Raw genomic sequence first — 115,343 nt, 5'->3', positions numbered from 1 at the left:
TCGCCTGGGGCAGCAGGGCGGGTTCGGCGCGCAGCCGGGCCAGGTGTTCGGGGTGGGTGAGCAGGGCGTAGACCATGTTGGCGCTGTTGTTGCGCACGGCGTGGGCGGCGCTCGCCTGGATGAGCAGCGCGATCGCGACGGCCTCCTCGGTGCTGAGGTCGTCCTGCCGGGTGGCCTCGGCCAGGTCGCCGGCCAGGTCGTCGCGGGGCTCCTCCAGGCGCGAGCGCAGCAGCTCGGTGAAGTAGGAGGCCATGGCCCCCTTGGCCTCTTCGCTGGCCTCGCGGCCGTAGCCGGCGGACAGCTGGATGTTCGTCCACTTGGCCATCCGCGGCCGGTCCTCCTGGGGGACGCCCATCAGGTCGCTGATCACGGCCAGCGGCAGCGGGCCGTGCAGGTGCTTCATCAGGTCCGCGGGCGGGCCCTCGTCCTCCATCTCGTCCAGCAGCGCGTCCGCGGCGCGCTGGGCGCCGGGGCGCAGCCGCTCGAGGCTGCGGGCGGTGAAGGCCTTCGCGACGGCCTTGCGCAGCCGGGTGTGCTCGGGCGGGTCGGCGAAGCCCACCGCCTCGTCGAGCGGGATGAAGTGCGGGGCGAGCCGGGTGATGGGGCGGCCGACGACGGCCTGCCGGCTGAAGCGGGGGTCGGAGGTGACGAACTTGACGTCCTCGTAGCGGGTCACGAACCAGGCGTGCCCCTCGCCGTTGGGCAGCTTGACCCGCGAGACGGGTTCGTCCCGCAGCTGCCGGGCCATGAAGGGGTCGAAGTCCAGCCCCCGCAGGTCCTCGACGTTCCAGAAGCGTACGGGGAACTCGTCTGACACGGATTCGGTCGTCGTCATCGGCTGTCCACCCACCACGGTCGGGAGCAGGGCTGTCGCTCCACTCACCCTCCCCGCAAACACGCCCGCGCATCGGGACGAACCCGGAAAATCATCCATCCGGCGCACTCCTGGGATGGTCGGACCGGCGTTGGGCCGTGTGGCTGAGTGCCGGGCGTGGCACCGCCGCGCCCGGCGGCGCGCGGCCGATGCTGCTCCGCATGGGCAAGGGGAGCGTGCGGACGCCGGGGGTGGCGCGATGAGACGGCTGTGGCTGGCCGCCCTGCTGGCGGTGTCGCTGGCGGCCGCCGTACCGGGCGCGGCGGCGGGAGCCGGGGGCCGGGGCCGTGCGGGCGCCGCGGCGGGAACCCCGATCGTGGCGGCGGACCAGGCGACGCGGTCGGTGTACGTGCTGGACTCGGACCGGCGGGAGTGGGACGCCCAGGGCGACGACCGGGGCGTGCTGTGGTCGTGGAGCGCCGACGGGCCGCAGGGCCTGGAGGACCTGGATCCCGCCACGACGTGGACGAACCCGAGCGAGGTCAAGCTCCGCCGGCTGGGCGGCAGGCGCTATCTGCTGACCGCGGCCTCCGGCGGGCTGGCTGCCGTCGTGGGCTATCCGGACCGCGAGGTGTACTGGGCGGCGGACACCGGGGAGGGCAACGCGCACAGCATCGAGCTGCTGCCCGACGGGAACGTGGCGGTGGCGGCGAGCACGGGCGGCTTCGTCCGGCTGTACGCGGCGTCGGCCGGCCCGCGGGCCACCCGGCACGTCCAGGTGGCCCTGGCCGGGGCGCACGGAGTGCACTGGGATCCGCGCACGCGGCTGCTGTGGGCGCTGGGCAGCCGTCAGCTCGTCGGGCTGCGGGTGGGCGGCACGCCGCGCGACCCCGACCTGTGGGTCGACCGGCGGGTGGAGCTGCCCACGCGCGGCGGCCACGACCTGGCCCCGGTGCTGAGCACGCCGGGACGGCTGTGGGTGACGACCCGTTCGGCGGTGTACCAGTACTCGACCGTCGAGCAGGCCTTCGTGTCCTACCCGCTGCGGTCGCGGATCAGCGGTCCGGACGTCAAGAGCGTCGGGGACGACCCCGGTGGCCGGGTGCTGGTGACCCGGCCGGAGCCGGGGCACTCCTGCGCGTGGTGCACCACCACGCTGGCGCTCTATCAGCCCGACGGCACGCGGACGCTGTTGCGCGGCGGGATGTACAAGGCCCGCTGGTGGAGCGCGGACCGCGGCGGCTAGGCCCTAGCGGGGGACGGCGGGCGGGGCTTCCTGGAGGCGGGCGCGGACGTCCGCGGCGGCCCCGGCGCCGTCGGGGACCCGCTCCCACAGCGCGAGGAGGGCGGGTGCCAGGCCGTGCGCCCGCTCTCCGCTGTGCTGCCAGCAGTAGTGGGCGCGGCGGAGCGCCGCGAGGGCCTCGGCGTCGGACGCCCCGCCGCGCTCCAGGCGGTTGGCGGCGGCCGACATCCACAGTTCGGCGGCGCGCGGGTGGTCGCCGGCGAGCCGGGCGAGGTCGGCGCGCACCTCCACCCACAGCCCGGCCTCGGGGCTGTGCGGGCCGTGGCGGCGCAGGGTCTGCTGCTCCCAGGCGGCGGCCATGGCGGCCGCCTCGTTGTGCCGGCCGGCGTGGGCGGCGGCCAGGATGCGGGGCAGCGGGTCCGTCGCCTCCTCCGGTACGGGCGGCTCGGGCGCGGGGGGTGCGGGATGCTCGGGGACGGCCCGGGGCGGGGGCGGGGCGGCGGGCCTCGGGGCGGCGCGGTTGGCGAGGACGGGGCCGGTGCTGCCGTACAGAAGCGGGAGGGCGCCCTCGGGCAGTGCGGCCTGGGAGAGGGCGAGGTGGTGCAGCAGGCCGGGGTCGAGGACGGGACCGGCGGTGGGGTGGCCGGCGGACAGCGCGGTGAGGAAGGCCCGGGTGTAGGGGCCGGCCTCCAGTGACGGCTTGTCCGGGGTGGGGGTGATCACGCCGCCGAGGGCGAGGCCCGCGGCCAGCCGGCCGTCGTGGGCGGCGGCGGCCACGTGCGGCCACGCGTGGGCGTCGGCCTCGGCGTCGACGAGGAGCAGGGTGGGGCCGGCGTGTTCGCGCAGGGTGCGGGTGAGCCACTCCCAGGGCAGGCCGGTGTAGCGGACGGTGGCGGCGGTGCTCTCGCGCAGCGCCAGGTGGATCTCGGTGCTGCGGCGGGCCGGGACCATCAGGTGGCCGGTGACCCACATCAGCAGCGGTCCGGGCACCCGGACGGCGTCGCGCAGGTAGGCCAGCACGCTCTGGGGTCCGGCCATGGCGGGCAGCTGCACCACGTCGGCCGAGGCGGCGGCGAGGAAGCCACGGGGGCCGGCACCGGCGATGGCGTGCGCGGTGGGGTTCGGCAGGGCGCCCCGCCGCCGGTCGGGGGTGCCGTCCAGCAGCAGGACACAACCATGCATCGCGTGGTCCAACGCGCTCTTCCTTCCGGCCGGTACGAGTGCCCGTGACGTGACGCAACTCTAGGCGCCGGTCACCGCGTGGTGGACGGCTTTCTCCACCACTTCCGGCCCCCCTCTCCGCGAAATCCGACATGCGCGCACATATAAGTCATATGAGGCGTGCGTTTTTTCGGCGGAGAAGCGGGAGTCCCAACGATGCGGAAACACACGGGCACGGCCACGGTGGTGGCGGCACTGGGCGTACTGGCCCTGGCGGGGTCGGGCTGCTCCCCGCCGGGCGAGCAGCTGCAGCGGCAGCGGAGGGCGGCCCCGGCGCCGGGCAGGGCGGAGCCCGCCGGCTTCACCCTGGTGGCCACGGGGGACGTGCTCCCCCACGACTCGGTCATCCGGCAGGCGCGGGAGGACGGCCGCGCGTCGGGCACGGGCTACGACTTCCGGCCGATGCTCGCCGGGGTCCGGCCGGTCGTCTCCGCCGCCGACGTGGCGATCTGCCACATGGAGACGGTCTACGGCGAGGAGAAGGGGCCCTTCAGCGGCTATCCGGCGTTCGTCTCCCCTCCGCACGTGGCCCGGGCGCTGCGGGATACGGGGTACGACTCGTGCTCGACGGCCTCCAACCACACGCTGGACGCGGGGAGTACGGGCGTGCGGCGCACCCTCGACGCGATGGACGCGGCCGGCCTGCGGCACACCGGGTCGGCGCGCTCCGCCGCCGAAGGAGCGCAGGTGAACCTGCTGCGGACCGGCCCGGCCAAGGTCGCCCAGCTCTCCTACACGTACGCCACCAACGGCATCCCCGTCCCCGAGGGCCGGCCGTGGACGGTCAACCTCATCGACGCGGACCGCATCCTCGCCGACGCGAGGGCCGCCCGGAAGGCCGGGGCGGACGTGGTGGCGGTCAGCCTGCACTGGGGCACCGAGTGGCAGCAGGAGCCGGACGAACAGCAGCTGACGCTGGCGCGGCGGCTGACGGCCGCCACCACCGGGGGCCGCCCCGACATCGACCTGATCCTCGGCACGCACAACCACGTGCCGCAGGCGTACGAGAAGGTCAACGGCACGTGGGTGGTCTACGGCATGGGCGACCAGCTCGCGGGCGAGATGTACAACCCCGAGGGGGCGCAGGACAGCCGGGGCAACCAGAGCTCCATCGCCCGCTTCACCTTCGCCCCGCCCGCCCGGGCGGGGCAGCGCTGGCGGGTGACCAGGGCGGAGTTCCTCCCCCAGCTCACGGATCTGCGGGGGCCGTTCAGGGTGCTGGACCTGGGCCGGGCGGTGGTCATGGAGCCGGGCCGGGCGGACCTCGCCGAGGCCAGGGAGCACATCCGCCGGGCCGTGCTCTCCCGGGGCGCCGCCCGGGACGGCCTGGTCATGGCCGACTGAACGCTTTCACGGCCCCGGGCGGCCCGGCGGGGTTCACCGCACCCGGGCGGCCCGGCCCCGCCCGGACCGCCCGGGTGCCGCACAGCGGCCCCCCGGTGACCTCAGCCCATGGCCCGGCGGGACTCGGCGCTCTCGTCCAGCGCGCTGCGGGTGAGGGTCCTGCAGAGCGGGACCTCCCCCGTGGTGTCGACATAACGACCGGACACCCAGGTGTTGCGCTCCCTCAGCATGTACCACAGGGCGTTGCCGGCGACGTCCTGCGCCCTGGCCCGGCAGCGGAGCGCGACCTGGGCGTGGTACTTGAGCACGCCCTTGACGGCGGAGTCGGTGGTGGGGAACACGCGCTCGTTGATGCCCGAGGAGGCGATGACCGCACCGTAGGGCCGGACGGGCGGAAGGGCCTGGGCCGGTACGGCGGCGAGCAGCGATCCGCCGAGCGCGGCCACCGCCAGTACAGCGGCCGAGGCCTTCCTGCAGTGGACGGCGAGCGTACTGAACATGGGAACTCCCTCGATGCGAAGTGGGTCACGCATTGTCCGAGTTCCACCTGAAATGTCGCCATAAACACAAATCAAGATGAAGACCCGGATGGCACAACGAACCGTCCGTACGCGGGATGCCTACGGACGCTTCGTTGGGGTGGCGCGGGCCCGATGGGGCGTCAGCCGTCGGTCTTCTTCGCCCTGCTGGGCTGGACGCGCTTGGGCTCGCCCTTCATCTTGGGGTGCTCCGGCGGGTAGGGCAGGTCGCCCAGGCCGTGCTCGCGCTCGTCGCGGGCGGCCAGGTCGAGCGCCGCCTCCAGGGAGCCGGGCCGGGCGTCCATGTCCGCGTGCAGGTCACCGACCTCGGCGAAGCGGGCGGGCATGGTCGCCAGGTCGAAGTCCTCGGGCACGGCGTCGGTCAGCTCCTCCCAGCGCAGCGGCGCCGAGACGGGCGCGTGGGGGCGGGGGCGCACGGAGTAGGCGCTGGCGATGGTGCGGTCGCGGGCGGTCTGGTTGTAGTCGACGAAGATCTTCTCGCCGCGCTGCTCCTTCCACCACGCGGTGGTGATCCGCTCCGGCGCCCTGCGCTCCAGCTCGCGGGCGACCGCGATGGCGGCGCGGCGCACCTGCACGAAGGTCCAGTCCGGCCGGATGGGCACGAACACGTGCAGGCCGCGCCCGCCGGAGGTCTTGGGCCAGCCGTTCAGCCCGAGCCCCTCCAGGACGTCCCGCAGCTCGAGCGCGGCCCGCACCGCGTCGGCGTAGCCCGTGCCGGGCTGCGGGTCGAGGTCGATGCGCAGCTCGTCGGGGTGGTCGGTGTCCCCGCGCCGCACCGGCCAGGGGTGGAAGGTCAGGCACCCCAGGTTCACCGCCCACAGGACCGCCGCCGTCTCGGTGGGGCAGATCTCGTCGGCGTACCGGCCGCTGGGGAAGGCGATGCGGCCGGTGGGAATCCACTCGGGGAGGTTCCTGGGCGCCCGCTTCTGGAAGAACGACTCGCCCTCGACCCCGTCGGGGTAGCGCTCCAGCGTGGTGGGCCGCTCCCGCAGGGCGCGCAGGACGCCGTCGCCGACGCTCAGGTAGTAGCGGACCAGGTCGTACTTGGTGAACCCGCGTGCGGGGAAGTAGACCTTGTCCGGGTTGGACAGCCTTACCGTGCGCTCGCCGACGGTGAGCTCCAGCGCCTCTGCCATGGGTGCCACGCTAGGCCGCCCGGGCGGACGGCGCCTGTCGGCGGGCGCGGGCCGGGGTGCGCTGGCCGCGCCGCCCGCAGAATCCCGACCATGGACCTTCCGGTGATGCCGCCCCTGCAGCCCATGCTCGCCAAGCCCGCCGCGGCCATTCCGCCCGGCATGCTGTACGAGGCCAAGTGGGACGGCTTCCGGGCGATCGTCTTCCGCGACGGCGCCGGGATCGAGCTCGGCAGCCGCACCGGCAAGCCGCTCACCCGCTACTTCCCCGAGCTCGTGGCGGCCCTGCTGGAACAGCTGCCCGAGCGCTGCGTGCTGGACGGGGAGATCGTCATCGTGCGCGGCGGCCGGCTGGACTTCGACGCCCTGCTGGAGCGGATCCACCCGGCCGACTCCCGGGTGCGCCACCTGGCCGGGGTGACACCGGCGAGCCTCGTCGCCTTCGACCTGCTCGCCCTCGGCGACGATTCGCTGCTGGCCCGGCCCCAGCGGGAGCGCCGGGACCGGCTGGCCGAGGCGCTGCGCGGCGTGCGCGACCCCGTGTTCGTCGCCCCCGTCACCGACGACCTCGCCGAGGCCCGGGGGTGGTTCGAGCAGTTCGAGGGCGCGGGCCTGGACGGAGTGGTCGCCAAGCCGCCCGACATGCCCTACCGGCCCGGCGAGCGGGTCATGGTGAAGGTCAAGCACGAGCGCACCGCCGACTGCGTGGTGGCCGGTCTGCGGCCGCACAAGAGCGGGCCCGTGGTCGGCTCGCTGCTGCTGGGGCTGTACGACGACGCCGGACGGCTGCAGCACGTGGGGGTGTGCGCCTCGTTCCCCATGCGCCGCCGGCAGGAGCTGATGACGGAGCTGGAGCCGCTGCGGATGCCGGACGTGACGGGGCATCCCTGGCAGGAGTGGGCCAGCGCCGAGGCCCAGGCGGCCGGCCGGCTGCCGGGCGGGCCGAGCCGCTGGACCGGCAAGAAGGACCTGTCGTGGGTGGCGCTGCGCCCGGAGCGGGTGGTCGAGGTCGCCTACGACCACATGCAGGGCGACCGCTTCCGGCACACCGCGCAGTTCCGCCGCTGGCGCCCGGACCGGGAGCCGGAGCAGTGCACGTACGCGCAGCTGGAGGAGCCGGTCGGGTACGACCTGGCGCGGGTCCTGGGCACGGGTTGAGTCGTCCGGAGCAACGACGCCCCGTGCGGCGCGCGAAATCCCCGGTCAATGGTTCGTCATATTTCAAGCTGGTATGACCACCGGGATCCGGCAGGAAGAGGTGACGCCCATGCCGCGCGTGCGTACGACCCGTCGTCCCACCGGTGTGCGTGGCCGGGCCCTCGCGCTGGCGTGCGCGAGCGCCGTGTGCGTGGCGGCCGGCGCCGCCCCGTCGGCCGCCGCCGGGGCCGGCGGCGGTTCCGACTCGCCGTTCTGGACCGAGCCCGCCCCCCGCGCCGGCAAGCAGGCGCTGACCTGGCAGGAGCGGGGCCGCGAGGAGGACGCCGCGGTCATGCGGCGCATCGCCGAACAGCCGACGGCGGTGTGGATGCCCGGCGACGACCCGCGCGCGGAGGTCGCGCGCGTGACCGAGGAGGCGGAGCGCGCGGGCCGCATCCCCGTGCTGGTGGCCTACAACATCCCGCACCGCGACTGCGGCCAGTACTCCTCCGGCGGGGCGCCGAACGCGGCCGCCTACCGGGAGTGGGTGGCGCGCGCCACCGACGGGATCGGCGAACACCGGGCGTGGGTGGTCCTCGAGCCCGACGCCATCGCCCAGTGGGCGACCTGCCTGCCCCAGGAGGCGAAGCAGGAGCGCCTGGAGCTGCTGGCCGAGGCGGTCCGCGCGTTCAAGGCCCGGCGGGGCACCTCGGTGTACATCGACGCCGGCAACGCCGGGTGGATCTCCGACCAGGAGCTGCTGGCCGAGGCGTTGCGCAGGTCCGGCATCGGCCAGGCCGACGGATTCGCGCTGAACGTCTCCAACTTCCACACCACACCGGTCACCCGCGCCTACGGCGACGAGCTGTCCGGGCGGCTGGACGGCGCCCACTACATCATCGACACCAGCCGCAACGGCAACGGCCCGCTGCCCCCGCCCCCGCCCGGGAGCGGCGACGACGAGTCGTGGTGCAACCCGCCGGGCCGTGCGCTGGGCACGCCGCCCACCACGGCGACGGGCGACGCCCGCGTCGACGCCTTCGTGTGGATCAAGCGTCCCGGCGAGTCGGACGGCTCCTGCCGGGGAGCTCCCCCGGCGGGCCGCTGGTGGCCGGAGTACGCCCTGGGGCTGGCCGGGGGACAGCCTCTCCTCAAGCCCCAGCCCCCGGCGCCCTCTCCGGTGCCGGCGCCCGCACCACCGCCGCCTCCCCCGCCACCGCCACCGCCGCCACCTGCGGGCTGAGGCGCCGGCCGCGCCTCACCGCACGTGCACCCACGCCGCCCGCGACGGCGTTCCCGCCCGGTCCGTGAGGAAGAGCATGTACCAGCCGGCGGGCACCAGCGAGGGGTCCTCCGGGACCGTCACCGTGAGCGCGCCGTCCCGGACCGCGACGGCCAGGGCGACGGAGCGCTGCTCGACGTCCGTGGCGTGGGTGACCGCGCTCGGGCGCATCAGCCGGGCGGTGACCTTCTGGCGGGGATCGGTCCCGGGCAGGCGTACGGCCCTGCCCCGCTCGGCCTCGAGCGGGGCGGACGGCAGCGCGGGCCGGCGGTCGCGGTAGAGGTAGGGCGGGGTGTAGACCTCGATGCGCTGTTCGAAGGTGCCCATGCGGGTGTCGTCCTTGTCGGCGAACAGCGGGTTGGAGCCGAACACCGCGATCCGCCCGTCGGGCAGCAGCAGGGCCTCGGAGTGGTAGTCGCGCCCGACGGTGGGGGCGGCGGCGGTGCGGAAGGCGCGGCGCGCGGGGTCGTAGAACTGGGCGCGCAGGATGTCGGAGCCGCGCTTGCCGCGGTAGTCGCGGGAGCCCCCGGTGGTGAACACCCGGTCGTCGGGGGTCAGTACGGCGTTGAGGTAGCGGGTGCCCTGGGGCAGGTCGGGGCCGGGGACGTAGCGGGGGTAGGGCACGCTCAGGTCGGCGATGGCGGTGCGCGGGGTGGACTCGTGGGACTCCCCCACCCCGCCGCCGCCCAGGAGCATCACCCTGCGGTCCTGGGCCGGGGGCAGCAGCACCGAGGCGGAGGTCTCGGTCATGTCCTGCTGCGGCAGGCCGGGGACGAGGACGAAGGAATTGGTCTCCACGTTCCACAGCCCCGGAGCGCGGCCCCGGTCGGCCGGGCCGTAGCCGGCGTTGGAGCCGGAGTAGAACAGGCGGCCGCCGCCGGTGAGGAAGAGGGCGGGGTAGGTGGGGAAGTAGCGGTTGGGCCCGGCGGACCAGCGGCGGGTGCGGGGGTCGTAGATCTCGTTCTTGCCGGGGATGATCTCGCCCATGTCGTCGAGGCCGGAGACGGCCAGGACGCGGCCGTCCTGGAGGGTGACCAGGGTGGGGTACCAGCGGGCCTCGGACATGGGGTCGACGGGGACGTAGCGCTCGGCGATCGGGTCGAACTCGTAGGCGTCCTTGAGCCCCTGGAAGTCCTTCTTGTCCAGGCCCAGCTTGGCCGCGAGGCCGTACAGGTCGTGGACGTCCTTCCCCGTCAGCCCCTGGATGCGGTACTGGTCCGCGGTGTGGGTGATGCCGCTCTCGCCCGCGGTGACGGCCTCGACGTAGACGCGGGCCTGGGAGGCGGTGACCCGCACCTTCTTCTTCTTTTTCTTGCCCTTGCCCTCCTCGCGGACGTCCTTCGTCGCGCGCGGCACGAGGACCGGCAGCCGGGAGCGGTAGCGCTTGCCGGCGGAGCCCACGAAGACGGTGCCGGCGGGGAAGGTCCGGGGGGCGTCGGGGTTCTCGTTCTTCACCAGCATCGCGCCGCCGGCCCGGTCCACGTCGCCGGTCAGCTTCTCGTAGCGGGCGGTGCCGCCCGCCACCAGCAGCCGGCCGTCGGGGAGCTGGGCGTGCCCGGCGCAGAACATGTCCTTGGGCGTCGGGACCGTCTTGAAGGTGTTGCGCACCGGGTCCCACAGCACGCTGCGGAAGGTGCCGGCCCTGAACTTCTTCTCGTCGTTGCCCGATCCCGCGATCAGCAGCACCTTGCCGGTGCGCAGCAGGGCGGCGTGGATGGCGTTGACGCGGAACCGCGCGGGGACGTCGACGACGTCCCAGTGGCCGTAGCGGGCCTTGTACGCGGGCTGGTTGACGGCGTACTCGTGCCAGGCGCGTTCCGCGAACCCGGTGGCGGCCGGCCCGTTGGCCGCGAGCAGTGCCAGGACGCAGCCGGTGCTCAGGGCCACCTTGCGCGCCTTCGGGCTCGGGTTCGGCAGATACCTCACCGCACTCACATCCCATCGATCACACGAGTACTGTCACTGCCCCCGGCCGGGCGGGGCACCGCTCACAGCGGACGCCGTTGGCCCACCGGCCGCGAGGCACCGCCCTGCGGCTCGGGTCCGGCCGCCTCCGACGCGACGGCGAGGGCGACCACCGGGGCCCGGGCGGCGTCCGCCGGGCGGCGCTCGCGCCACAGTCCGCCCTGCCACACCGCCAGCGGGCCGAGGGCGGTCACCAGGGCCAGGCCGGCCCAGACCCGCATCGCCGTGTGGGCGTGGCCGAACGCCCAGGACGCGGCGAGCGAGAGCGCGAACACCGCCGCCCACACCAGGTGGGTGCGGAAGGTCGCCACGCGGTCGGGGCTGGCCGAGTCGCCCTTGGGGGTGACGACGAACCGCGAGCGCCGGCGCAGCAGCGCCTCGCTGAGCGAGCGCGCGTACAGCGGGGCGGAGAGCGCGGACATCACCATGCCCGCGGCTCCGGAGGAGCCGGCCGGCTCGTGGGGGCTGACGTTGTGCCGCCGGTTCCACACGTACAGGCCCACCTGCAGCGCCGCCGCGTCGCAGTAGAGCATCAGCCACAGCGACGACTCCACGGCGATGCCCGAGGCGCCCAGCCCCAGGAACAGCGCGCAGGTCAGGGCCCCCAGCATCCAGTTGAGCGCGGCCATCGGGTAGTAGGCGACCATGAAGGCGTAGTTGACCAGCCGTCCGGGCGGCAGCGTCCACACCGCCCGCCAGAACTGGCGCAGCAGCGTCTCGTACGTACCGCGCGACCAGCGCAGCTGCTGGGAGAAGAAGTCCGTCCACGACGACGGCCCCTCCCCCACCGCCAGCACGTCGGGGGTGTAGACCGACTTCCAGCGCCGGCCGGTCGCGGGGTTGCGCCGGCGGTGGATCTCCAGGCCGGTGGCCATGTCCTCGGTGATCGAGTCGAACAGGCCGCCGATCTGGCGCAGCACGCTGATGCGGACGCAGTTGCTGGTGCCGACGAACATGGGCGAGCCGTAGGCGTTCCCGGCGCGCTGGATCAGGGCGTGGAAGAGGAACTGCTGGCTCTCGGCGGCCTTGGTGACGGCCGTGGTGTAGTTGCCGTAGACCTGGGGGCCGACGACGAACGCCACGTCGGGGTCGCGGAAGTAGCCCAGCATGCGCTCGAGGAAGTTGGACAGCGGCACGTGGTCGGTGTCGACGCAGGCCATGAACTCGTAGGCGTCGCCGTGGGCGTCCAGCCAGGCGTTGTAGTTGCCGTGTTTGGTGCGGGCCCGGAAGCAGCCGGAGGGCTGGTTCCAGCGCGCCACGCCCTTGCGGGAGAAGTGGCGTACGCCCAGGCCCTCGCAGAGCCGCTTGACCTCGGGGTCGTCGCCCTCGTCCAGCAGCCAGACGTCCAGGTGGCCGCGGTGCCGGATGCGCACCGCGCCCTCGAGCGTGGCCCGCACCATGGACAGCGGTTCCTTGCCGGGGACGAAGCTGGTCAGGAACGCCACGCGGGTGCCCGGCTGGGCCCGTACCGGCACCGGGTCCCTCGCGACCCACGTGGCGTGGGCGTTGGAGGCGACGTTGACGACGCGGAACAGCTCGATCAGCCCGATGGAGACCAGCATCACGGAGTCGGCGCAGCGCTCCCAGTCGGTGACGTAGGGGCGGTGGAGCCAGTGGTCGGGGGAGATCAGCCAGACCAGGAGCGCCACGGACACCAGGGGGGCGGCCGCCACCAGGAGCATCACCCCGATCCCGCCGCCGGGGCCGCGGCTCAGCAGGCGCCGGTAGGCGACCTTGTAGCCGCCCGTGGGCGGCTCGGTCAGTTCCCCGGCCAGGCGGCTGAATCCCGCGTAGTCGTAGCCCGTGGGGCCGCCGCTGCCGGTCGGCTCGGCCACGTCCGGGCCGCCCGGTCCCCCCGGGCCGCCGGAGCCCGGCCCGTTCCGGCCCGTCCCACCCGATCCCGGTGCCCCCGGGCCGCCGGGGCCGGGACCGCCGGGCCCGCCTCCGGAGCCGGGCCGGACATCGGCGGGGGGCCGGTCCGGGGTGCCTTGGGCGTACTGCGGGCCGGGGGTCCTCTCGCCGGGCACGGCGGGGTCGGGGCACGCACGGGCCGTCGCCAGCCGGGCTCCACTCGCCGAAATCGCCACCACACACCCCCAGCCGCACAAGGACACGGGACAAGCGGTGAAAAGTTAACAAAACGGACCTACGATCATGTGACAAACACACCCGAAGGGCATCACGGCTCACCCACGCGGTCCACGACCGGGCGGCGCTGCCCTAGAATTGCAGAATTCTTCAATTCACCAGTTGTGCGGGCAGCCGACGATCGACGCAGGGGGACACCGTGAGTGCGTTCGCCGAAGCGATGCGGGAACGAGTGCGCGCCGCGCGGGCCGCGCTGGCGGAGGCCCGGGCCGCCGGGGACAGCTACGCGGCGGCCGTCGCGGAGGACGAGCTCGACGACGCCCTCCGGCTGGCCCTCGCGCACGGCGTCGTGACGGACGCGGCGGCGGACGAGGAAGACGGGCAGGGCAGGAGTTGATCGGGGTGCGGGTGCCGCTCTACCAGGCGAAGGCGGAGTTCTTCCGGATGCTCGGGCATCCGGTGCGCATCCGGGTCCTGGAGCTGCTGCAGGACGGGCCGATGCCGGTGCGCGACCTCCTCACCGCGATCGGGATCGAGCCCTCCAGCCTCTCGCAGCAGCTCGCCGTCCTGCGCCGCTCCGGCATCGTCACCGCCACCCGCGAGGGCACCACCGTCGTCTACGCCCTGGCCGGCGGCGACGTGGCGGAGCTGCTGGGTGCCGCCCGGCGCCTGCTGACCGACGTACTGACCGGCCAGGAGGAGCTCCTGACGGAGCTGCGGGGCGCACAGAGCGGAGCCGAGGACCGATGACCGACAACGAGAAGTACGCCGAGAAGGCCGTCGGCTGGCGGGTGCTCATCTACGTGGTCTTCGGCCACGTCCTGGCCGGCTTCATCTGGCTGCTCTTCTACATCGGCGCGCACTCCCAGTAGGCGCCCGGGGGCAGGCGGTTCAGAGGTCGTTGCCGGCGTAGGAGAGATTGAAGCTCTTGTTGGCCAGCGGGAAGTCCGGAACGATCGTGTCCGCCAGCGCCACCGGCAGCGCGGGCCAGTTGAAGAACGACGGATCGGCCGCCTTCACCCGGGTGAGCTCCCCGCCCCCGGCGAGCTCGACGCGCGTGACGATCGTGCCGCGCCAGCCCTCCACGATGCCCACCCCCGCGCGGACCGCGCCCCGCCCGGAGCCGGGGGCCGGCGGCCGGCCCGCGCACTCGCCCGCGGCCAGGCCCTCCGCGAGGTGCCCGACGAGGGCGAGCGAGGTGTCGGCCTCCTCCGCCCGCACCAGGAACCGGGCCAGCACGTCGCCGCCGGTGTGCACCGGGACGTCGAGGGCGGGCCCGTAGTCGCACAGCGGGTGCGCGAGACGGGCGTCCCGGACCAGACCGCTGGCCCGCGCCACGTACCCCAGGCAGCCCAGGTCCCGGGCGGCGGCGGCCGGCAGCCCGGCCGTGCCGGTGAAGCGGTCGCGGACGGTGGTGTGGCCGAGGGCGAGCCCCACGACGGAGCGGATGTCGTCGCCGAGGGCCCGCATCCGGGCCCGCCCGGGCACGGCGCGCAGGTGCGCTCCGCCCACCACGACGCCGCCCCGCAGCAGCCGGTGCCCGGTGACCTCGCGGTTCAGCCGCAGCAGCGCCTCGCGGATCCGCTGCGCGTGCGTGCCCAGGATGCCGTGGCCGACGTCGGTGCACAGGGCGCCGAGGTCGGCCACGTGGTTGTGCAGGCGCTCGAGCTCCAGGAGCAGCGCCCGCGCCCGGCGGGCGTCCTCGGGCACCTGGATGCCGGCGGCCTCCTCGACGGCCAGGCAGTACGCGAGGGCGTGGCCGACGGCGGTGTCCCCGCTGATCCGCTCGGCCAGCGGCAGGCCGCGCTCCACGGTGCGGCCCTCGAAGAGCTTCTCGACCCCCTTGTGGGTGAACCACAGCCGGGCCTTGAGCTTGATGATGGTCTCGCCGACGACGGAGAAGCGGAAGTGCCCCGGCTCGATGAGCCCGGCGTGCACCGGGCCGACGGGGATCTCGTACACGCCGTCGCCCTCGACCTCCAGGAAGGGGTACGGGCCCTCGGGCTCGGCGAAGGGCGGCACCTCTCCCGCCCGCGGGCTCATCGGGTACCAGCCGCGCGGCCAGTGGAAGTGCCGCACCAGGCGGTGCGGCAGCGGGTGGCCGAGGGGGACGATGCCGTACAGGTCGCGCATCTCGCGCTCGAACCGGCCGCCGGGGAAGGACAGATGCGCCAGCGTCGGCAGCTCGGGGCCGTCCGGGTCGAGGCGTACGTGCAGTTCGGTACGGGTGTCGGGCGGCCCGGAGACGAAGAGGTGGACCACGCGCAGGGCGCGGCCGAAGGGGGCGCCGGCCGCGTCGTGGTGGGCGGCGACCAGGGCGAGCCGGTGGCCCGCGCGCAGCAGGCCGACGGCTCTGCCGGGGAGTTCGGCGACGTCGATGTCGGTGACCGTCCTGAAGGCGGGACGCGGATCCACGGCTAGCGCCCTCCGGCGATCTCGGCGGCCGAGGCCAGCAGGCCCGTCAGCGGCCCGGTGCCCACGCCCAGCGCCGCGCACAGCAGCAGGCCGGCGAGCAGCGGGAGGGCGGTCCGCGCGCCGAGGCGGGCCGGCGGGCGCGGGGCGGGTGGTGGACCCAGCAGCATCCGGGCGGTCCGCGTGCCCAGGGCGGCGAACGCGGTCAGCAGCAGCACCAGCGCGGCACCCGTGGACCAGCCCATGCCGGCCGCGAAGCCCGCGCGCACCAGGCCCAGTTCGGCCGCGAAGAGCCCGGACGGCGGCAGCCCGAGCAGTGCGAGCACGGCCAGCGCGAGGGCCGTGCCCAGCACCGGCGCCTCGGCCAGCAGGCCCCGTACCCGCCCGATCCGGGTCGTCCCCCGCAGCCGCTCCAGGTGCCCGGCGGCGCAGAACGCGACGGTCTTGGCGAGGCCGTGGCCCAGGATGTGCAGCAGCATGGCGGAGGCGGCGAGCGGGGTGCCGACGGCGGCGCCGAGGGCGATCAGGCTCATGTGCTCCATGCTCGAATAGGCCAGCATCCGGCGGTAGTCGCGCTGGGCGAGCAGCAGCGCCGCCGCGAGCGCGAGGGTGAGCAGGGCGGTGCCGGTGAGCAGGGCGCAACTCCAGGCGGGGCCGAGCGCCGCGTCCGCGATGACCTTGTAGCGCAGCAGCCCGGCGAAGGCCACCGAGGACAGCACCCCGGACATCAGCGCGGCGACCGGCGCGGGCGCCTGTCCGTAGGTGTCGGGCAGCCAGGCGTGCAGCGGCGCGAGCCCGGCCTTGGCGCCGAAGCCGAGGACGACCAGGCCCGTGCCGAGCCGGGTGACGGCCGGGTCGAGCCCGCCGGCCCGCCGGGCCAGGGTGGGCCAGTCCAGGGCGAGGGCCTCGGGGACCCCGGCCTGCCGGGCGGCGTAGTAGATCAGCACGGTGCCCAGCAGGGCCAGGGCGATGCCGGCCGAGCAGATCACCATGTACTTCCAGGCGGCCTCGACGCAGGCCCGGGTGCGCCGGTGGCCGACCAGGAAGGCGGTGAGGATCGTGGTGGCCTCGATGGCGATCCACAGCACCCCCAGGTTGGCGGCCAGCACCGCGAGGCCCAGCGTCGCGAGGAGGGCGTGCACGAGGACGTCGTAGCGCCGGGCGGCGGCCGCGTCACGGTCCGGGCCCCGTGGCCCGGCCGCCAGCGCGAGGGTGGCGACCGCGCCGACGGCCAGCAGCATCCACACGCTCAGCGCGTCCGCGCGCAGCAGCCGGCCGTACGCGGTGGCAGGGCCGTGCCGGGTGACGGTGACGGCCAGGCCGGCGGCGCAGGCGAGGACGGTGAGGGCGCAAAGGACGCCCGCCGCCTCCCATCCGTCGCGCCGCACCGCACCGTCGCGCACGGCCGGAAGCGCGGAGTCGGGGGGCCCGGTGTCCGGGAGCCCTGCGTCCGGGAGACCGGCGGGCGGCGGCGGCCCGGGCGCCGGCCCGCCGCCGGGCAGCGCCGCGACCGGGCGGGGTGCGGCCGGCACCCGTACGCGCCGGCGCGGCCGGGATCGTACGGTGACGCCGCCCAGCGCGCGGGCGCCCGAGACGGCCAGCGGCACCGCGATGGGCCCGGTCAGCAGCGCCAGCGTCACCATTCGCGCAGCTCCCGCAGGTCGTCGATGCCCGTTCCGCCGAAGGCGGCCCGCATCCGGGTGGTGAGGATCCGCAGCACCAGCACGGCGAGCAGGACGTCGAAGGAGACGCCGAGTTCGACGATGAGCGGCACTCCGGAGGCGGCCAGGAAGGCGACGGCGGTGATGCCGTTGTCCATCAGCAGGAAGCCGACCACCTGCGCCAGCGCGCGGCGCCGGGTGACCAGGGTGAAGAACCCGGTCAGGACGACGGCGAGCCCCACCGGCAGGGCCCTGGTGGCGGGGGTGGGGTTCAGCTCGACCAGGGGCCTGGCCACGGCGTAGGACAGCAGGGTCAGCAGGGCGGCGCTCAGCAGGGACGCCGCGACGTTGACCAGCGGCCGGGTCTCGCGCGCCTCGCTGACGTCCTCCTCGTAGTGGTGGCCGGGGTGCGCCGGCCAGGCGGGCGCGGACAGGGCGCGCCGCACCAGGTGGGGCAGGAGTCCGGCCCGCAGCAGGGCGATGCCGACGGCGACGGCGAGCAGCTCCCAGCGGCCCTCGTGGGCGCCGAGCAGGGCGGCGACGGCGGCCAGCGCCACGCCCTGCAGGGCGAACACCCGCACGATGGAGGCGAGCTGGCGCAGCCACAGCACCACCACGGCGGCCAGCAGGAAGGCCCCGCAGGCCAGGTCGAGCAGCTGGGTGTAGAGGGTGTCGCCCACGAGGGCCTCACTCTCCCGTCAGGAAGTAGGAGGCGGTCACCGCGAGCAGGGCCAGCAGGAAGGAGCCGGCGAGCAGTTCGGGCACGCGGAACAGCCGCAGCTTGGCCCAGAACACCTCGGCGGCCGCGAGGACGGCGCCGAGCAGGGCGACCTTGACCGCGAGCAGCAGCAGGGCGAGGGCGACGGCCGGCGGCGAGGCGGTGGTGGCGATGCCCCAGGGCGCGGCGAGCGAGGCCAGCAGGCCGAGCAGCACCGCGAGCCGCATCTGGGCGCCGAGTTCGACGAGCGCCAGGTCGGGACCGGCGTACTCCAGCACCATCGCCTCGTGGACCATGGTCAGTTCCAGGTGGGTGGCGGGGTTGTCCACCGGCAGCCGCCCGGTCTCGGCGAGCACGGCCACGGCGAGGGCGGCGGTGGCCAGCAGCCCGGCCGGGGAGGCGAGGCGGTCGGGGTCGTGGAGGCCGCCGGAGACGATGTCGGCCAGGTTGGTCGAGCCGGAGGGCATCGACAGGGCGAAGACGGCCAGGAGGATGGTCGGCTCCACGAGGGCGGCCACCGTCATCTCGCGGGAGGCGCCCATGCCGCCGAAGGCGGTCCCGGTGTCGAGCCCGGCCAGGGCGAGGGCCACCGTGCCCAGCGCCAGCAGCGCCACGACCAGGATCAGGTCGGAGCTGCCGCCGGCGGGGGTGGCGGTGGAGGCCAGCGGCACGAGGGCGGCGACCACGACGGTCGTGGCGACGAGCAGCAGCGGTGCCGCCCGGAACGCCGGGCCGGTGCCCATGGGGGTGATGGGTTCCTTGCGCATCAGCTTGCGCAGGTCGCGCCACGGCTGGGCGACGCCCGCCCCGGCCCGCCCCTCGAGTCGCGCCCGGACCTGCCGCATCAGCCCGGTCAGCAGCGGCGCCCCGGCGCAGACCGCGGCGACCTGGGCGGCCACCGCCGCCGCTCCCGCCGCGCCGTGCCCGCTCACCGCTGGACCGCCAGGGCGAGCAGGAGGGCGACGAGGCCGAAGAAGCCGTAGCCGAGGTAGAGGTGGAGGCTGCCGGTGGCCAGGTGGCGGGCGGCCGTGGCGACCCCGGAGACGGCGGTCAGCAGCGGCCGGTAGAGGCGGTGTTCGACGCGGTCGGGGACGCTGCGCCGGAAGCGCACCCGCTCGACGAGATAGGCGGATTCGCGTACGGGGGTGACGTCGACGTCCTGCTGGGGGGCCAGCACGTCGTCGAACACCCGCTGCAGGGGCTCGGCGAACGAGGTGGCGGTGTAGGACATCCGGGCCGTCGGGGCGCCTCCGCCGCAGTCCCACAGCCGGGCGTTGCCCCGGCGCCGGCGGCGTGCCAGCAGCCGGGCCGGCACGGCCACGGCGGCCACGGCGGCCGCGAGCGCGCAGGCCACCCACAGCGGGGACATGGCGGCGGCGAGCCGGTCCAGGCGGACGGTGAGCGCTCCCCCGGCCAGCGGCGGCCCGTCCCCCGCGCCCGCCGCGGCGACCGCCCGTGACAGCCCGTCGCCCAGGAGGCCGGGTACGAGCGCGAGGGCGGCGCAGGCGGCCGCGAGCAGGCCCATGCCGGCCAGCATGCTCGGCGGGCTCTCCACGGCCGCACCTGCGGGCGCGCTGCGCGGCCGGGCGAAGAAGGCCACGCCGAGCGCCTTGACGAAGACGGCGGCGGCGAGCCCGGCGGACAGCGCGATCGCGGCGACCGCGAGCGGCAGGACGAGGGCGGTGACCACCCCCGGCACGGCGAGGCCGTGGACGAGGGACTGCAGGAGGAGCCATTCGCCGAGGAAGCCGTTGCCGGGAGGCAGCGCCACGGCGCCGAGCGCGGCGAGCGCGAAGAACGCGCAGGTGGCCGGCATCCGGGCGCGCAGCCCGCCCATCCGGTCCAGGTCGCGCAGCCCGGTGGCGCGCAGCACCGAGCCCGCCGCGCAGAACAACAGGGCCTTGAAGGCTGCGTGGTTGACGATGTGCAGCAGCGCCGCCGCCAGGGCGAGCGCGGCCGGCGCCCGGTTGCCGGCGTCGGCCAGCAGCCCGGCCGCGCCCACGCCGATGAGGGCCAGGCCCAGGTTCTCGGAGGTGGAGTAGGCGAGCAGCCGCTTGAGGTCGGAGGCCATGGCGGCCTGCAGGATGCCGTGGACGGCGGACAGGGCGCCCAGGCCCAGCACCAGCAGCCACCACCAGCGCGGTCCGCCGCCCAGCAGGTCGAAGCCCAGCCGCACGATGCCGTAGACGCCGAGGTTCACCATCGCCGCGCTCATCAACGCCGAGACGGCGCTCGGGGCTTCGGGGTGCGCCCGGGGCAGCCAGGGGTGCAGCGGGACGGCGCCCGCCTTGGTCGCGAAGGCCAGGGCGGCCAGGACGAACACCACGCCGCGGGTGCCGGGCGACAGGGCGTGGGCGCCCGCCCGCAGGGCGGTGAAGGTCTCGCCGCCCGCGCCGGCGGCGAACAGGCCGGTGCCGGCGAGCAGCAGGACGAAGGCGAAGTGGGTCATCACCCCGTACCAGAGCCCCGCCGCGCGGACGGCGGCGCGCTGGGCCGGGCCGCCGCCGCGGTGGCGGGCGAGGACGAGCACCAGCGAGGTGAGCGCCATCAGTTCCCACAGCAGCAGGAAGGTGGAGACGGAGGCGGCGGCCGGGACGAGCAGGAGCGTGAGGGCGAAGACCGGCCAGGTGCCCTGGGCGGTGCGCGAGCCGGTGCCGTGCGGGCCGTGCCCGGCGGCGTATCCGATGCCGTAGACGGCGACCGCGAGGACGACGCCGCCCGCCACCGCCATGAACAGCCCGGACAGGGCGTCGACGGCCAGGTGCGCGCCGGAGAGCGGGAGGAGGGCCGGCGCGGAGGCCGTCCAGTGCCCGCCGCGCAGCGCCGCGGTGCCCGCCGCGAGGCCGGCGGCTCCGAGGGCGGCGGTGCAGGCGCCGGAGGCGAGGACGCGGGCGCGGCCGGGGAGGGCCGCGCCCAGCAGTCCTCCGGCGGCGGCGAGGGCGGCCGCGGCGGCCGAGGCCGCCCCGATGGGGTTCACGGCGCGCTCACCGCGTGCCCCGCCGCCGGCCGCCCGGGGGTATCGGGAGGACGGCCGCCCGCCTCGCCGCTCATCTGCCGGTCACCGTCCGCAGCGCGGCCACGATCGCCTGTGGTTCCGGCGGGCAGCCGGGCACCTGCAGATCGGTGGGGACCACGTCGGCGACCGTGCCCTCGATGCCGTATCCGCCTGCGAACTCCCCGCCGTCGATGGCACAATCGCCGACGGCCACGACGAGGCGGGGCCTGGGCATGGCGGCGACGGTGCGCCGCAGCGGCTCGGCCATGTTGCGGGTCACCGGCCCGGTCACCAGGGCCACGTCGGCGTGCCGGGGCGAGGCCACAAGCCGTGCTCCGTACCGCTCGGCGTCGTACACGGGTCCGAAGGCGGCCGCGATCTCGATCTCGCAGCCGTTGCACGATCCGGCGTCCACGCACCGCACCTGCGCCGAGCCGCCCAGGTCCCGCGCGGCGCGCGGCGGAGCACCGGCCGGCCGGGGCGGGGCGTCCTCCGCCACCCGCCCGGTGTCACGGATCTTGCGCAGCAGGCTCATCGGTGCTCCCTCCGCATCACTTCCGGGACGAGTGGTTAAACGGCCCCACCCCCCTGCGGGGTTACGGCCGGTGCGGTGGCGTGCGACGGGGCCCGCGCGGAAAACCGCCGCGTTCACGAGGACAGGTGATAACGAATTGGCCACGGGCGCCGCGCTCGGGGTATGGGGCGGAGACCGGCCGGTATATCCCGCCGTCCTATGCCAATCCCGATAGGGGGGCCCGGAGCTGCTCTTCATATCAACGGCGTCAGCCGGGCGTTCCTCCCCCACTTGACCCGTACACGGTCAAGTCGCAGGTCAGCACCGTGCACGATCGCCCGGAACCCCGGTCGCGCACGGTCCCCCGCTGCTACTGTCCGGCCTCATGGAGCAGCTCTTCACCGAGGTAGAACTCGCCCGTATCGAATCCGCTGCGCGTGAAGTCGGCCATTCCCCCCGTGATTGGGTACGCGAAGTCGTACTGCAACGCCTGCGGGGCGAGTGGCGACAGGATTTCGAGGACGCCATCTGGGCGGTGACGGTGTATCCGCGCCCCGGCGGGCCGCTTCCCGAACTGCACCACCTGGGCTGCTGGGTGCCCAAGGGCGACGAGGAGACCCTGACGACCGCGGAGGCCCGCGAGTTGTTCGACACCCGCGAGGTCCAGCTCTGCGAGGCGTGCAAGCCGGGGCGGTTCCTCAGCCAGGCCGGCTGACCGCCTCGGGCCCCCTCGGCGAAGCGTCGCGGCGCCTATTACCCTGTCCACCGCAAGATCAATTAGGTGTGGTGGGGGACGTACGGCATGCGGATGGGGACGCGACTGGCGGGGTGGGCCACGCTGCTCGTGGGCTACGCGACCATGGTGCTCGGGGTGATCCCGTTCCGGGAACTGCCGCCCAAGCGCCACCAGCTGGAGCTGCTCGGCGCGACCGCCGGGTGCGCGCTGTGCTGGCTCCTGGCCTCCTTGCTGGTGCGGGCGCGCCGCCGGGCGGCGCTGCGCAGGAAGCTGTGGCGCAAGAGGCACGAGCCCTGGCCCGAGCCGAGGCCCTCGCGCGCGCTGTGCTGGGTGCTGGGGTTCGGCGTGGCGCTCACCAGCGCCGCCGCGCTCTGCCAGGGCGTGGGACCGGACGGCGCGGACGGCGAGTGGCTGGCCAGGGCCGAACGGGCCGGAGCCACCGCGCACGACGTGCTGATCGAGCGGATCGTCGGCACTCCGCACCCCACGGGCAGGGAGATCGACGGCACCGACGAATTCGCCTCGGAGATCGCCGTCACCATCGCCTTCGACTCCGGCGAGCAGCGGGTCACCGTCGACGGGGTGCACACCAGCGGCCACCCCGCACAGGGCCGCACCGTCCAGCTGCTGTACGCCCCGGACCGCCCCGACCTGGGGGTGCGTCAGGCCCCGGACAACGACATCGGCTCCTTCGCCGGCCGCATCCTCGCGCTGCCGGCCATCTGGATCGTCGGCCTCGCGGCCGGGCTCGTCACCGCCATCGCGATGCACCGCCGGGAGGCGGGCGTGCGCTACGCGCGTCGATTCGAGCCCTGGGTCCACCTGCCCGCCGCGCTGATCCTCGCGTGCGGGGCCGCCCTCGTCGTCCCGCTGCTCATCGGGTTCCCCGAGACCGGTACGGGCTGGGCCCTGGCGGTCGCGGCCGCCACCACGCCGTGGCTCGCCCTGGCCTGGGTGGCGAAGACGAGCTGAGGCGGGCGGCGACGGCCGCGACGGCGCCGGGCGGAGGCGGTCAGGACCGGCGGCGCTTGAAGGCCCGCCGGATCAGGAAGATCGCCAGGACGATCAGGGCGACCACCAGGAGGGTGCCCAGAACCATCGCGATGAGCAGGGCGACGCCCAGCTTCTTGAAGAAGCCCTTCTTCTTTTTCTTCTTCTTGTCCTTGGCGAGCGTCCGGTGGTCGGAGCTCTTGTGGTGCGAGGAGGCCGTGACCGTCGAGGCGGAGCCGTCGGCGGCCGCGTCCGTGGTGACCGCCGTGCGAGCGGTCGCGGCGTCGGCCGCCACGGAGTGGGTCGCGGTCCGGGCCGTCGGGTGCGCGCTCACGGCCGACGCGGGCGTGGCCAGCAGGGCGGCGCCCAGGGTCAGGGCGATGACGGCCGACATCCTGCGGGCCAGGCGTCCTCGGTATCGTCCGGTGTGCTGCTGCTCGCTCTTCATCCGCGCCCCCTGGTGTCTGGTGCTGTGGCTGTCTCGGGTGCTCCGCGGGCCGCGGGGCGCCTCCATTATCGGCATACCGTCGGACCGGGACGGCAGGGCGCGTACCCGGTGCCGGGAGCACCGGGTACGCGACGCCGGCCGGTCAGCCGCTCTTGCGGCGGAACGAACGCTGCCCGCCCGCCTTGCCGTGCGTACCGTGGATCTTGGAGCCGTCGCGGTTCTGCCCGCTCGCGGCGGCATCGCCCGATTTGCCGCGCTTGCGGTCCAGAGCCTCGCGGAACTTGCGCTTCACGTCGTCCTCGCCGCCGCCGGACGACTGGGGCCCCGCCGTATCGTCTGCCATGAAAAACCTCCTGGTCATAGGGGTGTTCGGGACAGCTTCGCACAGTCAGGGCGCGGCCAGCCGCCCCGAACGGGCCAGGAGGGCGACCGCACCCGCGCACAGGACCCCGGTCGCCGTGAGCGCGCACCACACCACCCACAGCGCCTCCCGTCGCAGCGCGACGTCCCACAGCGCCCCGACGGCGAGGTTGCCCAGGGTGACGCCCAGCCCGGAGACGGTGTTGTAGAGCCCGTAGTGGGTGGCGACGAGCCGGTCCCCGGAGAGCGTGACCACCGTGTCCATCTCGAACGGGTAGACCACCGCGCCGCCCGCGGCCAGCAGCACCACCGCCACCGTCAGCGCCGCGGTCGTGCTCCACGCCGTGAGCGCCCCGGCGTCCATGGACACGAGCGCGAGCGGCAGGAAGCCCAGCCCCATGGCGGTCAGCCCCCGCACCAGCGCCCTCCGCGGGCTCCAGCGGCGCTTGGCCCAGGCGGTCAGCCGCAGTTGGCCGGCGACGGCGACCGCCGCCGAGACGACGAACAGCGCGGTGGTGACCTCGGTGCCCGCCGCCCCCAGCGCGACGCCCGCCGCGAGCGGCAGGGCGAGGTAGACCTGGAAGGTCAGCACGTACGAGCCGGTCATGGCGAGGGAGAACAGCAGGAACGGCCGGTTGGCGACGACCGCGCGCCACTGCGCCCGCACCCCGGCCCACGTCCCCGCTCCCCCGCCGCTGCCGCCCGCCCGGCCGGGCAGGGCCCGCCACTGAAGCACCGTCAGCCCGGCGAAGATCGCCGCCGCGACGGTGCAGACCAGCCGGAAGTCCGCGGCCAGCAGGGCGAGTCCGGCGAGCGGGCCGAGCAGCATCCCCGCCTGGTAGTAGACGTTGAACGTCGCGAAGGCGTCCACGCGCCGCGCCCCGGCCGAGGCCGCCAGGTACGCCCGTACCGCCGGGTTGAACAGCGCGCCCGCGAAGCCGGTGGCCGCCGAGGCCGCGATCAGGGCGGGCAGCGCGTCCACCCATCCCAGCAGCGCGAATCCGGCCGTGCGCAGCAGGCAGCCGGCCAGGATCGGCGCCTTGTAGCCGTAGCGGTCGGCGAGGGTTCCGCCGATGAGGAACATGCCCTGCTGGGAGAGGTTGCGGACGCCCAGGACCAGGCCGACGGTCCAGGCGGCGAGCCCGAGGTCGTCGCCGAGGTGGGCCGCGAGGTAGGGCATGAGCATGTAGAAGGCGAGGTTGATGGCGAACTGATTGACCATCAGCAGCCGGGCGGCCGGCGGGAAGGAGCGGGTGTGCCGCCACAGCGAGGTCAGCCGGGGCGCTGCGGGGGCCGCCCCGGCCGGGGCGGCGGTCACCGGGCCGCTCCGGCCAGGCCGTGCTCTCCGGCGTCGGGGCCGGTGGCCTCCGGCCCGGCGGGCGGGGCCCCGGCGGCGAGCGGGTCGACGACGGTCTCGCAGGCGGTCCACCGGGTGACGACCCGTTCGCCGGGATGGGCGATGCGGTCGGGGGCGGGCGCGGGGACGCCGCCCAGCAGCCGGTGGCGGCGGCAGTAGTCGTCGTCGAAGACCGTGCCGACGTAGCGCTGCGGGCCGTCGGGGAAGACGGCGGCCACCCTGGCCTCGGCGGGCAGCGTGGCGGCGACGTGCCGGGCGACCAGGGCGACGGCTCCCACGCTCCAGCCGCCGGTGGCGCAGCGGGACCTGGCCAGGGCGCGGGCGGCCCACACCGCCTCGGAGGCGGCGACCCAGTGCACCTCGTCGAAGAGGGAGTAGCCGACGTTGCGGGGGTAGATGCTGCTGCCGAGGCCGCGCATCAGCCGGGGCGCGGCGGGCTGGCCGAAGATCGTGGAGCCGGTGGTGTCCACGCCCACCACGCGCAGTGCGGGGAAGTGCTCGCGCAGCACGGAGGCGACGCCCGCCGAGTGGCCTCCGGTGCCGACGCTGACGACGAGGGCGTCGATCCGGCCGAGCTGGGCGATCAGTTCGTGGGCGAGGGTGCGGTAGGCGGTGACGTTGTCGGGGTTGTGGTACTGGTCCGGACACCAGGCGTCGGGGCGGGCGGCCAGGATCTCCTCCACCCGTTCGCGGCGGGCCTGTTGCCAGCCGCCGACGGGGTGCGCGGCGCGCACGACGTGGACCTCGGCGCCGTACGCCCGCAGCAGGCCGGCCATCATCGGCTCCATGCCGGGGTCGGTGACGACGGTGACGGGGTGGCCGTAGGTGACGCCGGCGAGGGCGAGGCCCAGGCCCAGGGTGCCGGAGGTGGACTCCACGATGGGGGCGCCGGGCAGGAGCCGGCCGCGTTCGCGGGCGCGGGCGACCATGTGGAGCGCGGTGCGGTCCTTGATGCCGCCGGGGTTGCGGCCTTCGAGCTTGGCCCAGAAGCCGCGGCCGGGGTCGGTGAAGGGCTCGCCGATCCACAGCAGCGGGGTGCCTCCGACCAGGCCGGCCGGGGTGCGGGCGGGCAGGGCCGGGGCCAGCGTCAGGGCGGCGGCGGGCAGGGGGGACGGGGACGGGAGGACAGAAGTCATCGCGTGGCTCTCCCGCGGCCCTGCGGTCCTCCGTGCGGGAGGTGGGGGCGGGCCGCGTCGTCAGAGAAGGACGGTGGGGGACGTTCCGGTCGCTCGCGGCGCCGTGCGCGGCGCGGTGGCCGGGCCGGCGCGTGCCGTCCTACGTGCGCCAGACCCCCAGCGCCGACCTCAGCCTGCCCACGTCGCGGCCCTGGCCGGCGGCCGCCCAGGGCGCGTCGGCCGGGGGCCGTACCAGGGCGGCGTCCACCACGGCGGGCGGCGGCGGGAGTTCGCCGTCCGGGGCGGGCGCGGCGAGGTCGGTGCGCGCCGCGGTCACGCCCGTCTCGGCGGGCTCCCGGCACTCCGGCGTCGTGTCGTGGCCGGGGCCCTGCGGGGCGCTCACCGGCAGGGCGTACGCCCGGCCGGTGAACGGCGAGGACTGTCCGTGGGAGGCGCACCCCAGCACGTGCGCCAGGGCGACGAGGACGACGACGAACGCCGACAGGGCCCAGAGCCCCGAACGCGGCCTTCCGGGCAGCGCCCGCGCCGTCACCACAGCCGTCACAGCACTACAGTAAGCACACCCTCATATAAGGCGTCCGTAAAGGGAGTTGGAGCGTCCGCTCAGCGGACGCGGGCGGCGCTCCGGGGCCTCGTCCGCCGCGGCCGGCGGACCGTCGGTCAGCGGACCGTCTGGTCGCCGTCGGGTACGTCCTCCACCGTCACCCGGACCCGCGCGGGCAACCCCAGACCGGCGGCCACGGCGCGCGCCAGGCCGTCGGGGTCGGGGTGCTCCGGGTACGGCACGGCCTCGCCCTCCGCGTAGCTCTCGATGGCCTTGGTGAAGTAGCCCGGGTGCCAGGCGCCGACGGCTCCCCTGACCTCGACGGCGGTGACCTTGCGGGTGCCGGCCACGCGCCGGGCGGCGGCCAGGATCTGGTCCGAGCGCAGTTCGCCGGGCACTTGGAAGAGGCTGGCGTGCGCGCCGACCTTGGCGCCGTCGCACAGCCGGAGGGTGACGGTCAGACAGCTGGTCACGCTGGGATAGAGGATCGCCCGGCCCGGGGCGGCCTCGGCGACCTGCCCCTCGGTGACGCGGACCGGGCCGGGCGGTGCGGCCGGGGCCGCGGCGACGGCGGTCGCGGGCCGCAGGGCCAGCGCGACGGCGGCCGCGAGCAGCGCCCTGCGGGAGGCGGGGGCGGATATGGCGGATACGGCGGATTTGGCTGATACGGACGGACGGCGGCCGGGCACGGCACTCCTAGGACGTCGGGGTGGGGCCCCGACATCCTAGGGACCGGACGACCTGAAGATCATCCACAGCGGCTCACACCGCCGGCGCGTCCGGCTCGAAGCGGCTGCGCACGGCCGTCTGCACCTCGGCCTCCTCGGCCGGGTCGGCGGCCAGCCGGCGCAGCTGCTCCACGACGCGCGCGTCGGCGGTCGTGGCGTGGTGGGCGGCGAGCTCGCGGGTGGACTCCTCGCAGTCCCACAGGCACTCGACGGCGAAGCCCGTGGCGAACGAGGGGTCCGTCGCGGCGAGGGCCCGGGCGGCGCGGCCGCGCAGGTGGGAGGAGGAGGTCTCGCGGTAGACGTGGCGCAACACCGGGGCGGCGCACGTGATCGCCATCCGCCCGGCGCCGTCGACGAGGTCCCACAGGACGGGCGCGTCGCAGCCCGAGGCCCGCACGGCCTCGCGCAGGGCGGCGAGCACGAGCGGGGAGTCGTACTCCCCGCCGCGGCAGGCCAGCATGGCGGCGGCCGCGGCGCCCAGGGCGTCGCCGCGCGTGAGCCAGGCGCGGGCGCGCTCGAGGGCGGCCGTGCTGCGCATGCGCTCGAAGGCGGTGACGGCGGCTTCCGCGACCAGCTCGGAGGGGTCGGCGGCGGCCGTCTCGATCAGGTCGAGGGCCTGGGGATCGTGGTGCTCGGCGAGGTAGCGCAGCGCGGTGGCGCGCGCCGCCTCCTGCCCGAAGGCGGCGGCCTCGATGATCTCCCCGCGGTCCTCGGGGCCGGCCACGGCGGTCAGGCAGCGGGTGGCGGGGACGTGGCGGTGCTGGGTGGGGTGCTGGTCGAGGCCCTGCTGGGCCCAGTCGAGGACCTCGCGCACGCTCCAGCCGGGCCGGGGCCCGGCGGGGCGCAGCTGGCGCTGCCAGCGGTCGAAGGATCCCTGCTCCTGGGCCGCGCGCACGCGGGCGGCGACGGCGGGGGCGTGCTGGTCGTCCGCCCACAGCCGCCAGGGCCTGGGCTCGAAGGCGTCGCGCACCGCGGCGGCGAGCGCGGCCTCGCCCCCGGGGGTGTGCGGGAACCGGGCGAGGACCGCCTCGCCGAGGGCGAGGAGGCCGGCGTCGTCGTCGCGCAGGGCCAGCTCGTCCAGGGCCCAGGCCCAGTTGCCGCCGCCGGCGGCGTAGCGGCGCAGCAGCGCGAGGGCGTCCTCGCGTCCGTAGGAGGCGAGGTGGCCGAGGACGGCGAGGGCCAGGCCGGTGCGCTCCTCGGCGGTCTCGAACAGGTCGTCCGGGTGGAAGAGGTGCTGTTCGATCTCGCCGAGGCCGCCGTCGAGGTCCACGTACAGGCGCGCGTAGTAGAGCGAGCGGTTCTCGAGCTGCCAGTCGCGCCGGGGGTCGCGGAGCACGCAGTGGTTCAGCGCCGCGAGCGCCTCGGCGCGCGGCGCCGCGAGGGCATGCAGGGTCCCGTCGCCGCGGCCTCGCTGCAGGAGGCCGAGCAGGGTGCCGCTGGGCGCTATGTCTGGATCGAACATGGGGTCAGCATCCGGTGCGGGGAGTCGGCTGGCAACGGGATTTCCGTCGTCCGCCATTCTTGCCGGTGTCCACCGGCGCTATGCCTGGTGAACAGTGGAAACTCGGGTGGGCCCGAGCGCCCGCAGCCTACCTGGAACAAGGCATTCCGCGGAGCGGTGTCGGATATGTCGCACAGACGCCACGGGCATATGCCACCAGCACCACCGTATCGGGTATTGCCAAAGCGGTTACGGGCCATCGCCGACTGTGCAAGAGTCGTCACAGCACTCACCCCGCCCGGCCGGGTCCGTGGACCGTGAGCCGGGCCGCGCCCCGCTTGTATCGGAGTACGTGATGCCGTCACCGCAGTCAGCGGACCGACCCGCCGCCGAGGCCGCCGAGCCCGGTGCGGTCGACGTCCTCATCACGCAGACGCGGCGGCTCAGAGGCGGCCTCGACGCGGTCCGGCGCGAGACGGCGGCGGACGCCGAGCGCTCCGGCGACCCCCGGCTGCGCTGGCAGCGCGCCCTGGTCGAGCTGGCCGCCCAGCACGCCGACACGCTCGGCGAGCACCTGGGCCAGCTGCGCGAGGGGCTGCCGGCCGACGACGCCACGGCCCCGGCGGGGAGCCTGCCCGCCGCCCCGGCCGCCACCCTGACCGCCGAGCGGCCCGGCCCGGACGGGCCCGGTGCCGGGGCCGCCCGGGCCGGCAGCGCCGAGTGGAACTTCCTCACCGACGAGGTCTCCTGGTCCGAGGAGCTCTTCGAGCTCTTCGGCCGCCGCCCCGAGGACGGCGCGCTCACCCTCGACGAGCTCCCCTCCTGCCTGCCGGAGGAGGACACCCCCGTACTGACCGCGATGCTCACCGACTGCCTGGTGGACGGCAAGCCCGTCGACGGAGAGTTCCGCATCGTGCGCGGCGACGGAGAGCTGCGCACGGTGCACATGATGGGCGAGCCCGTGCTCGACGCCGACGGCTGCACGGCCTCCATGTGGGCCGTGCTGCGGGACGTCAGCGAGCTGCGGCGGAGCCAGCGGGAGGTGCACGAGACCCGTGACTCCGCCGCCCGCCGGCAGCACCTCGCGCGCACCGAGCACCGGATCGCGGTCGAGCTGCAGGAGGCCGTGCTGCCCCCCTGGCGGGGCTCGCTGCGCTTCCCGCAGCAGGCCACGGGCGCGCCCGGCGCCCCGCACGAGGGCGCCGTCCTCGACCTGGCCGCCCACTACCTCCCCTCGGCGACGAGCACCCTGATCGGCGGCGACTGGTTCGACGCCATGGAGCTGCCCGGCGGGCGGACGCTGCTGACCGTCGGCGGCCTCACCGGCCACGGCGTGACCGCGACCTCCACCATGGCCATGCTGCTCGGCGCCGTCCGCGGCATGGCCGTCTCCGGCTCCGAGCCCGGGCCCCTGATGGGCTGGCTCAACCACCTGCTCGACGCCTCCGCCCAGCCGGCGCTCGGCAGCGCGGTGTGCTGCCGCTACGACCCCGCCACCCGCACCCTGCTGTGGGCCCAGGCCGGCCACCCCGCCCCGCTGCTCTTCCGCGACGGCACGGGGCACGCGCTCCGGCCGCCCCGGGGCGTGCTGCTCGGGGCGGTCTCCGACGCCGCGTACGAGCAGACCGCCCAGGCCCTGCTGCCCGGTGACGTGCTCGTCCTGCACACCGAGGGCCTGGCGGCCCTTCCGTCCGACGCCCGCCTGCTCGCCCTCGCCCCGCGCTTCGCGGCGGCGGGCAGCGCACAGGAGTGCCTACGGGCCGTGCTGGAGGAGTTCGGCGGCACCGGGCGCGAGGACGACGCGTGCGTGCTGATCGCGCGCATCGGCTCGTAGGGCCTCCCGCCCCCTCCCGCCGGGACCGGCGGCCCCTCACACGGTCTTGGTGCCGGACCGGGGGCCGGGGCCCTTGGGCAGCGCGCGCTGGATGTCCTCCCGCAGATGCTCGATCTTGGCGTAGTCCGCGTACTTCCCCGTGAGCCGGTACATCTCGCGCAGCCGGTCCCAGGTGCGGTGCGAGGACATCTCGCCGATCGAGTTGAGCGCCATGCGGGCGAAGGTGTCCGCCTGCTCGGGGTCGTTGCCGATGAAGCACGCGGACGCCATCGAGATGTAGTCGAAGAGCATGGACCGTTTGTGCTGGTCCCCCCGCAGCTCCATCGCCCGCTTGGCGTGCCGCTGCGCGACGGGCGCCGCGGCCGGGTCGTGCTCCGCGAGCGTGCGGTAGGCCAGCGCCTGCATGCCGTGCAGATCCGCCTCGTCGAACATCTGCATCCAGCTCGGCGGGGGAACGTCGCTCTTGTCCGAGACGAACAGCTCCTCCGCCTCGCCCAGCGTGCGCCGCATCGCCTGGCCCCGCCCCATGGACGCCTGTGCCCAGGCCTCGATGGTGCAGAGCATGGCGCGGGTGCGCGGCAGCGTGTCGTCCCCGCCGCCGGACTTGGCGAGCTTCATCAGGTCCAGGGCGTCGTCGGGGCGGCCGAGGTGGACCATCTGGCGGGCGGCGCGCGAGAGCGCCTCCCCCGCCCGGGGCCGGTCGCCGCCCTCGCGGGCCGCGTGCGCGGCGATGACGAAGTACTTCTGCGCGGTGGGCTCCAGGCCCACGTCGTGCGACATCCAGCCGGCGAGCACCGCCAGGTTGGCGGCGACCCCCCACAGCCTGCGCTGGAGGTGCTCGGGGTGGTGGTAGGAGAGCATCCCGCCGACCTCGTTGAGCTGGCCGACGACCGCCTTGCGCTGCAGGCCGCCCCCTCGGGAGGCGTCCCAGAGGCGGAAGACCTCGACCGAGCGCTCCAGCGCGTCGATCTCCAGGGAGCCCACGGGGGCCGCCTCGTAGCGGTCGTAGCCGGCGGGGTCGGCGTGCGTCGCCCTGGCGCGCAGCGGGTCGTCGAAGTGAGGGGCGTCGGAGGCGAGGACCGGATCGGAGTGCAGCCAGTCGTGCATCGCGCTGCTGATTGCTGAGCCTGCGGCGAGCGCGGCGCCCGCGCCCACCAAGCCGCGTCGGTTGAGCATGAGGTCCATTCCCGTGAATTCGGTGAGGACCGCGGCGGTCCGCTCGGGCGGCCACGGCAGCCCGTCCGGGGACTGCCCCTTGCCTGCCCGCCCGCGCCGACCGAACCCGAGGTCCTCGATGGTCACGACACGGCCGAGTCGCTCGGTGAAGAGGGCGGCCAGCACCCGGGGCACGGGATCGCGGGGGGACTCCCCCATGTCGATCCAGCGCCGCACCCGCGAGGTGTCGGTCGCCAGCTGCGGATGGCCCATGACCGCCGCCTGCCGGTTCACAAGTCTCGCGAGCTCCCCCTTGGACCAGCCGGCCAGGCCGAACAGGTCCGCAAGGCGGGTGTTGGGTTCCCTCGTCACGTCAAGCCCCCAGGTTCCTCGGCTGACTTGAAGGTACTCGGGCCGTCATGGGCCAAGCGAGTATTCGCCAGGGTTCGCCAGGGTGCGCCAGATGGTGTGCCACCCGCGGCCGGGTGTGATGTAGGAACGCGCAACCCCGGCCACCCGGCGCCCGATCGCATTCCCCAGGGTGCGGGAGGGTCCGGTGGGCGGGGGCGCGCGGCAATTCGCCGACACGAAGGGATCTGTTCAGCCCATGTATGCAGCATCGACCTCCGTGTCCGCTCCGCACCGGCCGCTCCGTAGCCAGCAGAGCGGCGGCGGACCGTACCTGGACCCCTCCCATGCCGTGGGGGCCGCGTTCGGGGGCGGACGGGCACGGAGGGCTCCGGGGACCGGCGCCCAACCGCTGAGCGGGAGAATCGACTTGTCCGGCCCCCAGGGCGCCCAGCTGCGCACGGTGATCTCGTCGGTCCACCGGATCTGCCCGGAGTTCAACCCCGTCCAGGTGCTCCGGCGAGGGGGACGCTCCGTCCTCCTGGTCGGCACGACAGGGCGCAGCACCGCGGTGGCCAAGTGTTTACTGGACCACTCACCGGCCTGGGCCGAACGGTTCCGTCACGAAATAGCCACATATCGGGCGTTTGTCCGTCACCGTCCTCCGGTGCGGGTGCCCCGGCTGATCGCCGCAGACCCCGACAACTGCACGCTCGTCCTCGAGCGCATGCCCGGTCGTCCCGCCGCCGTCCAGCGGCATCCGGTGGACACGCTTCCGCGCGCGGACGTCCGGGCGGCACTCGGCGCGATCTGCCGGGTCAACCTGTGGCGACCGCCCGCCGGGATGTTCGACATGCCGCTGGACTACGGCAAGCGCATCGCCCGGTATCACGAGCTCGGCCTGCTCACCGACCGTGATCTGGGCGATCTGCAGAAGCTGTTGCACGGGCTGGCCCATGTGCAGGGACAGTTCTGCCACGGCGACGCGCTGCTGTCGAACATCCTGCTGTCGCCCGCCGGGCCGGTGCTCCTCGACTGGGACCACGCCGGCTGGTACCTCCCGGGGTACGACCTGGCGACGCTGTGGGCCGTCCTCGGTGACGCCCCGGTGGCCCGCCGTCAGATCAGCCAGCACGCCCAGGCCGCGGGGCCCACGTCCCGGGACGCCTTCCTGGTCAATCTGATGCTGGTGCTCACCCGGGAGATCCGGACGTACGAGACGGCCGTGCAGCGCGCCATGCACGAACCCGCCGCACCCGGTGCGGCCGCCGGGGAGTCCGGGGAGGAGCAGCGACTGCTGCTGCGCCGCCTGCACGACGACTGCGCGATGGCTCGTCGCGCGGTCCGGGCCGCCGTCGGCACCCGCTGAACCGTACGACCGACACGCCGTGCCGCCGACTTACGGCGTGTCGTCGCTCGCCCATCCGGACGAGTGATCCGTGGGCGCGCCTCGACGCCCGCGCCGGGAAACCCCCGGCGCGGGCGTCGACGTGCGTATCGGCACCGGCCGGTCCGATAACCGCCACCGCCGGTCTTATTGACGGATCGTCGGCTTGGCCGGGGCCTCTTGGTAGGTTCGGTCACCAGCTTGACCGCGCACCACCACGCCGCACGGCACTGCCCGTCCCGAGGAGGCCGCATTGCGAGGATCCGCCCCAGCGCCATCACGGAACGCACCGCCGGAAGAAGCACGAGAGGGAAGAGCCGCACGAAGAAGACCCCGTCCGCCGCGCGCCGCGGGCCCGGCCGCCGCGGCCGCCCTGCTGCTGCCGCTGATCACGGCCGGGCCGGCCGCCACGGCCGAGCGGGCCGCGTCCGCCACCCTGCAGCGGGAGTTCACCGCCGCCGCGGCCGCGTACCACGTACCGGAGAACGTGCTGCTCGCCGTCTCCTACCTGGAGTCCCGCTGGGACAGCCACGGCGGCGCCCCCAGCGTCACGGGCGGCTACGGCCCGATGCACCTGACCGACGCCGCCACGGCCCTGGCCGCATCCGGGCACCACAGCGAGCCCGGCGAGGACGCCCGGGGTGATCTCGCCCGGCCCCGCGCCGCCGCCCGCCCGGCCGCTCCCGCCCCCGCCGCGCTGCCGCCCCGGCTGCGCACCCTGGCCCGCGCCGCCGATCTCACGGGCCTGCCCGCCTCCTCGCTGCGCCGCGACGCCGCGGCCAACGTGCGCGGCGGCGCCGCCCTGCTGGCCGCCGAGCAGAAGCGGCTGGGCCTGCCCCTGAGCAAGGACCCCGCCGACTGGTACGGAGCCGTCGCCGCCTACTCGGGTGCCACCGACACCGCGACGGCGGCCGTCTTCGCGGGCGACGTCTACGACGTGCTCCGGCGCGGTGAGCGGCGCAGGACCGACAGCGGCCAGCAGGTCGCCCTCCCCGCGACCCCGCGCATCGCCCCCCGCACGGCCCAGGTGGGGCGGCTGAAACTCGGCACCCTCACGACCACGGGCGTCGAGTGCCCGTCCACGGTGGCCTGCGAGTCGATCCCGGCGCCGTACGAGAAGCTCGAGGGCAAGAACTACGGCAATCACGACATCGCCGACCGGCCCTCCTCCCAGAAGGTCGACTTCATCGTCGTCCATGACACCGAAGGGACCTGGGAGACGACCCTCAAGCTCATAAGGGATCCGGCGTACGTCTCCTGGAACTACACCATCCGCTCCGGGGACGGCCACATCGCCCAGCACGTGCCGACCAAGGACGTGGCCTGGCACGCGGGCAACTGGTACGTGAACTCCAAGTCGGTCGGCATCGAGCACGAGGGCTTCCTGGCCCAGCCCGACGCCTGGTACACGGAGGCGATGTACCGCACGTCCGCCCGGCTGGTGCGGCACCTGGCGGAGAAGCTGGACGTCCCGCTCGACCGGCAGCACATCATCGGCCACGACAACGTCCCGGGCACCACCACGGCGACGATTCCGGGGATGCACACCGACCCGGGTCCGTACTGGGACTGGGCGCACTACTTCGATCTGATGGACGCGCCCTTCGTCACCACGGCGAGCCCCTTCAGCGGCATGGTCACCATCGCCCCCGGCTACGCCGACCACAAGCCGGTCTACACCGGCTGCGCCAAGCCCGGCGAGCCGTGCGCCCCGCACGGCTCCGGAGCGGTCCGGCTGTTCACCGCGCCCCGCGACGACGCGCCGCTGATCCAGGACATCGGCCTGCGCCCGGACGGCAGCCCCTCGACGACCGGTGTCAACGACACGGGCGCCCGCGCCTCCACCGGACAGCAGTTCGCGGTGGCCGACCAGCACGCCGGGTGGACGGCGATCTGGTACCTCGGCCAGAAGGCGTGGTTCCGCAACCCCTGGTGGGATCCGGCGGCGCTCGGCGCGCACGGCCGGATGATCACGCCGAGGGAGGGGCTGAAGGAGATCCCGGTGTACGGCCGCGCCTACCCGGAGAAGGAGGCCTATCCGGAGGGCGTCCCGGTCCAGGCGGTGACGCCGCTGCCGTACCGGCTGGCGGCCGGGCAGGCGTACGTCCTGGGGGCGACGTCCCCGAGCGAGTATCTGTGGGCGACCACCTACGAGCCCGCGGGGCACAGGATCATCCGGGGCAAGGACGTCTACTACGAGATCCAGTTCGGGCACCGGGTGGCCTTCGTGAAGGCCTCCGACGTCCGGATCCGGCCCTCGAACTGGTAGACCGCGGGGAAAACCGCGGGGAAACCACGGGAAAACCCGCGGGGAAACCACAGGAAAAGACGAGCCCGGCACGCCGTGGGCGTGCCGGGCTCCTTGACGGTCCGGGCGGAGGGGCGGGCCTAGCCGGCCTGGAACATCTCCGCGGGCAGCGGCTTGAGCAGCTGGTAGAGGTCGTCGGTGATCGGGCGGTCCCAGCTGGCGATGGTGACGAGCACGCCGTCGCTGCGGTCGAACTGGGTGCAGGAGATCCGGCTCTCCGAGCACTTCAGCCGCCGCACGATGAGGAGGTTGTCCTCGTGCATGACCGGCACGTCCTCGGTGTCCAGCACCTCGACCGGCTCGTCGTTGCCGAGCGCCACCAGCAGCTGCGCCACCTCGAAGGGCACCTGGCCCTCGCCCAGCTCCCGCGCCGGGGAGCCCTCGGGCAGATTGCCGATGATCATCGCGGGGCCGCGGCCGCCGAACAGGTCGTAGCGGAGGAAGACTCCCTGGCAACTTCCGTCGGGCGCGGGCAGCAGCCCGGCCCCGAGGTCACCGGGCCAGTCCCCGGGATCCATGGCGAGGACGTCGAAGTCCGGCCCGGTGGGGCTGGCGGCGCTGCGGCGGCGGAGGAAGGACATGCCCACATCGTACGTGCCCGCCCCCGCGCCGTGGCGCCGGGGAAGCCGGGGCGTGCCGCGGCCGGGGACCCACCGGGAGCTACGTGAGGTCGAATTCCCCGTCCCGGGCGCTGAGCACGAACGCCCGCCACTCGGCCGGCGAGAAGATCACGGCCGGGACGTCCGGGTCGCGCCGGTCCCGCATGGCGATGTAGCCCTCGACGAAGGCGATCTGGACGTTGCCCCGCCGGCTGCCGCCGCTCGGCTGCCAGGCGGCCCTGGCGAGGTCGAGATCCGGCTTCACGTCGCCCGCCAGTTGTTCAGTCGTGCTGTCCGCCACGTCCGCACTCCTCCCGGCTCGTCGTCGCCGCCCACCCTAGCGAGCGACGGCGGCGCCGGACAGGCCCCGTACACGGCTCAGGTGACGGGCGGCGAACCGGCCACCAGCCACATGGAGAAGAACTGCGCGCCGCCGCCGTAGGCGTGGCCGAGCGCCCTGCGCGCGTCCGGGACTTGGTGCTCGCCGGCCCGGCCCCGCACCTGCAGCGCGGCCTCGGCGAAGCGCAGCATTCCGGAGGCGCCGATGGGGTTGGTGGACAGCACGCCGCCGGAGGGGTTGACGGGCAGCGCGCCGTCGAGCTCGGTCACTCCGGCCTCGGTGAGCTTCCAGCCGTCCCCCTCGGCGGCGAAGCCGAGGTTCTCCAGCCACATCGGCTCGTACCAGCTGAAGGGCACGTACATCTCCACGGCGTCGATCTCGCGGCGCGGGTCGGTGATGCCCGCCTGGCGGTAGACGTCGGCGGCGCAGTCGCGGCCGGCCCGGGGCGAGACGAAGTCCTTGCCGGCGAAGAGCGTCGGCTCGCTGCGCATGGCGCCGCCGTGCAGCCAGGCGGGCGGGGCGGGGGCGCGGGCGGCACCCGTGCGGTCGGTGAGGACCATGGCGCAGGCGCCGTCGGAGGAGGGGCACGTCTCGGAGTAGCGGACGGGGTCCCACAGCATGGGCGACGAGCGCACCTTCTCCAGGGTGATGCCGTGCTCGTGCAGGTGGGCGTAGGGGTTCTTCAGGGCGTTGCGGCGGTCCTTGTACGCGACGAGGGTGCCGGTGGAGGAGGGTGCGCCGGTGCGGCGGATGTAGGCCCGCACGTGCGGGGCGAAGAAGCCTCCGGCGCCGGCGAGCAGGGGCTGCTGGAAGGGGACGGGCAGGGACAGGCCCCACATGGCGTTGGACTCGGACTGTTTCTCGAAGGCCACGGTCAGGACGGTCCGGTGGACGCGGGCCGCGACGAGGTCGGCGGCGACCAGCGCCGTGGAGCCGCCGACCGAGCCGGCGGTGTGCACCCGCGTCAGGGGCTTACCGGCGGCGCCGAGGGCTTCGGCGAGGTAGAGCTCGGGCGTCATGACGCCCTCGAAGAAGTCGGGGGCCTTGCCGATGACGACGGCCTCGATGTCCGCCCAGGTCAGCGCGGCGTCCTCGAGCGCCCGCAGGGCGGCCTCGCGGACGAGTCCGGCGATGGAGACGTCGCGGCGGGCGGCGGCGTGGTGGGTCTGGCCGATGCCGACGACGGCGACGGGTTCCCGGCTCATGCGTCCCCCTCCAGCACGGCGACGAGGTTGTGCTGCAGGCAGGGCCCGGACGTGGCGTGGGCCAGGGCGCGGTCGGAGGCGCCGCGGTGGATGCGGGCGGCCGCCTCGCCGAGGCGGATGAGGCCGGTGACCATGAGGGGGTCGGCGGCGGCGTCGCCGGAGGGGTTGACCGTGACGGTGTCGTCCAGGCGCAGCGCGCGGCGCAGGACGGCTTCCTGGGCGGCGAAGGGGGCGTGGAGTTCGGCGGTGTCGACGGGTGCGCGGAAGGCGCCGGCGCGTTCGGCGGCCAGGCGGGTGGAGGGCGAGTCGGTGAGGTCGCGCAGGCCGAGGGCGTGGGGCTCGACGCGGTGGTCGGCGCCGCGGATCCAGGCGGGCCGGGCGCACATGCGGCGGGCGGCGTCGCCGGCGGCGAGGACGACGGCCGCGGCGCCGTCGGTGACGGCCGGGGGGCCGGGGGTGGGGCCGGGGGGCTCGCCGGTGTGGCCGGCGTCGGCGAGGGCCCGGGCCTGGAGGGCGGCCAGGGAGGCCGGCTCGGGCCACAGGGGGGCGACGTAGTACGGGTCGAGCGTGCGGGTGAGGACGTCGCGCGGGTCGCCGGCGGAGGGTTTGCCGTGGGCGTAGACGAGGGCGGTGTCGGCCCGGCCGGTGAGGATCTTCACCCAGGCCTCGTACAGCGCCCAGGCCCCGTCCATCTCCACGTGGGACTCCGCGATGGGCGGCCAGGCGCCGACGGCGTCGAGGGTCAGGGTGAAGGAGAAGGGGCGTCCGGCGAGGTAGTCGCTCGAACCGGAGCAGGTGAAGTCCGCCTCGCCGGGGGCCAGGCCGGCCTGTGCGAGGGCGTCGTGCAGGACGGGCAGCAGCGCCTCGGCCTCGGAGAGCCCTTCGGCGGGGCCCTGGTGGTCGGTTCGCGCGTAGGCGACGACGGCGACGTCGCGGGGCGGCGTCACAGCAGCCTCCGGTAGCTCTCGTAGTCGGCGTCCGGCTCGCCGGTGGGCCGGTAGTGGTCGGGGTGGCGGCCGTCGCCGGTCCAGACGGGCTCGACCCGCATGCCCATGCGCACCCGGTCGTACGGGATGCCGCCGATGCGCGCGTGGAGGGCGAGGTCGGCGCCGTCGAGGGCGATGTGGGCGTAGACGTAGGGCACGTCGATGTCGAGGCCCTTGGCCTTGATGTTGACGACGCAGAAGGTGGTGACGGTGCCGCGGGGGCCGGGGGCGGCGGGCTCGGTGGTGGCGACGCCGCAGGTGGGGCAGGCGCCGCGGGGCGGTACGTACACCTTGTGGCAGGAGGGGCAGCGTTCGCCGAGGATCTCGCGGCGGGCGAGACCGTCGAGGTAGCGGCTCTGGGCGCGGCCGGGGGTGTAGGTGTACTCGAGGCGGGCGGGGGCGGTCAGGGAGGTGACGGGGTCGGGGAAGCGGCCGTCGTGCGGGGCGGCCCGGTGGCCGGCGGGACCGTCGTGCGCCTCGAAGCAGGCGATGTCGGTGATCGCTCCCTCGCGGCGGGCGGCCCAGCGGATCCGCACCCGCATGCCCGTGCGCACGGCGTCGGCGCCGGGTGCGTCGAGGGCGTGCAGCAGGGCGGTGTCGGCGCCGTCGAGCCGGACCAGCACCCAGGCGAAGGGGCGGGGCAGGGGCTGCCGGGGGCGCGGGGAGGGGTTCCAGGCCCAGGTGGTGACCGTTCCGGTGGTGGCGACCTCGACGAGGTCGCGGATCTCGTCGGCGGTGACGGGGTCGTACTCGACGGGCGGCACGAGCACCCGGCCGTCGCGGGTGCGGACGCCCAGGACGACGCGCTCGCGCAGCCCGGTGAGGAAGGCGCTCTGCACGGGGCCGAGGGAGCGGGTGAAGGGGAACTCGACGACGAGCGGGGCGGTGAGGTTCTCCGGCACCGTCTGTCTCCTCCCTCAGGCGCGCCGGTAGACGGGCGGGCGCTTCTCGGCGAAGGCGAGGGCACCTTCCTTGGCGTCGGCGGTGTCGAGGACGGCGCGGCCGCGCTCGAGTTCGAGGGCGAGGGCCTCGGCCTCGGGCAGTCCTTCGGCGGCGTGGACGCAGGCCTTGACGGCCTCGACGGCCAGCGGGGCGTTGGCGTTGACGAGCTCGGCGGTCTCCAGGGCCCGCTCGAGCGCCGTGCCGTCCGGGACGACGTGCCCGACGAGCCCGATGCGCCGGGCCTCGGCTGCGGTGTAGGGGCGTCCGGTGAGCAGCATCTCCAGGGCGTGGGTGCGGGGGATCTGGCGGGGCAGGCGGACCGTGGAGCCGCCGAGGGGGAACAGGCCGCGGCGCACCTCGTACAGGCCGAAGGTGGCGCCGCTGCCGGCGATGCGGATGTCGGTGCCCTGGAGGATCTCGGTGCCGCCCGCGACGCAGGGGCCCTCGACGGCGGCGATGACGGGCTTGCGCGGCCGGTGGTGGCGGAGCATGGCCTTCCAGTGCAGGTCGGGGTCGGCCCTGAAGCGCTCGCGGACGGACTCGTCGGCCGCTTCCCGGCCGGCGAGGGCCTTGAGGTCCATGCCGGAGCAGAAGGCTCCGCCGGCGCCGGTGAGGACCACCGAGCGGATGCCGTCGTCGGCGTCGGCCAGCAGCCAGCCGTCGTGGAGCGCGGCGAGCATCGGCAGGGAGAGCGCGTTGCGCGCGTGGGGCCGGTTCAGGGTGAGGACGAGCGTCGCGCCGACGCGCTCGAGCGTGAGGTGTTCGGTGCCGTCCGGGTTTCCGCCCATGGAAGCCCTCCCGTCGTGAAGACCGCCACCCAGCGTGCAGGAGGCGGGGGGCGGGTTCAAGAGTTTTCTGACAGATCGTCAGATTCATTGGTCCCGGCCCTTCCCCCTCCCCCGCCGCGGCGCTCTAATGACGGCCGTGGACTACAACCTCGCGGATCTCTTCGAGTCGATCGCCGACGCGGTGCCCGGCCGGGAGGCGCTCGTCCACCTCGGCCACCCGGGCGACGGCGCGGAGCGCCGGCTGACCTACGCCGCGCTCGACACCGCCGCCTGCCGGCTCGCCCACCACTTCCTGGACAGCGGCATCCGGCCCGGCGAGCACGTGGGACTCCACCTCCTCAACGGCGTGGAGTACCTCCAGACCGTCCTGGCCTGCCTGAAGATCCGGGCGGTGCCGGTCAATGTCAACTACCGGTACGTGGCGGACGAGCTGGCCTACCTCTACCGCGACGCCGACCTGGTGGCCCTCGTCTTCGACGGCGCCTTCACCGAACGGGTCGCGGCCGTCCTGCCCCGGGCGCGGCGGCTGCGCCACCTGGTGCGGGTGGGCGCCGCACCCGACGGGGCGGTGACGCCGCGCCCCGCCCCGGTGGCGTTCGCCGACGCCGAGGCCGCGGGCTCGCCCGTACGCGACTTCGCCCCGCGCTCGGGCGACGACCGGTTCATCATCTACACCGGCGGCACCACCGGCATGCCCAAGGGCGTGGTGTGGCGGCAGGAGGACCTCTTCTTCTCCGGGCTCGGCGGCGGTGCGCCCACGGGCGAGCCGGTCACGCGGCCGCGGGAGCTCGCACAGCGGGCGGCGGCCGGCCGTGAGGGGCTCGTCTTCTTCCCCGCCGCGCCCCTGATGCACGGCACGGCCACCCTCACCGCGTTCATCGCCCTCAACTTGGGCCAGAAGGTCGTCCTGCACACCAAGTTCGCGCCCGAGGAGACGCTGCGCACCCTCGCGCGCGAGCGGGTCACCGGGCTGTCACTGGTCGGCGACGCCATGCTGCGGCCGCTGGTGGACCTGCTGGCCGGGCCGCTGCGGGGCACCGACTGCTCGTCGCTGCGCAGCGTCAGCAGCTCGGGGGCCGTCCTGTCGGAGACGGTGCGCGCCCAGTTCGCCGCCCTGCTGCCGGGCGTCCGCCTGATCAACAACTTCGGCTCCTCCGAGTCGGGCTTCAACGGCACGGCCCTCGAGGGGACGGGCCCCGGGGCCGGGCTGCGGATGCGCGTCAACGCCCGTACGTCCGTGGTGGACCCGGTCACCCACCGGCCCACGGCCCCCGGCGAGGTGGGCCGCGTGGCGCAGCGCGGCCATGTCCCGCTCGGCTACTACAACGACCCCGAGAAGAGCGCCGGCACCTTCTTCACCGCGCGCGGCGAGCGCTGGGTGCTGCTCGGCGACCTGGCCACCGTCGACGCGGACGGCGTCGTCACCGTCCTCGGCCGCGGCTCGCAGTGCATCAACACCGGTGGTGAGAAGGTCTTTCCCGAGGAGGTCGAGCAGACGCTCAAGGCCCACCCGGCGGTGTACGACGCCGTGGTCACCGGCGTCCCCGACCCCCGCTGGGGCCACCGCGTGGCGGCCGTCGTCCAGCCCCGGGAGGGGGCGCAGCCCCCGTCCCTGCGGTCTCTGCAGGCCCACTGCCGGACGCGGCTGGCGGGCTACAAGGTGCCGCGCAGCGTGGTGCTGACCACCCGGATCGAACGCTCGCCGAGCGGCAAGGCGGACTACCGCTGGGCCCGCGCGGTGGCGGAGGGAACGTCCCCGGCCGGTTAGCGGACGGGGTGGTGGTGGGGAATGATCCACCATGACGGACACCCATGAGCCCGCCGGCCGCGAGCAGCTGGCTGCCCTCCAGCTGACCCGCCTGCGCGCGACCCTGCGGCACGCCTACGACAACGTCCCCTTCTACCGCCGCTCCTTCGACGCGGCCGGCGTGCGGCCCGAGGACTGCCGCGGCCTCGGCGACCTCGCCCGCTTCCCCTTCACCACCAAGGCCGATCTGCGCGCCCAGTACCCCTGGGGCATGTTCGCCGTCGACCGGTCCCGCGTCCGCCGCCTGCACGCCTCCAGCGGCACCACCGGCGTCCCCACCGTCGTCGGGTACACCGAGGCCGATCTCGGCGTCTGGGCGGACCTCGTCGCGCGCTCCCTCCGGGCGGCGGGCGTCCGGCCCGATGACACGGTGCACGTGGCCTACGGCTACGGGCTCTTCACCGGCGGCCTGGGCGCCCACCACGGCGCCGAGCGGCTGGGGTGCACGGTGATCCCGGCCTCCGGCGGCATGACCGGGCGCCAGGTGCGGCTCATCCACGACCTGCGGCCCGACGTCCTCATGGCCACGCCCTCGTACGCCCTCACGCTGCTCGACGAGTTCGAGCGGCAGGGCATCGACCCCCGCACCACCTCCCTGCGCGTGGGCGTCCTCGGCGCCGAGCCGTGGACCGAGGGGATGCGCCGCGAGATCGAGGAGCGCTTCGCGCTCGACGCGGTCGACATCTACGGGCTCTCCGAGGTGATGGGCCCCGGCGTCGCGCAGGAGTGCGTGGAGACCAAGGACGGGCCGCACATCTGGGAGGACCACTTCTACCCCGAGATCGTCGACCCCGTCACCGGCGAGGTCCTCCCGGACGGCGCCCACGGCGAGCTGGTGTTCACCTCGCTCACCAAGGAGGCCATGCCCGTCATCCGCTACCGCACCCGCGACCTCACCCGGCTGCTGCCCGGCACCGCCCGCCCCGTCCGCCGGATGGAGCGGATCACCGGGCGCTGCGACGACATGATCATCCTGCGCGGGGTCAACCTCTTCCCGTCCCAGGTCGAGGAGATCGTGCTGCGCACGCCCGGCGTCGCGCCCCACTTCCAGCTGCGCCTGACCCGCGAGGGGCGCCTGGACCGGCTGACCGTACGGGCCGAGGCGCGCCCGGAGGCGACGCCCGGGCAGCGCGAGGCCGCGGCCACCGACCTCGCCCGGCAGGTCAAGGAGGGCATCGGGGTGTCCGTGGCGGTCGAGCTCGTGGCCCCGCGGACCCTCGAACGGTCCGCAGGCAAGCTCCGGCGCGTCGTCGACGAGCGCCGCTGAACCGCCCGGCCTCCCGCTGCGTCCCCCTGGTCAACTGCCGTTCTCATCCTTCGCTCTGGAGGTCACCTTGCCCGTACGTCACCGCTTACGCGCGCTGACGGTCGCCGCGCTCGCCCTGCTGACCGGCGCGAGCGCACTGCCCGCCACGGCCGCGCCCCAGGCCCCGGCAGCCGCGCGGGACAGCGCGCTCACACCGTCCGGCGGCGGTCTGAACGCCGTCATCCGCTACACCGAGTACGGAATTCCGCACATCGTCGGCAAGGACTACGCGAGCCTGGGCTTCGGCTCGGGCTGGGCCCAGGCCAAGGACCAGGTCTGCGTCCTGGCCGACGGCTTCGTCACCCTGCGCGGCGAGCGCTCGCGGAACTTCGGCCCCGACGCCCGCCCCGACAGATCGTTGTCGTCCGCCACCACCAACCTCTCCAGCGACCTGTTCTTCCGCGGGGTGCGGGACACGAAGACCGTGGAGAAGCTCCTCGAGAGACCGGCCCCGGCCGGGCCCAGCCGCCAGGCGAAGGAGCTGATGCGCGGCTGGGCGGCCGGTTACAACGCCTGGCTGAAGCAGAACAGGATCACCGATCCCGCCTGCCGCGGCGCCTCCTGGGTCACGCCCGTCACCGCCCTGGACGTGGCCCGGCGCGGCTACGCCATCACCGTGCTGGGCGGCCAGGGCCTGGCCCCCGACGGCCTCTCGGGCGCCGGGCAGGCCAAGAAGGCCGTCGCCGGGTCCGGCCGGGCCACGGACCCGGCCGCGGCGGCCCGCAAGGTGTTCGACCGGCAGGACGCCGACATGGGCTCCAACGCGGTCGCCTTCGCCGGCTCCGCCACCGCGAACGGCCGCGGGCTGCTGCTGGGCAACCCCCACTACCCCTGGCAGGGCGGCCGCCGCTTCTGGCAGTCGCAGCAGACCATCCCCGGCGAGCTGAACGTCTCGGGCGGCTCCCTGCTGGGCATGCCCATCGTCGAGATCGGCCACAACCAGCACATCGCCTGGAGCCACACCGTCGCCACCGGCGTGCCGACGAACCTCTACGAACTGAAGACCGCCCCCGGCGACGCGCACAGCTACCTCGTCGACGGCAAGCCCGAACGGATGACCGAGCGGACGGTCACCGTGCCCGTCCGGGGCAAGGACGGCCGTACCTCCGACGTCACCCGCACCCAGTGGTGGACCCGCTACGGGCCCGTGGTGACCTCCCTCGACGACATGCCCCTGCCCGCCGCGGACGGCACGGCCTACGCCCTCAACGACCCCAACGCGCAGAGCCTGCGGTTCGTCGACTCCTCGCTCGCCCTGAGCAGGTCCCGCAGCGTGCGCGACATCCAGGAGGGGCTGCGCCGCACGCAGGGCCTGCCCTGGGTGAACACCGTCGCCGCCGACTCCGCCGGGCACAGCCTCTACACCCAGTCGCAGGTGCTGCCCCGCGTCACCGACGAGCTGGCCCAGCGGTGTTCCACCGCGCTCGGCCGGCAGACGTTCCCGGCCGCGGGCCTGGCCGTGCTGGACGGCTCGCGCGGCGACTGCGCGCTCGGCCGGGACGCCGACGCGGTGCAGGGCGGCATCTTCGGTCCGTCCGCGATGCCCACGCTCCTCGACGCCCCGTACGCCGAGAACTCCAACGACAGCGCCTGGCTGGCCAACGCGGACCGGCCGCTGACCGGCTACCCGCGGATCTTCGGCGACACCGCGACGTCCCGTTCGCTGCGCACGCGCGGCGGGATCCAGGACGTCGCCGCCATGGCGAAGCGCGGCGGCCTGGGCGTGGCCGACCTGGAGCGGCAGCAGTTCGCGAACCGCGCGCCGGCCGGCGACCTGGCCGCCGCCGACGCGGCGAAGGCCTGCGCCGCACTGCCCGGCGGCCGGGCCACCGGCAGCGACGGGAAGAGCGTGGACGTCTCGGCGGCGTGCGGCGTCCTGTCCCGGTGGGACCGGACCGTCGGCAAGGACAGCAAGGGCGCGCTGCTCTTCGCCCGCTTCTGGGGCAGGCTCGTGCGGACCGTCCCCGAGGACAAGCTGTGGCGGGTGCCCTTCTCCCCCGCCTCGCCCGTGACGACCCCCCACACGCTCGACACCTCGGCCGACGGCTTCCCCCGCGCCCTGGCCGACACGGTCGCGGAGCTGCGGGCGGCGGGCATCGCGCTCGACGCGCCGCTGGGCGAGCACCAGTTCGTCGTACGGAACGGCAAGCACATCCCGGTGTCCGGCGGCGCGCACGCCCTGGGCGTCTGGAACATGATCGAGGCCCGCTGGAACGCCGCCGGCGGCGGCTACACCGACGTGGCCCACGGCTCCAGCTACATCCAGGCCGTCGGCTTCGACGGCGGCGGCTGCCCGGTGGCCCGTACCCTCCTGACGTACGGTCAGTCCTCCGACCCCACCTCGCCCCACTACAGCGACCAGACCGAGCTGTTCTCGGCCGGCCGGATGCTGCGGGGACGGTTCTGCGAGAAGGACATCCTCTCCTCTCCGAAGCTGAAGGTGGTGCGGGTCGGCGAGCGCTGAGCGCTCGCCGGCCACTGAGGCAGGCATCCGCCCTCCCCTGTGGGGGGCGGACGCCTGTCCGGACAGCCGCCCGACAGCCCCCGGCGGACCGCGACGGCGTCAGACCGCCCGTTCGCAGCCGCGCCAGTACGGTTCGCGCAGGTGGCGCTTGTAGAGCTTGCCGTTGGGGTCGCGCGGCATGGCGGCGATGAAGTCGACGGACCGGGGCCGCTTGTAACCGGCCAGGGCCTGGGCGCAGTGGCCGAGGAGCTCGGCGGCGAGCGCGTCGTCCGGCCGGTGGCCCTCGGCGGGCTCGACGACGGCCTTGACCTCCTCGCCCCAGTCGTCGTGCGGGATGCCGAAGACGGCCGCGTCGGCGACGGCGGGGTGGCGCAGCAGCACGGACTCGACCTCGGCGGGATAGACGTTGACGCCGCCCGAGATGATCAGGTCGATCTTGCGGTCGTGCAGGAAGAGGTAGCCGTCCTCGTCGAGGTGGCCGAGGTCGCCGACGGTGAAGAAGTCGCCCACGCGGCTCTTGCGGGTCTTGTCCGCGTCCTTGTGGTAGGCGAAGCCGCCGGTGGCCATCCGCATGTAGACGGTGCCCGTCCGGCCTGCGGGCAACGGCGTGCCGTCCTCGTCGAGGACGGCGAGTTCGCTGATGGGCCAGGCCTTGCCGACCGTGCCGGGCTTGCGCAGCCATTCCCCGGCCGTGACGAACGCGCCGCCGCCCTCGCTGGCCGCGTAGTACTCCTCGACGCACTCCCCCCACCAGCGGATCATGGCCCGTTTGACGTGGTCCGGGCAGGGGGCGGCGCCGTGGACGGCGTGCCGCATGGAGGAGACGTCGTAGGCCTCCCGTACCTCCGGCGGCAGGGCCAGCAGGCGCCGGAACTGCGTGGGGACCATGTGCGTGTGGGTGCACCGGTGGGTCTCGATCAGGCGCAGCATCTCCTCGGGCGTCCACTTGTCCATCAGCACCAGCGTGTGGCCGATGTGCAGGGACGCGGCCGCGAACTGCAGGACGGCGGTGTGGTAGAGCGGTGAGCAGACGAGGTGGACGTTGTCGCCGAACGGCTCGATGCCGAAGAAGCCGAGGAAGCCGCCGAGATGGCTCTCCTCCGGCACTCTGCCCGGCAGGGGGCGGCGGACGCCGCGCGGCCGGCCGGTGGTGCCGGAGGTGTAGTTCATGACCCACCCCAGGGTGCGGTCCGCGGGCGGGGTGCCGGGCATGCCGTGGAGGAGAGCGGCGTACGGGCGGAAGCCGGCGATGGTCCCGACGGCGTAGCGGTGGGCGGCCGGCAGGCCCGCCTCGTCGGCCGCGGCGGTCGCGGCGGCGCCCCAGCGCTCGTGGGCCAGGAGCACCTTGGCGCCGGAGTCGGCGACGATCCAGGCGATCTCCGGTGCGAGCAGGTGATGGTTGACGGGCACGAGGTAGAAGCCGGCCTGGGTGGCGGCGAGATGGGCGGTGAGGAACTCGGGCCCGTTGGGCAGGACCGTCGCGAAGGCGTCGCCCGCGCGGAGGCCGGCGGCGCGGAGGCCGTGGACGAGTCGGTTGGCGGCTCCGTGCAGGTGACCTGCGGTCCAGGCTTGGCCGGTGGGGGTGACGAGGACCGTGCGGTCGGGCGCGGCGGTGGCTTGGGCCCAGAAGCCGTTCGGCTTGTCCGTCATGACGTTTCGCCTCCCGGTGCGGGCCGGTGGTCGGGTTGTGCCCGCCCTCCCCCAGCTACCGCTGGGGGTGCCCCCAGCCCTGCGGAACGATTGCCCACAACCAGGTGGTTCAGGCGGTCCACCGCCTTCTCGAAGCCTTTCGTCAGGTCATCGACCACGGCCTGCACGCTCCGGACGCTGTCCATCCGGCCGACGATCTGGCCCACCGGCGTACCCAGCAGAGGAACGACCTCGTACTTCTGGATGCGGGTGAGGGCCTCCGCCACCAGTAGGCCCTGGAGGGGCATGGGGAGGGTGCCGGGGCCGGTCGGGTCGTCCCAGGCGTCGGTCCAGGCGGTGCGCAGCTGGCGGGCGGGCTTGCCGGTCAGGGCGCGGGAGCGGACGGTGTCGCCGGAACCGGCGGCCAGGAGCTTGGCGGTGAGGACGCCGGAGGTCAGGCCGGCCTCCTCGGTGGTGAGCCAGACCGAGCCCAGCCAGACGCCCTGGGCGCCGAGGGCGAGTCCGGCGGCGACCTGTTCGCCGCTGCCGATGCCGCCGGCGGCCAGGACGGGCAGCGGGTCGACGGCGCGGACGACCTCGGGGGTGAGCACCATGGTGGCGATCTCGCCGGTGTGGCCGCCGGCCTCGTAGCCCTGGGCGACGACGATGTCGACGCCCGCCTCCGCGTGCCGGGCGGCGTGCCGGGCGCTGCCGGCGAGCGCGGCGACGAGGACGCCGCGGGCGTGGGCGCGGCGGATGACGTCCGGGGGCGGCGGGCCGAGGGCGTTGGCCAGGAGGGTGATCGGGTAGTCGAAGGCGACGTCGAGCTGGCCGCGGGCCACGTCGTCGAGCCAGCCGGTGACGCGCCAGCCGGAGGGCTCGCCCTCGGGGAGGCGGGGCACGCCGTGTTCGGCGAGCGTGGTGCGGACGAAGTCCCGGTGCCCGGCGGGGATCATGGCCTCGACGTCGGCCTCGGTCACCCCTTCGACCCGGGTGGCGGGCATCACGACGTCGAGCCCGTAGGGTCTGCCGTCGGTGTGCTCCTGCATCCAGTCCAGGTCGCGGGCGAGGTCGCCGGGCGCGGCGTAGCGCACGGCGCCCAGGACGCCGAGGCCGCCGGCCCGGCTGATGGCCGCGGCGACCGCGGGGAAGGGTGTGAAGCCGAAGAGGGCGTGTTCGATGCCCAGCCGGCGGCTCAGCTCGGTCCGCATGGGCGGCAGGATGCCGCAGGGCGGCCGGCGAGGGAACCCGGCCGCACCAACTTTCTGACGAAGCGTCAGTTCGGCGGGATCCGGTGGCCGCGCGTGGCGCGGGTCCGGCGCACGGCCGCGACCTGCCGGTAGAGCTCGACGGCCTCGGCGGAGCGGCCGAGCTGTTCCAGGCAGTGGGCCTCGTCGTGGCGGCTGGCCAGCGCGTCGGGGTGGTCGGCGCCCAGCACCCGCTGGCGGGCCTGGGCCACGTCGCGGTAGACGGCCAGGGCGTCGGTCCAGCGGCCCAGCCAGCCGAGCCCGACGGCCACCTCGCGGCGGCTGACGAGGGTGTCGGGGTGGTCGGCGCCCAGCACCCGGGCGCGGATGGCGCAGACGTCGCGCGCCTCGGCCAGCGCCTCCTCCCAGCGGCCCAGCCGGCCGAGGTTGACGCCCAGGCCGTGCCGGGCGCGCAGGGTGTCGGGATGGGCGGGCCCCTGCACGCGGGTGCGGTCCCCGACGAGGTCGCGGTAGAGCTCGAGCGCCTCCGCGCTGCGGCCCAGGCGGCCGAGGCAGATCCCGGCCTCGTAGCGCGCGGCGAAGGTGTCGGACTCGTCCGGGCCGAGCACCCGGGCCCGGGCGGCGGCCACCGCCTGGTACGTGCGCAGCGCCTCGGTCCAGCGGCCGAGCTGGCCCAGCGCGTAGCCGACCTCGTAGCGGGTCACGAGCGTCTCGGGGTGCTCGGGGCCCAGGAGGCGGGCGCGGGCCGCGGCGACGTCGCGCGCCATGTCGTACGACTCCTCCGGGCGGCCCAGTCTGCCGAGGTTGAAGGCCAGGTTGTGGCGGCAGCGCAGGGTCTCGGGGTGGTCGGGGCCCATCACGCGCTCGCGGGCGGCGAGCACGGCGGCGTACACCTGGTGGGCCTCGAAGTGGCGGCCGAGCTGCCCGAGGACGTACGCGGTCTCCTGGCGCGCGGCGAGCGTGTCGGGGTGGTCGGGGCCCAGCGCCCGCTCCCGTCCGGCCGCGGTCCGCGCGAACTCGCGCAGGGCGTCCTGGGGCCGTCCCAGACGGCCGAGGGCGAAGGCGACCTCGTAGCGGCCGGCCAGGGTGTCGGGGTGGTCGGGGCCGAGGATCCGCTCGCGCTCGGCGACCACGGCCCGCTGCACCTCGCCGGCCTCCGCCCACCGGTCCAGCCGGGCCAGGCGCAGCCCCTCGCTGTGCCGGCCGGCCAGTTCGGCGAGCAGCTCGGGCGGGGGCGGCCGCTCGGCCCCGGCGGTGCGCGGCACGGTGCGGCGCGGGCCCGCGCCGCCCGGGCCCACGGCCCAGGGCTCGGTCCAGGAGCCGGTGAGTGCGGCGGTGGGATCCGGCGGCGGCTGGACGGGGCCGGTGCCGGCCGCCTTGGAGCCGGTGGTCATGTCGCGGGCCCAGCCGGGCAGCCGGGGCGGTCCGGACAGCCGCGCGGGGGCGCCCATGGGCGGCAGGCGCCCCTCGGGCGGGGTCCGGCGCGGGGGCTCGTCCGCCCGCAGCGGGGGCAGGGCCGCGATGCGCCGCACGAGTTCGGCGGCGTCCGCGGGGCGGTCCTCGGGGTCCTTGGCGAGCAGGTCCAGGACGACCCGCTCGAAGGGCTCGGGGAGCTCGGGCCGCACCGGCCGCAGCGGCCGGGGCGGGGTGTCGCGGTGGCCGACGAGCACGGCCCAGGCGTCGTCCATGTCGAACGGCGGGGCGCCGGTGGCGATCTCGTACAGCACGCAGCCCAGCGAGTACAGGTCGCTGCGGTGGTCGACGCTCTGGGCGCCGATCTGCTCGGGCGACATGTAGTGCGGGGTGCCCATGGCGATTCCCGTGCCGGTGAGCCGGGCGGAGAAGCCGATGTCGTGGGCGAGGCGCGCGATGCCGAAGTCACATATCTTCACCGTGCCGTCGGTGAGGCGGACGATGTTGGCGGGCTTGAGGTCGCGGTGCACGATGCCCTGCCGGTGGGTGTAGGCCAGGGCGGCGGCGACCTGCTCGGCGATCTCGATGACCTCGGGCACGGGCAGCGGGTGCTGCCTGTTGTCCTCCATCAGCTGGCTGAGGTTGCGGCCCTCGAGCAGCTCCATCACCAGATACAGCACGCCCTCCGACTCGCCGAAGTCGTGCACGACGGTGATGCCGCGGTGCTGCAGCGAGGCCGCGACCCGCGCCTCGCGCCGGAACCGCTCGCGCAGCACCCGCAGATACGACTGCTCGTGCTGACGCCCCATGGGCTTGAGGCACTTGACGGCCACGTGGCGGCCCAGCGATTCGTCGCGGGCGCGCCACACCTCGCCCATCCCGCCCCGCCCGATCAGGTCGAGCAGCTGGTACCGGCCCTGGATCAGCCTGGTGTCCGCCATGCTGTGCCGCCGCCCCCGTCGATTCGCTGTGCCTCCCCCGGCCCCTCAAGTATGGCGGCCCGCCCGGGCCGCCAGTAGGCCGACGGAGGCGGCGCCGTGGCGTCCGGCGGCTCGGCGACCGAGCGTTCCGGCGGGTCAGCGGCGCACCCTGGGCATGCCCAGGCCGATCCAGGAGATGATCTCCCGCTGGATCTCGTTGTTGCCGCCGCCGAAGGTGAAGATGACGGCGCTGCGGTAGCCGCGCTCCAGCTCGCCGCGCAGGGCGCAGCCGGCCGAGCCCTCCTTGAGGGGGCCCGCCGCGCCGAGCACCTCCATCAGCCAGGCGTACGCGTCGCGGCGGGCCTCGGATCCGTAGACCTTGACGGCCGAGGCGTCCTGGGGGGTGAGGGTGCCGCGCTGGAGGGCGTCCACCATGCGCCAGTTGAGCAGCTTCATGGCCTCGAGCCGGATGTGCGTACGGGCCAGCCGGCCGCGTACCCAGCCGAGGTCGATGACGCGGCGGCCGTCGGCCAGAGGGGTCGCGGCGGCCCACTGCCGGACGTCGTGCAGGGCCCGCACGGCCGTGGCGCCGTGGGCGGCGAGGGTGACGCGCTCGTGGTTGAGCTGGGTGGTGATGAGCCGCCAGCCCTCGTTCTCCCGGCCGACGCGGCGGGTGGCGGGGACGCGGATGCCGTCGTAGTAGCTGGCGGTGGTGTCGTGGGAGGCGAGGGTGTTGATGAGGGTGCAGGAGTAGCCGGGGTCGCTCGTGGGCACGAGGAGGATGCTGATGCCCTTGTGGCGCGGGGCGTCGGGGTCCGTACGGACGGCGAGCCAGACCCAGTCGGCGGTGTCGCCGTTGGTGGTCCAGATCTTCTGCCCGTTGACGGTGTAGTGGCCGGTGTCCACGTCGCCCTCGCGGACGGCGCGGGTGGTGAGGGCGGCGAGGTCCGTGCCGGCGCCGGGCTCGCTGTAGCCGATCGCGAAGTCCAGCTCGCCGGAGAGGATGCCCGGAAGGAAGTACGCCTTCTGCTCCTCCGTGCCGAACCTCATCAGCGTCGGGCCGACGGTGTTGAGCGCCATCAGCGGCAGCGGGACGCCCGCCTGCGCCGCCTCGTCGAAGAAGACGAACTGTTCCATCGGGGTCATGCCGCTGCCGCCGTACTCCCGGGGCCAGCCCACCCCCAGGCGGCCGTCCGCGCCCAGGCGGCGGATGGTCCGGCGGTAGAAGCGCTTGCGCTCGACGGGGTCGGTGTGCCGCTCGTAGGCTCCGTCGGGCACCAGGTCCGCGAAGTACTCGCGCAGCTCGGCCCGTAACCGCTGCTGCTGCGGGGTGTACTGGAGATCCACGGCCCCTCCATGTGGTCGCCGGCCGGTCGCTGCGGTTGCCGGCGCACACGGTAGAGCGCGGGGCGGGCATTCGGAAGGCGGATCGGGGGGCCCGAAAACGGATCATGGCGGACTCCGTGGGGAGTCCGCCATGATCACCGCGTACGGGGGGGTGGGGCTCAGCGCCCCGCGTGCCGGCGGTGGCGCCCGCCACGGCCCGGGCCGGGCACCGCGGCCGGGTGACCGTAGCCGCCCTGGGCCGCCGCGAGCTCGGCGCGCTCCTCCTCAAGGCCGAAGCGCGTCAGCAGGGCGCCGATCAGCGGCAGGCGGTCGAGGTTGGGCAGCAGCCAGGCGTGCCACACGCCGGTCACGAAGAAGATCGCGGAGCCGGCGATCAGCACCGAGCCGAGGGTGTCGGTGGGGTAGTGGGCGCCGACGTACATCCGGGAGAAGGCCACCAGCAGGACGGCGAGGACGCCGCCGACCACGACCGTGCCGCGGTGCCGGGACTCCCGCAGGAGGAAGTACAGGCCGACCATGGCCGCCACGGTGAAGGCGGTGTGGCCGCTGGGGAAGCTGTTGGAGCCGATCTCGGGGTCCAGCATGAACTCCCGGGGCGGCCGGGGCCGGGCCACGATGGCCTTCGCGAGCTGGGTGCTGTTCCAGCCGACCGCGACCACCAGGAACGTGGCGCTCGCGGCGATGGGACGGCGCCGCACGAACAGCAGGTACCCGCACCAGACCGCGAGGATCAGCACGCCGGCGACCGGCGAGGCGCAGTAGCTGATCGCCTCCATCGTGTGGTTCAGCCAGCCGGTGCGGGTGTTGGTCTGGATCGTCCGGTCCAGGTCCAGGTCGTGCGGCTGGATGAGCTTGGTGTGCGCGGCGGTCATCCCGAGGACGATCGCGGTCGCGAACAGCAGGATGGAGTAGCGCAGCCAGTGGCGCACGTAGGGCATGGGTGGGGCGTCCTTCGTATCGGTACGGCGGTACCAGGGCGGCAGCACGGTATGCGTACGGTCTGGTGACGAGTACATGCCGCACGGTGTCATCAGCGCGGCTGTACATCAAAAAGTACACGCGCGCGGGCACGCGCTCGCTGGGCGCCCATGGTCGTACGGGGGCGCGGGGCGCGTACGGACCGCCCGGGGGCGGGGGCGGGCGGGGGCCGCGGCGTGACGGGGCTCACGTCGTGTGATCGCGCGGGGGCGGAGGGGAGCCGGCGGGAGGGATCGAGGCGGGCGGGGGTCACACGTCCGTGATCATCGGGTCACCCGATCGTGATCACCGGGCGGGCCGGAAGCTTCCCCGGCGGGCCCCCGGGCGGCCTCCCGGGACCGGTCAGGCCCACTCGGTCACCAGCCGCTCCCCCTCCACGGTCACCGTGGTGCCGAAGGCGGCGCAGGCGCGGGAGAAGCGGTCGCGGATCCACTCCCAGTGGGCACCGTGCGCCGTCGTGGTGTGGCAGTAGTCGAGGAACAGCGGCACCGCCTCGAGCCGCACCGGCCGCACGCGCGAGGGGGCGGGGCCGTCCAGGGTCACCAGGAAGAGCAGGCCCAGGTCGTTGCGGAGCACGGCGTCGATCGCGTAGTCGTCGACGAAGTCGCCCATGTCGTGGACGACCCGGTCGGCGACCCCGTGGAAGACGTGCGCGGAGTGCCCGGCGACCAGCGTCGCCCCGGCCTCCAGCAGGGCCGCCGCCGCGTCCCGTACGTAGCGCGGCGGCCCGGGGGTCATGTTGGGCCCCCAGTGCGGGGTGACCAGCACGGCGTCGGCCTCGGCGGCCGCGCGGGCCACCAGGTCGGCGAGCCAGCCGGGGACGCCGTGGCGGAGGTCGGCGAGCGCCACGCCGGGCCGGCCGGCGGCCGCGGCGAAGTCGTCCGGGTGGTCGGTGACGCCGACCACCGCCAGCCGCGTCCCGCCCGCCTCCAGCACGGCGAACTCACGCGCCGCCGCCACGTCGTGCCCCGCGCCCACCGCGCGCACCCCGGCGCGCTCCAGCAGCGCCCGGGTGTCGGCGAGGGCGTCGAAGCCGAAGTCGAGGGCGTGGTTGTTGGCGACGGTCACGCAGTCCACGCCCAGCTCCGCGAGGACGCCGGCGGCGGCCGGCGGGGCGCGGAAGAAGAACGGCTTCCCGGGGGCGGGCCAGGGCTCGCCCCGGTCCGACACGCAGCACTCGAGGTTGAGGACGAACAGATCGGCCCCCGCGGCGACCGCCCGGATCTCGTCGGACCACAGGGTCGCCGCCCCGGGCGCCTCGCCCAGCCGCTCGGCCACTCCGCGCCCCAGCATGGTGTCGCCCGCCAGCGCCACGGTGATCGGTGCCATCCGGCCCCACCTCCGTCACTCCCTTTCCAGCCCCTTCCAGCCCCTTCCAGGGTGGCACCGGGCGGCCGCCCCGGGCGAGGACTTGTCAAGCCCCTGACAATCACGGCCGGGGGCTGGCACCCTCATGTGCGGCACCCCAGCGCGCTCCCCCGCCACCCCTGCCCGGAAGGAACCGCCCATGGCCCTCTTCCGCTCCCGCCGCCGCACCGCGGCCGCCGGCCTCCTCGCCGCGGCCGCCACCCTGGCCTCGGCCCTGCAGACCGGCCCCGCCGCGGCCCGCCCCGCCGCCGGCCCGACCCCCGTCCCGGCCGTCGGCGTCGGCTGCGGCACCTCGGTGGGCCGGGTCACGCTCGACACCGCGTACAACCCCGCCACCGGCCGCTACGAGCTCCACGACACCCGGCGCGGCGGCCACAGGACCTACGACATGGGCGGAAGCACCACGGGGAACGGCACCCTCGTCACCGACGACGACAACGTCTGGTGCGACGGCGGCCGCCAGTCGGACGCGGTGGCCGCCCACTACGTCCACGCCGCGTTCTGGGACTACTACCTGGACGTCCACGGCCGCAAGGGCATCCGCGGCGACGGCAGAGCCGGCTGCAGCCGCGTCCACTACGGCAACAACTACGTGAACGCCTTCTACACCATCACCACCTCCTGCATGACCTACGGCGACGGCGTCGACGCCGCCCTCGGCCGTCTCGTCCGCATCGACGTCGGCGCGCACGAGATGACCCACGGCGTCACCGCGGCCACCGCCGACCTCGGCTTCTTCGGGGAGGCCGCCGACCTGAGCGAGGCGACCGGCGACATCTTCGCCACCGCCGTGGAGTTCCACGCCGCCAACCCCGCCGACCCCGGCGACTACCTCATCGCCGAACAGGCCCCGGACGCGAGCGGTGACAAGCCGCCCCTGCGGTACATGGACCGCCCGTCCAAGGACGGCCGGTCGAAGGACTCCTGGTACCCCGGCATCAGCTCACTCGACCCACGCCACGCCTCCGGCCCCGCCAACCACTTCTTCTACCTCCTCGCCGAGGGCAGCGGCCCCAAAATCATCAACAACGTCCGCTACGACAGCCCCACCCACGACGGCACCCCGGTCACCGGCATCGGCCGCCGCGCCGCCGAACGCATCTGGTTCACGGCCCTCACCCAGCGCATGACCCCCAACACCGACTACCACCGCGCCCGCACCGCGACCCTGGCCGCGGCGGCCGACCTCTACGGAACGGACAGCCGGCAGTACCGCGCGGTCGACGCGGCGTGGGCGGCGGTCAACGTGAAGTGAGGGGGCGGTCGAGCCGGCGGGGCGACGGCCTCGTGATTCTCACGGCGACCGATGGGGCTACTCTCGGTTGCCGTGGTCGTCTCCGCACCGGCCGCGCCGAGCAGACCGAAGAACACAGCAGGAGTGCCACGTCTCGCCATGCCGTCCCAACGCCCCGGAAACGCCCTGCCCTTCCTCCTGCTGAACGCCTTTCGCGTGCTGATCGACGAACTCCACGCGCGCCTCGCCGAGCTGGGACATCCCGATCTGCGGCCTGCTCACGGCATCGCCATGCAGATGATCAGCCGGGGCGGCAGCATCTCCGACCTCGGACGGCGCCTGGGGGTGTCCAAACAGGCCGCCAGCAAGACGGTGACGGGCCTGGAGAAGCTCGGCTACGCACAGCGGAGACCGAGCCTCATCGACCAGCGTCAGACCGAGGTGGCCCTCACCCCGCGCGGCGTGGAGGCGCTCACGCTGTCGGGCGACATCCTGAACGAGCTGCGCGACGAGTGGGCCGCCACGGTGGGCGACCGCGAGATGAGCACGGTCGAGGACGTGCTGGCGCGGCTCGGCGGGCCCGACAGCCTCGACCGGTTCGTCGGATGGCTGGGGGCCTGACCGCGGGGGCCGGCCCCCTGACCACCCGCCATCAGTGCTCGGCGTGCCAGCCGAACGCCCGCAAGGGCTCGTCCAGCGGGGCGTCCGTCATGCGGTTCGCATACGTCGAGAGGGTGTAGACCCCCAGCCCGAGCACGACTTCAAGGGCGTTGCGGCGCGTGTAGCCGGCGCCGAGGAACGTCTCCATCACCTCCGGCCGGACGTGGCCGTGCCCCTCCATGACGGCGAGGGTGAACACCCGCATGGCCTCCAGCTTCGGTTCGTTCAAGGGCTTGCGGGCCCGCAGCGCCTCGATGAGGGCCGCGTCGGCGTCCTGACGGGCCAGGACGGACGAGTGCATCGCCACGCAGTAGTGGCACTCCACCGTGGTCGCCATCGTGAGGATGAGGACCTCGCGCTCGAGCGCGCTCAGTGTGGTCCTGCCGAACAGCGCGTTTCCACTCATGAACCCCTCGAGAAGCTCCGGGGATTCCGCCATGAGGGCGACCGGCGCGGGCACGAAGCCGAAGCCCTTGGCGGTGTTCGCCATGACGGGCCGCGCCTGTTCGGGAGCCGAGGTGATGTCGTGACGGGTGAACATGGTCATGATGAGGCCCTTTCCGGACTCCGTGGGCGTTTCCCGGCGGCCACAAGTGGCGACCCAGTGCGCGGTACCGCTCGTGCGCGGGCGCACCGCCTGAACAGACACGCCGAACACCCCTCGTGATCGTCAACCAGGTTGACGATAGCAGGGGCGGCGTGGGGAATGCCGATGAGTCCGGGCAACCGCGTTGACGTCACGACCACTTGACGCGCGTAGAACTCCTGTCACCGAAATGCCCGCCGCCCAAGGCCCCGCATTCAGCGGGTGACGGCGCATCATTCAGCAGCATGAGCAGCGATTCCGCCGATGCGTCGGCTCTCCCGCCGGACGGTGCCGGCGGCCTCAACGGGCCCGCCGTCCCGCGGGAGGAGTTCGACGCGCTCTTCGAGGCGGTGCGTACGTGGGGCCGCTGGGGCCTGGCCGAGCGCGGGGCGTGGAACCGGGTGACCGGGGAGCACGTGCGGCGGGCCGTCGCGCTGGTGGAGAGCGGGAGCGTCGTGCCGATGGCGCGGCCGTGGGACACCGTGCCCGGGCCGGACAACGGCAAGCCCGCGCTGCACTACATGTCCGACCTCGGCGACGTCGAGGCTCCCGAGCCGTCCACGCACAAGGACTTCATCGGCGCCGACTACCACGGCAAGGCCGTCAGCCACCTGGACGCGCTGTCCCACGTGGCGTATCGCGGCCGGCTGTACGGGGGCGGCGGGGCGCGGGAGCTCGTCGGGGCCGGCGGGGCCCGCTTCGGGGGTGTCTCGGCGCTGGGGCCGCTGGTGACCCGGGGGGTGCTCCTCGACCTGCCCGCCGTTTTCGGCACCGCCTGGCTGGAGCCCGGGCGCGCGGTGCGCGCGGCGGACGTCGTCGCCGCGGAGGCCGCGCTCGGCGTGGAGATCGGCGAGGGGGACGCGGTGCTGCTGCGGGTCGGCCGCTTCCGCCGCCGGCGGGAACTGGGCGCCTGGGACGCCGACGCGGCGTGCGCGGGCCTGCACGTGGACGCCGTGCCGCTGCTGGCCGAGCGCGGCATCGCCCTGCTCGGCAGCGACGGCGACAACGACGTACGGCCGTCGCCGGTCGAGGGCGTGCACTCCCCGGTCCACGTGCTCGCCGTCGCTGCGATGGGGGTGCCGTTGCTGGACAACCTCGACCTCGAGGCGCTGTCCGCGGCCTGCGCCGGGGCGGGCCGGTACGCCTTCCTCCTGCTCGTGGCCCCCCTGAACATCCCCGGCGGTACGGGCTCGCCCGTCACGCCGGTCGCGGTCCTGTGACACCCCGCCCGGCCGGCGCCGATCACGGACCGTACCGGCAGGCGACCTGTCCGGGTTCCCCCGTCGTTATGTCCGCAAAGTTCTAAAATAGAACAACAGCGCAGCCGCTTCGACGTACAGGTGGCCATGGCCGCACGCACCGACGAGGGAAGTGATCCGGATGGGGCTCGTGGCGGACGACATCGGCCCCGTGCTGGCGCGTGAGCGCTTCCTTCGCGGCGGGGCGGTCGAGGGGGCCGTGCGCAACCCGATCCTGAGCTCGTGGGAGCGGAGCCTGTCGCTGGGGCTCTCGCCGGACGGGTGCGAGCTCCCCTACGTCGAGGACCTCGACCTGGACGGCCGCCTGGTCCGCGCGGCCGTGCCCGTGCTGGACCGGCTGCAGGCCATGTTCGCGGACCGCAGCGTGAACGTCAGCCTCGCCGACGGGCGCGGGGCGGTGCTGCAGCGCCGCTTCGGCGAAGCGTCCATGGCCAGGCGGCTGCCCGCGATCCAGAGCACCCCGGGCTTCGTGTTCGCCGAGAAGTACGGGGGGACCAACGGCATCGGGCTGGCGCTCGCCGAGCGGCGGCTGGTCAGCATCTACGGCGCCGAGCACTTCGCCGAGCGCTCCCAGGCGAACGCGTGCTCGGCGATCCCCGTCCGGGACCTGCTCAGCGGGCGCATCGAGGGAGTCCTCTGCCTCGGCTATCCCCCGGCCGACGCGGACCCCGGACTGGACGGCGTGATGCGCAGGGCGGCCGGCGCCATCGAGCAGCGGCTGCTGGAACAGAGCTCGGCACGGGAGCGCGCCCTGCTGCAGGCGTACTTCGAGGCCAGGGGCCACGCGCCGGCCGGTGACGCGGCCGGAAACGGGCAGCTGGGCGAGCTCGCCGCGAGCGGGCTGGACTGGCGCGACCAGATGATCCTCAAGGAGAAGGCCACCGAGCTGATCTCCACCGCCCAGCGGGCGGCCGTCGAGGTGCACCTGCCCGGCGACCGGCACGTCACCCTGATCAGCCGCCCGGTGACGAGCTCCTCCGGGGTGGAGGGCGTCGTCATCGAGGCGGTCCTCCCCTCCCGGCATCAGCGCCTTGCCGTCTCCACCGAGGCCGACGCGCACCCCGGCCTCCTGACGCGCCAGGGCCTCGCCCACGTCGTCCCGGCGTGCGAGCACCTGTCGGGTGTCTCCCCCGGCCCGGCCGCCGCGACGGCCCGCCCTCCCGGCCCGCCTCCCGCGGCAGCGCCGCACGTCACGCCCACCCCGCAGGCCGCGCCCGCCGCCCCGGGCGCGCCCGCCGCGTTCACCACCCCCGATGGTTTCGCACCCGGTGCTTACGCAGCCGACGGTCACGTCCCCGACGGTGCGGCCGGCGGGCTGGTGCTGGTGGGCGAGCCCGGGGTGGGGCAGTACGCCGTGGCCGCCCGGCGCCGTCTGGAGCTGCTGTCCGAGGCCAGCACCCGCATCGGCACCACCCTGGACGTGAGCCGCACCGCCCGGGAGCTCGCCGAGATGGCCGTACCGCGCCTGGCCGACTACGTCACCATCGACCTCCCCGAGGCGGTCCTGCGGGGCGAGGAGCCGACCGACCCCCGCAAGGACCTCTACCGCACGGTGGTCCACGGCATACGCGAGGACTGTCCCTTCTACCCCGCCGGCGAGCGGGTCCACCTGCGGCCGGTCACGCCCCAGCTCCGCTGCCTGACCAGCGGGCAGACCGTGCTGGAGCCGGACCTGAGGGCCTCCGCGGGCTGGATCGCCCAGGATCCCGCGCGCGCCCAGCGCCTCCTCGACCACGACGTCCACTCCCTGATCGCCGTCCCGCTCCTCGCCCGCGGCATCGTCCTGGGCACAGCGAGCTTCTACCGCTCGCGGGACCCGGCCCCGTTCGGGGACGACGACCGTTCGCTGGCCCAGGAGCTCGCCACCCGCGCCGCCATCTGCATCGACAACGCCCGCCGTTACACCCGCGAACACACCATGGTCCTCGCCCTGCAGCGCAGCCTGCTGCCGCACGGCTTCCCCGAGCAGAACGCCGTCGAGGTCGCGCACCGCTACATGCCCGCCGAGTCGGGAGTCGGCGGGGACTGGTTCGACGTCATCCCCCTCTCCAGCACCCGCGTCGCCCTCGTCGTCGGCGACGTCGTCGGCCACGGGCTGCACGCCGCCGCCACCATGGGCCGGCTGCGCACCGCCGCGCGCAACTTCGCCGAGCTGGACCTGCCCCCGGACGAGGTCCTCACCCACCTCGACAATCTCGTGGGGCGCCTGGACCGCGAGGAGGGCGGCGACGACCCCTCCGGCGACAGCGCCGGCATCATCGGCGCCACCTGCCTGTACGCCATCTACGACCCCACCTCGCAGCAGTGCGTCATGGCGCGGGCCGGCCACCCGCCGCCGGCGCTGGTCCACCCCGACGGGACCGTCACCTTCCCCGACCTGCCCGCCGGGCCGCCCCTGGGGCTGGGCGGCCTGCCCTTCGAGACCGCCGAGTTCCACCTCCCCGAGGGCAGCCAGCTGGTCCTCTACACCGACGGGCTCGTCGAGGACCGCCGCCGCGACTTCGACGCGGCCCTGGAGGAGCTGCGCCGCGTCCTGGCCCACCCGAACCGCCCGCCGGAGGACACCTGCCAGGCGGTCCTGGCGACCGTGGTGCCCGAGCACCCCGCCGACGACATCGCCCTGCTGGTCGCCCGTACGCACACCCTGGACCCGCACCGGATCGCCACCTGGGACCTGCCCGCCGACCCGTCGCTGGTCTCCTCCGTCCGCGCCGCCGTCACCCGCCGGCTGTCGGAATGGGGTCTGGACGAGATCGCCTTCGCCACCGAGCTGCTGCTCAGCGAGCTGGTCACCAACGCCATCCGCTACGGCACCGGCCCCATCCAGGTGCGCCTGCTCTACGACCGCACGCTGACCTGCGAGGTCGCCGACACCAGCAGCACCTCCCCGCACCTGCGCCAGGCGGCCACCACCGACGAGGGCGGCCGCGGCCTGTTCCTCGTGGCTCAGCTCTCCCAGTCCTGGGGCACCCGCTACACCGCCGGCGGCAAGGTCATCTGGGCGGAGTGCGCGCTGGAGGTGGCCGGAGGGAAGTCCGGCGCCGCCGAGGACGCCGTCGCCTTCGACATCGATCTCGACGACATTCCGGCGATCTGACGGCCCATCCGGCGCCGGGTCCGGCCGGACCGTAGCATGACGGAATCGCACCAGATTGTCCTGACAGGTCCTGGAGAGGTCCGTGCACGACGCTCCCGACAACCCCCCGCTCCCGGGCGGCGCCCCACAGCCCCTCGTCCGGATACGCGGCCTCACCAAGCGGTTCGGCGGCACGCTCGCGCTGGACGCGGTCGACCTCGACGTCCACCCCGGCAGCGTCCTCGCCCTGCTCGGGGCCAACGGTGCCGGAAAGTCCACCCTGATCAAGGTGCTCGCGGGCGTCCACCACGCGGACGAGGGCGAGGTGACCGTCGCCGGGCACCCGCTCGGCACCGAGGCGGCCGCCCGCGCCATGTCGTTCATCCACCAGGACCTGGGACTGGTCGGCTGGATGACGGTCGCCGAGAACATCGCCCTGGGCACCGGCTACGCGCGCCGCGCCGGCCTGGTGTCCTGGCGCCGGACCCGCCGGAGGTGCGCCGAAGCCCTGGGCATCGTCGCCGCGCACCTCGACCCGGACGCCGTCGTCGCCGACCTCTCCCGGGCCGAACGCTCCCTGGTGGCCATCGCCCGCGCCCTGGGCACGCGCGCCTCGGTCATCGTCCTGGACGAGCCGACCGCCAGCCTCCCGGCGGCGGACTGCGACCGGCTCTTCGACGTCCTGCACACCCTGCGCGACCGCGGCCACGCCATCGTCTTCGTCACCCACCGGCTCGACGAGGTGTACAAGGTCGCCGACGCCTTCGCCGTGCTGCGCGACGGGCGCGTCGTCAGCCACGGCCCGCTGGCCGGCCACCGCCCCGCCCGCCTGGTGCACGACATCGTGGGCCACGAGCCGGGCGGTCACCGCCTCGCCGCCCCCGGCGCGGGCCCCGCCGTCCTGAGCCTCGAGGACGTACGGACCGAGAACACGGGGCCGGTCGGCCTGCGGCTGCGCGCCGGCGAGATCCTCGGCATGGTGGGTCTGACCGGCGCCGGGCACATGGAACTGGGCCGCGCCCTCGCCGGCGCCCGGCCGGTCCTCGCGGGCCGCGTCCTGCTGCACGGCCGGCCGTACCGGCCGGGCACGGTCGCGGAAGCCGTCGCCGCCGGCGTCGGCTTCGTCAGCAGCCACCGTCAGGAGGAGGGCTGCGCCGCCGAGCTGACCGTGCGGGAGAACTTCCTGGCCAACCCCCGGGCGGGAGGGGCGCCCGGCCGGCACTGGATCAGCCCCGGGCGCGAGCGCGCCGAGGCCACCGCCCTGATCGAGCGGTTCGCGGTGCGCCCCCCGGACAGCGAGGCACCGATCGCCACCCTGTCCGGGGGGAACCAGCAGAAGGTCATGATCGGCCGGTGGCTCCGGCCGGGCCGGAGCCTGCTGATCCTCGAGGAGCCGACCGCCGGGGTGGACGTCGGCGCCAAGGCGGCGATCCACGGCCTGATGCACGACGCGCTCGCCGGGGGGCTGGCCGTCCTGCTCCTGTCCACCGACTTCGAGGAGGTCGCCACCGTGTGCCACCGGGCCCTGGTGTTCGTCCGGGGGGCCGTGACGCGCGAGCTGAGCGGCGAGGACCTCACCGTCACCGCGCTCGCCCACGCGGCCTCGGCCATGGCCCCGCTCACCGGGACGCCGGAGCGATGACCTTCCGCCGCGCGCCGGGCCGCCGGTTCGGTCACCTCATCGGCGCCTACGGCCTCCTGGCCCTGACCGTCCTGTTGTTCCTCGTCTTCTCCCTCGCCCTGCCGGACACCTTTCCCACCCTCGACAACATCTCCGCCGTCCTCTCCAGCCAGTCGATCCCCGCCCTCCTCGCGCTCGGCGTGACGCTCCCCATCGCCACCGGCAAGTTCGACCTGTCCATCGGCTACGGCCTCGGCCTCGCACACGTGGTGACGATGCACCTCATCGTGTCCGACGGGTGGTCCTGGCCGCTCGCCTGCCTCGTGGTGATCCTCGGCGGGGCGGCCGTCGGCGCCGTCAACGGCCTCGTCGTGGAGTTCGCGCGGATCGACTCCCTCATCGCCACCCTCGGCACCGGCAGCATCATGTACGCCTTCACCGGCTGGATCACCGACGGTGCCCGGATCGTCCCCGGCCCGCACGGCCTGCCGGCCGGCTTCACCGCCCTCTACGACTCCCGGTTCCTGGGCCTGCCGGTGTCCGCCTTCTACGTCCTCGCCCTCACCGCCGCCCTGTGGCTGCTGCTGGAACGGCTGCCGCTGGGCCGGTACCTGTACGTCATCGGGTCCAACGCCCGCGCCGCCGAGCTGGTGGGCATCCCCTCCCGGCGCTACGTCGTCCACGCCTTCACCGGGTCGGGTCTGGTCGTCGGCGTGGCCGGGGTCCTGCTCGCCGCGCAGCAGCAGATCGGCAACCCCAGCGTCGGCATGGACTACCTGCTGCCCGCCTTCGTCGGCGCGCTGCTCGGCTCCACCGCGATCCGGCCCGGCCGCGCCAACGCCCTGGGCACCCTCGTCGCCGTCACCGTCCTCGCCATCGGCCTCGCCGGCATCGGCCAGCTCGGCGCCCGGTTCTGGGTCACCCCGCTGTTCAACGGCGTCACCCTGCTCATCGCCGTCGGCCTGGCGGGCTACGCCGCCCGCCGGCAGCTGCGCCACCGCCTCCGCTGACCTCACCGCCGACATCAACCCCCGGCCTGCCCGCCGACTCCCCGAGCAAGGAGCGCCCGTGCCCGCGAATCGCAAGACCGCCCCGGTGGGCGCGGTCATCCTGGCGGTGGCGGCCGCCGTGCTCACCGGCTGCGAGCGCGGTTCGTCGACCGGCGCCGCGCCCTCCCCCACGCGGCCGGCGACGAACGGCTGCCCCGCCGCCCTCGCCAGGGCCGAGGCGGCCGTCAGGCAGGCCGAGAAGACCGACGACGTGGCGGCCGGCCCCGCCGGCGGCCCCAGGGCCGTGCCCGGCAAGTCGATCGTCTACGTCGCGCAGACCATGACCAATCCCGGCGTGGCGGGAGTCGCCAAGGGGGTGCGGGAGGCCGCGAAGGCCATCGGCTGGAACGTCCGGGTGATCGACGGGCAGGGCACCCCCGCCGGTATCCAGGCGGCGTTCAGCGAGGCGATCGCCCTGCGGCCGTCGGGCATCGTCATCGGCGGCTTCGACCCGAACCTGACGTCCGCTCAGGTGTCCAGGGCCACGGCGGAACACATCCCGCTCGTCGGCTGGCACGCCGTCGCCTCCCCCGGTCCGAGCAAGGACCCCGCGCTCTTCACCAACGTCACCACCCGGGTGGAGGACGTCGCGCGGATCAGCGCCGACTGGGTCATCGCGCACTCCCACGGCGCCGCCGGAGCGGTGGTGTTCACCGACGCCTCGATCCCGTTCGCCAGGAACAAGTCCGACCTGATCGAGAAGGAACTGGCGACCTGCCCCGGGGTGAGGCTCCTGGCGGAGGAGAACATCCCGCTCTCGGACACGAGCACCCGCACGCCCCGGGAGGTCTCCTCGCTGCTCTCCCGCTTCCCGGACGCGTGGACCCACTCCGCCGCCATCAACGACGTCTACTTCGCCGATGCCGCCCCGGCCCTGCGCGCCGCCCGCAGGAAGGGAACCGCCGCCCCCTACAACATCGGCGCGGGCGACGGCGACCCCTCGGCCTTCCAGCGCATCAACAGCGGGCAGTTCCAGGCGGCCACGGTTCCCGAGCCGCTCTCCGAGCAGGGCTGGCAGATCGTCGACGAGTTCAACCGCGCCTTCTCCGGCGAGCCCGCCAGCGGCTGGGTCGCGCCCGTGCACATCGCCACGGCCGCCAACAGCGGCGGCCTCACCAGCTGGGACCCGCCCGGCTACCGCGATGCGTACCGGAAGATCTGGGGCGGATGAGGCATGGGAGACCGGTGCACGGGCTGAAGGCCCCCGGCCGTCACGACGAGGCCCGTACGGCCCGGCCGACGTGTCGTCGCCGTCCGCGCGAGGGCCGCACGTAGGATCACGCTGACCCATCAGCCGAATTTCGGCTTATGTGCCAATTTAGGCAATTCCTCACCAGGAGCCTGCACCGCAGGCCCCCCGAGGCCGGCGGTGACCATGGACGGATCGGCAGCACAGGCACGCGTGTCGCCCGGGCAGCGGGCCCCGGCGGTCGTCCGGGTGCCGGTGTCCCTCCGGGTGAACGGCAGCGAGCGGCGGCTCGAGGTGGACACCCGCACCACGCTCCTGGACGCCCTGCGCGACGGGCTGAAGCTGACGGGCACCAAGAAGGGCTGCGACCAGGGGCAGTGCGGGGCGTGCACGGTGCACGTCGACGGCAGACGGGTGCTGTCCTGCCTGACGCTGGCCGCGAGCGCCGACGGCCGCGAGGTGCGGACGATCGAGGGGCTCGAGCAGGACGGCACGCCGCATCCGCTGCAGGAGGCGTTCGTCAGGCACGACGGCCTGCAGTGCGGTTACTGCACCGCGGGGCAGATCATGTCGGCCGTCGCCCTGATCGAGGAGGGCCGGGCGGGCTCCGACGACGAGATCCGGGAGTTCATGAGCGGCAACCTGTGCCGCTGCGGCGCCTATCCGAACATCGTCGCCGCGATCCGCGAGGTGGCGGGCCGGGGTGACCATGCGTAGCTTCACCTACGTCCGGGCCGACAGCGTCGATCAGGCGGTCACCGAGGTCACGGCGGACCCGGAGGCCGCCTATCTCGCCGGGGGCACCACCCAGGTGGACCTGATGAAGGACGAGGTCTTCCGGCCCCTGCGGCTGGTGGACATCACCCGGCTGCCCCTGCGCGAGGTCCGCGCCGACGACGACACGCTGACCGTCGGGGCGCTGACCACGATGGAGGAGCTCGCCGCGCACGAAGTCGTGACCGACCGGCTGCCGCTGGTGCGCCAGGCGCTGCTGCTGGGGGCCTCGCCGCAGCTGCGGCACATGGCCACCATGGGCGGCAATCTCCTGCAGCGCACGCGCTGCCGCTACTTCCGCGACCCGGACGTGGCCTGCAACAAGCGCGAGCCGGGCGCCGGCTGCGGCGCCATCGACGGCTTCCACCGGATGCACGCGGTCCTGGGCACCAGCCCGCACTGCATCGCCACCCACGCCTCGGACGTGGCCGTCCCCCTGCTCGCCCTGGGCGCCTCGGTGCGGATCCGGGGGCAGGGCGCGGAGCGCGTGGTGCCGCTGACGGAGTTCTACCGCGTACCGGGCGGGACGCCGCACGTGGAGAACGTCCTCGAGCACGGTGAACTGATCACCCATCTGGAGATCCCGCTGCCGCCCCGCGGCACCCGCTCGGGGTACCTGAAGGTCCGTGACCGTGCCAGCTACGAGTTCGCGCTGGTCTCCGTCGCGGCGGCCCTGCTGATCGACGACGGGACGATCCGCGCGGCGCACCTCGCGCTGGGCGGCGTCGGCACCGTTCCCTGGCGGGTGCCCCGCGCCGAGGAGCTGCTGCGGGGTGCCGCACCGGGCCCGGACGCCTTCGCGGCGGCCGCCGAGGCGGCCCTCGGCGGGGCACAGGCGAGGCGCGACAACGGTTTCAAGATCGAGCTCGGCAGGAGAGCCGTCGTACGGATGCTGAGCACCCTGGCGGAGGAGCCGTAAGCCATGGACCGTCCCGTTGTCGGTGAGGGGATCGACCGCGTCGACGCCCGGGTCAAGGTGAGCGGGCGCGCCACCTATCCCACGGACGCCGACCTCCCCGGCCTCGCCCACGCCGTCCTGGTGCAGAGCACCGTCGCCGCCGGGCGCCTCACGGCCGTCGACACGACGGCGGCGACGGCCGCGCCGGGCGTGCTCGCGGTGCTCACCCACGAGAACGCTCCCCCGCTCCGGGAGGCGCGCGACCGGCTGGGGCCGTTGCCGCCGCCGCCGTTGCAGAGCGACCGGATCGTCCACCACGGCGAGAACGTCGCGGTGGTGGTGGCCGAGACCTTCGAGCAGGCGACCGAGGCCGCCCGGCTGGTCACCGCGCGGTACGCGCCGTCCCCTCCCGTGGTGGACATCGACGATCCGGGCGCCGAGCACGTCCGCGACCCGTTCGGGAGCGACGGCGGCACCGGAGACGTCGGGGCGGCCCTGGCCACGGCGCCCGTACGCGTCGAGCGGACGTACCGCACGGCGGTGAACACCAACCATCCGATGGGCCCGTTCGCCACCGTCGCCTCCTGGGAGGGCGACAAGCTCACCGTCCACGACTCCACCCAGGGCCCCTCCAACACCCGGATCGGCCTCGCGGGAACGCTCGGCGTCCCGCAGGACGACGTCCGGGTCCTGGCGCCCTACATCGGGGGCGGCTTCGGCTCCGGGCTGCGCACCTGGCCGCACACGGTCCTGGCCACGGTCGCCGCGCGTCACGTGGGGCGGCCGGTGAAGCTGGTGCTCACCCGCAAGCAGATGTTCACCTCGGTCGGGCACCGCCCCGACACCCGGCAGACCGTCAGGATCGGCGCCACCCGCGACGGCCGGATCACCGCCATCGACCACGAGGCGTGGCAGACCGTCTCCATCCGCGACGTCAACCCCGAACACGTCACCAGGGCCTCGCTGTCGGGCTACGCCAGCCCCAACATCTCCGCCCGGGACGTCCAGGTGCGGGTGAACGTCCCCTCGCCCGGCTCGATGCGCGCCCCCGGTGACGCCCAGGGCAACTTCGCGCTGGAGAGCGCGCTGGACGAACTCGCCTACGAACTGGACCTGGACCCCCTCGAGCTGCGGCTGCGCAACTACGCCGACCGGCACCCGGTGACCGGACAGCAGTGGTCGAGCAACGACCTGCGCGCGTGCTACCGCACCGGCGCCGAGCGGTTCGGCTGGTCGCGCCGCGATCCCCGGCCGCGCTCCATGCGCCGGGGCCGGCATCTGGTGGGCTACGGCATGGCCGGGACGTCGTTCTTCTTCGCCCAGTTCGCCTGCGCGGCGCGGGTCACGGTCACCCGCGACGGCGGTGCGGTGGTCGCCAGCGCGGGCATGGACCTGGGCACCGGCACGTACACGGTGATGACCCAGCTCGCCGCGGAGCTGCTGGGGCTGCCGGTGCGGCGGGTGCGCATGGTCATGGGCGACAGCTCCCTCCCGGAGGCGCCCGTGGCCGGCGGCTCCGGGCTCACCGGATCCATGGGCTCCGCGATCCACGCCGCCGCCCGGAACACCGTCCGCGCCTTCCTGGACCTGGTCCGCGACGACGCCGGCTCGCCGCTGCGCGGCGCGGCCGTGGACGACGTGCGCGTCGAGCACGGCCGCATCGTGCGCGTGGACGACGGCCGGGGCGAGAGCTACGCGGAGATCCTCACCCGGCACCGGCAGGACGAGCTGACCGCCGAGGGGTCGGCCGAGGCGCCGTCGGAGGACGAGCCCGTGGTCCCGACCGGCCCCTACGCCGCCAAGTTCGCGGAAGTGCACGTGGACGCGGACCTCGGGGTGATCCGGGTGGCACGGCTGGTGACCGCCGCGCACTGCGGGCGCGTCCTCAACGAGAAGACCGCGCGCGGCCAGCTCGTCGGCGGCACGGTGGGCGGCATCGGCATGGCCCTGCTCGAGCACACCGTGACCGAACCCCGGACCGGACGCATCGCCAACGGCACCTTCGGCGACTACCTCATCGCCGTCAACGCCGACATCCCCGACCTGGAGGTGCACTTCGTCGGCGGCCCGGACCCCACCACCCCCAACGGGACCAAGGGCTGCGGCGAACTCGGCATCCCCGGCACGGCGGCCGCCATCGCGAACGCGGTGTTCCACGCCACCGGAACCCGCGTCCGCCGGCTGCCCATCACCATCGAACAGGTGCTGTAGACCGCTGCGGCCCGTTCGCGTCGACCCCAGGGACCCCAGGAGCATCGCAAGTGCTGGACATCGCCTCCGAGCTGAGCCGGTGGTGCGCGCAAGGACGCGACTTCGCCGTCGCCACCGTGGTGGCCACCAGCGGCAGCACGCCCCGCCGGCCCGGTGCGGCCCTCGCCGTCGACGCCGGCGGCACGGCGGCCGGTTCCGTCTCCGGCGGATGCGTGGAGGCGGCGGTCTACGACCTGTGCCGCCAGGCGCTGGTCACCGGCGAGAGCCTGCTCGAACGCTTCGGGTACGACGAGGACGATCCGTTCGCCGTCGGCCTGTCCTGCGGCGGTGCGATCGACGTCCTCGTCACCCCGGTCCGGGCGGGCACGCCCGTCGCCGGGACGCTCGCCGCCGCGCTGACGGCCGCCGCCGGGGGCGAGGCGGTGGCGCTCGTACGCATCCTGGACGGCCCCGCCGGCCATGCCTTGTTCGTCCGGCCCGACGGCCCGCCGGCCGGCTCGCTCGGCGGTGACGTACGGCTCGAGCGCGCCGCCGCCGCCCAGGCGCGCGCGATGCTCGAGACCGGCGGCACCTCCACGGTCCGCGTCGGCGACGGCGGTGTCGACGACGATGGCGACGGCTCGCGGTGCGGGCCGGGGAGCACGCTGCTGATCGAGACCTCCGTACCGCCGCCCCGCATGATCGTCTTCGGTGCGGTCGACTTCGCCGCCGCGCTCGTGCGCGTCGGCGCGTTCCTCGGCCACCGGGTGACGGTGTGCGACGCCCGTGCCGTCTTCGCCACGAAGGAACGTTTCCCGCAGGCGGACGAGGTCGTCGTCGACTGGCCCCACCGCTACCTCGACTCCCAGCGCCTCGACCGGCGGGCCGTGCTGTGCGTGCTCACCCACGACGCCAAGTTCGACGTGCCGCTGCTGGAAAGGGCGTTGCGCCTGCCCGTCGCCTACGTGGGCGCGATGGGCTCGCGCCGCACCCACCTCGAGCGCCTGCGGCGCCTGCGCGCGGCGGGCCTGACCGAGGCGGAGCTGGCGCGGCTGCGGTCGCCCATCGGCCTCGACCTGGGCGCCCGTACGCCCGAGGAGACCGCGCTGTCCATCGCGAGCGAGATCGTCGCCGAACGCCACGGCGGCACCGGCCGCCCCCTCACCTCCACCCGCACCCCCATCCACCGCGAGCCCGCCGCCCTGTGCCGGGGCGGGCGGCCCGCGTGATCACGCTCCTCAGGGGCGCGGGATGTTGCGCAGGTTGGAGCGGGCCATCTGGGCCATCCGTCCCACGCCGCCCTCCAGGACCATCCTTCCCGCCGAGAGGGCGAAGCCGCTGACCATGTCCGCGGTGATCTTCGGGGGCATCGACAGGGCGTTGGGGTCGGTGACGATGTCCACGAGCGCCGGCCCCTTGTGCCGGAAGGCGTCCCGCAGGGCACCCCGCACCTGCTTCGGCTTCTCCACCCGTACGCCGTACGCGCCGGCCGCGGTGGCGATGGCCGCGAAGTCGGGGTTGTGGTTGGCCGTGCCGTACGACGGCAGGCCGCCCACCATCATCTCCAGCTCCACCATGCCCAGCGACGAGTTGTTGAACAGCACGACCTTCACCGGCAGGCCGTACTGGACCAGTGTCAGGAAGTCGCCCATCAGCATGGAGAACCCGCCGTCGCCGGACATCGAGACGACCTGCCGGCCCTGATCGAGGAACTGCGCCCCGATCGCCTGGGGAAGGGCGTTGGCCATCGAGCCGTGGGTGAAGGAGCCGATGACGCGGCGGCGGCCGTTGGGGGTGAGGTAGCGGGCGGCCCACACGTTGTTCATCCCGGTGTCGACGGTGAAGACCGCGTCGTCGGCGGCCTCCTCGTCCAGGACGGAGGCCGCGTACTCCGGGTGGATCGGCGTGTGCTTCTCCACCTTCCGGGTGTACGCCTTGACGACCCCCTCGAGGGCGTCGGCGTGCTTGGCGAGCATCTTGTCGAGGAACTTCCGGCTGCTCTTGACCCGCACCCGGGGCGTCAGGCAGCGCAGCGTCTCGCGGACGTCGCCCCACACCGCGAGGTCGAGCGCGGCCCGCCGGCCCAGGTGCTCGGGCCGCACGTCCACCTGGACGATCTTCACGTCGTCCGGCAGGAAGGCGTTGTACGGGAAGTCGGTGCCCAGCAGGATCAGCAGGTCGCACGCGTGGGTGGCCTCGTAGGCGGCCCCGTAGCCGAGCAGGCCGCTCATGCCGACGTCATAGGGGTTGTCGTACTGGATCCACTCCTTGCCGCGCAGCGCGTGCCCGACGGGGGCCTTCACCCGCTCCGCGAACCGCATGACCTCCTCGTGGGCGCCCGCCGTGCCGCTGCCGCAGAACAGCGTCACCTTGTCCGCCTCGTCGACCATCCGGGCGAGCGCGTCGATCTCCGCGTCCCCGGGCCGTACGGACGGGCGGGCGGTGACCAGCGCGTGCTCGCCGGTGCGCGCCGGGGCCTGCTCGCCCGCGACGTCGCCGGGCAGGACGATGACGCTGACGCCGCCGCGGCCGATGGCGTTCTGGATGCCGGTGCGCAGCACCCGTGGCATCTGCCGGGGGCTGGAGACCAGCTCGCAGTAGTGGCTGCACTCCCGGAAGAGCTGGTCCGGGTGGGTCTCCTGGAAGAAGCCGGTGCCGATCTCCGCGCTGGGGATGTGCGAGGCCAGCGCGAGCACGGGGGCCATGGAGCGGTGGGCGTCGTAGAGGCCGTTGATGAGGTGCAGGTTGCCCGGGCCGCAGGAGCCCGCGCAGGCGGCCAGCGTGCCGGTCAGCTGGGCCTCGGCCCCCGCCGCGAAGGCGGCGGCCTCCTCGTGGCGGACCTGGACCCAGTCGACGGCGGCGTTGCGGCGCACCGCGTCCACGACCGGGTTGAGGCTGTCCCCGACGACCCCGTAGAGCCTGCGCACCCCGGCGCGCGCCAGGATGTCGACGAACTGCTCGGCCACCGTCTCCTTCGGCATGGGAACCCTTCCTCCCGGATCGCGGTCGTACGCGACCGGCGCCCGGCCGGTCTCCCCGCCCCTGCCCCCATCCATCCACAGAACACCTGGTGGTGCACCCCCGCACGGTCGCCCGCCCCGGATTGCCGTGCGGACCGGGCACTGTCAGGCTGGGAGTCTCGAAGAAGGAACCCCGCCATGAACCGACCCGACCCGCACCTGTCGTCCGTGCGCCCCGTGACCCCGCGCACGCCCCAGGGCTGCGAGGAATGCCTGCGCATCGGCTCCCCCTGGGTGCACCTGAGGCTCTGCCTGACCTGCGGGCACGTGGGGTGCTGCGACTCCTCGCCGAACAGGCACGCCAGCGGGCACGCCGGCGAGACCGGTCACCCCATCGTGCAGTCCTTCGAACCGGGCGAGGACTGGCGCTGGTGCTACATCGACGAGGCGATGGTCTGACCCCTCGCGCGCGGGTCGGACGCCCGCGCGCGGGTCAGACGCGGTCGGCGGCGATGAGGAGGTAGTGGAAGCTGCCCTCGCGGTAGGCGGTCAGGAAGGGGTCCTCGACGCCGGTGGCGAGGGAGGACTGGGCGCGCAGCTCCCAGTAGGGGATCGTGGCGGCCGTGAGGTCGACGACGTTGATGGGCACGAGGCCGTTGGCGGCCATGGCCTTGAAGTAGGCGCTGCGGGGGTGGATGTTGCAGGTGTAGTGCTCGTCGATGCGGCTGACCGCCTTGGAGCGGCCGCCGGTGACGTCGTTGTAGCAGCCGGTGATGGTGACGTAGCGGCCGCCGTAGGCCAGCTGGCGGGCGTGCTCGGCGAAGAGGTCGGACAGGTCCACGTACATGGTGGACTCGTTGTTCCAGATGCCCTGGAAGGCGCCGGTGGGGAAGCCGGTGTCCAGCATGTTGGCGAAGTGGTAGCGGACCTTGTCGTCCACGCCGCGCTTGCGGGCCTGGCCGTTGGCGAAGTCGACCTGGGACTGGGAGATGGAGACGCCGTCGACCTGGCAGCCGAAGCGGGCGTTGGCCATGATGCTGGTGCCGCCGCGGCCGCAGCCGGCGTCCAGCAGGCGCTGGCCGGGGGCTATGGGGCCCAGGTGGTCGAGGAGGACATCTGCCTGTGCCGACTCCAGCCGGTGGAGTTCCTCGATGATGCGCTCGTCGCGGGTCTCCTCGGGGCCCTCCAGGACGGCGGGGTCGTAGTCGCCGAGGCCGTAGTGGTGGTGGTAGAGGCCGTCGACGTCGCCCAGGCGCAGGTTGACCGGGTCCTTCTCGTTGTTCCAGTACTCCGCGACGGACTTCTGGTAGGCGGTGCGCAGGACGCCGGCGGGGGCGGGCGTGGTCGTCATGGGGTTGCTCCTTAGGGCATGTGTGCACAGGGACGTGCGGTGTGGCACAGGGATGTGCGGTGTGTGAGAGGGGGGAGGGCGGGCGGGCTCAGGCGCCGTTGTAGCGGGAGCTGCCGCTGTGCCATTCGCGGTTGCCGCCGAGCCAGGCCCACACCCCCGCGAGGAACCGGCGCAGCTGGGGCGATCCGGTGAGGGCGAGGGCGGCGGCCTGCGCCTCGTAGGCGCGCACCAGCTCGTCGTGGATCTCCGCGCTGCGCTCGATCGCCTCGCGCGGCGAGCACCGCTCCTCCTCGGCGATCACGGTGGGGAGGTTGAACTCCACGCCGGAGGAGTCGTGTTCCTTGGTCATCGAGTACAGGTCGTTGACGAGCGTGCTCGCCGTCGCGGCCGTCGTCACGGCGCGGCGCACGCGCGGGTCGGCGTACTCGGTGGCGGGCAGGGCGTAGCCGCCCACCACGTCGGTCAGCGCGATGCAGGGGAGGAAGCTGTTGATCTGACGGTGGGCCAGGTATTCGTGGACGCTGGGCATGTGGCCCCGGGAGCGCCAGGAGCCCTCCTGGCCGTAGCCGACGAAGAGGACGGCGACCTCGTGCCGCAGCCGGCCCACCTGGGACGGCTCCGCGTACCGGGTGAGGTGCCGCAGGGCCGAGCGCAGGGCGACCCGTACGGGGTCGTCGTTCATGTCCCTCTCCCACGCGGGCGCGTAGCGTGCGGGGAGGTGGGCGGGGTCGAGGGCGGCGTAGGCGAGGCCGAGCTGGGAGCCGAGGAGTTCGGGCCGGGAGCCCACGGTCTCGTCGTCGCAGTAGTAGTCGTCCGTGGCCCATTCGGCCAGGGCGCACCTGCCCGCCGCGAGCAGCCGGTCCGGGTCGTCGGTGTCGGGGTGGGCCAGCATCATCAGGCGCCCGAAGTCGGCCGCGCGGACGCGGTCGAGCCGTCCGGCGTAGATGCCGGTCTCGTCGGCCCAGGCCAGCAGTTGGTCGTTGACCTCGCGGGCCAGTGCCGGGTCGTCCCGGACGGCGGGCGGGCAGTACAGCTCCGGGACGCCGGTACCGCGCTCGTCCGGGGCGCCGGCGGGGCCGGGGGTGCGGCCGGCCGGCTTCCCGGCCGTGCTCCCCACCGCCTTCCCCGCTGCCTCCCCCGCCGCGAGACGGGTCGCGATACGGGCGGCGGAGGTGCCCAGCCCCGTCGGCCCGGTGGGCACGGTGGGCACGGTGGTGCCCGACGGGCGAGGGACCACCGGGGGCTGTGCGTTCAGCGCGATGATCCGGGACAGCAGTGACACAGGTTCTTCTCTCCGTTCCGGGGGGTGGTACCCGTCAGGACGGGGTGTGGAAGACCTCGACGTTCTCGAGGACGCCGAGCGCGTCGGGGACGAGAACGGCCGCCGAGTAGTAGGTGCTCACCAGGTAGGAGATGAGGGCCTGGTCGTTGATGCCCATGAACCGCACGTTCAGGCCCGGCTCGTACTCGTCGGGGATCCCGGTCTGCCGCAGGCCGACGACTCCCTGCTCGGCCTCGCCCAGCCGCATGGCGAGGATGGCGGAGGTGCCCTCGTCCGAGACGGGGATCTTGCCGCAGGGAAGGATCGGCACGCCCCGCCAGGCGGGGACCGCGTGGCCGTTCACGTCGGCGCTGTCGAAGGCGAGGCCCCGCTTGTTGCACTCGCGGGCGAGGGCGGAGATGGCCCGGGGGTGGGCGAAGAAGGCCTTGGTCCCCCGCCGCATGCTCAGCAGCTCGTCCATGTCGTCGGGGGTGGGCGGGCCGGAGTGGGTGGAGATGCGCTGGCTGTGGTCGGCGTTGTGCAGCAGGCCGAACTCGGGGTTGTTGACCAGCTCCGACTCCTGGCGCTCGCGCAGCGCCTCGACGGTCAGCCGCAGCTGCTGCTCGACCTGGTCCATCGGGTCGTTGTAGAGGTCGGCGACCCGGGTGTGCACCCGCAGGACCGTCTGGGCCACGCTCAGTTCGTACTCGCGGGGGGCGAGCTCGTAGTCGACGAAGGTGCCCGGCAGGACCGGCTCGCCGGCGTGGCCGGCGGCGAGGTCGATGTTCGCCTCGCCCTTCCGGTTCCGCGGCCGCTCCTGCTCGGCCTGGCGCCGCCGGACGTGGGCGCGCAGCCGCTCGTGACGGCCCGCCACCTCCTCGTACGCGGCCCGGGGCAGGGCCAGGACGGTGCACGCCGTCAGGGCGCGCGCCGTGAACTCCCACTCGCCCGGCTCCTCGGCCACCGCCCGCGCGCCGAAGAACCCGCCGTCGGCCAGCACGCCGCGGCGGATCTCCTCGCCGTACTTTCCGGTGCCGGCCTTCTCGACCTTGCCGCGCGCGATCAGGTAGACGTGGTCGACGGCCTCGCCGCGTCCGGCGATCACCTCGCCGGGCGCGTACTCCTCCTGCCGGCACCGCTCGGCCAGCGCTCGCAGCGCCGCGTCGTCGTGGAACCCGCGCAGCAGCGGCAGTTCGCCCAGCTCCGCCGGGACGACCCTGACCGCGGCACCGTCCTGGACGAAGGTGACCCGGCCGTCGCCGACCTCGTACGCCAGGCGCCGGTTGACCCGGTACGTGCCGCCCTTCACCTCCACCCAGGGCAGCATGCGCAGCAGCCACCGCGAGCTGAGGCCCTGCATCTGCGGGACGCTCTTGGTGGTGGTCGCGAGGTTCCGCGCGGCGGCGATCCCCAGGCTGAGCTGGGCCCGGCCTGCCTGCTGTTCGGGCTGCTCCGGCTGCTGCCGGTGCGCTGCGGTCGCCATCCCGGTCCCTTCCCTCTGGGCGCGTGCGTCAAGAAGGAGCCCCTTTGAGTCACCCGATCGGGCGACGAGGAGCTCCCGCCGCGCAAGTGAAGCAGCGCTTAATGATGTTGGTCGAGACTGACGGGTGGGCACCGTCGTGTTCACGCCATCGAACGGATGCGGGTGAGCACGGCAAGCTACCGATTTCGGGCCGGACCGCCGCGACCCGGAGTGGCGATCTAGCCCTATTTGTTCCGATATCCACTCATCTATTCGCGCCAGCCCGGGCCACTCGCGACGCCCCTTAGGCGGCACGGCCGGTGATGCGAGGTGGCCGATATCGTTCCATCAGGTCGACAGGAACCGGCCCCGGCGGCTACGGGCCGTACGCACCCACCCGCGGGCCGATCCCGCGGCCGCGTCGGGCTCAGGCGGGAGCGAGGCGGGACTCGCGGCGGTAGCCGCCGGGGGCCTGGCCGTACTCGCGCTTGAAGGCCTTGGCGAAGGCGTACTCGGAGCCGTACCCGGTCCGGGCCGCGACGGTGGTGAGCGGGGCGTCGGACTCGCGCAGCAGCTTCGCGGCGGTCGTCATCCGCCAGCGGGTCAGGTAGGCCATGGGCGGCTCGCCGACGAGGGCGGTGAAGCGGCGGGAGAAGGCCGCGCGGGACAGGCCCGCGCGCTCGGCCAGCGACTCCACGGTCCACTGGGCGGCCGGGTCCTCGTGGACGGCGGCCAGGGCCGGGGCGACCGCGGAGTCGCCGAGTGCGGCGGCCCAGCCCGTGGCTGCCGTCGGCGGCCGGTCCTCGAGCCAGGCGCGCAGGATGTAGAGGAGAAGCGAGTCGATGAGCGCGGGGACGATGCCGTGCGATCCGATGCGGGGGTTTTCCAGTTCCGCGCCCAGGAGCTGGACGGCGGCGCTCAGTTCGGGGTGTCGGCCGTGTCCGGCGGGGAGGTGGATGATCTCGGGAAGCTGGCGCACCAGGGGGTGGGGGCGTCCCTGGTCCAGGTGGTAGTTGCCGCACAGGAGGCTGGTGCGGGGACCGTCGCCGCCGATCGTGACCGTGCCGATGGGCGACCCCGGACGGAACTGCTCGGGGCGTTCCACCTCGGCCGGGGTGGAGGGGTGGTCGGCGAGGATGTGCCCGCGGCCGTCGCGCAGGAAGACCACGTCACCCGGGCTGAGGGCGATCGGCTTCAGGTGGGGCGCGTCGCCGAGGGGGACGATCCAGCAGGTGCCGGACAGCACCACGTGGAAGCCGGCGCCGGCGACCGGGGGAAGGCGCAGGCCCCAGGGCGCACGGCCGTGGGTGCGTACGGACCTGGGCTGCCCGGTCCGCATCGAGCTCAGCGCCTCGGTCAGGATGTCCAACGCCCTCCCCCTCTTTCTCTTTCCTCTTCCGTCTCCCCCGCCGCGGGGCGTTCAGCGTACGACCCGAGCCGTGTCAGCCGACGGTCAGGACGATCTTGCCCTGGGTCCGGCCGGAGCCGACCAGCTCGTGCGCCTTGGCGGCTTCGGCCAGCGGGAACGTCGCGGCGACGTGGGGCTTGATGCGGCCGGCGTCCACGAGGGCGGCGATCGCCTCCAGCGAGGCGTAGTCGGGTTCGACGCTGACGCCGGCGAAGCGGCGGCCGGCGGCCTCGACCTCGGCGGCGAGCTCCTGGTTCCAGTGCTCCATGATGCTGACGAGCGTGCCGCCGGGGCGCAGGACGGAAAGCGAACGGACGCCCTCGGACGAGGAGTCGAAGACGACGTCGACGTCCTTGACCGCCTGGGTGAAGTCGGTGGTGCGGTAGTCGATGACCTCGTCGGCGCCCAGGCTCCGTACGAAGTCGTGCTTGGGGGCGCTCGCCATGGCGATCACGTGGGCGCCGCGGGCCTTGGCGATCTGCACGGCGAAGTGGCCGACGCCGCCGGCCGCGCGGTGGATCAACACCCGCTGGCCTTCCTCGAGTCGGGCCGCGTCCACCAGGCCCTGCCAGGCCGTGAGCGCGGCGAGCGGGATGGCCGCGGCGTGCACGTGGTCGAGGCCGGCGGGCTTGCGGGCCACCTGGCGCGACGGCGCGGCGACGTACTCGGCGTAGCCCGTGGCGGCGCGCGGGAAGAACGGCATGCCGAAGACCTCGTCGCCCGGCTTGAAGCGGGCACCGGGGCCGGCCTCCTCGACGACGCCGGAGATGTCCCAGCCGACGCCGAAGGGCGGCTCGCCGAGCAGCGGGTAGGCGCCGGAGCGGACGGCGACGTCCACCGGGTTCACACCGCTGGCGTGGACGCGGATGAGGACCTCGCCGCCGAGGGGCGTGGGCCGCTCGGTCTCGACGGTCTCCAGGACCTCGGGGCCTCCGAAGGACTTCTGGACGACAGCGCGCATGGTGATCTCTCCCCTGGTTGTCCGGGGCGGTGTCCCCGGTGGTTGATGGGCTCAACACTAGGAAGATCCATTGAGCCGATGAATATCTCCGAGTCTTCGAAAGATGTCCCAGCGTCTTCGCGGCGCGGATGATCGGCCATCCCGCTCCGGGCAGCCGCCACCGGGTGCGCACCGCCCGGCCCGGGCCGACGATGGGAGCGTGGAACGGTCACGGCGGGTGCGGGTGCGCAGGGTCTACGACGCGCCCGAGAAGGCGGACGGCGGCCGGGTGCTCGTCGACCGCATCTGGCCGCGCGGCGTGAGCAAGGAGGCGGCCGCGCTCGACGAGTGGTGCAAGGACGTCGCACCCTCCACCGGGCTGCGCACCTGGTACGGACACGATCCCGCCCGCTTCGAGGAGTTCGCCCGCCGCTATCGCGCGGAGCTGCGCGACGCCGATCACGAGGCGGCCGTCCGGCACCTCGGGGAGCTGATCGGGCACGGCACCCTCACCCTTCTGACCGCGACCAAGGACGTCGGCATCAGCGGGGCCGTCGTGCTCCGGGAGGTGCTGGTGGGGAACGACACCGGGGATGAATAGGGACAAACCGCTAGTTACTCCCCGAGTGTGGCATCCCTCTCAGACCGCAGCGCTTGATCGATCAAAAGAGTGTGGGGTTAGCATATGAGCGCCGCCTAGCTCGAAAGATGGACCTGTGACTGTCAACGAAGACTCGTTCACAAACTGGAAGAACCGCGAGGAGATCGCGGAGTCGATGATCCCGATCATCGGGAAGCTGCACCGGGAGCAGGACGTCACCGTCCTGGTCCACAGCCGCTCCCTGGTGAACAAGTCGGTGGTCAGCATCCTCAAGACCCATCGCTTCGCCCGCCAGATAGCCGGTGAGGAGCTGTCGGTCACCGAGACGCTGCCGTTCCTGCGGGCTCTCACCACGCTCGACCTCGGCCCCTCCCAGATCGACATCGGCATGCTCGCCGCGACGTACAAGGCCGACGGCCGCGGCCTGTCGGTGGAGGAGTTCACCGCCGAGGCGGTCGCCGGCGCCACCGGCGCCAACAAGATCGAGTGCCGCGAGGGGCGCGACGTCGTCCTCTACGGCTTCGGCCGCATCGGCCGCCTCGTCGCCCGTCTGCTCATCGAGAAGGCCGGCTCCGGCAACGGCCTGCGGCTGCGGGCCATCGTGGTCCGCCAGGGCGGCGACCAGGACATCGTCAAGCGCGCCTCGCTGCTGCGGCGCGACTCCATCCACGGTCAGTTCCAGGGCACGATCACCGTCGACGAGGCGAACAGCACGATCATCGCCAACGGCAACGCGATCAAGGTGATCTACGCCAACGACCCCTCCGAGGTCGACTACACGGCGTACGGCATCAAGGACGCCATCCTCATCGACAACACCGGCAAGTGGCGCGACCGCGAGGGCCTGTCGAAGCACCTGCGGCCCGGCATCGACAAGGTCGTCCTGACCGCGCCCGGCAAGGGTGACGTGCCCAACATCGTGCACGGTGTCAACCACGACATGATCAAGCCGGACGAGCAGATCATCTCCTGCGCGTCCTGCACCACCAACGCCATCGTCCCGCCGCTGAAGGCGATGGAGGACGAGTACGGCGTCCTGCGCGGCCACGTGGAGACCGTCCACTCGTTCACCAACGACCAGAACCTGCTGGACAACTACCACAAGGCCGACCGTCGCGGCCGCTCGGCGCCGCTCAACATGGTCATCACCGAGACGGGTGCCGCCTCGGCCGTCGCCAAGGCGCTGCCCGACCTCAAGGCGCCGATCACCGGCAGCTCGATCCGCGTCCCGGTGCCGGACGTCTCGATCGCGATCCTCAGCCTGCGGCTCGGTCGCGAGACCACCCGCGAGGAGGTCCTCGACTACCTCCGCAACGTGTCGCTGACCTCGCCGCTGAAGCGCCAGATCGACTTCACCACCGCGCCCGACGCGGTCTCGAGCGACTTCATCGGCTCGCGCCACGCCTCGATCGTCGACGCCGGCGCCACCAAGGTCGACGGCGACAACGCGATCCTCTACCTCTGGTACGACAACGAGTTCGGCTACTCCTGCCAGGTCATCCGCGTCGTCCAGTACGTCTCCGGGGTGGAGTACCCGACCTTCCCGGCTCCGGTGGCCTGACACCGGCGGACCGACTGATCCGGGGTCTGTGAAGACGGCCCGGTGACCACCGGACGGCCGCCACCTCGTGAGAGGTGGCGGCCGTCCGGCGTTTCCTCGTCAGTTCCCGGCGTTCCTTCGTCAGGGGGCGTGGTCGAGGGCCAGGAGGGCGGCGCCCACCCAGCCGGCCTCCGGCCCGAGGCGGGCCGGCTCGATGTCGGGGAGCTCCCGGTGGGCGGCGGCGGTGACGAAGCGGGTGAAGCCCGAGCGGATGGGGTCCAGCAGGAGGTCGCCGGCCTCCGCGACGCCGCCGCCGATGACCACCAGCTCGACGTCGAAGAGGTTGACGAGCGTCGCGATGCCGATGCCGAGCCACTGGCCGAGGCGCTCGAGCTGGGCACGGGCGGCCGGGTCCCCGGCGCGCGCGGCCTCGGAGACCGTCTCCCCCGTCACCCGGCCGGGGCCGCCGGCGAGCGTGGCCAGCATCCCGCCCGGTTCCGCCGCGGCCGCCGCGCTGCCGTAGCGACCGAGCGCCCGCCCGGAGGCCAGGGGCTCGAGGCAGCCGATGGTGCCGCAGCCGCAGCGTTCGGTGCCCCGCGGATCGACGATCATGTGCCCGAATTCCATGGCGATCCCGGTGCGGCCGCGGAAGAGGCGATCGGCCAGCACGAGGCCGCCGCCGACGCCGGTGCCCACGGTGATGAACGCCATGTAGGAGGCGCTGTGCCCCTTGCGGTACTCCGCCCAGCAGGCGGCGTTGGCGTCGTTGTCGACGACGGTCGGCAGTCCGGTGGACTCCTGGAGCAGATGCCGGAGCGGCACATCGCGGTAGCCGTTGTTGGGAGCGGTCCGGATGCGGCCCTCGGGCCAGCGGATGAGGCCCGCCGCTCCCACGCCGACGGCGACGATGCCGGGATGGCGCGAGCGCAGTTGCTCGATCAGGACGGAAACGGTCTTCAGGATGGCCGCCTGGTCGGTGGGGCTCGGCACGGCCGGAACCCGTTCGACGACGCGGCCCTCGGCGTCGACCACTCCTGCCGCGATCTTCGTGCCACCGATGTCGAGTCCGATGGAGAGCCGGCCGTCATCGTGGGTCGGTGCGCGCATGGGGGTTACTCCTACCGGGGTTGGAGCCGGATGCCGAAACAGCTCTGCAGAGCGATCAGCGCGGCGCCGTGCGCGCCACGGACGGCGTCCAGCGGTTTGGTGACGATCTGACAGTCCCTGCTGAGGTGGAACGCGTGCGCGGGGAATTTCCCCAACGCCTGGAGAAAGGTGTTCGCCGCCCGGCACCCGGGGCCGCCCCTGATGAGGTCCTCCGCCGCGTAGATCACCACATGGGTCGGTCCGAAGGTGGTGAGGAGCGTGGCGATGCCACGGGCGATCGAGGTACCGGCCTTGCGGAAGGCCGCCGCGGCCTCACGCGCCTGGGAGTCGTTGCTGTCGGCGAGCGCGATCGCGGCCTCCAGCCCGTCCAGCTCCCGTCCGGTCCGTTCCTTGACCACGGCGGTCAACGCCCGGTTCCCGACCTGGCTTTCGATGCACCCCCGCATCCCGCAGTCGCAGATCCGCCCCCTCTGCCACACCTGGAGGTGCCCGAATTCCATCAGGGCGGAAATCCGTTCGCCCCGTACGACCATTCCGGCACCCACGCCGTCGCGGATGAGGACGATCCCGAACGTCGCGCTCGTGCGGCCCACGCCGAGGCTCTGCTCGTACGCCGCGAAGGCGTGCGCATCGTTCTCCACCGAGGTGGCGCAGCCCGTCAGGGAGGAGAGTTCCGCGCCGAGCGGGAAACCCACCCATTCGTACGGAGGAGGCTTTTCGTGCCGGTGGTCGTCGGGGCCGTTGACGAGGTGGAGCACCGTTCCCGTGTCCGGGTCGACCGGGCCGCCCACCTGGATTCCCACGCACACCCGGTCTCTGGGAAACGCACATCCCAGTCTGTCGTCGACCAGTTTTCCCGCCAGTTCCGCCACGCGCTTCACCACCTCCTTCTCCTCCATGACCGTGAGATGCCGACGGGAGCGTGCCATCACCACGCCGTCGGACCCGACAACGACCCCCGTGAGTTTGTACGGCTGGACCTCGATGCCGACCGCGTAGTACCCGTGGTCGAGTTCGTACGAACGTCGGAGCACCTGCCGCACTTTCACGTCGTTCACGTTCATGTGCCACCTTGCGTCCGGTGGTGCGCTCGGGAGAGAGAGTCAGGCCATGGAACCGGGGGTCACCGCCTCCGGATACCGCTGGACGGCGGCACGGACGGCGATGGGTGTCAGTGTGACGATCTCGTCGGTGTCGCCCTCTCCGTCCTCGTCACGCGCCACCCGGCGCAATTCCTCTGCCTGTTCGGTGGTCGCGCAGTCCCACAGCAGGCCGACGAGATCGACGTCGTCCGTGTCCTCGAATTCGTCGAAGGAGACCCGCTCGGTCATGAGGTGACGGCTCCGGTTGACGTAGGGAAGGTGCCGCACGCACTCGGCGAGGAACGCGGCCTTCAGCTCCGTGACGGCCGCCTGCGGCTCCGGAACCGGTTGCCGCACCTGGTCACGGAAGCTGTTCAGCGCCCGCGCCACCGTCTCCACCGTGAGCTCGTCGATGTCGCCCCGGTTCAGCCGCACACCGGGGCGGCCCGCCGTCGCGACGGCCGACAGCCACAGACGGACGACGCGGTAGCCGTAAGCGGCCCAGCCGGCCCGGGAGTCGAAGCCCGGCACGTCGGCCTTCCGGGCGTGGCGCGCCTCCGGTTCCGCCGTCGCGGCCCCGAGGAGCCGTCGCAGCCGGTCCTGCACCTCGTCCGGGGTGAGCCGGCTCTCGACGTCGGCCCGTACGGTCCGCAGAAAACGCTCGAACGCCGGGTGCAGGGACGCCGTGGTATCTCTGGTGGCCTTCGGCCGGTCCCCGCGGGTGACGAGTCCGCGCTCATCCCGTGCTGCCATGCGAACCTCCTTCTTTTTCCTCGTAGTTCTCCAGCGAGCCGCGCAGCGTGGCGAGTGCGTGCCGCAGATTGCTGCGGACGGTGCTCGCCTTCACGCTGATCAGCGCGGCGATTTCCGGTGCGGTGTAACCGTCCAGGTGCAGGGCCAGGACCTGCCCCTGCCGAGGAGGCAGTCCCCGCAGAATCTCCAGCACCTTTTCGTGCTCGTCCGGTTCGGTACGGTCCGCCGGGGCCGAGCCCGCCAGCCGCGCGTTCCGTGATTCCAGGGCCAGCCGCTTGCGATTGCGTTCGGCCTTCCTGCAGTACGCGTGCCAGGCGACCGTCCGGACCCAGCCCGCGGGGCTCTTGCAGTCCGGCCGTTTGCGCAGGAATTCCTGCATGGCATCCTGCGTCGCGTCCTCGGCTTCCTCATGGGTTGCCCCGGCTCTCCTCAGGCTATGAACGACTCGCGGATACTCCGCTGTAAAGAAAACGGCGAAACCCGGCAACTCGGCGGGTAAGGCCCCGTGATCTCCTCGGGGGCTCACGCGGCCACCTCCTCTGGGTCGGTCACACCCTTATGGGGCCGCGAGGGACCGGCAACGTGCAAAGCACCCGCAGCGGCGCGACGTACGACGGCGCTTGCACGAGAAGGGTGCCTTCCGCCCCTTCTTCGACAACAGCCCCGAGGAAGGTGAGGCACCCATGAGGCGCGACGCCGGAATGCGGCACACCAACTCCGACGACACCGGCCCCACCCGCCCGAACCGCCCCCCGAGCACCACCGAGCTCGTGGCGCTCGTCGACGGCATGACGGCGAGCATCGGAGGCACGTACGTGCTGACGTCATCGGTCCTGATCACGGTGGTGGCCGGAGTGCTGGCGCTGGCCGTGGCGACCCTGCACGTCGCCTTCGGCCCGTGAGCGTGGGCGGCCGCGTCCTCCTACGGCCGGGTGCGGGCACCGCCCCTGCCCGGGACGGGCCCGCACCGGCGGGATCGGCAGGCGGTGGTGTCACCGCTGTTTCTTGCTCACCGCGGCCGGCACTGCGCCGCCGCGGTGGGGGCCGGCACGACGAGGTCCGGCGCGGCAGCGCCCCGGCGAGGCGGGGGTCGTCCGACGCGGCAGGCCGGCCCGCGCCGGCCGCGCGGTGTCGGGTTCCCGCCTTGGAGGGGCGGCCCGGCCCGGCTCAGTACCCGGGGACCGAGCCCGGCTCCGGGAGGCTTCCCTTCGGCAGACTGCCCCTCGCCCCCGCGGTCATGGCGCCGCCGATGGACTGTCCCGCCGATCCCGCCGTCTGTCCGATGAACCTCTGGACGCCGGAGGTCGTCTGTCTCAGGACGCCCCCCGTCCGGCCGGCGGCGGACAGGGTCCTCCCGAGCTCGCCGCCCCCGGCCGCCCGGCCCAGTTCCGCCGTCGTCTTCTGCAGGGCGTTGTCCGCCATCGCGGTCACCGATTCCGGGTCGATGCCCGTGCCGACCAGGTCGACGCCCGGCACCCCGCCCGCGGCATGGGCGACGGTGCCCGGGCCGATGACGCCTGCGCTCAGCGCGGCCGCGGTCAGGGCAGTCGCCGCGAGGACTCGTCGCATCCAGACTCCTTCAGTCGATTCCGGCAAGACAGGCCTTTGCGGCAAGAACGAGCCGGAGGAGCTCCCGGACACGTCACCTGTTCGCCGCACCTGCCGGCAAGGTCACGAGCCGGCGGTGGCTCGCACCGTCTCCGAACGGTCCTCCTCGTGGGTGAACAAGGCATTGACCGGCCACCCGCACCCTGGGGGCTGTTGCCGGAGAACCTGCGGGCCCGGACACTGGTCTCCGGCGAGACAACCATCAGCGCACGCGAATGAGGGTGCCCGTGACGCCGTCACTGTTCCGGATGCTCGACTGGCACGAGCTGATAGAGGCCGAGCGGCAGCAGCCCGGCGCCCGTGTCTTCGTCTCCGACTACAACGGCGGGCACCCGTTCGTCGAGGAATTCCTCGGCGAGCTCGCCGACACCTCCCCCGGGCGCCTGGCGGACATCACCCGCTACTCCGGCCTGGACGAGGACGTCCGGCTGCGCGCGAAGATCGCCGCGATGCACCGGCAGTACGACGGAGCCGATTGCACGCCGCGCAACGTGCTTCCGGGCGGCGGCTCCAGCAGCCTCCTCGGCACGTTCGCCACCTGGCTGCTGCTGACGGGGCGGCGGCGGGTCCACTACGTCCCGCCGGTGTACTACAAGCTCGCCTACCTCTTCAGGCGCATGGGCCTGGAACCCGTCCCCGTCGCCCGCGGCCACGCCTACCAGCCGGAATTCGACCTGCGTCTGCCCGACGAGCGGACCGTGCTCGTCCTCACCGACCCGGTCTGGTACGCGGGGCGAAGAGTGCCGTCCGCGGTGCTGAAGACGATCGGGGCCTGGCAGCAGGAGACGGGCTCGCTGGTCTTCGTCGACGGGACGTTCCAGTACATGCGCTGGGACGGGGAACGCGGCGAGGAGTCGGCCGCGCACCTGCCCGGCGATCTCACCCTCCGTATGGTGTGCCCCACCAAATACCTGTCGATCCACGGCTACCGCTGTGCGCATCTGCTCGTCCCCGAGCGGCTGCGCGAGGAGATGGCCGAGCTGCACCTGAACCTGCATGGTGATGTGGCGGTTTCCGACCGCCTCTTCGCGCACCGTGCGGCCGACGTCATGCTCGGCGAGGGCAACGGCGCGCTGATACGGCACGTCCGTGACCGTCACAGGGTGCTGGTGGACAGCGGCGCGCTCAGCGCGCGGATGCCGGTGGAGACCGGCTTCTTCCTGTTCGCCCGGCCGCGGGTGCCGCACCGCTGGTTCCTGGCGATGGACGGGAAGTACTTCGAACTCGACGGCCATCCCGGGTACATCCGCATCAACCTGCTCAACCGCACCGGTGTCGAGGCCCTGATGGCCACGGTCGGCCAGCCGGCCGGTCAGCGGGCCGATCAGCCCGCGAGGGTGTGACGGCCCGCCCAGACCCGCGCCGAGATCCGCGCCAGCAGGCGGGCGGCCGGATCGTCGACGTCGTGCCCGTTAGCGAGGGGGCCGGTGTAGCAGACGGCGATCGCGTAGGACTCGGCGTCCTGCGGATGGACCACGGCGGCGCAGTGCCGAAGTCCGGGAAACCAGCCGTTCTTGCTCGCCATCCGGGTCCCCGGCGGTAGCCCCGCCGCCACGTCCACCCGATGGACATTGCCCTCCAGCTGTCCCAGCACCTCCGGCTCCAGCGACTCCAGCAGCCGGACCAGGTCCCCGGCAGTGACCCGGTTGTGGACGCCGGCCGCGCGGGCGGGGTAGTCCTCGATACCGCGCGGACTCGTGCTGCCGGACGCACCGGCCTGGCGCCATACTCGCGCCACGGCGTCGTGACCGACCTCGGCGAGGCAGAGGTTGGTGGCCAGGTTCGAGGAGTGCGTGACCATCCGCCCGGCCAACCAGCGCAGCGACGCGGTCGCGCCGAGGAGTTCCCAAGGTGCCGGATCGCTGTCGTGCGCAATCGAGTTGGCGTAGGTGGCCGAACCGGTCACGGAAGTGAAGCGATTGACCACAGGGACCTGTGCGTCCAGGTCGATCCCGCTGCGGTGGAGCGCGGCCAGCACCGCCACCTTCATCGTGCTCGCCGCGTCGTGCGGCACGTCCGGGTTTCGTACGACGACGGGAGAGCGCCGCCAGGGCGCCACGACCACGGAAAGCACGCTCCGACTTTAGGACGCGCGGCGCCCGGATGTCGATCGAGGAAACGTCAGGGCGACCGGGCCACGACGGCTACCGGTCGCCCCGCCTCCTTGCCCCTACTCCTCCTCGGCCGGGATCGGGCCCAGGTACTCGAGGGTCCACGTCTCCTGGAACTCGGGCTGGGGCTTCACGAGCGTGATCTGCGCACCACGGTGCCCGGCGCGCAGGGCGAGACCGTTGTCGGCCCCCAGGATCTTGAGTCCGCCGATGACCCGCTCGAACGTGAACTTCGTCCACTCGGCACGCGGAACGCTGTTCACGTAGAGCTTGTCCTCGTGGACCACGAGCCCCGCGGCCGGGTGGTAGGCCAGGTGGATCACGTAGGGCGACCCCGGGACTTCTTGCTCAGCGGCGTCGATGACCCACTCCTGCTCGATGGGCAGGGGGTTGAGGCGGTCGGTGATGACAGGAGCGCCGTGCTTGACGGCGTACTCGGTGGCCGTCAGGAGGGAGGTCGGTCCGATGATGTGAGCGTGGATCTTGTACTTGCCGGGCTTGACCGGAATCGGGGCCATGCGTGGCACGTCCTCTCTCACGTTTCCGCTACCACCGGCGGGACCCGCCGGCACACGCCCTCTACCTTCGCGGCGAGTTCACCGGCTGCAAAGGGCGGTATGTAGCCAAGCCCATTACGGCGAGGATCGATCGATCACCATTGCGAATACGGCACCTCAGGGTGGGGCACGGGGCACGGCGGTGAGAACGCCCCGGAGGCACGGAGTGCGGTCCTGACCGACCGTGAGGTCCTTGGTGTTCTGTTGGCCGGCGCCCACGCATTGTGGCGGATGCCGGCCGGCCGACCGGGTGGGCCCGGACGAAGGCAATCCCCCGGACCGTGCAGCCGTCAAGGCATCTGCGACGCGAAGGCCTCGTACGCCCGCTCGTCGAAGAGGACGAAGCGGACCTCCTCCACCGCTGTCGGAGTCGCTCGTACCGTCTCCACCGCGATGCGCGCCGCGTCCTCCAGCGGCCAGCGGAAGATGCCGGTCGAGATGGCCGGGAACGCGACGGTCTTCGCGCCCAGTTCGTCCGCCACCCGCAGCGACTCGCGGTGGCAGGAGGCCAGCAGATCCGAGCGGTCCTCCGTGGCCGACCAGACCGGGCCCACCGTGTGGATGACCCAGCGGGCGGCGAGGCGGCCGGCGGGGGTGGCGACGGCGCGGCCCGTCGGCAGGCCCTTGCCGTAGTGGGAGGCGCGCAGGTCGCGGCAGGCGTCGAGGATCTCGGGGCCGCCGGCGCGGTGGATGGCGCCGTCGACGCCGCCGCCGCCGAGGAGCGAGGAGTTCGCCGCGTTGACGATGGCGTCGGCCTGCTGCCGGGTGATGTCGCCCTGGACGAAGGTGATGTGGACCATGGTTCCATCTTCGTCCATCGTCGTCCGTCGACGCCCTGTCCCGGCCCCGGCCCGGTCGCCCGGGGGCGATCACTCAACTAGCATGCGCATGCCATTGCGCCGCCCCGGCGCGCCCCCACCGGCTTCTTCCCGACGAAGGCACCCCCACATGCGCATCCAGCGGATACTCGCGACGACGGCCGTACTCGCCGCCCTCACCTCGGTGACGGCGTGCGAGAAGGACGATAAGGAGGGCGGTGCGGCCGCCGGCGGGACGGCGGCGGCCGGAAGCGCGTCCGCTTCCGCGGCCCCGGGGGCCTCGTCCGCGCCGCCGAGCGCCGCGCCGGGCGGCCGCGTCCCCGAGGCGAGCATGGGGCTGGCGAGCGCCGACGACCTCGCCGCGCTGCGCAGGCTCGTCCACGACCATCACAGCGTCGACTGCAAGACGTTCTCCACCGACCCGCAGACCGTCTCCATCCAGTCCATCGACTACCTGCCCGCCGTCGAGGGCAACGTCAAGGACTGGGGCGTCAGCGAGCGCGGCCTGTGCGGCGAGCCCGCCGGGGCGCAGCGAGCCCACGGGCTGGTGTGGCTGGACAAGGTCGCGAACATGGCCGTCTTCCAGGAGCGCGCCAAGGCCGCCCAGCTGGCGGAGCTCAAGGAGAACGGCCGGATCAGGGCCACCCGCAGCAAGCTCCTGGTGGGGACGAACATCGCGGTCGAGACCAACAACCGGCACGCCCGCATCGGCCTCTACCAGCAGCAGTTCCTCTACCTCAACTGCGAGGCCGGATTCACCGCCCCGCAGGGCTTCCGCTTCGAGAAGGCGATGGCCGACGGCTGCGTCCTGACCAACTACGAAGCGGAGTACGACGGGGAGAACGCCGCCCGGTAGTCGCGCGGGCTGGTGGACAGCCGGGCGGCGAAGTGCTGCCGCATGGTCACCTCGCTGCCGAAGCCCGCGCGCCGGGCGACCTCGGGCATGGCGAGGTCGGTGCGCTCCAGGAGCCGCTGGGCGGCGGCCAGGCGCTGGTCGAGGAGCCAGCGGGCGGGCGTGTCGCCGGTGGTCGCGGTGAAGTGCCGGGCGAAGGAGCGGGGGGACATGCCGGCCCGGGCCGCCAGCGTGCCCACGGTCAGGGGCTCGTCGAGGTGGCGCAGGGCGTACTCGCGCACGCGGGCCAGGGCGTCGGCGTCGCGGTCCCCGCCGGTGACGGGGCGTTCGATGAACTGCGCCTGGGTGCCGGTGCGGAAGGGCGCGGTGACCATCGAGCGGGCGATGGTGGCGGCGGTCTCGGCGCCGTGGTGGGTGCGGACGAGGTGCAGGCAGAGATCGATGCCGGCGGCGGTGCCGGCCGACGTCCACAGGGGGGCGCCGCCCGCCGCGGGAGCGGCGTCGGCGGCATCGGCCGAGGCGTCGATGAAGAGGGCGTCCGGTACGACGGTCACCCGGGGGTGCTGCCGCCGCAGCAGGTCCGTGAGGGTCCAGTGGGTGATGGCGCGGTGGCCGTCGAGGAGCCCGGCCTGGGCCAGGGCGAACGCGCCGGCGCACAGCGCGGCGACCGGCACGCCGCGCGCGTGGGCGCGCCGGAGGGCGTCGAGCACCGGGGGCGGGACCAGCAGCAGCGGGTCCACCAGGCCGGGGACGACCACGAGGTCGGCCCGGTCGAGCCAGGCGAGCGTGCGGTCGGGGGCGAGGCTGAGGCCGCCGGGCATGGGGACCGGTGCGCGGTCGGCGGCGCAGCGGCGCAGCTCGAAGGCCGGCACGCCGCGGTCGGTGCGGTCCGTGCCCCACACCTCGGTGATGACCGAGACGTCGAAGGCCCGGATGTTGGGGAAGGCGAGCAGGGCTACGCGGTAGGACGCCATGGGCGGGAGTATGCCCCGGCCGGGTGGCAGAAAGCCATCGAACCCCGGCAGTCCTGCCACTGTCGGGACGGGTGCGCCGACGGCAGGATCATGGTCATGAACAAGCGAGAGATTCACGGCAACGCCGCACTGGTCGTCATCGACGTACAGAAGGGCTTCGACGACGCGGAGCACTGGGGGCCCCGGGACAACCCCGGCGCTGAGGAGAACATCGCGGCGCTGATCGACGCCTGGCAGGCGACCGGCCGCCCGGTGGTGTTCGTACGGCACGACTCCGCCAAGCCCGGCTCGCCGCTGCGCCCCGGCCAGGAGGGCAACGACCTCAAGGACGCCATCGAGGAGCGCCGGGGCCGGGGCGAGGGCCCGGAGCTGTTCGTGACGAAGACGGTCAACTCGGCCTTCTACGGCACGCCGGACCTGCGCGAGTGGTTCGAGGCCCAGGGCGTGCGGCAGTTCGTCGTCACCGGCATCCAGACCAACATGTGCGCCGAGACCACGGCCCGCATGGGCGGCAACCTCGGCTACGAGGTGCTGTTCGCGCTGGACGCCACCCACACCTTCGACCTGCGCGGCCCGGAGGGATACCACCTCACCGCCCAGGAGCTCGCCTACGCCACGGCGGTCAACCTGCAGGGCGGCGGGTTCGCCGAGGTCGTCACGACGGCGGAGCTGGTCGGGGCGGCCGGGGCCTGAGCGGACGAGCGGACGACCCGGGAGGAGCACCGCTCCTCCCGGGTCGGGCGTTTGCCCGGTTTCCGGACCCGGTGGCGAAAACAGCTCCTTGACGTGGGATTCGCACCGGTAAATCGTGTGACCGCCGCGCTCGCGAGATGCGAGCGGTGCAGGTCAGAGGGGGATTTCCAGATCCCCGCAGCACGTTTCCAAGGAGAGGCATTGTCCGGCGAGCAGCACTTACTGAAGGTCTACAGCGACCGCCCCTACGTCCACACCACCACCGTGCGTCACCAGGGCACCACGGTGGCGCTGGCCATGGACGACCGGCGACGCCTCCTCTACACCGTCCTCGATGTGGCGCGGCACGACGAGAGCAAGGGTGAACTCGACGCCGCCTACTGGTCGGAGAACCCCCTCCCGCTCCGCTTCCCGTCCGAGATCACGGACGTGGGCTTCGCGGCCGTCGGCGCCACCGCCCTGCCGGCCGTCAAGCGCGGCGGCAGAGTGGAGGCCGCGTCCGGTGAGCGGCTGGACGAGGACGAGGTGGATCCCTTCCTGTCCACGACGGCCAGGCTCACCGCCCTCGCCCCCTTCCACGCCGTCTCCGACGGCACCCACATCGTGGTCCTGCGCCAGTCCGTGGGGGCGGCGCACCCCGACGCCGTCCACAAGCTGACCGGCGGCGCCTCCTCCGGCGACCCGGACCGCGCGGACTACGTCAAGGACGCCGCCGGCGCGAAGGTGCCCCTCGTCGCGGACACCCTGCTGTGCGACCGCTTCCTGCTGGTGGGCGGCGAACTGAAGCCGGTCCTCGAGGCCCGCTACCGCCGCAGCCGGCACAGGACCCGCCCCGACTCGGCCAAGGACAGCCTGGGCACCACGGACATGGAGGGCCGCCCCTTCCACGAGCCGACCCAGGAACTGTCGTTCGTACGCAACCTCTCCGACGGGCGCTTCGCCGCCCTGCTCGTCCCCACCGCCGTGCACGGGCAGCAGCGCTGGCAGATCTTCGCGCACAACGACGCGACCGGCCGGATCGACTCCTTCAACGTCGAGCAGGGCCGCGACGGGCTGTTCAACCTCCAGGGCACGCAGGCGTGGACCAGCCCGGACGCCGCGTACCGCGACGCGGTGTACGAGAGCGGTCCCGGCACCTGCCCGTTCACCGGGCAGCCGCTCGTGCCGGTGGTGAGCACGGACGGGCACGCGGAGACCGCGCTGGCCTTCGGTGAGGGCGACGCCCACGTACGCGTCGCCGAGGGACCGGAGCTCGCCGGCCGCGACTTCACCGTCGAGTTCTGGGCGCGGCGCACGGCGACGGGCCGCGAGGAGTTCGTCCTCGGGCACGGCAACGAGGCGGGCGCGCCCCGCCAGTCCCTGCACATCGGTTTCCGGAACGACGACAGGTTCGTCTTCGGCTTCTACAACGACGACTTCGACACCGACGCGCGCGGCGACGACACCTCCTGGCACCACTGGGCCTGCGTCCACGACCACGCCACCGGCCGGCAGACCGTCTACCGCGACGGCCAGGAGCTCGGCACCCGCACGGCGGACGGCGCGTACACCGGAGCCGGCCCCCTGCTGCTGGGCAAGGCCCTCTGGCTCGGCAGCGCCCGCGCCGAGCTGGACGAGGTCCGGATCTGGGACCGCGCCCGCACCGCCGAGGAGCTCAAGCGCGACAAGGGCGTCCGCCTCATCGGCAACGACCCCGGTCTTGTCGCCTACTACCGCTTCGACGAGGGCTCCGGCACCCGCCTGCACGACCAGACCGACGGCGCCCGCCACGGCGAGCTCGTCGGCGACCCGAAGTGGGTGACCTCCGAGGCCCCCGTCGGCGACCACCCGGGCGTGCGCCGCGACAGCTTCGCCGTCGCCGGGCGCGCCACCGTCTCAGGCCTGTCCGCCGTCCTCTACCACCAGCAGGAGGAGACGGCCGTCGGCTACGGGCAGGAGCCCAAGCCGGCCAAGCGCCAGGCGCGCGTCCTCCTGTCGTACGCCACCTCCGGCCCCGACCCGAAGACCGGCGCCGCCACCGACGACGCCTACCTCGCCACCGTCGACTTCGGCGTCGGACGCGACGGCCGCCTCGCCCAGGTGCCGGACGAGCTGGCGCTGCCCGTGCTGGCCGCGCCGGAGGGCAGCGCCGACGTGGAGGCGATCAGCGAGCTGGACTCCCGGATCCGCGAGCTGGTCCAGGACATCACGGCCAAGGAGACCGAGGTCGCCCAGCTCGCCCGGCAGACCGCCGACGTGCCGGAGCTGGAGCGGCTCCGCGAGGCGTTCTACTACAGGTGGCAGGACATCTCCGGCTGGACGTGCCGGCTCCGCTTCAAGAACACCCGGGACGGCAAGCCGCAGTACCTCGCCGTGCGGGACGACGGCGCCGGGAGCGAACCACCGCTGATCAGGACCTCCGACAAGGAGGCGAAGTCGGCGCTGTGGGCCGTTCTGGTTCCCCCGGGGGCGTCCTGGAGCGGCCCCACGCCCTACCACCTGCACAATCCGCACACCGGCAAGGACATGAACGTCGCCGGCGATCGCCAGGACAACGACGCGCCCCTGATCGTGTGGCCGCGCAACGCCGGCGCCTGGAACACCCACTTCCATATCGACGAGCGGAGCGACGGCTACAGCACCGTCGTCAACCGGCACAGCGGGAAGGCGGTCTGCGCCCCCGACCGGCTCGGCGACCGCGTCGTCCAGTACGACACCGCTCCGGTCACCGAGTCCGGCGAGGGGCTGTTCGCCATCGAGCGGGTCGCCCTCCACGACTTCGGGCACTCCGACATCCGTGACGCGGGCAAGAGGGTGGAGGCGCTCGACGCCCAGCTCGCCGAACTCCGGCCCCAGCGTGAGCTGCTCGAGCGGCGCCGCCGCGAGATCGAGGCCCACCAGGCCGAGCTGACGGCCAAGCGCGACGAGCTCGGCCGCCTCACCGGCGGTCTCAAGGGCGCCGACGACATCGCGCTGCCCGTGCCCCAGCTCTCCCTCGACCGCACCGGCCTGAGCTCCTCCGGCGCCCTGCTGTCCTTCGCCCGCTCGGCCGACCGGCCGTATCTGCTCGACAGCGCCACCGGAAACGTCGTGCTGTACTTCCGCGGCACCAACGGGCAGTTCTTCGCCACCTACTACGACACCACGGTCGTGCGCTCCTCCCGCCGGCTGACGGCGGGTGACGGCCAGGGGGTCACCTTCACCGCCCGCGACTCCGGCACCGGCCTGGGAGCGGTGACGATCCGGGTCACGGCGGGTGACGGACCCGGCCTGTGCGACGTGACCATCGAGCGGGGCGAGGAACGCGAGACCTGGCAGCGGCTCCCGCGCCGGGCCGCCGACTTCGCCGCGATCGTCAACGGCACGCCGGAGGAGCCCGTCACGGTCGGCGCGGTGAAGACGTTCGACGCGACCACGAGACTCCTGTCCGGCGGCCGGGCCGGCGACGTCGCCGGCGGTGTCCTCCGGCTCGTCGAACCCCTCTCCGTCGCCCTGCCCGCCCGTACGCCCGTCACGGTCGGCGGCCACCTCTACCTCACAGAAGCCGATCACGCGCCGGGGGCCACCACGCTCCGGCTGGACGCCGGCGAGGGCGGCCCCGAGCCGCAGCCGGGCGAGCCCGTCCAGCGGCTGCGCTACGACCACCGTCGCGCCTCCTCCAACCGCCCCGGCGTGCCGCTCTCCGCGGGCTCCCGGCTCCTGCTGGCCGACCCGGGCACGGCGCGGGAGGTCCCGCTCGGCGAGGTGTCGGACCTCGTCGCCGGGCACGGCTGCCGCTGGCGCGCGGACAAGCCGGGCCGGGCGTACTCCTTCGACGGGCAGCGACACGTCCTCGCCCTGCCGCAGGAGCAGCTGGACCGGGTGGCGGTGACCCGCGACCTGACCCTGGAGGCGTGGATCAACCCCGAGGAGGTGTCCGGAGCGGCCAGGATCGTCCACGCCGGCACCGGCGACGTTCCGTACACGCTGGGGCTGCTCGCCCCGGCAGCCCCCGTCGTGCCCGCCCTGGCGTTCGACGGCAAGGGCGGCGTGGCCATGACCGAGAGCGGCTTCAGCCTCGCCGGCCAGTCCTTCACGGTGGAGTTCTGGGCGCGGCGTACGACGAAGTGGGACGGCAAGGCGCAGTACGTCATCGGGCACGGTACGTCGCAGGGCAGCACAAGGAACGCCCTGCACATCGGTTTCACCGAGACCAGCTCCTTCAGGTTCGGGTTCTACGGCGACGACGTCACCACCAACTACGGCAACGACGACACGGACTGGCACCACTGGGCCTGTGCCTTCGACGCGGCCACCCGGGAACAGGTGATCTACAAGGACGGCGTCGAGGAGGCCAGGCGCGTCGCGGCGGGCACCTACCAGGGAGACGGCCTCTTCAGCTTCGGCAGTCACTTCGCCGGCTGGGTGGCCGACTACGCCGCGGTCGAAATGGACGAGGTAAGGCTCTGGGGCACCGCCCGCACCCTCGCGGAGGTCCGGGAGCTGAGGAACCGGCGGCTGTCCGGCAAGGAGCCGGGGCTGATGGGCTACTGGCCCTGCGGCGACCCGCTCGCCCGGGTGGGCGGCAAGCCGGGCGTCCTGGACCGCTCCGGGCAGAACCGGCACGTCTATCTGCGTGACGGCGTCACCACCACGACCGCGCCCGCCGCGCTCGAGCGGACCGCGGACACGACGTACCGCATCGTCGCCGGAGCCGGTGACCGGCTGGTGGCCACCCGCGCCACCTTCGCTCCGCACGAGTGGACCCACCTGGCCGCCGCCTACGAGCAGTCGTGGGCGGTCGAGCTGTCCGACGGCGCGTACCTGGAGGTGCCCGACAACGACGCGCTCGACGTCACCGGCGACCTCACCGTCGAGGTGTTCTGCCGCGTCGACGCGCTCGGCACCACCCAGGGCCTGCTCGCCAAGGGCCGCACCGCCGACGGGGCCGGCGGGAGCGTCCCGTACCGGCTGCTCGTCCTGCCCGACGGGCGGCTGGAGTTCGGGTTCGAGGAGCCGGACGGGAAGCTCGTGCGGTTCGCCTCCACCGAGGCCCTCACCGCGGGAACGTTCCACCGGATCGGCGTCGTCCGCAAGAGCGGCCGGTCGATGCAGGAGCGCAAGGGCTCCAAGGAGATCACCGCGGCCGGCGCCGACGGCAAGCCCGTCCAGCAGACCGTGGAGCTCGTGGAGTCCGTCGACCTCCAGGAGTGGCAGGACGTCCGCTTCTTCGTCGACGGCCGCGAGGCCGGCACCGCCCGCTACGAGGGGCCCGGCGCCAAGGGCAACGCCGGCACGCTCGACATCGGCCGGGTGCGCGACGGCCTGGAGACGTGCCCCTTCACGGGCATCGTCGCCGAGGTCCGGTTGTGGGACGCGGCCCGCGACGCGGCCCGGCTCGGGACGCCCGTCTCGGCGCGCGACCGCGGCCTGATCGCGCACTGGCGCTTCGAGGAGAACGCCGGCAACACCGCGGCGGACAATACGGGTTCCCACCCGGCCCGGCTGCGCGGCGCGCGCTGGACCCGCAATCCCGACCCGCGCGGCAGTGTCTTCCGCCTCTACCGCAACGGCGTGTCCGTCGCCTGCGACCCGCTGGAGGGCGACGACTTCGCCGGCTACGGCGACGCCCAGCTCTCCCTCGGCGCCCGGCTCAAGGACGGCAAGGCCGACCAGCCCTTCCACGGCACCCTGGAGGAGGTGCGGATCTGGCGCACCGCCCGCACCCAGGAGCAGGTCCTCGACAACCTCTTCACCCGGCTCCGGGGCGAGAAGGAGGACCTGATCGCCTACTGGTCCTTCGACCGGGCCTCCACCGACGAGAGCGCCGACCTCGTGCGCGACGAGGGGCTGCGCGGCAACCACCTGACGCTGCGCGCCGCCCCCGCCCGCCCCGCCGCCGTGCTGTCCACCGCCCCCGTCTCCAGTGACACCGCCCAGGTCCGCTCCGCGCTCGCCGCGATGCGCACGCCGTTCCACGAGACGGTCACGGGATCGCCCGCCGTCGCCGAGTACGCGGACATGCAGTACACCGCCAAGGGCGAGGCGTTCGGCGTCCTGAAGCGGGCGTACGGCTACCTGCGGGACGGCCGCTGGTACCTGGTCACCGGCTACAAGGTCGGCGACCTGGTCAGCGAGTGGGTCAGCCAGGTGCAGTTCGACCCGCAGCTGGTCGGCTACGTCGAGGGCGCGCCGCCGGTGCCGTCGGAGAACCTCACCCCCAACACGATCGACCCCGACCGCGCGACGTACGACAGCGTCGCGTCGGTGGAGCTCACGCAGGCGGAGGAGGTCGTCCACTCGCTGTCGTCGGCCAAGGAGCGCAGCGTCGACGCGGCGTTCGGCTTCGCCCTCTCCAACGAGGTCGACGTCGACATGTGGATGATCACCGCGCCGCTCGGCTTCGGCGTCGCCAAGTCGATGGTGAAGGCGAAGGTGTCGGCCGGCGTCCGGGGCAGCCTGGAGTTCTCCAACAGCTGGGCCGAGGAGACCGCCGTCTCGCAGGGCGAGAACACCGCCCGTGCCATGAAGGTGGACCTCTCGGGCAGCTGGGAGGACCCGCTCAAGCCGCTCAACCCGTCAGTGGGCCGCCGCTACGTGCCCGTCAACACCGGCTTCGCGGTGGTGCAGTCCCAGACCGCCGACGTCTTCGCGCTGCGCCTCGCGCACAGCGGCGCCCTGGTCGCCTACCGCATCCAGCCCAACCCGGACGTCCCCAAGGACTGGAACGTCATCCCCTTCCCCCTCAACCCCCGCTACACCAAGCAGGGCACGCTCGACGGCGCGGTCGGCTACGACGAGCACGGCAAGGTCCTCGACCCCGACTACGCCGGCGCCCGCGACCACGGCGAGTACAGCTACTACAAGCCGCGCGAGGCCTACGCCATCAAGCGGCGCATCCAGCGCGAGCAGCAGCGGCTGCGGGGCTACTACGAGTCCGTCTCCACCGAGACCCACGCGCCCGACCCCACCGCCGAGCGGGCGGGCCGCGTCCTGGGCGGCGCGATCGGCGGCGACACCGCGCCGGGCAAGGGCCGCGACACCGCGGGCAGCACGGCCGGCGACGGCTTCTCCCGCCGTGACCTGGTCAACACCTACGTGTGGACGGCGGACGGCGGGTTCTTCGCCGAGACGACGCAGACGACCGACGCCGTCACCGAGACGACCTCCGGTTCGTACTCGCTGTCCGGTTCGGTGGGCGCCTCCGTCGGGACGTCCTTCGACGTCATGGGCATCGGCGTCAACGCGCAGCTCGACGCGTCCGTCGGCGGCGGCATGTCCGTCACCCGGGCGCGGGGCAGGGAGGCCACCCGCTCCTTCGGGCTGAACGTGGTCTGCTCGCCGTCCGGCAACGTCCAGCAGTACGACGCCAACCGCAAGCCGGTCTTCGACGCCGACGGCAAGCCCGTCAACGCGCCGGGCAAGGTGGACGCGTACCGGTTCCTCAGCTTCTACCTGGGCGAGGACACCGAGCACTTCGACACCTTCTTCCACAAGGTCGTCGACCCCGCCTGGCTGGACGGCACCGACCCGAACGCCGCCGCCCTGCGCCAGGCCCGCCAGTCGGACCGCAAGCCGCCGTGCTGGCGGGTGATGCACCGCGTCACCTTCGTCAGCCGGCTCCTGCCGCCGCTCGCCGCCGCGGGCGCGGCGCCCCTGGAGCAGGCGATGCGGCAGCTGGACGTGGAGAGCAACTACGAGCTCGTCCGCCGCCTCGACCCCTACGTCAGGGGCGCGGCCACCTCGGCTGCCGAGCTCTCCGCCGCCGTGCGCACCGCCCTGGCCGCGCACCTGCCGGAACTGGTTCCGCACGCGGACCAGGTGATCGGCTTCCTCGCGCAGTACTACGGCGTCGAGGGGTGATGCGGGCGCACCGTCCGGCTCAGCCGAGCTGACGCCGGACCAGCTCGTGGAAGAGGCCGCCCGCCTGGGCCAGCAGTTCGGCGGGCGGCCCCTGCTGGACGACCCGCCCGTCCGCCATGACGACCACCCGGTCGGCGTCCATGATCGTCGACAGCCGGTGGGCGATCACGACGCGGGTGGAGCGCAGGGCACGGGTGGACTCGATGACCACGCGCTGGGCCTCGTTGTCCAGCGCGCTGGTCGCCTCGTCGAAGAAGAGGACGCGCGGCTTGCGGATGAGGGCCTGGGCGATCATCAGCCGCTGGCGCTGGCCGCCCGAGACGGTGCCGCCGCCGTCGGACAGCACGGTGTGCATGCCCATGGGCATGGCCTTGATGTCCTCGGCCAGGCCCGCCATCGCGACCGCCTCCCACGCCTCCTCCAGCGAGTACGTCCCGGCACCGCGAACACAGTCGAGGATCGAGCCGGAGAAGGGCTGGGCGTTCTGCAGGACGACGCCGCACTGGCGGCGCACGGCCGCCTGGTCGAGCGCCGCCAGGTCCTGGCCGTCGTAGAGCACGCTGCCGGAGTGGGGCTTGTCGAAGCCGATGAGCAGCCGCAGCAGGGTCGACTTGCCGCAGCCGCTGGCCCCCACGATCGCCACGAACTCCCCCGGCCGCACCCGGAAGGAGACGTCGTCGAGCACCAGCGGGCCGTCGTCGGTGTATCGGTAGGACAGCCCCTTGGCCTCGAGGGCGCCGCTCAGCTCGCCCGGCGCCACGCTGGAGCCGGGGACCTCGGTGGGCTCCCGCAGGACCGGCTTGATCTGTTCGAACATCGGCTGCACGGCGGCCGCCGAGAGGAGCGCGCCGGTCAGCTGGGTGACCGAGGACAGCATCATCGTCACGGCGGTGCTGAAGGTGAGGAACGCGTCGGCGGACATGCTGCCCCGGGCCGGGCCGGCCAGCAGCATGAACATCACCAGCGTGCACAGCGGCAGGTAGACGGCGTTGAGGACGGTGACGACGTTCTTGACCCGGCCGATGCGCTGCTGCAGCTCGCGGGTGCGGGCGAACTCCCGCGCCCAGGCCGCGTAGGCGAAGCTCTCGGCCGCGGCCACACGCAGCTTGGGCAGCCCGCGCAGGGTCTGGAAGGCCTGGTTGTCGAGCTTGTTGCCGAGTGTGATCAGCTGCCGCTGCCAGCGCAGCTGCCACAGCCCGAGGCCCAGGAAGGCGACGGCGACGACGAGCAGCATGGCGAGCGCCACCATTGCCAGCGGCACGCTGTAGGCGAGCAGCAGGACGAGGTTGACCGTGCCGACCGCGCCCGCCTGGAGGACCACCGGGCCGATGCCGGACAGCACGCGGCGGATGGAGCTGACGCCCATGGCCGCGCCCGCCAGCTCGCCGGTGGAGCGGCCGGCGAAGAACGACGTCGGCAGCCGCAGCAGCCGGTCCCACACGGCGGGCTGCAAGGTCGCCTCGATCCGGCCCTCCACCCGCAGGACGGAGACGTTCTGCAGCAGCATGAAGGCGGCCGAGACGACGCCGGTGGCGATGAGCGCCAGCGTGCTCTGCACGATGAGGCCGTTCTCGGCGCGGGGTACGTACGTGCCGAGGACCCGGCCGGTGGCGATGGGCACGAGCGCGCCCAGGGCGACGGCGACCAGTCCGCCCACGACGATGCCGCGCAGGTCCGGGCCGGTGCCGCGCACGCTGAAGCGCAGCAGCCGCAGCAGGCCCGGGTTCCCGGCCGGCAGCGGGCGGTAGAGCATGACGGCGTCCGGCGCGAAGTCGGCCTCGTTGTCCTTGCCGACGCGCTCGCGCGTGCCGGTGGCGGGGTCGACGGCCTCGTACCGGCCGCGCCGCCACAGCAGTGCGACCGGCGCCCCGTCCTCCTCGCGCCGGCCCACCAGGGGCCCGTGGTTCTCCCGCCACCAGCGGCCGCCGAGCGCGACGACGCGGGTGCGGACCCGCGAGGCGAGCGCGATGCGCTCGACGGGGTCCGTCCTTGCCGCGGCCGCGCCGGCCTCGCCCGGTTCGGTCACGGCGATGCCGGCCGCCTCGGCGACCAGGCGGAAGGCGGCGAACGTCGCGTCGTCGCCCGCGCCCCGGCGGGACCCCCCGCGGGAGCGGCCGATGGAGGCCAGCAGCGTCCGGTCCGCCCCGGCCCGGGCGGCCTCGCCGGCCTCGATGCCGGCCGCCGTACGGTCCTCGTGGGCGCGTTCCAGCTGCTCGATCCAGCCGTCCAGGGCGTACAGCAGCCGGTACTGCTGGTCGACCATGCCCTGCCACATCGCCGCGTCGACCAGAAGGGTGCCCGCGGTGTACCCCTCGTAGGCGGCGCCGTACTGCACGCTGCCCGGAGTGATCTGCATCCACAGGACGTCGTCGTCGGCCCCGCCCGGCCCGGTGGTGGCACGGCCGTCCAGCGGCGCCTGGTAGAGCACGCGCAGACCACGGCCGACGCCGAGCGCGAAGGCGTCCTCCAGCGGGCTGAGCGTCGCCCCGGGGCCACCGTACTGCCCGTACTGTTCCTGCCCGTACGGTCCTTGCTCGGCGTACCACTGGCCTTCGTGCTCCGGGCGGTACAGCTCGCGCAGCTCGATGCGGCGCAGCGCGCAGCCCTGCAGGGGCCGGCCGACGAGCGTGTGCGCGGGGCCCTCGGCCGGGCCGAGCAGCAGGGTGCCCGCCTCGAGCCGGCCCAGGAAGTGCCAGTGGCCCTCCTGCGCGGCGTCGACGGCGAACAGGTCCAGGGCGCCGTCCACGACGAGCCACAGGACGAGCGGGCCCTCCAGGGACAGGCTGCGCAGGCCCGTGCAGTCGACCGCCGAGCCGAGCCCGCCCAGGGCCGCGACGACGGGGTCGGGGGCCGGGGCGTGGTGCGCGACGCCGTGCGGGGCGTAGTGATCGGTCGTCACCTCAGTGCTCCTTGACCAGCTCGGCGTACGGGCCCCGCGCGGCGATCAGGTCCTCGTGCCGCCCGCGTTCGACGACCGTGCCCCGGTCGAGCACGACGATCTCGTCGCTGTCGCGCACGGTGCTCAGCCGGTGGGCGATGACCACGCAGGCGCAGCCGCGGCGCCGCAGGTTGTCCATGACGATCTGTTCGGTGGCCGCGTCCAGGGCGCTGGTCACCTCGTCCAGGACCAGGACGCTGGGGCGGCGCACCAGCGCCCGGGCGATCTCCAGACGCTGTCGCTGGCCGCCGGAGAAGTTGCGGCCGTCCTGCTCGACGCGGCTGTGGATGCCGCCGGGGCGCCGGGAGACCACGTCGTACACGGCGGCGTCCTCGAGGGCGGCGACGACGGCCTCGTCCGGAATGGAGGGGTCCCACAGGGCGACGTTGTCGCGGACGGTGCCCTCGAAGAGGAAGACGTCCTGGTCGACGAAGGAGACGGAGGCGGCCAGCGCGCCGCGCGGGATGTCCGCGAGCGGCATCCCGTCGATGCGGATGGCGCCCTCCCAGGGGGCGTGGAGGCCGGATATCAGCCGGGAGACGGTGGACTTGCCGCTGCCGGAGCCGCCGACGAGCGCGACCTGCCGCCCGGGGCCGACCGAGAGCGAGAAGTCCTTCAGCAGCGGGGCGTCCAGGGGGCTGTAGCCGAAGGTGACGGCGTCCAGCTCCACATGGCCCTTGAGGCGTCGGGTGCCGGCGGCGGGCTCGCGCCGCGAGTAGAGGGGGTCGACGGGGAAGTTCTCGACGTCCCTCAGGCGGGCGACGTCGGCCGCGAAGTCCTGGATGCGGCCGGCCACGCCGTTCAGGCGGGTGATCGGCGCGGTGAAGCTGGTCACCAGGGCCTGGAAGGCGACGAGCAGACCGACCGAGAGGTGTCCCTCGACCGCCCGCAGGCCGCCGATCATCAGGATCAGCGCGCTGTTGAGCGCGGCCAGCGTGGGCGCGGCGATCGCCAGCCACGCGCTGGGGACGCCGAGCCGCTGCTGGACGTCGAGGGTGACCGCGTGCTGGCCGGCCCAGCGGCGGAAGAAGCCGTTCTCGCCGCCGGTGGCCTTCATCGTCTCGATGAGCGTCAGGCCGCTGTAGGAGGTGTTGACGAGCCGGGCGCTCTCGGCGCGCAGCTTCTGGGTGCCGGTGGCCCGCGCGTGGAGGGCGATGCGCATGGCGACCACGTTGAGCAGCGCGATGCCGATGCCGACGACCGTCAGCTGGGGGTCGTAGGTCCACAGCAGCACGGCGTAGAGGATCACGACCACCGCGTCCACGCCGGCGGCGGCGAGGTCCCGGGCCAGCGTCTCGGCGACCGCGTCGTTGGACCGCAGGCGCTGGACCAGGTCGGCGGGATTGCGCTGGGAGAAGAAGGAGACGGGCAGCCTGAGCAGGTGCCGCAGGAAGCGGGCGCTGCCCAGGGTGGAGGAGATGACGCGTCCGCGCAGCAGGTTGGCCTGCTGCAGCGCGGTGAGCGTCGCGGTGAGCACCAGCGTGACCGCCATCGACGCGAACAGCACGCCCAGCAGGGACGTCTGCTGCCCGATGAGGAACATGTCGATGTACGTACGGCTCAGCGCGGGCACCGCCGCGCCGACGACCACCAGCAGGAGGCTGGAGAGCACGGCGGCGAGCAGCGTGCCCGACGTGCCGCGCAGGCGGGCGGGCAGGGCGCCCATGACGCCGGGCCTGCGGCCGGTGCGGCGGAAGCCCTCGCCGGGTTCGAAGGTGAGCACGACGCCGGTGAAGCTGGTGTCGAACTCCTCCATGGGGACGAACCGGCGGCCCTTGCCCGGGTCGTTGACGTACACGCCCCGGCGGCCGAAGCGGCGGCCCATGCCGTCGTAGACGACGTAGTGGTTGAACTCCCAGAACAGGACGGCCGGGGGGCGCACTCCGGCGAGCGCGGCCAGGTCCATCTGCATGCCCTTGGCCTTCAGCCCGTAGGCGCGCGCGGCCTTGAGGAGGTTGCTCGCGCGGGAGCCGTCGCGGGAGACGCCGCACGCGATGCGCAGCTCCTCCAGGGGGACGAAGCGGCCGAAGTGGCCGAGCACCATGGCCAGCGCGGCGGCGCCGCACTCCACCGCCTCCATCTGCAGCACGGTGGGGGTGCGCACGGTCTTGTGCCTGCCGGCCCGGGGTGCGGGTGCGCGGCGGCGCGCCCCCGGCTTCGGCTCCATGCGGCGGCGGCGCGCGCTCACGGGAGCAGCCAGTCGACGGGGCGCCGGTCGGAGAGGTGCACGGCGCCGGTGACGGGAGTGGTGGAGTCGACGGCGTACGGCGGCCCGTCCGCGGAGGACCAGCGGTAGCCGGATTTCGTGGTGGAGGACCGTTCGAGCCGTACGAGCACAGCGACGGGGTTGCCGTCCTTGGAGAACTCCGCGGCGAGGCGGCGGTCGCCGAGGAAGCCGCCGATCCGGGCCTCGGTCTGGGGGGCGCGGCCGACCGCCTGCACGTGGCCGCGCAGCACGCCGAACCGCTGCTGGGGGACGGACTGGACGCTCAGGTCGACCGCGGCGCCCACGGGTATCGCCCCGCCGTTCCCGCCGGATACGTACAGCATGGCGACCAGCGGCTCGTCCGGACCGCTGACGCGTTCCACGGTCGCCACGTCCGCGCCGGTCGTGAGCACCGCCCCCGTCTTGGCGAGCAGGGTCGTCACCCGCCCGCCGGCCACCGCGCGCACGACGCGGACGCCCCGGTCCGTGCTGATCTCGGCCAGGGGTGCGCCCGGGGACAGCAGTTGGCCCTCCTCGGCGAGGAGCCGGGTGACCTGTCCCGCGAACGGACTCTGCAGCAGGTAACTGCCCTGGGCATGGGTGAGGAGGCCGGGTGCGCTCAGTTTGGAGGAAACGGAGCCGGTGAATGCCCAGAAGCTCGCGGCGGCCATGACGACGACCGTGACGGCCAGGACGAGCCGGCCCTGCGGCCGCGCGAAGCGTACGGGCACATCGAGCTCTTCGGGCGATTGCAGCTTGGAAAGCGCCTTTTGGCGGAACTGCACGAACTATTCCTTCGACTGCATTCGTGACACGGGTGCTGATATGCGGGGCGGAATTCCGGGCAGCCGTGAACCCCGGAACTGGGTGGGGAGTTCCGGGGTCCGGGGTTCACGGGTTACGGATATCTCGCCCTGGGGCTCAGAGACCCGCGACGCCGACGTGGACGCCGGCGATGTTCTCGACCTGGCCGACGACGCCCGGGACGGCCTGGACCGTCTGCAGGCCGGTCACGGTGCCCAGCACGTTGTGGACGTCGCCGGTCACGGCGCCGAGCAGGCCACCGGAAACGCTGACACCGCCGGAAACGGCGTCCAGCTCGGCGTCGGCGATCTCGCGGGTCTCGATGTCGTTACGCATTATGGGCGCACCTTTCATTTGTCCGAATGTTTCTCAACAAGCCGCGACGGCCCGGTCGAAATCGACCGCCGTTCCTGGCACCGCCGCGGTGCGCAGATATAAGCACGGGAACGGGTGGCACGGCCAACCGTGTTGACACCGATCGGCACTCCGGACAGCCGTTCAGACACCTGGCTTTCCGATTCCTATACCGAGTCATCACAACTTCTTCACAGGATCGAGTAACAGATCCGAGGGGTCCTGCATGCTCACGGAACATAAACGGACACACGCTGATCAAGCGCGTCGGGCATACCCGGCATATCGAGGGGCGACGCGATGCCGGCGATCCCGCCGAACGCATCGTGTGAAGATTCATTGAAACGACGCTCGGTGACCGGGCCGGCACTCAGCGCCCCGCGGCCGTGGCGGCAGAGCCCCTGACCAGGGCTCGAGACGCCCGGACGTCAGCGGCGCAGGTCGCGCGAGAGGTCGATGAGCTCCCTCGTCAGCGTGATGACGACCTGTTCCCGGAACTCGTCGGGACTGAGCTTCACCGGGGTGTCGGGGCCGACGTGCCCGACGATGACGCCCGACGGCGCCTCGACCTTCGCGGCCTGCTTCTCGGATATTCCGTCGAGGGAATGCGCTATGGCCCCGGACACCGCGCTGTGCATCGACTTGGCCACGCTGAGGTCGTCGACACAGAACCCGACATAGGCCGCGACCACCTTTCCGGACTCGTCCACCACACGGATCCCCTTGGCGATGGCGTTCCCCCCGCTCACCGTCAGCGTCGGAATGCCGTCCTGGGACTGCGTCAGTTCGAGCCTGCCCCGCTCGACCACGGGATTGGCCAGGGCGTCGTGCGAACCGTCGGACCTCTTCACTGCCTCGTGGTCGGCCACGGTGCCTCCCCTTCGCCGGAGCGTTGACACGTGCTACCGGCGTCTACCCCCACGGCCCGCACCGATACGCGACGGCGGCCGACCGCTTCCTTCCGCCGGGCCCGGAGACGACGCGGCCCGGCGGCCCGCTCCCCCGTCGAGGGGAACGGACCGCCGGGCGAGGTCAGGCCGGAGGGTGCGGGATCAGGCCGAGCGGTTCCGGCGGCGCAGGCCGACGACCACCGCGCCCGACACCGCCAGGGCGGCCGCGCCGGAGGCGGCGGGGAGCCACGGGCGGGAAGAAGCGGTGGCGGGCCGGTCCTCGGCCAGGGCGTAGCCGCCGGCCATGCCCTTGCGGTCGTAGGCCGAGCCGGGCAGCTTGTCGCCGTAGCGCTTGGAGACGAGCTGCTGGTACGCCGCGAGGGTGACGCGCGACTTGCCCTGGAGGGCCACGCCGGCCTCCTTGTTGAGCGGCTCGACGGTGCCGCCGCCGGTCAGCCGGTACCAGGCGTGGATCTGCGGCTCCATGAAGGTCCGTGCCTGGTCCGTGCCGCGCTCGGCGGCGCTGATGTCCGCGTCGCCGTCGCGGATGCCGGCCAGCTCCCAGGACCGGTCGCCGCCGCCCTTGCCGGGGGCGAGCAGGACGGCGGCCTGGTGCCCGCCCGAGGCCGAGACGCGGGAGGCCAGGTAGGACAGGCGCAGGGCCGTGCCGGCGGTGGGCTTGGCCTTGCCCGTGACGAACTCGGGCGCGAGCTCGTAGAAGGGGACCGGCTTCTTGAGGTCGAAGCCGGGCGCGGCGGGCGACTTGGCGAGGCCGCGCGGGGCCGCGGCCGTGCCGCCGTCCGCGCCGGCGGCCGGGGTGCGCTGCTCGGCGGCCGTCAGGAAGCGGGAGACGGTGTCGTGGACCTGGCCGGAGCCCAGCACCTTCTGGGCGGCGGCGTAGTCGGTCGCGGCGGGGGCGGTGGGCCCGTCGGCGGCCTGCGCGGGAACGGTTCCGCAGAGGGTGGCGACGGCGGCGGCCGCGAGCAGCGTGGCGGCGCGTCTGGTCGTACGGGTCGTGCGGTTCATGGGAAACGTCTCCTCTAGCTGTGGATGCCGATGCGCGAGTGGGTCCACCGGAAGGAGTTGTTTCCGGCGTAGGTGGAGTAGTTCCACCAGGTGTAGGTCTGGGTGCTGGGCCAGGGGTCGCCGACCGCGATCATGTTGCTGGTGCTGTCGTAGCCGTAGATGACGTTCATGTGGCCGCCGCCGGAGGTCCAGCCGATGCGGACGGCGAACGGGCGCCCGTTCGTGATCTCGCTCTGGGTCTCGCTGAAGGAGGCGTTGCGCCACAGGTCGGTGCCGCTGTTGCGGAAGCCCATGTTGCGGAGGCCGTTGGCCATGTCGCCGAGCGTGGCGGGCTGGTTGTTGCAGTCCAGACCGCCGTTGTTCTGGGCGGCCAGGCGGCAGAAGTCGTACTGGTTGTACTGGGTGTAGCCCCAGTAGTTGGCGATGGTCAGACCGGAGGCGTCCCAGCACCACTGGTCCCGGACCTGCTTCTGCATGCCGATGTTCAGGAGCTTCTGTCCGGCGGGCTGGCTCGAGCCGCAGACCGGAAGTCCGCCGGTGTCCTCCCGGATGAAGGCGTCGGCGAGGTAGAAGGTGCCGGACCAGATCCAGCGGGAGTTGTTCTCGACGACGTCGCCGGTCGTGCGGCAGGCCATCGAGATGCGGTCGCCGACGCGTGAGGTGCCGGTGATGCTCGCGGACAGCGACGGCTGGGAGCGCTGGTTGACGGTGCTGAAGTTGCCCTGCCCGCCGACGACCGTGCCGGTGACGGCGGCCTGGGCCTGCGGGGCGACGCCCAGCAGGAGTCCGCCGGACAGCACGGCGGCCATGGCCGTGGACAGGAGGGTCTTTCTGCGGCCCGGTACACGGGATATACGGGCCGACAAGCGGAATCTGCTCATATGGGGGGTTCCTTCTGTCGGTCAGGCGTTCCGGCGGCCGCGGCGGCGCAGCCGGAACGCGAGGGGTATGCCGACGGCGGCGACGGCCAGGGCGGTGACGCCGAAGGTCACCGCGTCGGGCGACGGTCCGCCGTCGGAGTCGGATGCGGCTGTGGAGGTGGCAGGGGAGCCGGTGTCCGCCGCCGGCGCGGCGGAGGGCGCCCGCGACGGGGCGGGCGGTCCGGCCGGCGCTCCGGTGGCGGCGGCCAGGGACGCCGCGGTCACCTCGGTCTCCGCCTCGGCGCGGCCGAGCGCCGGGAAGGCCGTCTGCGCCGTGACGGTCCAGCGGCCGGCGGGCAGCGCCTCGGCGGTGGTGAACGTTCCGGGCCTGCCCGGCACCGGCACGAACCTCCAGGGTCCGAGCGTGGTGCCGTCGGACGAGGTGGCCGTGAGCGTCCCGGCGACCTTCTCGTTCACGGGGTGGCCGTCGTCCTCCCACGTCGCCGTGGTGGTGGGGTGGCCGGCGGAAACGCCCGTGACGGTCAGGCGGATGGTGTCGCCGTGGGCGTGGGCCGTGGCCGCGGGCCCCAGGACGAGCAGGCCGGTGAGCACGGCGGCCGCTGCCGTGAAGCGGCGATCGGGCATGAGGGGGTGGCTCCGGTGGGGTGAGAGGTGGCAGGGGCCCGCCGCACGGGCCCCCGCCACCGGTGGGGGGTGGGTCAGGAGGTCTTCCGCACGGTCCAGGCCTGGTAGCCGGAGCTGTCCGGGCTCTGGAGCTCGAGCAGCCAGGCGCCGTAGTACGGCCGCTTGCCGACGCCGAGGACGAACGAGCTGTCCCGCGCGGTCAGGCGCAGGCCGTCCGCCGCCTTGGTCAGCCGCCACTGCTGGGCGGCGTCGCCGGAGCAGGCCCGCTGCGCGACCCACTGGCCCTGGGCCGGAGCCCCGCCGGGCTGCAGGCACTTGCCGGACGCGGCCGAGCGCAGCCGCACGCTGCCGCCGCCCGCATCGTCGAGGTACCACTGCTGAGCCGCGAAGCCGTTGGCCTGGGAGCCGACCAGGACCGTGCCGTCGGCGCTCTTGCCGCCCCAGATCTCGGCGGCCAGCCCCGTGTGGCCGTTGGTCAGCGTGTACCGCGCGCCGGGCGTGGCGGTGGTGTTGCCGACGGGCGGGGTGTGGAACGACACCGCACGGCCGGGACGGGAATCGCGTCCGGACCGGTCGCGGACCGCGACGGCGACCGTGTAGTCGGTGTCGGGCCGCAGGTTGTGGATCCGCGCCGAGTTCGGCTGGACCCACGCCAGGTGGCTGCCGTTGAGCTGCAGCTGGTACCAGGCGGCGGAGGGTGCCGCGGGCCAGCTCACCACGGCCGAGTCCGACGTCAGCTGGCCGACGACGGGGACGGGGCCGGTGGACGGCCCGGTGCTGCCGGTCGGGTCCGGGGTCGGGGTGGGCGTGGGGGTGGGGTTCGGGTCGGGCCGGGTGCCGCCGCCCGTCATCAGGAACTGGTTGTTCGCGACGTTCCAGTGGGTGGCGAGGTAACTGCCCGCGCGGGGACTGGTGTGGTAGTAGTCGTCGTGGTTGCAGTCCAGCCGCTCGTCGTGGCCGCGTTCGGGGCAGACGGTGCGCATCGCCGGGTAGTAGGGGGCGTCCGAGTAGCACATGACGTCCCACTCGTCGGTGCAGTGCGCGGCGCGACTGGTGTTGGGCGCGCTGTTGTTCACCGCCCCGAGGTTGTGCCCGAGCTCGTGCGCGGCGGTGGAGCCGTTCCAGCATCCGGCGTCCGTACGGCCGTAGGACGGGCCGAAGTTGCTGAGGTTGGCGGGGCCGGGGCGCTCGTCGCCGTTGAAGGTGCCGATGCCGCAGTAGACCTTGGCGTCCGCGAAGATCATGTACTTGCGGTCGCGGCGGTCGAAGCCCTTCGCCGCGAGCGCGGAATTCGTCGCGCCGAACTCCGACAGCGCCGACTCCGGCACCTCGACGTTGAGCACGGACGGCGTGCAGTCGGCACCGGTGACGTACCGGATGTGGCGTACGCCGCCGGTCTCCTGCGCGCTGGCGAAGTAGATGGTGTCCGCGTCGGCGGCCCACTTGCGGAACGAGGCCAGGTACTCGGCGTACCGGTCGTTGCCCGGGCCGTGGACGTACACGACCTGGACGCGGTTGCCGGTGGTGCCGTCGCCGTCGCACTGGACGGTCTGGCCGGCCGCGGCGGTCGTTCCGCTCGCGGCGTCGCGCTTCGGCGCCGCCGGCGGCTTCTTGGCGGCGGCGGTGCCCGCCTGACGGGCGTCGACGGAGGCCGTGGTCCCGGCGGACGGCGCACGGCCCTCGGCGGGCTTGCCGTCGCCGGGGCCGCCCTCCGGGGGCTCGGCCGCGTCGTGCGTCTTCGCCGCGGGCGGGGTGTCCTTGGTGATGTCCACGCCCTTGGGCGGCTTGTCGGGGCCGTGCGTGCACCGGCCGTCGGCGGTCCGCAGGACGCCGGCGCAGTGATCGCCCTTGGGCGCGGGCTTGAGGCCCTTGTAGACGAGGCCGCGCGTACGGTCCTCGTCGGGTATTCGGGTCACCGGTTCCGGCGTCTTGTCGTGCGCGGGGGCCGGAGCCGGACCGACGGCCGTCTCCTGGGCGGCGGACACCTGCGGCCGGGACGGCTCGTGGTCGAAGACGCCACCGAGCGCCGCCGTGCCGGCGAGCGCTCCGGCCGTCACGGCGACCGCGGCGATGAGCATGCCGTGTTTTCGCCGTCGTTGCTGCGCCTGTCTTCTGCGACCGGGCAAAGCCACACCTCATTTCCGTGGGGGAGTTGTGGGTGGCGGGAAGTGTGCCAGAACAGACGGCCCGTCAGACAGAGTTGTTTAGCGCGCCGTAATGGTGTGCATGTTTCAGGAGAAGAAGCCGGCGCGAAGCGCTGGTTTCTCAAGTCACCTTCAAAACAAGCGACTTGAGCACACCAGGACTAAAGGTCTATTCCAATGACCGGCGTTCCCAAGGGCATTGCTTAACAAGATCGTTACCACGGAACAAAAACCTCCGCTTGTGTGCAATGGCACAGCGTGGCGGCACTATCACCCTTGATCACTTTCCTGGTGAACCTTTTGAGGCGACACCAAGAAAGACTTATGGCCCGCGATTGCGCCCGCCCGGGCATTCCGCCCGGCCGACGTCGTGCCCCGGGGCCGGCGGCGGACCGGCACGCCGCTGCGCGCAGGGGCACCCGGGCGCGTAGGCACAAAACGGGCGTGGTGCAGGATGACTTCTCGCGCCGGATGCCCCCCGCTTCCCGGCGCCATGACGATCCGTCGGGACAGGCAGGTACAAGGTGACGCATCATTACCCCGGCCATGGGGCCGGGCACGACTCCAGGCACGACCGCGCCCGGGGCTCCGGCCGCGACTCCGGCCGTGACCACGGCCGTGACCGCGGGCTTCCGGCGACGCGCGACGCCGTCGCCCCGCTCTCCGCCACGGAGGGTGGACGCCGGTGAACCGGGCCCTGACGCTGCACGACATCATCGTCGCCGGCATCGCACTGGCCGCCGGCCTGATCCTGGCCCTGGTGCTGCGGGTGATCCTGCGCTGGCTCGGCGAGCGGGCCGCCCGGACCGCGTGGGCCGGCGACGACATCATCGTCGACGTGCTGCGCACGCTCGCCCCCTGGGCCGCGGTGGCGGGCGGAGCGGCGGCCGCGGCCGCGGCCCTCCCGCTGACGAGCCAGGTCGGACACACCGTCAGTCAGACGCTGACCGCCTTCGTCATGCTGACCGCGACGTTCACCGCCGCCCGGGTCGTCAGCGGACTGGTGCGGTCCGTGGCCCAGTCCAGATCCGGTGTGGCCGCGTCGGCCACGATCTTCGTCAACATCACGCGCGTCACGCTCCTGGCGATGGGCTTCCTCGTCGTCCTGCAGACCCTCGGCATATCCATCGCCCCGCTGCTCACCGCCCTCGGCGTGGGCGGTCTGGCGATCGCCCTGGCCCTGAAGGACACGCTGGCCAACCTCTTCGCGGGCGTGCACATCCTCGTCTCGAAGACGGTCCAGCCCGGCGACTACATACGGCTCAGCAGCGGCGAGGAGGGCTACGTCCGCGACATCAACTGGCGCATCACGGTGGTGGAGCAGCTCAACAACAACCTCGTCATCATCCCGAACGCCAAGCTCGCCGGTACGAACATGACCAACTTCAGCCGGCCCGAGCAGAAGCTGTCGGTCACGGTGCAGGTGGGCGTGGCCTACGACAGCGACCTGGAACACGTCGAGCGGGTCACCAACGAGGTCGTCGAGAGCGTCATGAAGGACACCGCCGGCGCCGTCCCCGACCACGAGCCCGCCGTCCGGTTCCACACGTTCGGCGACTCCCGGATCGGCTTCACGGTGATCCTCGGGGTCGGCGAGTACAGCGACAAGTACCGCATCAAGCACGAGTTCATCAAGCGTCTGCACGAGCGCTACCGCGCCGAGGGCATCCGGATCCCCGCCCCGGCACGCACCGTCTCCCTGGAGCCGGGCGCGGAGGCCGTGATCCCGCACCCCCGCACGCCCCTCGACTCCCTTCCGCATCACCCCGTTTCGGGGGGATGACACGCCACCAGCCGGGTGGCGCGACGACGCCGCCCCGCTCGCCGAGAGCCCCTCGCACCCCACGGTCACGGGCCGGGTCAGCTTCGGCTCCCCGTCCCGGCCGCTCATGGTGTGGCGCACGGGCGACTCCCAGCTGTGGGCCGCGATCTCCAATGACGGCGCCCAGAGCTGGTCGGGGGGGCGTCCGCGTCCCGGCGGCGTCGGAGAACGCCCCGGCCCTGGCGGGCTGGGGCTCGGTCGCCTCGCTCGCCCGGCCCGCCATGGCGGCCCACGGCCCGATGTGGCGATAGCCGTCATACGTCTTTTAATCACACACTTTTGGGGGACAGCACCGCCGGCGACGCCTGCCCTAGCATTCTCACCAATCGCCGGCCATGCGATCGCATATGAGAATCGGCGATCTTGCGTGGCGACCACCCTTCAGTGGATCACGTCGCCCGACGTGCGGCCCGAGAGTGAAGGAACGAGGTCACTTCATGGTGTTCGACAACAGCGTCCCCGCCGGAAGCATCGAGGGTGTGCAGTGGGTCAAGAGCAGCGCGAGCGTGGGGCAGGGCAACTGCGTGGAGCTGGCGAAGCTGCCCAGCGGCGAGGTGGCGATGCGTAACTCGCGCTACCCCGACGGCGTGGCCCTGGTCTACACCCGCGAGGAGATCGTGGCCTTCCTCAAGGGAGCCAAGGGGTCGGAGTTCGACCACTTGACGGTGTGATGCCCTGAGGCTTAGGCCAAAGGTTGGTGGGGCGGGCATCCAGCCTCCAGACTGGGACTGTCGTCCGTGTCAGTCTCTCAGCGGGAGTCTGGATGTCCGCCGTTCCCAAGTCCGGGGAAAGCGCCGCCGGTTCGGTGATCGCCTTGAAGCGCGACCCGAAACAGGCAGGTGCGGCACGCCTGCTGGGGGACCAGCTCCGGCGGCTGCGGCAGGAACGCGGCCTGGGCCTGAAGGACGTGGCTCCCGTCATCCGGGGCTCGGTGTCCAAGGTGAGCCGGCTGGAGCGGGGAGAGAGCCCGCCGAAGGACCGCGACATCCGCGACCTCCTGCAGTACTACGGCGTATCGCCCGACCTGGCGCGGGAGATCGAAGGCCTGGTGCAGCAGACGCGCAACGAGGAGTGGTGGCAGCAGTACCTCGACGTCACCCCGGGCTTCCTGAAGCGGCTCATCAGCCTCGAGGGCTCGGCGGCCAAGATCTGCACCTACGAGACGCACGTGGTGCCGGGCCTGCTGCAGACGCCGGACTACGCCCGCGTCCTGGTCGCCGCCGCCATGCCGGGGGCCACGGAGGAAGAGGTCACGAAGCGGGTCAAGCTGCGGGTGGGCCGGCAGCGCATCCTCGACGAATCCCGCCCCTCCATCGTCGCCCTGCTCGACGAGGGGGTCCTCCATCGCCGCGTGGGCGGCCCCGAAGTGATGGAGCGACAGCTCGAGCACCTTCAGGAGCTCGCCACGCGCGACCGCGTCAACATCCGGGTCGTGCCCTTCGACAGCGGCGTCGACGTGACCCCGGCGTACCCCATCACGCATCTGCACTTCGACGACGGCGGCCCGGCGGAGCTGGTGTACGTGGAGCACATCGACAGCGCCCAGTACCTGACGCGGCCCAAGGAGATCGACCAGTACCGCAGCGTGCTCGACGGGCTGAGGGGAGCCGCCGCCCGCTGGGACGCGAGCAACGAGCTCCTCTCCGCGGCGATCGAGCGCTGCCGGGCCCGTAGGCCCTGACGCCCGCGCGGTTCACACCCGGGCGAGGCCGCCCCACTCCACCCAGTCCGGGGGGCGCAGTTCAGCCGGTGGAGGAGACGAGTCCGGGCGCCAGTCGATGACGTCGACGAGCCCCGGATCGAGGACCTGGAGCCCCTGGAAGAACGTCTCGACCTCACCGCGCTCGCGTACGCGCCCCCACCGGTCCCCGGTCTTCTCCGCCATCAGCCGCGTCACGTTCTCGCGCACCGCCGGGTCGTCGCTGACGAGCTGACAGATCACCATGAGGTTTCCCGGCCCCAGAGCCCTGAGTTCCCCGGCCACCCGGCGGACGAGGGCCGCGGGATCGCGGTCGTCGCCGGTGTCCGGGATGCAGTGCAGGACCGAGACGAACAGGGCCGCGGTGCGACGACCGGGCCG

Annotated in this window: 94 protein-coding genes and 1 pseudogene (2 of these 95 cut by a window edge); 37 read left to right on the top strand and 58 right to left on the bottom strand. The window is 73.6% G+C overall.

Going from position 1 to position 115,343, the window contains the following annotated elements:
• Positions 1-835: the 5' portion of a cytochrome P450 gene (locus IE295_RS06675; RefSeq protein ID WP_190062573.1), read on the bottom strand. Its footprint begins 383 nt before the window's first position; the window shows 835 of its 1,218 coding nt (coding positions 1-835); the start codon lies at positions 833-835; its stop codon lies beyond the left edge, outside the window.
• 238 nt (positions 836-1,073) lie between these two features.
• Between IE295_RS06675 and IE295_RS06670 the strand changes: the two genes are divergently transcribed.
• A complete protein-coding gene (locus IE295_RS06670) occupies positions 1,074-2,060 on the top strand; it encodes a DUF6528 family protein (protein ID WP_190062572.1) in 987 nt (328 codons plus the stop codon).
• 3 nt (positions 2,061-2,063) lie between these two features.
• Here the strand turns inward: IE295_RS06670 and IE295_RS06665 are convergent, their stop codons facing one another.
• Positions 2,064-3,251: a hypothetical protein gene (locus IE295_RS06665; protein ID WP_190062571.1), complete on the bottom strand. Its 1,188-nt coding sequence runs from the start codon at positions 3,249-3,251 to the stop codon at positions 2,064-2,066.
• A gap of 183 nt (positions 3,252-3,434) precedes the next feature.
• Here IE295_RS06665 and IE295_RS06660 point away from each other — a divergent pair, with 183 nt between their 5' ends.
• Positions 3,435-4,622 carry a CapA family protein gene (locus IE295_RS06660; RefSeq protein ID WP_190062570.1) on the top strand — a complete coding sequence of 396 codons (1,188 nt, stop codon included), beginning with the start codon at positions 3,435-3,437 and terminating at the stop codon, positions 4,620-4,622.
• 101 nt (positions 4,623-4,723) lie between these two features.
• On the opposite strand, the gene IE295_RS06655 is transcribed toward IE295_RS06660, so the two are convergent.
• A complete protein-coding gene (locus IE295_RS06655) occupies positions 4,724-5,122 on the bottom strand; it encodes an SH3 domain-containing protein (RefSeq protein WP_190062569.1) in 399 nt (132 codons plus the stop codon).
• 161 nt (positions 5,123-5,283) lie between these two features.
• Positions 5,284-6,297, bottom strand: coding sequence for a non-homologous end-joining DNA ligase (ligD, locus tag IE295_RS06650; RefSeq protein ID WP_190062568.1), 1,014 nt, complete (start codon positions 6,295-6,297; stop codon positions 5,284-5,286).
• A 90-nt stretch (positions 6,298-6,387) separates the two neighbouring features.
• Between ligD and IE295_RS06645 the strand changes: the two genes are divergently transcribed.
• Positions 6,388-7,452 (top strand): ATP-dependent DNA ligase, encoded by a 1,065-nt coding sequence (locus IE295_RS06645; protein ID WP_190062567.1) that lies wholly within the window; start codon positions 6,388-6,390, stop codon positions 7,450-7,452.
• Between the two features lie 109 nt (positions 7,453-7,561).
• Positions 7,562-8,674, top strand: a complete 1,113-nt coding sequence (locus IE295_RS06640) for a glycoside hydrolase family 6 protein (RefSeq protein ID WP_190062944.1) — start codon at positions 7,562-7,564, stop codon at positions 8,672-8,674.
• A gap of 15 nt (positions 8,675-8,689) precedes the next feature.
• On the opposite strand, the gene glxA is transcribed toward IE295_RS06640, so the two are convergent.
• Both glxA and IE295_RS06630 read right to left on the bottom strand, forming a co-directional pair.
• A complete protein-coding gene (gene glxA / locus IE295_RS06635; RefSeq protein ID WP_190062566.1) occupies positions 8,690-10,639 on the bottom strand; it encodes a radical copper oxidase GlxA in 1,950 nt (649 codons plus the stop codon).
• Positions 10,640-10,701: 62 nt separating this feature from the next.
• Positions 10,702-12,513 carry a glycosyltransferase family 2 protein gene (locus IE295_RS06630; protein WP_190062565.1) on the bottom strand — a complete coding sequence of 604 codons (1,812 nt, stop codon included), beginning with the start codon at positions 12,511-12,513 and terminating at the stop codon, positions 10,702-10,704.
• A 452-nt stretch (positions 12,514-12,965) separates the two neighbouring features.
• Here IE295_RS06630 and IE295_RS06625 point away from each other — a divergent pair, with 452 nt between their 5' ends.
• Genes IE295_RS06625 through IE295_RS33315 form a run of 3 tightly spaced genes read left to right on the top strand, consistent with a single transcriptional unit; the run spans position 12,966 to position 13,638 of the window.
• A complete protein-coding gene (locus IE295_RS06625; protein ID WP_190062564.1) occupies positions 12,966-13,163 on the top strand; it encodes a hypothetical protein in 198 nt (65 codons plus the stop codon).
• A gap of 5 nt (positions 13,164-13,168) precedes the next feature.
• The gene (locus IE295_RS06620; RefSeq protein ID WP_190062563.1) at positions 13,169-13,516 is read left to right on the top strand and encodes an ArsR/SmtB family transcription factor; all 348 of its coding nucleotides are present in this window, start codon (positions 13,169-13,171) and stop codon (positions 13,514-13,516) included.
• On the top strand, positions 13,513-13,638 hold the full coding sequence (locus IE295_RS33315) for a DUF6126 family protein (protein ID WP_224323139.1): 126 nt from the start codon (positions 13,513-13,515) through the stop codon (positions 13,636-13,638). Before IE295_RS06620 ends, IE295_RS33315 begins: the two co-directional genes overlap by 4 nt.
• A gap of 19 nt (positions 13,639-13,657) precedes the next feature.
• Here IE295_RS33315 and IE295_RS06615 read toward each other — a convergent pair whose 3' ends face one another.
• The 6 genes from IE295_RS06615 to IE295_RS06590 form a co-directional block, all read right to left on the bottom strand.
• Positions 13,658-15,181: a hydrogenase large subunit gene (locus IE295_RS06615; protein WP_190062562.1), complete on the bottom strand. Its 1,524-nt coding sequence runs from the start codon at positions 15,179-15,181 to the stop codon at positions 13,658-13,660.
• A 2-nt stretch (positions 15,182-15,183) separates the two neighbouring features.
• The gene (locus IE295_RS06610) at positions 15,184-16,821 is read right to left on the bottom strand and encodes a proton-conducting transporter transmembrane domain-containing protein (protein ID WP_190062561.1); all 1,638 of its coding nucleotides are present in this window, start codon (positions 16,819-16,821) and stop codon (positions 15,184-15,186) included.
• Complete coding sequence (locus IE295_RS06605) at positions 16,815-17,519, bottom strand: hypothetical protein (protein ID WP_190062560.1); 705 nt, start codon at positions 17,517-17,519, stop codon at positions 16,815-16,817. The genes IE295_RS06610 and IE295_RS06605 overlap by 7 nt, the downstream gene beginning before the upstream one ends.
• Positions 17,520-17,526: 7 nt before the next feature.
• On the bottom strand, positions 17,527-18,489 hold the full coding sequence (locus IE295_RS06600) for a respiratory chain complex I subunit 1 family protein (RefSeq protein WP_224323138.1): 963 nt from the start codon (positions 18,487-18,489) through the stop codon (positions 17,527-17,529).
• The gene (locus IE295_RS06595) at positions 18,486-20,534 is read right to left on the bottom strand and encodes a proton-conducting transporter transmembrane domain-containing protein (protein WP_190062559.1); all 2,049 of its coding nucleotides are present in this window, start codon (positions 20,532-20,534) and stop codon (positions 18,486-18,488) included. Before IE295_RS06595 ends, IE295_RS06600 begins: the two co-directional genes overlap by 4 nt.
• Positions 20,535-20,604: 70 nt before the next feature.
• A complete protein-coding gene (locus IE295_RS06590) occupies positions 20,605-21,087 on the bottom strand; it encodes an NADH-quinone oxidoreductase subunit B family protein (RefSeq protein ID WP_190062558.1) in 483 nt (160 codons plus the stop codon).
• A 364-nt stretch (positions 21,088-21,451) separates the two neighbouring features.
• Between IE295_RS06590 and IE295_RS06585 the strand changes: the two genes are divergently transcribed.
• Together IE295_RS06585 and IE295_RS06580 are read left to right on the top strand one after the other, a co-directional pair.
• Positions 21,452-21,781: a DUF6233 domain-containing protein gene (locus IE295_RS06585; protein WP_190062557.1), complete on the top strand. Its 330-nt coding sequence runs from the start codon at positions 21,452-21,454 to the stop codon at positions 21,779-21,781.
• Positions 21,782-21,874: 93 nt separating this feature from the next.
• Positions 21,875-22,774 (top strand): hypothetical protein, encoded by a 900-nt coding sequence (locus IE295_RS06580; protein WP_190062556.1) that lies wholly within the window; start codon positions 21,875-21,877, stop codon positions 22,772-22,774.
• Positions 22,775-22,814: 40 nt separating this feature from the next.
• On the opposite strand, the gene IE295_RS06575 is transcribed toward IE295_RS06580, so the two are convergent.
• From IE295_RS06575 to IE295_RS06545, 7 genes are all read right to left on the bottom strand, one after another.
• Positions 22,815-23,240 (bottom strand): hypothetical protein, encoded by a 426-nt coding sequence (locus IE295_RS06575; protein ID WP_190062555.1) that lies wholly within the window; start codon positions 23,238-23,240, stop codon positions 22,815-22,817.
• Positions 23,241-23,382: 142 nt separating this feature from the next.
• On the bottom strand, positions 23,383-23,583 hold the full coding sequence (locus tag IE295_RS06570) for a DUF5302 domain-containing protein (RefSeq protein WP_190062554.1): 201 nt from the start codon (positions 23,581-23,583) through the stop codon (positions 23,383-23,385).
• 45 nt (positions 23,584-23,628) lie between these two features.
• Positions 23,629-24,876: an MFS transporter gene (locus tag IE295_RS06565; protein WP_190062942.1), complete on the bottom strand. Its 1,248-nt coding sequence runs from the start codon at positions 24,874-24,876 to the stop codon at positions 23,629-23,631.
• Positions 24,877-24,914: 38 nt separating this feature from the next.
• Positions 24,915-26,093, bottom strand: coding sequence for a PLP-dependent cysteine synthase family protein (locus IE295_RS06560; RefSeq protein ID WP_190062553.1), 1,179 nt, complete (start codon positions 26,091-26,093; stop codon positions 24,915-24,917).
• Positions 26,094-26,232: 139 nt separating this feature from the next.
• Positions 26,233-26,637 carry a hypothetical protein gene (locus tag IE295_RS06555; protein ID WP_190062552.1) on the bottom strand — a complete coding sequence of 135 codons (405 nt, stop codon included), beginning with the start codon at positions 26,635-26,637 and terminating at the stop codon, positions 26,233-26,235.
• A 116-nt stretch (positions 26,638-26,753) separates the two neighbouring features.
• Positions 26,754-27,326: a hypothetical protein gene (locus IE295_RS06550; RefSeq protein WP_224323137.1), complete on the bottom strand. Its 573-nt coding sequence runs from the start codon at positions 27,324-27,326 to the stop codon at positions 26,754-26,756.
• Between the two features lie 73 nt (positions 27,327-27,399).
• Complete coding sequence (locus tag IE295_RS06545) at positions 27,400-28,827, bottom strand: HEAT repeat domain-containing protein (RefSeq protein ID WP_190062551.1); 1,428 nt, start codon at positions 28,825-28,827, stop codon at positions 27,400-27,402.
• Positions 28,828-29,161: 334 nt separating this feature from the next.
• Between IE295_RS06545 and IE295_RS06540 the strand changes: the two genes are divergently transcribed.
• Positions 29,162-30,640 carry a PP2C family protein-serine/threonine phosphatase gene (locus IE295_RS06540; protein ID WP_190062550.1) on the top strand — a complete coding sequence of 493 codons (1,479 nt, stop codon included), beginning with the start codon at positions 29,162-29,164 and terminating at the stop codon, positions 30,638-30,640.
• Between the two features lie 36 nt (positions 30,641-30,676).
• Here the strand turns inward: IE295_RS06540 and IE295_RS06535 are convergent, their stop codons facing one another.
• Entirely contained in the window at positions 30,677-32,167 is a 1,491-nt protein-coding gene (locus IE295_RS06535) for a DNA-binding protein NsdB (protein ID WP_190062549.1), read from the bottom strand.
• A 235-nt stretch (positions 32,168-32,402) separates the two neighbouring features.
• On the opposite strand from IE295_RS06535, the gene IE295_RS06530 reads away from it, so the two are divergent.
• Together IE295_RS06530 and IE295_RS06525 are read left to right on the top strand one after the other, a co-directional pair.
• Positions 32,403-33,512: an aminoglycoside phosphotransferase family protein gene (locus tag IE295_RS06530; protein WP_190062548.1), complete on the top strand. Its 1,110-nt coding sequence runs from the start codon at positions 32,403-32,405 to the stop codon at positions 33,510-33,512.
• Between the two features lie 271 nt (positions 33,513-33,783).
• Positions 33,784-35,799 (top strand): N-acetylmuramoyl-L-alanine amidase, encoded by a 2,016-nt coding sequence (locus IE295_RS06525; RefSeq protein WP_190062547.1) that lies wholly within the window; start codon positions 33,784-33,786, stop codon positions 35,797-35,799.
• Positions 35,800-35,918: 119 nt separating this feature from the next.
• On the opposite strand, the gene IE295_RS06520 is transcribed toward IE295_RS06525, so the two are convergent.
• The 6 genes from IE295_RS06520 to IE295_RS06495 all read right to left on the bottom strand — a co-directional run bounded on the left by IE295_RS06520 (position 35,919) and on the right by IE295_RS06495 (position 40,698).
• Complete coding sequence (locus IE295_RS06520) at positions 35,919-36,419, bottom strand: hypothetical protein (protein WP_190062546.1); 501 nt, start codon at positions 36,417-36,419, stop codon at positions 35,919-35,921.
• A 79-nt stretch (positions 36,420-36,498) separates the two neighbouring features.
• The gene (locus IE295_RS06515; protein WP_190062545.1) at positions 36,499-36,738 is read right to left on the bottom strand and encodes a DUF397 domain-containing protein; all 240 of its coding nucleotides are present in this window, start codon (positions 36,736-36,738) and stop codon (positions 36,499-36,501) included.
• A 77-nt stretch (positions 36,739-36,815) separates the two neighbouring features.
• Positions 36,816-37,982 carry a thiolase family protein gene (locus tag IE295_RS06510; protein ID WP_190062544.1) on the bottom strand — a complete coding sequence of 389 codons (1,167 nt, stop codon included), beginning with the start codon at positions 37,980-37,982 and terminating at the stop codon, positions 36,816-36,818.
• Positions 37,979-38,929 (bottom strand): thiolase family protein, encoded by a 951-nt coding sequence (locus IE295_RS06505; RefSeq protein WP_190062543.1) that lies wholly within the window; start codon positions 38,927-38,929, stop codon positions 37,979-37,981. The genes IE295_RS06510 and IE295_RS06505 overlap by 4 nt, the downstream gene beginning before the upstream one ends.
• On the bottom strand, positions 38,926-39,870 hold the full coding sequence (locus IE295_RS06500) for a Zn-ribbon domain-containing OB-fold protein (protein WP_190062542.1): 945 nt from the start codon (positions 39,868-39,870) through the stop codon (positions 38,926-38,928). Before IE295_RS06500 ends, IE295_RS06505 begins: the two co-directional genes overlap by 4 nt.
• A 15-nt stretch (positions 39,871-39,885) precedes the next feature.
• Positions 39,886-40,698, bottom strand: a complete 813-nt coding sequence (locus tag IE295_RS06495; protein ID WP_190062541.1) for a crotonase/enoyl-CoA hydratase family protein — start codon at positions 40,696-40,698, stop codon at positions 39,886-39,888.
• Between the two features lie 136 nt (positions 40,699-40,834).
• Here IE295_RS06495 and IE295_RS06490 point away from each other — a divergent pair, with 136 nt between their 5' ends.
• The 3 genes from IE295_RS06490 (at position 40,835) to IE295_RS06480 (ending at position 46,275) form a co-directional block, all read left to right on the top strand.
• Entirely contained in the window at positions 40,835-42,466 is a 1,632-nt protein-coding gene (locus IE295_RS06490; protein ID WP_190062540.1) for an acyl-CoA synthetase, read from the top strand.
• Between the two features lie 31 nt (positions 42,467-42,497).
• Positions 42,498-43,772, top strand: a complete 1,275-nt coding sequence (gene paaK, locus IE295_RS06485) for a phenylacetate--CoA ligase PaaK (protein WP_190062539.1) — start codon at positions 42,498-42,500, stop codon at positions 43,770-43,772.
• A 67-nt stretch (positions 43,773-43,839) separates the two neighbouring features.
• Complete coding sequence (locus IE295_RS06480; RefSeq protein ID WP_190062538.1) at positions 43,840-46,275, top strand: penicillin acylase family protein; 2,436 nt, start codon at positions 43,840-43,842, stop codon at positions 46,273-46,275.
• Between the two features lie 99 nt (positions 46,276-46,374).
• Here IE295_RS06480 and IE295_RS06475 read toward each other — a convergent pair whose 3' ends face one another.
• From IE295_RS06475 to IE295_RS06450, 6 genes and pseudogenes are all read right to left on the bottom strand, one after another.
• On the bottom strand, positions 46,375-47,925 hold the full coding sequence (locus IE295_RS06475) for an acyl-CoA synthetase (RefSeq protein WP_190062537.1): 1,551 nt from the start codon (positions 47,923-47,925) through the stop codon (positions 46,375-46,377).
• Positions 47,926-48,026: 101 nt separating this feature from the next.
• Positions 48,027-49,115: pseudogene (locus tag IE295_RS06470) on the bottom strand (NAD(P)H-dependent flavin oxidoreductase); the annotation flags it as partial.
• Positions 49,116-49,180: 65 nt separating this feature from the next.
• Positions 49,181-51,466 (bottom strand): serine/threonine-protein kinase, encoded by a 2,286-nt coding sequence (locus tag IE295_RS06465; protein ID WP_190062535.1) that lies wholly within the window; start codon positions 51,464-51,466, stop codon positions 49,181-49,183.
• Positions 51,467-51,601: 135 nt separating this feature from the next.
• A complete protein-coding gene (locus tag IE295_RS06460) occupies positions 51,602-52,792 on the bottom strand; it encodes an acyl-CoA dehydrogenase family protein (protein WP_190062534.1) in 1,191 nt (396 codons plus the stop codon).
• 158 nt (positions 52,793-52,950) lie between these two features.
• Positions 52,951-53,730: a phosphatase PAP2 family protein gene (locus tag IE295_RS06455; RefSeq protein WP_190062533.1), complete on the bottom strand. Its 780-nt coding sequence runs from the start codon at positions 53,728-53,730 to the stop codon at positions 52,951-52,953.
• 382 nt (positions 53,731-54,112) lie between these two features.
• Positions 54,113-55,099 (bottom strand): CapA family protein, encoded by a 987-nt coding sequence (locus tag IE295_RS06450; RefSeq protein WP_190062532.1) that lies wholly within the window; start codon positions 55,097-55,099, stop codon positions 54,113-54,115.
• 178 nt (positions 55,100-55,277) lie between these two features.
• On the opposite strand from IE295_RS06450, the gene IE295_RS06445 reads away from it, so the two are divergent.
• Both IE295_RS06445 and IE295_RS06440 read left to right on the top strand, forming a co-directional pair.
• A complete protein-coding gene (locus IE295_RS06445; protein WP_372478831.1) occupies positions 55,278-56,393 on the top strand; it encodes a M4 family metallopeptidase in 1,116 nt (371 codons plus the stop codon).
• Positions 56,394-56,531: 138 nt separating this feature from the next.
• A complete protein-coding gene (locus tag IE295_RS06440; RefSeq protein ID WP_190062530.1) occupies positions 56,532-56,993 on the top strand; it encodes a MarR family winged helix-turn-helix transcriptional regulator in 462 nt (153 codons plus the stop codon).
• A gap of 31 nt (positions 56,994-57,024) precedes the next feature.
• Here the strand turns inward: IE295_RS06440 and IE295_RS06435 are convergent, their stop codons facing one another.
• Positions 57,025-57,579: a carboxymuconolactone decarboxylase family protein gene (locus tag IE295_RS06435; RefSeq protein WP_224323136.1), complete on the bottom strand. Its 555-nt coding sequence runs from the start codon at positions 57,577-57,579 to the stop codon at positions 57,025-57,027.
• 284 nt (positions 57,580-57,863) lie between these two features.
• On the opposite strand from IE295_RS06435, the gene IE295_RS06430 reads away from it, so the two are divergent.
• The 9 genes from IE295_RS06430 (at position 57,864) to IE295_RS06390 (ending at position 70,903) form a co-directional block, all read left to right on the top strand.
• On the top strand, positions 57,864-58,838 hold the full coding sequence (locus IE295_RS06430) for a cyclase family protein (RefSeq protein ID WP_190062529.1): 975 nt from the start codon (positions 57,864-57,866) through the stop codon (positions 58,836-58,838).
• A 160-nt stretch (positions 58,839-58,998) separates the two neighbouring features.
• Entirely contained in the window at positions 58,999-61,974 is a 2,976-nt protein-coding gene (locus tag IE295_RS06425; RefSeq protein WP_190062528.1) for a SpoIIE family protein phosphatase, read from the top strand.
• 82 nt (positions 61,975-62,056) lie between these two features.
• Positions 62,057-63,595 carry a sugar ABC transporter ATP-binding protein gene (locus IE295_RS06420; RefSeq protein ID WP_190062527.1) on the top strand — a complete coding sequence of 513 codons (1,539 nt, stop codon included), beginning with the start codon at positions 62,057-62,059 and terminating at the stop codon, positions 63,593-63,595.
• The gene (locus IE295_RS06415) at positions 63,592-64,584 is read left to right on the top strand and encodes an ABC transporter permease (protein ID WP_190062526.1); all 993 of its coding nucleotides are present in this window, start codon (positions 63,592-63,594) and stop codon (positions 64,582-64,584) included. The genes IE295_RS06420 and IE295_RS06415 overlap by 4 nt, the downstream gene beginning before the upstream one ends.
• Positions 64,585-64,642: 58 nt before the next feature.
• Complete coding sequence (locus IE295_RS06410; protein WP_190062525.1) at positions 64,643-65,794, top strand: substrate-binding domain-containing protein; 1,152 nt, start codon at positions 64,643-64,645, stop codon at positions 65,792-65,794.
• 204 nt (positions 65,795-65,998) lie between these two features.
• Positions 65,999-66,529, top strand: a complete 531-nt coding sequence (locus tag IE295_RS06405) for a (2Fe-2S)-binding protein (protein ID WP_190062524.1) — start codon at positions 65,999-66,001, stop codon at positions 66,527-66,529.
• Positions 66,522-67,505 (top strand): FAD binding domain-containing protein, encoded by a 984-nt coding sequence (locus tag IE295_RS06400; protein WP_190062940.1) that lies wholly within the window; start codon positions 66,522-66,524, stop codon positions 67,503-67,505. The genes IE295_RS06405 and IE295_RS06400 overlap by 8 nt, the downstream gene beginning before the upstream one ends.
• A 3-nt stretch (positions 67,506-67,508) precedes the next feature.
• Positions 67,509-69,695, top strand: a complete 2,187-nt coding sequence (locus IE295_RS06395) for a xanthine dehydrogenase family protein molybdopterin-binding subunit (protein WP_190062523.1) — start codon at positions 67,509-67,511, stop codon at positions 69,693-69,695.
• A 50-nt stretch (positions 69,696-69,745) separates the two neighbouring features.
• Positions 69,746-70,903: an XdhC family protein gene (locus tag IE295_RS06390; RefSeq protein ID WP_190062522.1), complete on the top strand. Its 1,158-nt coding sequence runs from the start codon at positions 69,746-69,748 to the stop codon at positions 70,901-70,903.
• A 9-nt stretch (positions 70,904-70,912) separates the two neighbouring features.
• On the opposite strand, the gene IE295_RS06385 is transcribed toward IE295_RS06390, so the two are convergent.
• Entirely contained in the window at positions 70,913-72,655 is a 1,743-nt protein-coding gene (locus IE295_RS06385) for a pyruvate dehydrogenase (protein WP_190062521.1), read from the bottom strand.
• A 177-nt stretch (positions 72,656-72,832) separates the two neighbouring features.
• On the opposite strand from IE295_RS06385, the gene IE295_RS06380 reads away from it, so the two are divergent.
• A complete protein-coding gene (locus tag IE295_RS06380) occupies positions 72,833-73,093 on the top strand; it encodes a ubiquitin carboxyl-terminal hydrolase 14 (protein WP_190062520.1) in 261 nt (86 codons plus the stop codon).
• 34 nt (positions 73,094-73,127) lie between these two features.
• Here the strand turns inward: IE295_RS06380 and IE295_RS06375 are convergent, their stop codons facing one another.
• The 5 genes from IE295_RS06375 to IE295_RS06355 all read right to left on the bottom strand — a co-directional run bounded on the left by IE295_RS06375 (position 73,128) and on the right by IE295_RS06355 (position 79,077).
• Positions 73,128-73,985: a geranyl diphosphate 2-C-methyltransferase gene (locus IE295_RS06375; RefSeq protein WP_190062519.1), complete on the bottom strand. Its 858-nt coding sequence runs from the start codon at positions 73,983-73,985 to the stop codon at positions 73,128-73,130.
• 88 nt (positions 73,986-74,073) lie between these two features.
• The gene (locus tag IE295_RS06370) at positions 74,074-75,267 is read right to left on the bottom strand and encodes a family 2 encapsulin nanocompartment cargo protein terpene cyclase (protein WP_190062518.1); all 1,194 of its coding nucleotides are present in this window, start codon (positions 75,265-75,267) and stop codon (positions 74,074-74,076) included.
• Between the two features lie 34 nt (positions 75,268-75,301).
• Positions 75,302-76,729 (bottom strand): family 2B encapsulin nanocompartment shell protein, encoded by a 1,428-nt coding sequence (locus tag IE295_RS06365; protein ID WP_190062517.1) that lies wholly within the window; start codon positions 76,727-76,729, stop codon positions 75,302-75,304.
• 406 nt (positions 76,730-77,135) lie between these two features.
• A complete protein-coding gene (locus tag IE295_RS06360) occupies positions 77,136-78,077 on the bottom strand; it encodes an AraC family transcriptional regulator (protein ID WP_190062516.1) in 942 nt (313 codons plus the stop codon).
• 73 nt (positions 78,078-78,150) lie between these two features.
• Positions 78,151-79,077 (bottom strand): NADP-dependent oxidoreductase, encoded by a 927-nt coding sequence (locus IE295_RS06355; protein ID WP_190062515.1) that lies wholly within the window; start codon positions 79,075-79,077, stop codon positions 78,151-78,153.
• A 199-nt stretch (positions 79,078-79,276) separates the two neighbouring features.
• Here IE295_RS06355 and IE295_RS06350 point away from each other — a divergent pair, with 199 nt between their 5' ends.
• Both IE295_RS06350 and IE295_RS06345 read left to right on the top strand, forming a co-directional pair.
• Positions 79,277-79,657 carry a DUF488 domain-containing protein gene (locus IE295_RS06350; protein ID WP_224323134.1) on the top strand — a complete coding sequence of 127 codons (381 nt, stop codon included), beginning with the start codon at positions 79,277-79,279 and terminating at the stop codon, positions 79,655-79,657.
• A 115-nt stretch (positions 79,658-79,772) separates the two neighbouring features.
• A complete protein-coding gene (locus IE295_RS06345) occupies positions 79,773-81,218 on the top strand; it encodes a glyceraldehyde-3-phosphate dehydrogenase (RefSeq protein ID WP_190062513.1) in 1,446 nt (481 codons plus the stop codon).
• Positions 81,219-81,338: 120 nt separating this feature from the next.
• Here the strand turns inward: IE295_RS06345 and IE295_RS06340 are convergent, their stop codons facing one another.
• Genes IE295_RS06340 through IE295_RS06325 form a run of 4 tightly spaced genes read right to left on the bottom strand, consistent with a single transcriptional unit; the run spans position 81,339 to position 84,665 of the window.
• Positions 81,339-82,304: an ROK family protein gene (locus IE295_RS06340; protein ID WP_190062512.1), complete on the bottom strand. Its 966-nt coding sequence runs from the start codon at positions 82,302-82,304 to the stop codon at positions 81,339-81,341.
• An 11-nt stretch (positions 82,305-82,315) separates the two neighbouring features.
• The gene (locus IE295_RS06335; protein ID WP_190062511.1) at positions 82,316-83,362 is read right to left on the bottom strand and encodes an ROK family protein; all 1,047 of its coding nucleotides are present in this window, start codon (positions 83,360-83,362) and stop codon (positions 82,316-82,318) included.
• 45 nt (positions 83,363-83,407) lie between these two features.
• Positions 83,408-84,139, bottom strand: coding sequence for a hypothetical protein (locus IE295_RS06330; protein ID WP_190062510.1), 732 nt, complete (start codon positions 84,137-84,139; stop codon positions 83,408-83,410).
• Positions 84,123-84,665 (bottom strand): RNA polymerase sigma factor, encoded by a 543-nt coding sequence (locus tag IE295_RS06325; RefSeq protein WP_190062509.1) that lies wholly within the window; start codon positions 84,663-84,665, stop codon positions 84,123-84,125. The genes IE295_RS06330 and IE295_RS06325 overlap by 17 nt, the downstream gene beginning before the upstream one ends.
• Before the next feature lie 157 nt (positions 84,666-84,822).
• Between IE295_RS06325 and IE295_RS06320 the strand changes: the two genes are divergently transcribed.
• A complete protein-coding gene (locus IE295_RS06320) occupies positions 84,823-85,041 on the top strand; it encodes a hypothetical protein (RefSeq protein ID WP_190062508.1) in 219 nt (72 codons plus the stop codon).
• A 265-nt stretch (positions 85,042-85,306) separates the two neighbouring features.
• Here IE295_RS06320 and IE295_RS06315 read toward each other — a convergent pair whose 3' ends face one another.
• Positions 85,307-85,708 carry an ATP-binding protein gene (locus IE295_RS06315; RefSeq protein ID WP_190062507.1) on the bottom strand — a complete coding sequence of 134 codons (402 nt, stop codon included), beginning with the start codon at positions 85,706-85,708 and terminating at the stop codon, positions 85,307-85,309.
• Positions 85,709-85,974: 266 nt separating this feature from the next.
• Between IE295_RS06315 and IE295_RS06310 the strand changes: the two genes are divergently transcribed.
• Entirely contained in the window at positions 85,975-87,090 is a 1,116-nt protein-coding gene (locus tag IE295_RS06310; protein WP_190062506.1) for an aminotransferase class I/II-fold pyridoxal phosphate-dependent enzyme, read from the top strand.
• Here IE295_RS06310 and IE295_RS06305 read toward each other — a convergent pair.
• From IE295_RS06305 to IE295_RS06295, 3 genes are all read right to left on the bottom strand, one after another.
• On the bottom strand, positions 87,072-87,821 hold the full coding sequence (locus tag IE295_RS06305; protein ID WP_190062505.1) for a serine hydrolase: 750 nt from the start codon (positions 87,819-87,821) through the stop codon (positions 87,072-87,074). The genes IE295_RS06310 and IE295_RS06305 overlap by 19 nt on opposite strands.
• A gap of 96 nt (positions 87,822-87,917) precedes the next feature.
• Positions 87,918-88,376 (bottom strand): hypothetical protein, encoded by a 459-nt coding sequence (locus IE295_RS06300; RefSeq protein WP_190062504.1) that lies wholly within the window; start codon positions 88,374-88,376, stop codon positions 87,918-87,920.
• Positions 88,377-88,705: 329 nt separating this feature from the next.
• Positions 88,706-89,215 carry an O-acetyl-ADP-ribose deacetylase gene (locus tag IE295_RS06295; RefSeq protein ID WP_190062503.1) on the bottom strand — a complete coding sequence of 170 codons (510 nt, stop codon included), beginning with the start codon at positions 89,213-89,215 and terminating at the stop codon, positions 88,706-88,708.
• A 148-nt stretch (positions 89,216-89,363) separates the two neighbouring features.
• On the opposite strand from IE295_RS06295, the gene IE295_RS06290 reads away from it, so the two are divergent.
• Positions 89,364-90,089 (top strand): hypothetical protein, encoded by a 726-nt coding sequence (locus IE295_RS06290; RefSeq protein ID WP_190062502.1) that lies wholly within the window; start codon positions 89,364-89,366, stop codon positions 90,087-90,089.
• Here the strand turns inward: IE295_RS06290 and IE295_RS06285 are convergent.
• On the bottom strand, positions 90,050-91,060 hold the full coding sequence (locus tag IE295_RS06285) for a GlxA family transcriptional regulator (protein WP_190062501.1): 1,011 nt from the start codon (positions 91,058-91,060) through the stop codon (positions 90,050-90,052). The two genes, IE295_RS06290 and IE295_RS06285, sit on opposite strands and share 40 nt — an antisense overlap.
• A gap of 90 nt (positions 91,061-91,150) precedes the next feature.
• On the opposite strand from IE295_RS06285, the gene IE295_RS06280 reads away from it, so the two are divergent.
• The gene (locus IE295_RS06280; RefSeq protein WP_190062500.1) at positions 91,151-91,753 is read left to right on the top strand and encodes a cysteine hydrolase family protein; all 603 of its coding nucleotides are present in this window, start codon (positions 91,151-91,153) and stop codon (positions 91,751-91,753) included.
• Positions 91,754-91,954: 201 nt separating this feature from the next.
• A complete protein-coding gene (locus tag IE295_RS06275; RefSeq protein ID WP_190062499.1) occupies positions 91,955-99,574 on the top strand; it encodes a LamG-like jellyroll fold domain-containing protein in 7,620 nt (2,539 codons plus the stop codon).
• A gap of 19 nt (positions 99,575-99,593) precedes the next feature.
• On the opposite strand, the gene IE295_RS06270 is transcribed toward IE295_RS06275, so the two are convergent.
• The 9 genes from IE295_RS06270 to IE295_RS06230 all read right to left on the bottom strand — a co-directional run bounded on the left by IE295_RS06270 (position 99,594) and on the right by IE295_RS06230 (position 111,375).
• Positions 99,594-102,473, bottom strand: a complete 2,880-nt coding sequence (locus tag IE295_RS06270; protein WP_190062498.1) for an NHLP bacteriocin export ABC transporter permease/ATPase subunit — start codon at positions 102,471-102,473, stop codon at positions 99,594-99,596.
• 1 nt (position 102,474) lies between these two features.
• Positions 102,475-104,679, bottom strand: a complete 2,205-nt coding sequence (locus IE295_RS06265; RefSeq protein WP_190062939.1) for an NHLP family bacteriocin export ABC transporter peptidase/permease/ATPase subunit — start codon at positions 104,677-104,679, stop codon at positions 102,475-102,477.
• Positions 104,680-104,696: 17 nt separating this feature from the next.
• Positions 104,697-105,503, bottom strand: coding sequence for a biotin/lipoyl-containing protein (locus IE295_RS06260; protein WP_190062497.1), 807 nt, complete (start codon positions 105,501-105,503; stop codon positions 104,697-104,699).
• Between the two features lie 136 nt (positions 105,504-105,639).
• Entirely contained in the window at positions 105,640-105,858 is a 219-nt protein-coding gene (locus IE295_RS06255) for a hypothetical protein (RefSeq protein WP_190062496.1), read from the bottom strand.
• Between the two features lie 446 nt (positions 105,859-106,304).
• Positions 106,305-106,745 (bottom strand): hypothetical protein, encoded by a 441-nt coding sequence (locus IE295_RS06250; protein WP_190062495.1) that lies wholly within the window; start codon positions 106,743-106,745, stop codon positions 106,305-106,307.
• A 183-nt stretch (positions 106,746-106,928) separates the two neighbouring features.
• Positions 106,929-107,792, bottom strand: a complete 864-nt coding sequence (locus tag IE295_RS06245) for a hypothetical protein (RefSeq protein ID WP_190062494.1) — start codon at positions 107,790-107,792, stop codon at positions 106,929-106,931.
• Positions 107,793-107,806: 14 nt separating this feature from the next.
• Entirely contained in the window at positions 107,807-108,673 is an 867-nt protein-coding gene (locus IE295_RS06240; RefSeq protein ID WP_224323133.1) for a papain-like cysteine protease family protein, read from the bottom strand.
• 21 nt (positions 108,674-108,694) lie between these two features.
• Positions 108,695-109,297, bottom strand: coding sequence for a hypothetical protein (locus IE295_RS06235; RefSeq protein ID WP_190062493.1), 603 nt, complete (start codon positions 109,295-109,297; stop codon positions 108,695-108,697).
• A gap of 74 nt (positions 109,298-109,371) precedes the next feature.
• The gene (locus IE295_RS06230) at positions 109,372-111,375 is read right to left on the bottom strand and encodes an RICIN domain-containing protein (RefSeq protein WP_190062492.1); all 2,004 of its coding nucleotides are present in this window, start codon (positions 111,373-111,375) and stop codon (positions 109,372-109,374) included.
• Positions 111,376-112,126: 751 nt separating this feature from the next.
• Between IE295_RS06230 and IE295_RS06225 the strand changes: the two genes are divergently transcribed.
• The 3 genes from IE295_RS06225 (at position 112,127) to IE295_RS06215 (ending at position 114,944) form a co-directional block, all read left to right on the top strand.
• The gene (locus IE295_RS06225; protein ID WP_190062491.1) at positions 112,127-113,224 is read left to right on the top strand and encodes a mechanosensitive ion channel family protein; all 1,098 of its coding nucleotides are present in this window, start codon (positions 112,127-112,129) and stop codon (positions 113,222-113,224) included.
• 476 nt (positions 113,225-113,700) lie between these two features.
• On the top strand, positions 113,701-113,934 hold the full coding sequence (locus IE295_RS06220) for a DUF397 domain-containing protein (RefSeq protein WP_190062490.1): 234 nt from the start codon (positions 113,701-113,703) through the stop codon (positions 113,932-113,934).
• Positions 113,935-114,026: 92 nt separating this feature from the next.
• Entirely contained in the window at positions 114,027-114,944 is a 918-nt protein-coding gene (locus IE295_RS06215) for a helix-turn-helix domain-containing protein (RefSeq protein ID WP_190062489.1), read from the top strand.
• A 12-nt stretch (positions 114,945-114,956) separates the two neighbouring features.
• On the opposite strand, the gene IE295_RS06210 is transcribed toward IE295_RS06215, so the two are convergent.
• On the bottom strand, positions 114,957-115,343 hold the 3' end of the coding sequence (locus tag IE295_RS06210; protein WP_190062488.1) for an SAM-dependent methyltransferase. The gene runs 447 nt beyond the window's last position; the window shows 387 of its 834 coding nt (coding positions 448-834); its start codon lies off the right edge, out of view; it ends in the stop codon at positions 114,957-114,959.

The sequence above is a fragment of the Streptomyces griseocarneus genome (assembly GCF_014655595.1).
GTDB classification, from domain to species: Bacteria; Actinomycetota; Actinomycetes; order Streptomycetales; family Streptomycetaceae; genus Streptomyces; species Streptomyces griseocarneus.
The sequence above is the reverse complement of the archived record's forward strand: the minus strand, read 5'-3'. Positions and strand labels throughout refer to the sequence as shown.

Coding starts and splice junctions, on each gene's coding strand:
- IE295_RS06670 (WP_190062572.1), top strand. CDS start 1,074: ATGAGACGGCTGTGGCTGGCCGCCCTGCTGGCGGTGTCGCTGGCGGCC.
- IE295_RS06660 (WP_190062570.1), top strand. CDS start 3,435: ATGCGGAAACACACGGGCACGGCCACGGTGGTGGCGGCACTGGGCGTA.
- IE295_RS06655 (WP_190062569.1), bottom strand. CDS start 5,122: ATGTTCAGTACGCTCGCCGTCCACTGCAGGAAGGCCTCGGCCGCTGTA.
- ligD (WP_190062568.1), bottom strand. CDS start 6,297: ATGGCAGAGGCGCTGGAGCTCACCGTCGGCGAGCGCACGGTAAGGCTG.
- IE295_RS06645 (WP_190062567.1), top strand. CDS start 6,388: ATGGACCTTCCGGTGATGCCGCCCCTGCAGCCCATGCTCGCCAAGCCC.
- IE295_RS06640 (WP_190062944.1), top strand. CDS start 7,562: ATGCCGCGCGTGCGTACGACCCGTCGTCCCACCGGTGTGCGTGGCCGG.
- IE295_RS33315 (WP_224323139.1), top strand. CDS start 13,513: ATGACCGACAACGAGAAGTACGCCGAGAAGGCCGTCGGCTGGCGGGTG.
- IE295_RS06610 (WP_190062561.1), bottom strand. CDS start 16,821: ATGGTGACGCTGGCGCTGCTGACCGGGCCCATCGCGGTGCCGCTGGCC.
- IE295_RS06590 (WP_190062558.1), bottom strand. CDS start 21,087: ATGAGCCTGCTGCGCAAGATCCGTGACACCGGGCGGGTGGCGGAGGAC.
- IE295_RS06585 (WP_190062557.1), top strand. CDS start 21,452: ATGGAGCAGCTCTTCACCGAGGTAGAACTCGCCCGTATCGAATCCGCT.
- IE295_RS06580 (WP_190062556.1), top strand. CDS start 21,875: ATGGGGACGCGACTGGCGGGGTGGGCCACGCTGCTCGTGGGCTACGCG.
- IE295_RS06575 (WP_190062555.1), bottom strand. CDS start 23,240: ATGAAGAGCGAGCAGCAGCACACCGGACGATACCGAGGACGCCTGGCC.
- IE295_RS06570 (WP_190062554.1), bottom strand. CDS start 23,583: ATGGCAGACGATACGGCGGGGCCCCAGTCGTCCGGCGGCGGCGAGGAC.
- IE295_RS06560 (WP_190062553.1), bottom strand. CDS start 26,093: ATGACTTCTGTCCTCCCGTCCCCGTCCCCCCTGCCCGCCGCCGCCCTG.
- IE295_RS06545 (WP_190062551.1), bottom strand. CDS start 28,827: ATGTTCGATCCAGACATAGCGCCCAGCGGCACCCTGCTCGGCCTCCTG.
- IE295_RS06540 (WP_190062550.1), top strand. CDS start 29,162: ATGCCGTCACCGCAGTCAGCGGACCGACCCGCCGCCGAGGCCGCCGAG.
- IE295_RS06530 (WP_190062548.1), top strand. CDS start 32,403: ATGTATGCAGCATCGACCTCCGTGTCCGCTCCGCACCGGCCGCTCCGT.
- IE295_RS06520 (WP_190062546.1), bottom strand. CDS start 36,419: ATGTCCTTCCTCCGCCGCCGCAGCGCCGCCAGCCCCACCGGGCCGGAC.
- IE295_RS06510 (WP_190062544.1), bottom strand. CDS start 37,982: ATGAGCCGGGAACCCGTCGCCGTCGTCGGCATCGGCCAGACCCACCAC.
- IE295_RS06495 (WP_190062541.1), bottom strand. CDS start 40,698: ATGGGCGGAAACCCGGACGGCACCGAACACCTCACGCTCGAGCGCGTC.
- paaK (WP_190062539.1), top strand. CDS start 42,498: ATGACGGACACCCATGAGCCCGCCGGCCGCGAGCAGCTGGCTGCCCTC.
- IE295_RS06475 (WP_190062537.1), bottom strand. CDS start 47,925: ATGACGGACAAGCCGAACGGCTTCTGGGCCCAAGCCACCGCCGCGCCC.
- IE295_RS06465 (WP_190062535.1), bottom strand. CDS start 51,466: ATGGCGGACACCAGGCTGATCCAGGGCCGGTACCAGCTGCTCGACCTG.
- IE295_RS06455 (WP_190062533.1), bottom strand. CDS start 53,730: ATGCCCTACGTGCGCCACTGGCTGCGCTACTCCATCCTGCTGTTCGCG.
- IE295_RS06450 (WP_190062532.1), bottom strand. CDS start 55,099: ATGGCACCGATCACCGTGGCGCTGGCGGGCGACACCATGCTGGGGCGC.
- IE295_RS06445 (WP_372478831.1), top strand. CDS start 55,278: ATGGCCCTCTTCCGCTCCCGCCGCCGCACCGCGGCCGCCGGCCTCCTC.
- IE295_RS06440 (WP_190062530.1), top strand. CDS start 56,532: ATGCCGTCCCAACGCCCCGGAAACGCCCTGCCCTTCCTCCTGCTGAAC.
- IE295_RS06435 (WP_224323136.1), bottom strand. CDS start 57,579: ATGACCATGTTCACCCGTCACGACATCACCTCGGCTCCCGAACAGGCG.
- IE295_RS06430 (WP_190062529.1), top strand. CDS start 57,864: ATGAGCAGCGATTCCGCCGATGCGTCGGCTCTCCCGCCGGACGGTGCC.
- IE295_RS06425 (WP_190062528.1), top strand. CDS start 58,999: ATGGGGCTCGTGGCGGACGACATCGGCCCCGTGCTGGCGCGTGAGCGC.
- IE295_RS06415 (WP_190062526.1), top strand. CDS start 63,592: ATGACCTTCCGCCGCGCGCCGGGCCGCCGGTTCGGTCACCTCATCGGC.
- IE295_RS06405 (WP_190062524.1), top strand. CDS start 65,999: ATGGACGGATCGGCAGCACAGGCACGCGTGTCGCCCGGGCAGCGGGCC.
- IE295_RS06400 (WP_190062940.1), top strand. CDS start 66,522: ATGCGTAGCTTCACCTACGTCCGGGCCGACAGCGTCGATCAGGCGGTC.
- IE295_RS06395 (WP_190062523.1), top strand. CDS start 67,509: ATGGACCGTCCCGTTGTCGGTGAGGGGATCGACCGCGTCGACGCCCGG.
- IE295_RS06385 (WP_190062521.1), bottom strand. CDS start 72,655: ATGCCGAAGGAGACGGTGGCCGAGCAGTTCGTCGACATCCTGGCGCGC.
- IE295_RS06380 (WP_190062520.1), top strand. CDS start 72,833: ATGAACCGACCCGACCCGCACCTGTCGTCCGTGCGCCCCGTGACCCCG.
- IE295_RS06375 (WP_190062519.1), bottom strand. CDS start 73,985: ATGACGACCACGCCCGCCCCCGCCGGCGTCCTGCGCACCGCCTACCAG.
- IE295_RS06365 (WP_190062517.1), bottom strand. CDS start 76,729: ATGGCGACCGCAGCGCACCGGCAGCAGCCGGAGCAGCCCGAACAGCAG.
- IE295_RS06355 (WP_190062515.1), bottom strand. CDS start 79,077: ATGCGCGCTGTCGTCCAGAAGTCCTTCGGAGGCCCCGAGGTCCTGGAG.
- IE295_RS06340 (WP_190062512.1), bottom strand. CDS start 82,304: ATGCGCGCACCGACCCACGATGACGGCCGGCTCTCCATCGGACTCGAC.
- IE295_RS06330 (WP_190062510.1), bottom strand. CDS start 84,139: ATGGCAGCACGGGATGAGCGCGGACTCGTCACCCGCGGGGACCGGCCG.
- IE295_RS06320 (WP_190062508.1), top strand. CDS start 84,823: ATGAGGCGCGACGCCGGAATGCGGCACACCAACTCCGACGACACCGGC.
- IE295_RS06315 (WP_190062507.1), bottom strand. CDS start 85,708: ATGCGACGAGTCCTCGCGGCGACTGCCCTGACCGCGGCCGCGCTGAGC.
- IE295_RS06300 (WP_190062504.1), bottom strand. CDS start 88,376: ATGGCCCCGATTCCGGTCAAGCCCGGCAAGTACAAGATCCACGCTCAC.
- IE295_RS06295 (WP_190062503.1), bottom strand. CDS start 89,215: ATGGTCCACATCACCTTCGTCCAGGGCGACATCACCCGGCAGCAGGCC.
- IE295_RS06290 (WP_190062502.1), top strand. CDS start 89,364: ATGCGCATCCAGCGGATACTCGCGACGACGGCCGTACTCGCCGCCCTC.
- IE295_RS06285 (WP_190062501.1), bottom strand. CDS start 91,060: ATGGCGTCCTACCGCGTAGCCCTGCTCGCCTTCCCCAACATCCGGGCC.
- IE295_RS06280 (WP_190062500.1), top strand. CDS start 91,151: ATGGTCATGAACAAGCGAGAGATTCACGGCAACGCCGCACTGGTCGTC.
- IE295_RS06265 (WP_190062939.1), bottom strand. CDS start 104,679: ATGGAGCCGAAGCCGGGGGCGCGCCGCCGCGCACCCGCACCCCGGGCC.
- IE295_RS06255 (WP_190062496.1), bottom strand. CDS start 105,858: ATGCGTAACGACATCGAGACCCGCGAGATCGCCGACGCCGAGCTGGAC.
- IE295_RS06245 (WP_190062494.1), bottom strand. CDS start 107,792: ATGAACCGCACGACCCGTACGACCAGACGCGCCGCCACGCTGCTCGCG.
- IE295_RS06240 (WP_224323133.1), bottom strand. CDS start 108,673: ATGAGCAGATTCCGCTTGTCGGCCCGTATATCCCGTGTACCGGGCCGC.
- IE295_RS06235 (WP_190062493.1), bottom strand. CDS start 109,297: ATGCCCGATCGCCGCTTCACGGCAGCGGCCGCCGTGCTCACCGGCCTG.
- IE295_RS06230 (WP_190062492.1), bottom strand. CDS start 111,375: ATGCTCATCGCCGCGGTCGCCGTGACGGCCGGAGCGCTCGCCGGCACG.
- IE295_RS06220 (WP_190062490.1), top strand. CDS start 113,701: ATGGTGTTCGACAACAGCGTCCCCGCCGGAAGCATCGAGGGTGTGCAG.
- IE295_RS06215 (WP_190062489.1), top strand. CDS start 114,027: ATGTCCGCCGTTCCCAAGTCCGGGGAAAGCGCCGCCGGTTCGGTGATC.